The sequence below is a fragment of the Beijerinckia sp. 28-YEA-48 genome (genome assembly GCF_900104955.1).
Lineage (GTDB): Bacteria > Pseudomonadota > Alphaproteobacteria > Rhizobiales > Beijerinckiaceae > Terripilifer.
On the sequence record NZ_FNSI01000001.1, the window covers coordinates 3,822,392 to 3,937,734 of the forward strand.

Here is a 115,343-nt window from a genome sequence, read left to right on the forward strand (position 1 = left end):
TTGACGACTCTGCGCTATTTCACAAATTCGGATAGCCTCTAAGTTCGGATAGTCTCTATGTCGTCCACACGTGAAAACGCCAATCGCGATCCCGCCGCCGTCGTTGTCGAATTGCGCGAGGCGCGCGAGACCAACGAGCCCCCACGGGCGGATGCCTCGGGCCGAAACGCGGCCGATGAACTGGCCGGCGAGAAAATCGACGCCAGTACGCCGGCCTCCAAGCGCAAGCGGTTGCGCGGCATTTTGATGCTCGGCGGCATCGCCGCCGTGGTCGTCGTCTCGGGCATCATGTGGCTGCGCGGCGGCCGCTATGTCTCCACCGACGATGCTTATGTGCGCTCTGCTAAACTGATGGTGTCGACCGACGTGTCTGGCATCGTTTCTTCGATCGACGTGAAGCAGGGCCAACGCGTCAAAGCCGGCGACGTGCTCTTCCGCCTTGATGACCGCCAGTTCCGCAACACCTTGGAACAGGCGCGCGCGCAGCTGGCGCAAACCAAGCTCAATATCGAAGCCCTGCGGCAAGACTATCAGCGCATCCAGGAAGACATCACCACCGAGGCGGCGCTGGTCGATCTCGCCCGCACGGCTTTCGACCGCGCGCAGGCATTGGCGCGCAGCAATTTCGGCACCCGCGCACAGCTCGACCAGACGCGCTACTCGCTGGCGGCGGAGGAGAGCAAACTCGCCTCTCTGAAACAGCAGGCGGCGGTGGCGCTGGTGCGTCTCGGCGGCACGCTCGACGCGCCGATCGAAAGCAATCCGCAGGTCATGCAAGCCCAGTCCCAGGCCGACGAAGCGCAGCGCGTGCTCGACCGCTCCGTGGTGCGGGCGCCGTTCAACGGCATCGTCACCGCCGTCGAGCAATTGCAGGTCGGCACCTATCTCGTGTCGCAGACGGCGGCGCTGACCAATACGGGCGCTGTCGGCCTCGTGTCGGAAGAGCGCGTGTGGATCGATGCCAATATCAAGGAAACCGATCTGACCTACGTCAAGACCGGCGACCATGTCTCCTTCACCGTCGATGCCTATCCCAGGCATGAGTGGAGCGGCAAAGTCGATACAATCTATCCGGCGACCGGCGCTGAATTCTCGATCCTGCCGGCGCAGAATGCGGGCGGCAACTGGGTCAAGATCGTGCAGCGTCTGCCCGTGCGCATCGCCATCGACCGCACCGCCAACGATCCGCCGCTGCGTTCAGGCATGAGCGCTGTCGTCGATATCGACACCCAGCATACCCGCAGCGTCGACGATCTTTGGCATCTGATCGGTCTCGGCAGCCGCAAGGCCGACACCGAGAACCGCTGAGCCATGAGCGGCGCCGCACCTGTCCCCCATCGCGGCATCATCGTCGTCTCGACGATTGCCGCGACCTTGATGCAGACGCTGGACTCGACGATCGCCAACGTCGCCTTGCCGCATATGCAGGGCTCGCTGTCGGCGACCGCCGATCAGGTCACCTGGGTTCTCACCTCTTATATCGTCGCCACCGCCGTGATGACTGCGCCGGTCGGCTGGCTGTCGACGCGCTTTGGCCGCAAGAATTTTTTCGTCTTCTGTCTGGCCGGCTTCACCATCGCTTCGGCTTTATGCGGGCTGGCGCAATCGCTCGAACAGATCGTGCTCTATCGCGTCATCCAAGGCATGACGGGCGCGGCCATCGTGCCGCTGTCGCAATCGATCATGATGGATCTCTATCCGCCCGAAGAGCGCGGATCGGCCATGGCGATGTGGGGCATGGGCGTCATGGTCGGGCCGATCATCGGGCCGACGCTCGGTGGCTGGCTCACCGACATGTACGATTGGCGCTATGTGTTCTTCATCAACGTGCCTGTCGGCATCGCCGCTGTGTTCGGCATCTGGACGTTTCTGAAGGCGCCCGGCGCCAACAAATCCCTGCGTTTCGATTGGACCGGTTTCGTCGTCTTGGCCGCCGGGCTTGCCGCGCTGCAATTGATGCTCGACCGCGGCGCGCAAAACGAATGGTTCGCATCGGTTGAAATCGTCGCTGAAGCCGTGATTGCCTGCCTCGGCCTCTATCTTTTCGTCGTCCATATCTGCCTGGCCGAGAAACCTCTCATCCAGCTCGGCCTGTTCGCCAATACCAATTTCTCCGTCGGGCTGGTGATGATGCTGTGCATCGGCGCCATCCTGGTCGCCAGCGTCGTTTTGCTCGGCACCTACCTGCAGACGCTGGGCGGCTATTCGGTGTGGGAAGCGGGCCTGCTGCTGGCGCCGCGCGGCCTCGGCACCATGGCGGCGATGATGCTCGCCGGCCGGCTGGCGGATCGGTTCGACCCGCGTCTGGTGATGCTGTTCGGCTTCAGCCTGCTCGGCTTCGGCCTAGTGCAGATGGCGACCTGGACCCCTGACATCGACCGCTTCACCATCGTCTGGGTGACCATGGTGCAAGGCTTCGCGCTGGGGATGATCTTCGTGCCGCTGCAGGTGCTCGCCTTCGCGACCATGCCGCCACAGTACCGCACGGACGGCACGGCCTTCTTCAGCCTGGTCCGCAACGTTGGCAGCGCGGTCGGCATTTCCGTCACCACTTTCGTGCTGTCGAATGCAACCCAGGTCGCCCATGCCCGCATCGCCGAGACCCTGACCCCGTTCAATCGCATGATGCAGACGGGCGGCGCTTATCTGTTGTGGAACAGCGCGCACGGGCGCGGGCGCGCCGCCCTCAACGGCGAGGTGACCCGCCAGGCCATGCAGATCGCCTATGCTCAGGATTTCCTATTGCTCGCATTGGTTGCAGTTCCACCAGCCCTGATGCTGATCCTGATGCGCCGGCCGCCACGCCAAACCTCCCCCGGCATGGTCCATGCGATGGCAGATTGAGCCGATTTTGATGGGTTAACAGGCATTTTTTTCACTGCTAGCCCTAGCCTTGGCGAGCCGGATGCTTTTTATATGCGCCCCGTCTTCCCACTTTCCGGTGGCGACGCCCGATGGGCGCGACACCGTTTCCAGTCACACATGTACAAGGGGATGTCATGGGAGAACGTGTCACGCTGACCTGTAAGGACGGGCAGAAGATCGGCGCTTATGTTGCCAAGCCAGCCGGAACGCCTAAGGGCGCGGTGGTTGTCTTGCAGGAAATTTTTGGCGCCAACCAGCATATCCGTAAGGTCGCAGACCTCTATGCGGAGAATGGCTATCTGGCGATCGCCCCGGCGCTTTATGACCGCGTCGAGCCGGACGTCGAGCTTGGTTATACCGGCGACGATCCGAAGAAAGGCATGGAAATCCGCGGCAAGACTGAGCTGCCCAAGACCCTGCTCGACATCGAGGCGGCGATTGATCACGTCAAGAGCGCCGGCAAAGTGGGTGTCGTCGGCTATTGCTGGGGCGGCACACTGACCTTCGCAGCCGTCTGCAAATTGCCGGGTGTGGCAGCAGGTTCAGCCTATTACGGCGGTGGTATCGCGCAGATGCTCGACCTCAAGCCGGTGGCTCCGGTCATCATGCATTTCGGTGAGAACGACCACGGCATTCCGTTGACGGACGTGGACAAGGTTAAGGCTGCGTTCCCCGATGTCCCGGTCTATGTCTATCCGGGCGCTGGTCACGGTTTCAATTGTGACGAACGGGCCAGCTACCAGAAGGAAGGGGCTGATCTCGCCCGTTCACGCACGCTAGAGTTCTTTGCGAAGAGCCTAGCTTAGTAGCCATCGTCATAGCCAACGTAAGCTGTGCAGCCAGCTCCGGCTGCACATTTTTTACGTTTGCGTGACGTTTGGCGTTGGCCTAGGAAACCGCAGTCCGTATGATTGCGGAGGCGCCTCCCGTCTGGCTGAGGGGGTCGGGCGGGCGCTCAGGGGTGAAAAACAATGTCAGATATAGGTAACACGACGAACGTGCCGGGAGGCGCGTCCGACAAGAACTTTAATTTTCCGCAGGATGTAGGCGCTGGTATTTTCCTTGTCCTCGTCTCACTGTTTTTCATGTGGCAAGCCTATCCGCTGCCGCTTGGATCGCTGCGGGCCATGGGCCCCGGCATGTTGCCGATGTCGATTGCAGCCATGGTCGCCGCTGGTGGCGTCATCCTCGCGCTGAACGGCCTCAGCAAGGGCGCCATACTGCAAGAGAAATGGGCCTGGCGTGGACCTTTCTTCGTTCTCGGCGGCGTGGTGGTGTTCGGCTTGTTGATCCGTACAGCGGGCCTCGCGGTTGCTGGACCGGCTTCGATGATCTTCGCATCGTTCGCCACCAATGAGTTCCGCTGGAAGGAGGCCGTGGTCTTTTCCGTCTGCATGACGGCGGCCTGCATCCTGATGTTCAAATATCTGTTGGGGCTTCCGATCCCCATCGTACAGTTTCTCTGAGGCGAGGGGACCATGGATCTTATCAACCACCTCGCGCTAGGCTTTGGCGTTGCCCTCAGCCTCAAGAACATTGGCCTGTGTTTCGTCGGCTGTATGGTCGGTACGCTTGTCGGCGTGCTGCCTGGCGTCGGCCCGATCGCCACGATCGCCATGTTGCTGCCGATCACCTTCGGTCTCGATCCGACCGGCGCGCTGATCATGCTGGCGGGCATTTACTACGGTGCTCAATACGGCGGCTCCACCACGGCCATCCTGGTCAACATTCCCGGTGAAGCCACCGCCGTTGTGACCACGCTCGACGGTCACCAGATGGCCAAGCAAGGTCGCGCCGGCATCGCGCTCGGCATCGCCGCGCTCGGCTCCTTCTTCGCAGGTTGCGTTGCCACGATCTTCATCGCGGCGCTCGGCCAACCGCTGACCAAGTTGGCGCAATTGTTCGGCCCCGCCGAATATTTCTCGCTGATGGTGATGGGCCTGGTGTTCTCGACCGTCTTGGCCCGCGGCTCGATCTTCAAGGCGATCCTGATGGTGCTGCTTGGCCTGTTGCTGGCCACCGTTGGCACCGACCTTGAAACCGGCCAGGAACGCATGACGCTCGGCATTCAGTCATTGTCTGACGGCATTGACTTCACGCCGCTCGCCATGGGCATTTTCGGCTTCGCCGAAATCGTCAGGAACCTGGAAAATCCGGAAGCGCGCGACGTCGTGCGTGGCAAGATCGGACGCTTGCTGCCGGGCTGGTCAGACATCAAGCAGTCGATCGCGCCCGTGCTGCGCGGCACTTTCATCGGCGGCATTCTCGGCATTCTGCCGGGCAATGGCGCGGTGCTTGGTCCGTTCGCTTCCTACGCGGTTGAGAAGAAGTTCGCCAAGGATCCGAGCCGCTTCGGCAAGGGTGCCATCGAAGGCGTTGCTGGTCCGGAATCGGCCAACAATGCCGGCGCGCAGACAGCGTTCATTCCGCTGCTGACGCTGGGCATCCCGCCGAACGCGGTCATGGCGCTGATGGTTGGCGCGATGACCATCCACGGCATCATTCCCGGTCCGCAGGTCATGACCAAGAATCCTGACCTGTTCTGGGGCATGATCGCGTCGATGTGGATCGGCAATCTGATGCTGGTCATCATCAACCTGCCGCTGGTCGGCATGTGGGTGAAACTGCTGAAAGTGCCTTATCGCCTGATGTTCCCGGCGATCGGCATCTTCTGCTGCATCGGCATCTACTCCATCAACAACTCGGCAGAAGACGTCCTCTTCACGGCCTTCTTCGGCTTGTGCGGCTACGTTCTGCTCAAGTTCGGCTTCGAGCCGGCGCCGATGCTGCTGGGCTTCGTGCTCGGCAAGCTGATGGAAGAGAAACTGCGCCAGGCGCTCATCCTGTCGCGCGGCAGCTTCACGACGTTCATCGAACGTCCGGTGTCGCTTGGTCTGCTCCTCGTCGCCTTGCTGCTGTTGGTACTGGCGCTGTTGCCAACCTTTAGTAAGCGACGCGAGGAAGTCTTTACGGAGTAATCCGTTCGACTTTGGACGTATCGCGATATTTTGCCCCTTCCGGTCCTGCCGGAAGGGGCTTATTTTTGATCTGTGTTAGAAGCCCGCCAATAATTGTCGGGTTGAAGGGAGACACCATGAAACGACACCTCATCGGACTTGCCGCCCTGCTCGGGCTCGCTGCATCGCCAGCGCTGGCCCAGAACTATCCGACCAAGCCCATTACGATGATCGTGCCGTTCGCCGCCGGCGGCCCAACCGACATCATCGCCCGCATCGTCGGCGAACAAATGTCACGCGTGCTGGGCCAGCAGATCATCGTCGAGAACGTCGCTGGTGCTGGCGGCACGACGGGCAGCAGCCGTGCCGCCATCGCGGCGCCGGACGGCTACACGATTGTGATGGGCCATATGGGCACGCATGGTGCGGCGCCGGCTCTCTATCCCAATCTGAAATATAACCCGGCGACCGACTTCGCGCCGGTTGGCCTTGCCGCGGGCACGCCGATCATCATCGTCGCGCGCAAGACCCATCCGGCGAAGGACCTCAAGGAATTCATCGCTTGGGCGAAGCAGGCGGGCGAGAAGGCCAACAATGCCTTTGCTGGCGTCGGCTCTGTCTCTCACGTGACCGGCGTTCTGTTCAACTCGACCATCGGCACCAAGCCGACGATGATCCCCTATACGGGCACGGGCCCGGCTCTCAACGACATGGTCTCCGGCCAGGTCGATTACATGACCGACCAGATCGTCAACGTCGTCTCGCAGATCCAGGGCGGCAACGTCAAAGCCTTCGCCATCGCCCTTCCCCAACGGTCGCCGGCGCTGCCCGACGTGCCGACGACGAAAGAAGCGGGACTCGACTATCAGGTCAGCGCCTGGAACGCGATCTTCGCGCCCAAGGGCACGCCGCCGGAAGTCGTCACCAAGCTCTCCGATGCTTTGGACAAGGCGCTTGATGACGCCAACACCAAGAAGCGTCTGGAAGACCTCGGCGGCGTTGTTCCCGATAAGGCCGGCCGTACCCCGGCGGCCCTGCAGCAGCTCGTCGAAAGCGAACTGGCGCGCTGGACCCCGGTGCTCAAGGCGGCTGCGGCCAACGATAAGAAGTAGCTGTCAAAGCATTTTCGAGCGAAGCGGCTCCGGTTCGCGTGAAGAAAATGCGTCAAAACTAAAAACGAGAGCTCGGGTCTGATTTTATCAGACCCGAGCTCTCAAAAATAACAGCACCAATTTGACTGGAGTCATAAACGGCGGGCTTGCCCGCCGTTTTTCTATCGACTTGGCGCGAACAGCGCGCTTAAAACCGTTCCAACTTGCGTGGGAGGAACGGCATGATTATCCGCGATCATCAACATCTGACCGAGACCGCCCTGGCGGTGATGGAAAAGACGCCTGACCCGCGCCTGCGCGAAATCATGGTCGCGCTGGTCAAGCATCTGCACAGTTTCGTCCGTGAGGTGAAACTGACCGAACCGGAATTCCAGAGCGCGCTGGCGATCATCAACTCCATCGGCCAGCAATCCAGCGACACCCATAACGAAGCCTCGGTGCTGGCCGGATCGCTCGGCGTTTCGCCGCTGGTCTGCCTGCTCAACAACGGCAACAACGGCACGACGGAAACCACCGCCAATCTGCTCGGCCCGTTCTGGCGCATGAATGCCCCTCGGGTCGAGAACGGTGGCACGCTGCTACGCAGCGAGACCCCTGGCCCAACCATGCTCGTCCACGGCTATGTGAAAGATCCGCAGGGCAATCCAATCGCCGGCGCCGATGCCGATATCTGGCACTCGTCGCCTGTCGGGCTTTATGAGCAGCAAGATCCAGAGCAGGCGGAATGGAACCTGCGCGGCATGTTCAAGACCGATCAGGACGGTCGCTTCTGGTTCCGCTCGGTGAAGCCTGCTGGCTATCCACTACCGGTCGGCGGCGTCGTCGGTGACCTGCTGCGCGCCCAGAAGCGCCAGCACTACCGGCCCGCCCATCTGCACGTGATGATCGTCAAGCCGGGATTCAAAACGCTGATCTCGCAGGTCTATGTCAACGACGACCCGCTGCTCGACAATGACCCGCAATTCGGCGTGACCCGCGCGCTGGTCGGAGATTACGTCCGCCACGATGACGCCCCGCCCGCCAAGGACGTCGAGACACCGTGGTATTCGCTGGATTTCAATTTCACGATTGAGCCAGGCGAATCGAAACTGCCGCGCCCGCCGATCAAATAGGCCAGCAGCTTACACGCGCACTGTCGGTGCCTGTGCTGTCGAGGCAGCAAGCACCGGTGGCGCGCGACGTAAGTGCTATCAACCGATCAGAAGACCGATGGCCAAAATGGCCAGGCCGGCAAAGATTGCAGTGGCCTTAAGGCCGACATCCGCTGCATGGGGCATGGTCGGATCCTCCGTTCCATGGAATCATGCGTCCGATTGGACCTGTTTGGTTTAATCCAGAGTGCGGCCATGCGCCACAGCCATTCAAACAGTGCAGATATGCGCTCACGTATGAGCGGGATGCATAACTAAAAGTGGAGGAAAATTAATCTCGTTAGAAATCCCCCACCGGAGCCGTGGCGTTTAAGGCGTCCACCAAACCCTACAACATTATAAAGGCTGGCTTTTGAGCCGCCACCCCTGCCAGAGCGAGAATAATCTTGGTCCCGCCAGCGCCAGAAACGCCAGAATCAAAATCGTCGCCGAGATCGGCCGGGTGAAGAAAACCGTCCAGTCGCCAGCCGATATAGTCATAGCCTGACGGAAATTCTGTTCGGCGAGCGGCCCGAGAATCATGCCGATGATCACCGGCGCCGTGGGAAAATCGTAGCGCCGCATCAGATAGCCAAGCCCGCCGATCACATAGAGCAGAATGAGATCGACCGGCGATTGGGTGATGCCATAGGTGCCGATGGTGGCGAAGACCAGGATGCCGGCATAGAGCTGCGGCGCGGGGATTTGCAGCATCTTCACCCAAATGGCGATCATCGGCAGGTTCAGCACCAGGAGCATGACATTGCCGATGAACAGCGAGGCGATGAGCGTCCAGACCAGGGTCGCCTGGGACTCGAACAAGAGCGGCCCCGGATTGATGCCATAGCTCTGAAAGGCCGACAGCATGATCGCGGCCGTAGCCGAGGTCGGCAGGCCCAAGGTCAGCATGGGCACGAGAACGCCGGCGGCCGAGGCATTGTTGGCGGCCTCAGGCCCAGCCACGCCTTCGATCGCGCCATGGCCGAATTCCTCCGGCTTGGTCGAGAATTTCTTCTCGACGTAATAGCTGAGGAAGGTCGGAATTTCGGCGCCGCCAGCCGGCATGGCGCCGATGGGAAAGCCGAGCGCCGTGCCGCGCAGCCACGGCTTCCACGACCGCGCCCATTCCTCCGCTGTCATCCACAGCGAGCCACGCAACGGGATGATCTCGTCGACGCCGGTGCGATAGCGCGAAGCGACATAAAGCGTCTCGCCAACGGCGAACAGGCCCACCGCGACGATGATGACATTGATGCCATCGAGCAGTTCGGGCACGCCGAAGGTGAAACGCGCCTGCCCCGTCTGCAAATCGACGCCGATGAGGCCGAGGAAAATGCCGAGAAACAAAGTCGCCAGGCCGCGCGTCGCCGATGAGCCGAGAACGGCTGAGACCGTCACGAAGGCCAGGAGCATCAGCGCAAAGTAATCGGCCGGCCCAAAGCGCAGCGCCCAGTCGACCACGACGGGCGCCAGAAAGGTGATGCCGAGCGTGCCGATGGTGCCGGCAACGAACGAGCCGATGGCCGAGGTCGCCAAGGCCGCGCCGGCGCGGCCATTGCGCGCCATCTTATTTCCTTCCAGCGCGGTGACGATGGTGGCGCTCTCGCCCGGCGTATTGAGCAGGATCGAGGTGGTCGAGCCGCCATACATGGCGCCGTAGTAAATGCCGGCAAAAAGAATGAACGCCGCCGTCGGATCGACCTTGAAGGTGATCGGCAGCAGCAAGGCGATGGTCAGAGCCGGCCCGAGGCCCGGCAGAACGCCGATGGCCGTGCCGAGCGTCGTGCCAACGAGACACCACATCAGATTGATCGGCGTCAGCGCGACAGTGAAGCCGTGCATCAAATGCTCAAATGCACTCATGACGGCACTCCGCCGAACAGCAGGCTTTCCAGCCAATTCTCGACAAAGCCAGCGCCGATATTGATGCCGAGTGTCTTAGCGAAGCCGAAATAAGCAATCAGCGCGAAGGTGAGGCCGAAGCCCGCGTCACGCGGAGTGTTGTGCGAGCCAAAGCCACGCGCCACGCAGACATAGAGAATGACCGAAGCGAGGGTGAAGCCGGCCGGACCGATCAGCAGCACATTGAGGATGAGGCCGGCGATGATCCACGCCAGGGCGTGCCAATCCGGCCGCGCCTCGCGTTCCTCCTCCGTCTGCCAGCCACCGCGCACCGCCGAGGCGAGTAGCAGAAGGCCGAGGAACCCTAGCCCCAGGGCGGCGAAGAACGGCATGACCGTCGGGCCGACCTTGGCATACAGCGGTGAGACCGGGATCTCGAAGACCTGCCACACCATAACCGCCGCGAGCGCGACCATCCCCAGAGCGATGCACAATTCGCCGATGGCCACGCCGCTGCGCGGTGTGACCAGGCTTTCCCCCATTTGATCAGGCAAGCCCTGCTGATCAAGCAAGGCCGATTTCCTTGAGAATGGCGCCGATGCGCACCGTCTCGTCGGCGACGAACTTGCCATAGTCGGCGCCCGTGAGCGTGATCTGTGTCCACTCCTGCCGCTTGCAGGTGTCGGCCCATTCCTTCGAAGCGGCGAGTTTCTCGACGGCCGCGATCAGCGCCGTGCGCTGGGCTTCGTTGACGCCGGGAGGGGCGAAGACGCCGCGCCAGTTGAACAGCTCCACATCAATGCCCTGTTCCTTCAAGGTCGGCGCATCAATGCCGTCGATCCGCTTGTCGGAGGAAATCGCCAGAACGCGCAGCTTGCCAGCCTTGATCTGCTCGCCGAACTCGCCGTAGCCGGAAATGCCGGCGGCGACCTGGCTGCCAAGCAGTGCCGCCGTGGCGGGTCCGCCGCCCGAGAACGCGACATAGGAGACTTTAGCCGGGGGCGCGCCCACCGCCTGGGCGATCATGCCAAGCAGAATGTGATCGGAACCGCCGGCCGAGCCTCCGGCCACGGGCACCTTGGTCGGATCGGCTTTCAAGGCGTCGGCGAAATCCTTGGCGGTTTTGAAAGCGGAACTGGCGGGCACGCATAGCGCCAGGAACTCGCCGGTGAGGCGGGCGATCGGCGTCACCTGTGTCAGGCTGAACGGGCTTTTATTGGCGATCAGCGCGCCCACCATGACCATGCCGGCGACCATCAGCGCGTTGCCCTGGCCCTTCCACTGGTTGAGGAACTGCGGCAGGCCGACGGCCCCGCCCGCCCCCGCCACATTGGTGATCTGGACTCCATTGACCGATTTGGTGGCGCGCAGCGTCGCTTCGATGGCACGCGCGGTCTGATCCCAGCCGCCGCCCGGCGCCGCCGGCACGAACATACGCAACATTTCGATGTGCTGAGCCTGAGCAAGCGACAAGCCAAGGCTGTGTACCGTGCCAGCAGCGGCTGTGGTCACTAAAAGATCGCGTCTGGTCAGCATGAAACGGGCCCCTCCCCTCTATATCGTCCGGCGGCCAATGTGGCCCAAGGCGACGACTGGAGCAAGGCGGGAGAACGTCTTGCGATTGTCATGAAGCGCGTAAGGAGGAGAGGCGCCTTATACTTTTGACTAGTGCGCTAGCGTGTACCGCCGAGAGCAAATCGCGTTTTAGGCGAAACGCAATTTGCTCTCGCGAATCGGCTCAGCTCGGCAGCGGCGCAGCGAAGCCGGCGATCTTCTTGTAATTGTCGGACAGCGCGCGCAGCTCGTCCTGAGTGATATAGCGGTCGAGATTGTCGAACGGCTTATCACCGACCAGTTCCTCGACCTTGATGTTGATGAAATCGGGCGGATTGGAGCGGTTGGTCAGCACCACCTTGTTGGCGACAGCCACCCGCGCCGCATCATAGGCGGCCAGCGCCGCCGCTGCGTCGCTCTCGCGCTGCAGGCAGTCGGCCAGGGTGCGCGCATCGATCGCCGCCTGGGCCGAGCCGTTCGATCCGCGCGGATACATCGGATGAGCGGCATCGCCCATCAAGGTCACGCGACCAAACGTCCAGCGATCGACGGGATCCTTGTCGACCATCGGATATTCGAGAATCATCTCTGACTTCTCGATCATGTCGGCGACATCGAGCCAATCGAAGCGCCAGTCCTTGTAGATATGCTTGAAGTCTTCCAGCTTGCCGGACTGGTTCCAGTCGTTCTTCTTGCCGACTTCAGGCTGCTCGATCTCGGCCATCCAGTTGATCAGCTGATTGCCCTCGCCATCGACATTATCGATGATCGGATAGATCACCATTTTGCCGGTCTTGATCGAGCCGACGCGCATATAGCTGCGCCCCGACAGGATCGGCTTGCGCTTGGTGACGCCGCGCCAGGTGTTGATGCCGCCGAAGGCGATCTTGTCGTCGGGATAAAGCTGTTTGCGGATGGCTGAATTGATGCCGTCACAGGCGATCAATGCATCGGCGTGCACCGACGGGCGGTCCTCGCCGGCAAAGGTTTTGAAATGGACGGTGACGCCCTTGTCGTCCTGCTCGAAACCGGCGCAAGACCAATCGGTGATCACCTTGTCGGCGCCGAGCCGTTCCTTGGCCGCCTTGAACAAGGTGAGATGCAGCTTGCCGCGATGGATGCCGACCTCCGGCTGCGGATAACCGGCGAACTTGCCGCGCGGCTCCTTGTAGATGAGCTGACCGAAGCGGTTGAAGAAGCAGCTGTCGATATTGGTGATGCCCTGGCTTTGCAGCTCATCGGCGACGCCGAGCGCCGCGAATTCACGCATGGCGTGGGGCAGCAAAGTGATGCCGACCCCAAGCTCTTTCACGTCGGGCACACGCTCATAGACCGTGCAATCGATGCCGCGGTTCTTCAGGTTCAGCGCCAGGCATAGACCGGCGATGCCGCCGCCCGCTATCGCGATATGCATCGTTCTCTCCTTCGTCCTTTAGTTCTTAGCTCACGGCTTCCGATAGGCACCGAGTTCCGTTTGCACCTGCTTGACGAAGCTCAGATCGATGACATCGGCGGCTTTGATGTTCTTGTCTTGAATCAGGCCCTCCGCCTTGAAGAAGTCGAGATCGTCTTCGAGGCTGGCGATGTTGATATTGCCATCGGGATCGCAGGCGTTGGGCGTGGTGTCACGATGCAGGTTCGCATCCTTGACCTCGGTATATTGCACAAGTGTAGCGATGACCTCATCAGCGCCCTTGCCAGCGATGCGGCCGTTCTTCAGGGAATCGTTGTAGTCGCGCGCACCACGGATATAGGCGCGCATGAACTTCAGCGCGTCACCCGCCCGCTCCTTGCGGAACTTGTCCGCATAGAGCAGCACCGCCGTCTGATGATCGGGATAGACCTGTTCGTTCTTGTCGACACGCACGGCGAGGCCCGCACGCTCGATCAAGGTCAAGGTCGGCTCATTGGTGATGCTGGCGTCGATCACCTTATTGGCATAGGCCGGATAATGCTGCGGGAAGCCCAGTTCCACCACGTCGGCGTCCTTGAACGCGATACCGCCGAGTTTCAGGGCGAAGTTGAGGGTGGCCGCATTGCCCGTGCCTTTGGCGACAGTGGCGATCTTCAGGCCCTTGAGATCGGCGAAGCTCTTGTAGCGGCCGCTGTCGACCAGATCCTTGCGCACCAGCAACTGCGAAAAATTATAGCCCGGCTTGCTCGATCCCTTATCGGCGACAATGGCGATGCCGATCTTGCGCGAGAAGGCATTGTAGAGCCCAGCCGACACAGTGCCGCCGCCAACATCAAGATCGCCGGTGCCCAACGGCGCGATCATCCGGGCCGCCGATGTGAAGCCAACGAATTCGATCTCGAGGCCTTCGGCTTTGAAATAGCCCTTCTTGTCAGCGATGTAGATGGAAATGTCGCTGACGGTATTGACGTTGCCGACCTTTACCTTGGTCTGCGCCTGCGCCGGTAGAACCGAAGCCGCAAGCAAAACAGCAAAAAGCGGCACTCCAAGCCTTTGAATCATTCTTTCCTCCCCGAGCGACAATCTTTGACCGCCTGACGGCCTGTCGTCGCAAATTTTTGCAAGCGTCCCGCCCTCGTTTTAGAGGAAGAAGCCGTTCTGAGTCGACAAGGATTGCGAAATGACAATTGCCAGTATGGCAACGCAGCCCTAGATTCCGCGCCGGGTGCGAAACCGCCCCAAGGGAGGACTGCATGTCGAAATTCAGCGCAAGCGCCGTTGGCGCGGACGATCCTATTGCCTGTACTGGTCCTTGTTGCGGCGTGTCGCGTCGCGGTTTCCTAGCGACTTTCGCGGCGGCGGGCGCCGCCACCACACTGCCGACAGCAACCTTCGCCCAAACCACAACACCCGTGAAACGCCGCGTCATCGACGTGCATCATCATTACTTCCCCGACGTCTTCAAACAGTCCTCGGCGCGCGAAGGGCCGCTGCCGCCGTTCGTGCGGGATTGGTCGCCCCAGCGCATGCTGGAGGAAATGGACAAGAACAACATCGAAAAGAGCGTGCTTTCGCTGGCTTCCGTCCCGGTCGGCTGGTTCCGCATGACGAGCGACGAGCTGCGGCCGATCATTCGCACCTGCAATGAATATGCAGCGAAACTGGTCCAGGATCATAAAGGCCGGCATGGCTTATTCGCCTATGTCTCCTGCAAGGATGTCGACGGTTCACTGCAAGAGATCGCCTATGCCTTCGACACGCTAAAGGCCGACGGTATCGAAATGTCGACCAGCTTTGGCGACAAATGGCCGGGCGATCCAGCCTTTACCCCGGTCTTCGAAGAACTCAATCGGCGCAAGGCCATTGTCTATTTCCACCCGCTGGCGCCGTTCTGCTGCGGCAATCTTGTCCCCGGCGTGCAGGATTCGTGGATCGAATATCCCTACGACACTGGCCGCGCCATCCTGAGCCTGCTGTTCAACGGCACGCTGGCGAAGTTTCGCGACATCCGCTGGATCTTCTCGCATAGCGGCGGCGCGATCCCCTATCTGTCGCACCGCATCGACTATCAGAGCCGGCCTCTGAAGAACCTCAAGGAGGTCGCGCCCGATGGCGTGCTGGCCGAATTCCGTAAGCTCCATTACGAGACGGCGAATGCGGCTTCCGGGCCCGCCATCGCCGGGCTTCTGAAACTCGTGCCTATCTCACAGGTGATGTACGGCTCCGACTTCCCCTATGTGACGTCGGAATACAATCTCGCCAATTTGCGCGCCAACGGCCTCAGCGCAACCGATATGACTGCCATCGAATATGGCAATGCCGAGAAGCTGATCCCAGGGCTCAAGAGCTAAGACGTAATATCATCCCGGACACGCGCAGCGTGATCCGGGATGAAGCAGAGGTTCCGGCTCATTCTCTCAGCAGCGTGATGATGCAAGGTGATCACCCACCTTCGTGTCATCCCGGACGCCTGCGTAGCAGGCGATCCGGGAACCAGGGGCAAACGGTGAAATGTTGCCTCAGTTGATACGTTGAAGCAGTTGCGGCACTTCCACGATTGAACGCGCTACCGCTCGCCCTGGATCCCGGATCACGCTACGCGTGTCCGGGATGACACCAAGGCTTTAGTGCGCGGTGCCCCAGGCCTTCTCGGCGACAGCGACCACCTGCTCAAGCTTGCGGCGCTCGACATCCTCGCCCAGCGCATTGCCACGGAAGCTCGATGCAAAGCCGCATTGCGGCGAGACGCAAAGCTGATCGAACGGCATGAACTTCGCCGCCTCGTCGATGCGCTTGGCGATGACGTCGACGTCTTCCATGTCAGGCACTTTCGACGAGATCAGGCCCAGCACGACGCGTTTCTTGCCATCCTTCGGCACGAAACGCAGCGGCTCGAATCCACCAGCGCGCTCGCTGTCATATTCGAGGAAATAGCCGTCGACATTAAGTTCGCCGAACAGTTTCTCCGACACCGGCTCGTAGCCACCCTGCGCCGCCCAGGCGGACTGGAAATTGCCGCGGCAGATATGGGTGCAGAAGGTCATCCCCGCGGGCTTCTGCGCCAGCACCATGTTGAACAGCTTGATATAGCGGTTGAGCACATCGGCGGGATCGTCGCCCTTGGCTTTCATATCGGCGCGCATGGCTTCGTCGCAGAGATAGGCGAAATTGGTGTCGTCGAACTGCACATAGGTGCAACCGGCATCGGCCAAGGTCTTGAGTTCGGCGCCATAGGCTTTCGCCACATCCTCCAGATAAAGCTCGAGATCGGGATAGGCTTCCTGGCTGATGGCGGCGCGGCCGCCGCGCAGGCACATGGTCGGCGACGGCATGGTGATCTTCGGCGTCCGCTTGGTCGCCGACTTCAGGAATTTGAATCCATCGAGTTCGATCGGCTTGGCATGGCGAACCTTGCCGGTGATGGCGAGTTGCGGCGGCCGGAAAACCTTCGGCGCATTCGGCTCCTGCGGCCGGTCGGCGATTTTGGCTTCAACGCCATCGAGCTTGCCGAGAAAGTCGAAATGGAACGAGGTGCGGCGGAACTCACCATCGGTGATCGCATGAAGACCGGCGTCTTCTTGCAGCTTCACCGCCCCACGGATGTTCGCGTCTTCAAGCTCGCGCAAACTGTCATAGGTGCGCTGTCCGACGATCGCCAATTCGCGCGCGGCGCGCAGTTCCGCCGGACGCAGCAGGCTACCAACATGATCGGCGCGGAAAGGCGCGCGAGCTTCGCTCATCTTTTTCATCTCCCTAGGGTCTGGCGCTGAGCGCTTGTTCGGTTCGGCTTATTGCACGGAAAGCACAAGCTTCAGCAACAGGGTGAAGCACAGAAGAGCGCCGCTGCCAACACATGGGATATGGCCCCATCCCGGGGCCGCGGGGCACGCGGCATAGCCTCCCGCCGCCTCGTCGAGGCGGGCGTTAGTGGGCCTAATGCTCAGGCAAAATGCCCAGCGCGCTTTTCAGCGCTTCTTGCCGGCGTTGAGCAGCCGCAGCACGATCCAGACCGGGATGACGATGGCCGCGCCGGCGAGCACATATTGAATGACCTCGCGCACCGCATCGAAACCAAGGTTCCACAGCCGGGTCAGGAACCGCTGCAGGCCGTAAAAAATATCCATCGGCCGGATATCGAGCCACATGAGCAGCGCGCCGACGATGAGCGACACCACCAGGAGGCGCACAACAACGGCAGCGGGCGAACCACCGAGAAATTGCTCGACGTTGTTGCTGGCGGGGGCGGCATCTGCCGCCTCCTGACGCGCGCCCGTCCAGCTCGCACCGCCCCAGCCGGATGACCCCTGGGATTGGGATTTCGGCGGATCAAGGTGATCGGTCATGATTTGATCCTCTCAGACGACGGCTGGACGTGCCGACAAGACCGCTATTATGGGCGATCACGGTCCAAGATTCCAGCCAAGCCATAGGGACGGTTAACAGCGATCGATTAGATACGATCTCCCGATGGCTCCTCGCGGAAGACACGCATCATCCGGCGCATGAACTTTTCCATCACATCGAGGGCGCCGTTCACCTCGGCTTCGTTCGGCAGCGCGTTGCGCAGCCGGGCCGAGGGGGCCTGGTCGGTCGCGTCAGCAAGCTTGCGCCGCAGGTCCGCATTATCGCGGCTCAGCCGGTCGATCTCCTGATTAAGCGCGCCGCGCTCATCGGCGCCGGCCCGGCACTGCACGCCATCGCCACTTAGCGTGCAGCGCGACACATCGCCCGTGCGCGTGTCGAGACGCAGGAAACCGTCGGGCGCCGGCGTCATCGTGTAGCGGCCGTTCTGCGCATCCGCGTCAAGCGATTGCGCCAGCACCGGCGAGGCCGCAGCCAGACCGGAAGCCACGACGAAACAAAGAGCGAAGACGTGCATGGTTCACTCCAATCCCCATCGGCGATCCAAGCACTATGGCGTGCGCAGGCGGCAAGAATGAGACGGTCGAACCTAGCTTACCGAACGATCTGTTCTAAATACCTATTCGCTTATTTTAGCGCTCTGCCAATTGCCCTCGATCTTCGACGCGGCGATGACGGCCTGGGTACGGCTGTCGACATCGAGCTTCTGCAAGATGGCCGAGACATGCGCTTTGACTGTCGCCTCCGACACCGAAAGCTCATAGGCGATCTGCTTATTGAGCAAGCCTTCCGACAGCATCATCAGCACGCGCACCTGCTGCGGTGTCAGCGTGGCGAGGCGGCGGATGATGTCGGTCGTCGCCTTATCGGCCGGCGCCGACAGATCGACATCGGGGGGCGTCCAGGTCTTGCCGGCGAGAATATCACGGAACGCCTGGCGCATGCCGGCGATATCGGTTGTCTTCGGCACATAGCCCGAGGCACCGAAATCGATGCAGCGGCGAATGACGTCGCGATCCTCATTGCCCGACACCACCACCACCGGCACATCGGGATGCTGGGCGCGCAGGTAAAGCAGGCCGGAGAAGCCGCGCACGCCGGGCATGGCCAGATCGAGCAGGACAAGATCGGCGTCACCTGATTCCTCGAGGGCCGCCGTCAATTGATTAAGATCGCCACATTCGGCGATTTCGGCCCCAGCCACCGCGCTGCTCACCGCCTCACGCAGGGCGCCCCGAACCAGTGGATGATCGTCGGCAATGATTATTCTGGCGTTTTGCAACACATGTCCCCTCTGCCGCACAGCCTCCCGGCCGTGCCCCCCGCGTCGGTTTTGCATTTCTCCCGGCACTTCTATTGTTGGACCCGCCGGGCGGATGGCGCAAGCTACTCCACAAGGCAATCGCGTTTCGATAGAACGTCATGGCTTGCGATCTGGGCTTGCGATCCTTGTTTTAACGCGTCTTCGTGGCGTTTCAACAAATTGGCCGTTTACGGAGCGGAGCGCGACTGGTGCCGAAACCTCTGACCGACGAAGACCTGCTGGAACGCGCCAGTATCGACGGGCGTGTCGCCTTCGCGGTGACCGCTTTCGCCCTGGCGGTCGGTCTGGTGGCGCTGCTCGACCGGGTCGGCGTGCCGGAGCGAATCGTCGGCGTACTGGCGCCGGTCGTCCTGCTGGCAGGACTGGCGATCGTCGGCCTGTTGCTGCGCAGCATGCGGATTTCCCGTTTCCACGCGGCCGGGCGGGCGGTGCCCGCGCCCTATGCCGGGCTCGCCTTCACGGCGCTGAGCGCCGGCTTGTTCCTGCCCTTCCTGCCGCCGGTGCCGGGCGGGACGTCCCTGAGCGGGCTCTTGATCGGCTTTGGCCTGGGCCTGCTGCTGGCGGCGCTCGTCACCGGCCCCCTGTTGCGCAAGACCGGCGCCTTCTCCCTGCCCGACCTTCTCGCCGGCCGTTTCCCCCAGCTCAGCTTGCGGCTTGGCATCGTCATCGTCGTCGGCGCGGTCGCCCTGTTGATAGCAGCCGCCGGCTTTGAGATGGCCGTGCGCGGCCTTGTGCGCACCATCGCCATGCCGCGCCCCCTCGCCAGCCCGCTGATCGGGCTGATCCTGTTGTTCATCGTGGCGCCAGGCGGCGCCGCCGGAGTGGTCTGGGCCGCGACCGGCGCGGCCGGCATTCTCCTTGCCAGCCTGGTGTTGCCGCTGGCCATCATGGTGCTGCGTGGCGCCTCATTGCCCTTCCCCGTCATCGGCGACCGCGCCTTGTGGCAGCAGGCGTCCGACACCATGGCCACCTGGCACGGCGCCATGCCGGGTACGCTCGCCGATGGCGGCCTGCTGATCATCCTGGCCATCGCGCTGGGCATCGCCGCGCTCGGGCCACTGCTGCAACCGGCGATGACCTGTAACGACGTCTCCGCGGCGCGACGCGCCGGCCTGGCGGCGCTTGGCTGGTCGGCTGCGCTGATCGTCATCGTCGCCACCGGCATGGCCAGTTCGGCGCTTGCCGTCGACATGCTGACGGAGGGCCACGCCGCCGATGCCTTGCCTGGCTTCTTCTATGCCGCATCGGGCAAGGGGCTGCTGACGATCTGTGGCGCCAATGCCGCCACGGCGGAAGCGGCTCTGGCTGCCTGCAAGGCGCTGCCGGGCTTTGCCGGCGCGCTGCGGCCACAAGACATCGGCATCTCCGGCGCCGCCCTCATCGCCGGCCTGCCGCAATTGCAGGGCTTTGGCGCTGCCTTCACCGGGCTTGTCGGCGCCGGCCTGATCGCCATCGCCATCACTTTGGCCAGCAGCGGCATCCATGCTTTCGGCACCGCGATCGGCCACGATCTTTTCTTCCGCGTGCGCGACACCACCGCGCTCGGCAGCCGGCGGCTGGCGGTGGCGCGTCTGACCATGGCTGGCGCCATCGCGCTCATCGGCATCGCCACGGCGCGCACCAGCCTCGACCCGGCCGCGATGATCGGCCTGGCCCTCGTCTTCTCCGCCGCCGCCGTGGCGCCGCTCACCGTGCTGTCGCTCTGGCCGCGCGCGGCGGCACTCGATGCGGTGATCGCCCTGCTGGTCGGGCTGCTCGTTGTCGGCCTGATCATCGCGCTTGGCGACACCACGCCCTCGATCGAGCGGCTCGCGGCCAGCGCGTTGGCCGCTTTCGTCGCCGCCTGCGCCGTCGGCATCGCCACCAGTTTCCGCCATAGCGACGAGCAATCGCGCAGCGGCCGCATGTTCGTGCAAGGCGTTCTGCACGGCGACAGCGATCTGCTTAATACCGACAGAGGCTAGTGGCCATTCCGGCCGAATCCCATTGCATCGGTGAAGGCAGAGAAAATCAAATATCGCGCAACTAGAGACTCAATACTTATCTGTATTTTCCTCGGAACTCGCTATTTTGCGCCTTGCCTGTTCGCCAAACGTCACAAGCATCGGCCCGCTTTACATATTCCTTGGGAATCCGATTCATGGCCTCTTGAACATCGGCCTCTTTTCCTAGACCGGAGCGAACATAGTCATCTTCAAAACGCCGATATAGCGCTTGGTGGTCATACCGTCGAAGCGATCTGTCTTTATCGATCTGCGAAACAGGGATCGAAGCCCCTATAAAAGACATGACCGCTCTCAAACATTCACCTAGCCCTCTAAATCGAGCCGAATACGCCCCGTTAGTATATCTCTCAATGTCCTCTCTAGTTGGGGTGCGCCCTGGGCGGAACATTTCGATTGGCTCACCACTCCAGGCTTTATCCTCCTGTGAGACAATAGAAAGATACGATCGAACGACCCGTGTCTCGAATTCCTCATATGGTGTCTCGCCATATCGTCCGGGCTGATTCTGTTGGCTCGATGCGCCAGAAATTCCAATCACACTAAACGCAGAAAGGCAGACAACGCCGAGCCAAATAGGCGACCAGTCTAGCTTCATGATACCTCGCCACATTCGCTCAACGCACGCTATCCCAAAATCTATCGCATCCCACTAAAATGGATAATCAAGATCTACGCCGGAATCAGCTTTTCCAAGGTCTCGAGCCGATCGGCATCGCGCGCCGGCTTGTCCCAGCGAATACGCGAGACACGCGGAAAACGCATCGCCACGCCGGACTTGTGCCGGCTTGAGCGCTGCACGCCTTCGAAGGCGACTTCCAGCACCAGCCCTTCGGCCATCGTCGCCGTTACTTCCCGCACCGGGCCGAAACGATTGACCGTGTGATCGCGCACGTAGCGATCAAGCTGTTTCAACTCGTCGTCGGTGAAGCCGAAATAGGCTTTGCCGACGGGCACGAGTTCATCACTACCTTGCCCTGCCCGCCACAGGCCGAAGGTATAGTCGGAATAATAGGACGATCGCTTGCCGTGGCCGCGCTGCGCATACATCAACACCGCATCGAGCACGAAAGGATCGCGCTTCCACTTCCACCACAAGCCCTTCGGACGGCCAGGGACATAGGGGCTGTCGCGCCGTTTCAGCATCACGCCTTCAACGGCCAGGGCATCGTCACCCGCAGCGGCGGCAGCGGGATCGGCACGCGCCGTCGCCAGCGCCGGCCAATCGGCGAAGGCGATTTGCGGTGACAGATCAAGCCACGGCGCGGAAGCATTCTTCACGCAAGCCTCAAGACGAGCCCGGCGCTCGGTAAAGGGCAGCGGGCGCAGGTCTTCGCCATCTGCGTAGAGAAGATCGTAAGCGCGCACATGCGGCGGATAATCGGCCATCAGTTTCGCCGACACGGTTTTGCGATTGAGCCGCTGCTGCAACACGCCGAAGGGCTGCACCTTGCCCTCGAGCACGATCAGCAATTCGCCATCGAAGCAAACGTCGCTCAACCGAGACAGGTGGATCGCCTCGACGAGATCGGGAAAGGCGGCCGCGATATCCTCGCCAGTGCGCGAATAAAGCCGCACAGCATTACGCCCGTCGCTGCCAGCGCCACAGGCGACTTGAACGCGGATGCCATCCCATTTCCATTCAGCGTTGTAATCAACGGGATCAAGTGCGTCGAAATCCTTATCCTCGATAGCATGGGCCAACATCGGCGTGCGGAATTGAACCGCATTATCGGCGGCGGGCTTGTCACCTACGCCATCGAGCCAGGCGAAGAGCGGCAGATAGGGCGGCGACAGGCCAGGCCAGACATCCTCGATTTCGTTGACGTCGCTGCCGTTGAGCGCCGCCAGCGCGGTTTTCGCCAGACGTGCCGAAACACCGATGCGCAGGCCACCTGTAATGAGCTTCAACAAAGCCCAGCGGCCCTTCTCGTCCAGCCGGTCGAGCCAGGTTACGATCAGGCGCGGCAGTTCGGAGCGGCCAGCACTCGTGAGCGTTTCAACGATCGTCGCCAGTGAACCCGCGTCAGAATTGCGCGTCGTGTCCGCCGGCTGGGGCGATGCCGGCCAGAGTAAGGCCACGGTCTCGGAGAGATCGCCGACGTAATCATAGCTCAGCGCGAACAACACCGGATCGACCCGCTCGGCGATGAGACCGCGAATGAGGGCAGGCTTGGCGTTGGCGAAACTCAACGCGCCGGTCAACGCCGCCAGCGCATAGCCGCGATCAGGATCGCCCGTGTGGCGGAAGTAATCGCTGAGCAGGCGCAGCTTGCCATTGCGCGAGGGTTCGAAGGCAAGACGGTCGAGAAGCTCGGCGAAGCGGTTCATGGTTTTTCCGCCGCCGGCGCTGGTTTTTCCGCCGCCGGCTCCGGCGCCTGATCAACGCCCTCCTCCTCATCGCCATAACCCAGCATATGCAGCGGCATGGCGGAAAGCCCTTGCGTCTGCGCCCAATGCACCAGCGCATCGCCCTCGCCATGGGTGACCCAGACTTCGCGGCAACCGGTTTCCATGATGGTGCGGGTCAGTTCCGACCAATCCGCATGATCGGAAATCACCAAGGGCAGTTCAACGCCGCGCTGGCGGGCGCGCGCCCGCGTGCGCATCCAGCCGGAAGCAAAGCAGGAGACCGGATCGGCGAAGCGGCGCGACCAGGTGTCGGCCAGGGATGAGGGCGGGCAGATGACGATCTCGCCCGGCAGCTTGTCTTTGCCCATATCCGCCACTTTACGGATCTCGCCGAGATCGATGACGTGCTTGATGTAAAAATCCGTGATCTTCTCGACCGCGCCATGGATATAGATCGGCCGCTCCCAGCCGGCCTGACGGATCAGCGCCATCAGGCGCTGCGCCTTGCCCAGCGAATAAGCGCCGATCATATGGGTGCGTTCGGGAAACAGCCGCAGCGAGGCGATGAGCTTGCCCACTTCCTCGCGCGCCTCGGGATGGTGAAAGATCGGTAGGCCGAAGGTCGCCTCGGTGATGAAAATATCGCAGGGCACCACTTCAAACGGCAGGCAGGTTGGATCAGCGGCGCGTTTGTAGTCACCCGAAACAACAATGCGTTCGCGGCCCTTAGCAATGGCGATCTGGGCGGAGCCCAGCACATGACCCGCCGGGTGAAACGACACCTCGGCGTCGTCAAGGCGCAGAACCTCGCCCAGGCGCACCGCCTGCTGGGTGTCGGCGAACTGAGCGCCATAGCGCAAAGCCATAATACTCAAGGTTTCGACGGTGGCGAGAACGGCGCCGTGGCCGGCGCGGGCATGATCGGAATGGCCATGGGTGATCAGCGCCCGTCGGACAGGCCGCACCGGATCGACGAAGAAGTCACCCGCCGGGCAATAGAGCCCCTCGGGCGCGGACACGAGCAGGGATGAGGCCATTATCGTTCAGATAAGCTCAGCTGGAGGCAAAAAAAGCCGCCGTCCGCGGGGGTCGGACGGCGGCCATTGTGATCCGGATCAGTCAAATAGACGTGAGGGCACCCGGATCAAAAACTATTCACGGCAGATCAGCCCTTCGGAAACGCCCGAGCGGGCCGTGTTCCAACAGCTGATGTCATTTTGAATGGTCCGCTCAAACCGGATGCCCGCGCCGCCACCGAGGGTCGGAACCGAGATTTGTTGCGGTGCGATCTCGGCCACGAGCCGAGGTGAAAGTACATTTGGGAACAACCCATTGGCGAGGGAAACCGCGCCGAGCCCGATGCCGAAAGCCATGCCGAGTGCGACGGGCAAAACCATCCGAAGAGTGGGGTTCTTGACTGTGCTAGCCATGATTTCATCTCCGCATTGCGGATATGGGAAGTTAACGCGAGACGACCATGTCGGTTCCGTTCACTTTTTGATGTGCGCTGGCGCACCTCCCGACATTCCGCTTGCGGACGCCCCATCGGCTATGGCTTAACCGCCGCCCCAGACGTGGAGCGTAAGTGACCGAAGCGGCCAATCAGAGTTCGGGCAATATCGTGCTCGACCGACGCTTCGCCTGGGCGCAAGCAGCGGCGCACGAAGGCGCCCATGCGGCCGCCGCCGACATTCTCGAACAGATCATTGCCGAAGCGCCACGCTGGCCCGCCGCCTGGCATGCCCTGGGCGAGGCGCGCGAAAAGGCTGGCGACCAGCCCGGCGCGGTGACCGCCTTCCGGCATCTGGCCGACGCCGACCCGAGCGGGTTGCACGGAGCGCAGCTGCATCTGGCACGTCTCGGCGCCGACCAGCCGCCCGCTCGCGCGCCCGACGCCTATGTGCGCGGCCTGTTCGACACCTATGCAAACCGCTTCGAGGCGCATCTGACCGGCGACCTCGCCTATCGCGGACCGCAATTGCTGACCGACGCCTTGCGCGTCGCCACGACCGGGAAACGCCAGATCTTCCATTTCCCCCGCGTCATCGACCTGGGCTGTGGCACCGGGTTGATGGCGCGTTCAATGTCTCCTCATTACGACGACGCCCAGGGCGTCGACCTCTCCCCCCGGATGATCGAGGAAGCGCGCCGCACCGGCCTCTATGCCGGCCTGCATGTGGGCGAGCTTACAACCTTCCTGCAAGACTGCCCGACCGTCTCGGCCGAACTTGTCACCGCCGCCGATGTGCTGATCTATCTCGGCGCCCTCGACACCACCTTCGTGGAAACCGCGCGGGTGCTGATATCGGGCGGCCTCTTCGCCTTCTGCGTGCAACATGACGAAGATCAGGACTGGCGGCTCGGACAGGGCATGCGCTACTTCCATTCGCGCACCTATCTGACCCATCTGGCCGAAGCAGCGGGTTTCCAAGTGCTCTCCATCGATGCGGCCTCTTACCGCAAGGACGCCGGGCAGGATGTGCCGGGGCTGGTCGTAGTCCTCATGCGCGCGTAACCTCGCGTGGTGAGAAAGCCTAAACCCTCCCCGCCACCCCCTCTGCTGCCGCCGCGCTTTGCCGCCTGGTTTGCTGGGCGCGGCTGGGAACCACGCGCGCACCAGATGGCGCTGCTGGACAAAGCCCAGAACGGCGAAAGCGCTCTCTTGATCGCGCCGACGGGCGCGGGCAAGACCCTGGCTGGATTTCTGCCGTCGCTGATCGACCTGGAACAGCCGCGCAACCGCAGCGGCCTGCACACGCTTTATATCTCGCCGCTGAAGGCGCTGGCGGTGGACGTGGCGCGCAATCTCGAAACGCCGGTGGCGGAGATGAGGCTGCCGGTGCGGATCGAGACACGCACCGGCGACACGTCCGCCTCCAAACGCATGCGCCAGCGCCGCAATCCGCCGGACATTCTGCTGACGACGCCGGAACAACTGGCGCTGTTGCTGGCCACCGCCGATGCGCAGCCGCTGTTCTCAACCTTGCGGCGCGTCGTGCTCGACGAACTCCATGCCATCGTGACATCGAAACGCGGCGACCTGCTGGCGTTAGGCCTCGCGCGGCTGCGCACCATAGCACCAGCGATGACATCGGTTGGCCTGTCGGCAACCGTGCGCGATCCCGATGAACTGCGGCGTTATCTGGTCGCGCAAAACAACGGCGACACGGAAACGGAATTGGCCGCCCTGGTGACGACGCCCAAGGGTGCCGAAGCCGACATTCAAATGCTCGACACGCGCGAGCGCTTGCCCTGGTCTGGCCACAGCGCGCTGCACGCGATGCGCGAAATCTATGCCGCTATCAAAGCGGCGCGGATGACCCTGGTGTTCGTCAACACGCGCGCCCAAGCCGAGGCGGTCTTTCAGCAATTGTGGACGATCAACGACGACAATCTGACGATCGCCCTGCACCATGGTTCGCTTGATGCCAGCCAGCGCCGCAAGGTCGAAGCCGCCATGTCGGCTGGTCTGTTAAAAGCGGTGGTCTGCACCTCGACTCTCGATCTGGGCATCGACTGGGGCGATGTCGATCTCGTCATCAATGTCGGCGCGCCGAAAGGCGCGAGCCGCATCGCCCAGCGCATCGGCCGCGCCAATCACCGGCTCGACGAGCCCTCACGCGCCCTGCTGGTGCCAGCCAACCGCTTCGAAGTGCTGGAATGCCGGGCTGCCATCGATGCCGCCAAGGCTGGCGAACAGGACACGCCGCCGCGCCGCGTCGGCAGTCTCGACGTGCTGTGCCAGCACATTCTTGGCATGGCCTGCTCCGGGCCGTTTCAGGCCGATGCGCTCTACACGGAAATCCGTGCCGCCGAGCCCTATTCCGATCTGGCCCGGCAAGACTTCGACGATGCGCTCGATTTCGTCGCCACCGGCGGCTATGCGCTGAAAACCTACGACCGTTTCGCCAAGATCAAGCAGATGAAGGATGGGCTGTGGCGGGTGGCCAATCCGAAGGTGGCGCAATCTTATCGCATGAATGTCGGCACGATCGTCGAGTCCGACATGTTGAAAGTGCGACTGGTGCGGGCGCGAGCGCAACAACGCGCCGTCGTCGCGCCACCATCGCAGTCTGGCGCTGGCGGATTGTGGTATCCGACGCGACTGCAAGGCGACGCGACGCGCAGCGCCTATACCGGCCCGCTCGCCCGCGGCGGACGGGTGCTGGGCCAGATCGAGGAATATTTTCTCGAAACCCTGGCGCCGGGCGACACATTCCTCTTCGGCGGCGAGATCCTCGCCCTGCAGGGCATCGTCGAGAACGAAGCCCTGGTGGCGCGGGCGCGATCGGACGCACCGAAAGTGCCCTCCTATGCCGGTGGCAAGTTTCCGCTGTCCACCTGGCTGGCGCAACGCGTGCGGCAGATGCTGTCCAATCCGCGCAGCTGGAAAACACTGCCGTCCCAGGTCAGCGAATGGCTGAAACTGCAACAACATTTCTCCATGCTGCCGCCGGCCAGCGATCTTCTGGTCGAGACCTTTCCGCGCGGCGAGCGCTATTTCATGGTGGCCTATCCGTTCGAGGGACGGCTGGCGCATCAGACGCTCGGCATGTTGCTGACCCGACGGATGGAACGGCTGGCGCTGAAACCGATGGGCTTCGTCGCCAACGACTACGCTATCGCCATCTGGTCGCTGAGCGATGTCGGCGCGGAGCTGGCCTCAGGCCAACTGAGCCTCAGCACTTTGTTCAATGAGGACATGCTGGGCGACGATCTCGAGGAATGGTTGCAGGAATCGGCCCTGATGAAGCGCACATTCCGCAATTGCGCCATCGTTTCCGGGCTGATCGAGCGGCGCTATCCCGGCAAGGAGAAGAGCGGCCGGCAGGTGACGATTTCGACCGATCTGGTCTATGACGTGCTGCGCCGGCACCAGCCAGACCACATTCTGCTGCGCGCGGCGCGCGAAGATGCCCTGACTGGCCTCCTCGACCTGGCCCGGCTCGCCGGAATGCTCTCGCGCGTCAGGGGCCGAATCGTCCATAAGAGGCTGGAGCATGTCTCCCCGCTGGCCGTGCCGGTGATGCTGGAAATCGGCCGCGAGCCGATTTACGGGGAAGCGCAGGAACAGGTGTTGAAGGAAGCGGCGGACGATCTGATCCGCGAGGCCATGAGCTGAGGTCAAGAGTTGAGGTGATGGGGTCATGAATATACAGGCGCGAATCAAGACAGAAGCTGCGGCGCATATCGCCGTCGCCGATGTGCGCCTTTTGGCCGATCCCGCCGGCGTGCTGGTCCACGAAACCGAGCGCCTGCTGGTGGTCGCCGACCTGCATTTCGAGAAAGGTTCGGCCTTCGCCAGCCGCCGGCAATTGCTGCCGCCCTATGACACGGCGGCGACCCTGGCGCGCCTCACGCGACTGATCATGCGCCACGATCCCAAGACCGTGGTGGCGCTCGGCGATTCCTTTCACGATATCCGCGCCGGAGAGCGCATCAGCCCGGTCGATCGTGCGGCGCTGAAGGCCTTGATGCAGCGGCGCCAGTGGATCTGGATCGCCGGCAATCACGATCCTGCCATGCCGCAAGACATCGGCGGCGAGATGCTCGAAACCTTGCGCGTCGGCGCTCTCACCTTCCGCCATGAACCGCAGGCGGGCGAAGCGCATGGCGAAATCGCCGGCCATCTGCATCCGGCGGCACGCGTCACCTCGCCGTCAGGCAGCGTGCGCCGACGTTGCTTCGTCGGCGACGGATCGCGTTGCGTGATGCCGGCCTTTGGCGCCTATGCCGGCGGGCTCAACATCCGCGACCGCGCCTTCGCGCCGCTGTTCGGCCGGCAGACACCGACCGCCCATGTGCTCGGGCGTTCACGCGTCTATGCCGTGGGCATGAGCGCCTGCGGTCACGATTGAAGCTTCCCGTCATTGCGAGCGGAAGCGAAGCAATCCAGGCGTCGAGGTGTAGAGCCGTAGTCGTAAATAGCCCTGCACCACAGGCATTTCTTGGCACCTTACCACACGCCCCTGGATTGCTTCGTCGCCATGCTCCTCGCAATGACGGAGAAATTTAATCGCGACGGAAGATGACACTGGCGAGCCAGCCCACAAGCAGCGCCAGGAGCGACGTGCCGACGCCGAACCAGATGCCGTGGTCGGCGGCGATGGTCGCGAGCGTCTGTTCGGCGGCTGTTTTAGCGACGCGGAACTTGGTGTTGCCGCGTGCGATCAAGGCGCCATTGGCGAAGACCGTGACATCGACGTCGTAGTCGCCCAGCGGCGCCGTGCCCGGCAGGTCCATGCTCGCCTGAAATACATTGGGCGCGATGAAGCGTACCCCTTCAGCATTCTCGCGGAACAGACCTTGCGCAATGCGCAGCCTTTGCAGCGCTTCGCGGAAGCGCGGATCATTGGCGCCACGCGCCGCGATCTGCTGCGGCACCTGGGCATTGATGCCGATGCGCAATTCCTCGCGCAAGGACAGGGGCGCGATGGAGGGCAGCGCCCGGTTCGACAACACCTCGAGGAAAGCCGGAATAGCGATATATTTGCGCTCGTCGAGATTGAGCCACATCGGCCCATAGGGCTCCTTGTGGCGAACGGTGACCGTGCCACGCGGACCACGCACGGTGACGACGGCATCATAAGCCGCCGACGCGCCTTTCTCGTCACCCTCGCGCTGGATGACGCCAAACAGCGCCAGCCGCTCGCCGGTGAAATTCGACTGGATGAGGACGGTGTCGCGTGACAGTGAGACGATCAGGGTTTCGGCGCGCGCCGGACCGATCGTCCCGATCGCCAGCAGCGTCAGGACAAGCAGCCTGCTGACATGCAGTCCGCCGATGTTCCACCGGCGGCTCATCGAACGGTTTCCGTCAATGTGGCCGAGAACGGTTCCTTTGGCTGGGTGAAGACATCACCGGCAAAGCGGACCGCCACCGACAGAATGAGGAGACCGAGCAGGACGCGGAAATAATCGCCGCGAATCTGCGCGCCGGCACGGGCGCCGAATTGCGCGCCGAACACGCCGCCGACCATCAGCAGCAGCGCCAAGAACAGATCGACCGAGTGGTTGGTCGCCGCATGCAGCACCGTCGCGCCCAGCATGGTGAACAGGATCTGGAACAGACTGGTGCCGACCACGACCTGCGCCGGCACGCGGAAAATATAGATCAGCGCCGGCACCAGGATGAAGCCACCGCCAATGCCGAGCACGGCGCCGGCAAAGCCGATCAAGACGGCGATAAAGATGATCGGGATGACGCTGATATAGAGGCCGGAGCGATGGAAGCGCAGTTTGAACGGCAAGCCCTCATACCAGTTGTGACGACCGGCGGCGCGCCGACGCGGCGGTATCTTGCCCGCCTTGATGACGGCGCGCAGGCTTTCCCAGGAGACGAGCGACCCGACGCCGCCGAGCAGCACCACATAGGAGAGCGTGATCACCGTTTCGAGCTGACCGATGCGGCGCATCTGGTTGAAGAACAGAACGCCGAGAATGGTGCCGATGAAACCGCCGATGAGCAGCACGCCACCGAGCTTGAAATCGATCGATTTGCGCCGCCAGTAACTGAGCGCGCCGGTGGTCGAGGACGCGGCGATCTGCGGCCCTTGGGTCGCCACGGCGACCGCAGGCGGAATGCCGACAAAGATCAGCAGCGGGGTGAGCAGAAAGCCACCACCGACACCAAACATGCCCGAGATAAACCCCACCGCGATACCCATTCCGAGAATGAGAAACACATCGACAGGCATTTCGGCGATAGGCAGATAGATTTGCACGCGCTGTTCCGCGATCTTTGATTGTGAAGCTGAGAGTTGGCGCCACAAAGCACGATCGTTCATCGCCAGCAATTGCAAACAGCACTGCAAGCAACGGCGCCGGCGAAGTGGTGTTCACTTTGCCTTTCGCAACTTAAAAACGCATAAACTGATCGGATCGATCGGCTTAGACGGGCAGAACCGCGTTTCCAGCGGGACGCGATCTGCTTCTGATCAGAGCGCGCTAACGCGCGGCCGCGCTGGCGCTGCCGTCGGCAGGCGCTTTTCCGGCTTCGCGGCGCTGGTCTCGGGCTTAGCCACCACAGGCGCCGCCAATTCCCAACCGCCCGGCGGTGTCGTCACTTCATTCGCCACCGCGTCGTTCACCTTCGGCTTGAAATTTTCGACGATGGCCTTGGCGGCGGCAAGCTGCTGGGCATTGAGCCGCGCCGCGACATCGTTGCGCTTCTTGCCGGAATCCTCGTCGCCCTGGGCCGCGGCCAGTGAGAACCAGACCCAAGATTGTGTCATGTCCTGGCCGATGCCGAGGCCGCGGGCATAGAGAATGGCCAGATTGTACTGACTGTCGCGCACCCCGTGTTCGGACGCCTTGCGGAACCATTGGGCAGCCGCGGCATAATCCGGCTTGCCATCCGAGCCCTCGGCGTAGAGCACCGCGAGATTGTGCATGGCGCGGATGTTTCCGCGATCGGCGGCACGTTGATAAAGCGTTTTGGCCCGCGCCGTATCGCGCGCAACCCCGACGCCCTTCTCATAGAGCGAACCGAGCCGATATTGCGCCGGCGCCAGATCCTGCAGCGCCGCTTTTTCGAACCATTGCGCCGCCTGCGGAAGATCCCGCGCGATCGTGCGGCCCTCGAAGAGGCGCGTCGCCAGTTCATATTGGGCAGCGGCATCGCCTGCGGTCGCTGCCGCGCGCAGATCCTGCCCCTTGGCCGGCACGGGCGTTGAAATGGAGCCAACGGGCGCGGCATCGGTGTTGCCGAGCACCTGCTGCAACGCCGAGACCTGCGGCTTGGCCTCGGGCGCCAGAGCCGGCGCCGCTGGTTCTTGAACAGGCTTGTCTTGAACAGGTCTGTCTTGAACAGATCTGTCTTGAACAGATCTGTCTTGGACGAATTTGCCTTGCGCCAACTTGTCTTGAGCGGGTTTGTCCTGAACGAACTTGTTGCCGAGCGCCGCCAGTTCATTGGCGGTGATGGGGGCATTGATCCCGGTGATCTGACGCGGGGCCTTGTCGACCGCTGGCGCCTGCATCTGGCTTTTCGACGGCTCGCGTGGCGGCTGCAAAGCGCCGACCTGCGGACGACTTGGCGGTGTCGCTTCGTTGTTCATCGAGCGCACCACCGTCAGCGCACCTAGCGCCAGGATGATGCCGGCCAGGCTGAGCAAGATCGGCCGCTTGCGCTGGGAGATGAAGGCGCGGGCACGCCCGAAAGCACCCAGGCCTTCGTCTTCGGCTGTGTCCGTGTCGACGGCGAGCGCGGCCGCCGCCGCCTTGGCGCGAGCCCGGGCTTCCGCCAGGGCATCATCGCCCGATCCGCGCGGGCGCGAGGGCGTGTCGACGGCTGTTTCGCGAGCGCGGCGGGCCGCCGCGATAAAGCTTTGCTGGGCCGAGCCCGGTTCCGGCTGCGGATCGAGTTCCGCCATGGTGGAAGAGGCGGTGGCGCGGCGCTGGGCCGAGCCACCCTTGCGCGGCGACGAGCCACTGCCCGGCTCGAGCAGAATATCGTCTTCGGGAACAATCGGCTCTGGCGCGGGGCGCATCGGAGCGCCCGGTCGCGCGCCGCTGGCGCGCATAATGTGATCAGCAGAAACCTGCCGTCCGAGACCTTCGGCTGTCGGCTCGCCAGTCTGCAATTGCGGCACGCCAGAACGGGCAAAGGACGGCGCCGGCCCGGAGGCCAGAAGTTCCGCGTCCGGCGCAACCGGCGTCACGCGCGGAGCCGGCTCGGGCGCAGGCCGTTCCGGCGTCCTGGCGGGCTGCACTGGCGCAGGTGCGGCCGGCGCGGGCGGATAGCCGCTCTCGATCATGGCAAGACGATCGACAACTTTTTCGAGCGTCTCATGCACGGCGGTCAAGGTCGAGCGCGTGCGCCGATCCATGGCCTCCTGGCCGTCACGCAGGCCCGCAATCTCATTGACGATCTGACCACGCAGGGGATCCGGCGCGCTGGTCAACGCACCGATCTGGCTCATCGCTTCACGCGCCGCGGTGCGGGCCGCTTGTTCGGCCGCCTCGATGGCTTGCGAGCGGCTCTGTTCGATCAGACCGACGATCTCGCCCAGCGAACGTTGCAGGTCTGGCAACCGGCCCAGGCTCGAATCCGATTGGTCGAGACGCGAGGCGAGACGGGCGATCTGTTCTTCAAGCGCGTTGAAGGCGGCCGAGGGCGCGCCGGGGCGGCCGGCGGTGTCGACGCGCTGCGCCAATTCCCGCACCGATTCCTCAAGCTGCGAGAAATCGCCGACGACCGGCACCTGAGGCCGATCAAGACGGGCGGCGATGTCGCGCATCATGTCTTCAAGCGCGCGGGTTTCGATCGGCGCCGGTTCCTGGTTCACCGCTTCGTCGATCTTGCGGCCGAGGCCTTCGATCCGCTGTTCGAGCGTGTGCAGCAGCGAGGTCGGCAGCTGATTCTCGATCGTCTGGCGGATCGCCTGGACGCTTTCGGTGACCGCATCGCTGCCGAGCTTGGTCGAGCCGCGCTGGGCGATGAGATCGACGCGCCGAGCCAGATCGGCGATCTGGCGTTCGATATTCTCGATCGGCATCGGCCGCGCAGCGGCCGTCTGCAGCAGTTCGCGGATTTCGCGCGTCTGTTCGTTCAGCCGCGTCAGCGCAACGGTGTCGACGCCCTTGTTGCCGACCGAACCGACGTTTTCGGCGATGATACCGATTTCACGCTTGATCGCGTCGATGGTGGCGCGCGGCGAGAATTCGGTGAGGATACGCTGGATATGCTCGACCAGCGCCTCGATCGGCTGCAGAATGTTTTCGCGCACGCCTTCCTGGCGCGAGGTCTCGACACGACCGACGAGATCGCGCGTTGCCGCTTCGAGGGCGACGAAAGATTCGCGCTGCGGCAGAGTGGCGACCACCGTGGTCATCTCGGCGATCTGCTGGCGCAGTTGCTCGACGGCGCTGGCGGCAACGGGCGCTGTGGCGGCCGCTGCGGTGATGGCCGCGGCAGCAGCATCGGCTGCGGCTTCGGCAGCTGCTTCGGCTTGGGCGCTCTCGCGCTCTTTCATGTCGCGACGCAGGGCTTCAAGGCTGGTCGACAAAGCAGCGATGTCGCCGCGCAATGCCGAGGCTTCGCGCTCCTGCGCGGCCGCATCAAGCCGGGGTTCCGTGAAACGCATCGGCGCGATCGGCGCGGACGCAGACGCCGGCTCGGGGGCTTCGGGTTGCTGATCGAGGTTGCGCTGCCGGCGGGCGATCTGGGACAGCGCATCCGAAAGCTGCAGGCGAGCTGGTGGGCGCGCATGCCGCGGGCCAGCGGCAACCGGCGCTTCGGCCGGCATCGCCTGCCGATTCAAAAGGGCGTTCAGCTTTTCTTCGATCCGCTGCATGTCCGGATCGGGCGCGGCCGGCTTGGCGCCGCCCTCCATCCGCTCGACGAGCTGCGAGAGCTTTTTGTCGATCTCGGCGAAATAGCCGTTGCGGTCGCTATTCTCTTGAGCACGCTCTTCGACGCGCGCAGCAAGGGGCGAGGCTTGCGGCGCAGCCCGCCGCTCAGCGCGAAATTCGTCACGGGCCGCAGCGGCGCGCTCGGCGCGTTCGTTCAGATGCGCTTCGAGCTCGGCGAGCCGGCGCGAGAATTTGTCGAGGGTGGCGTTGGTCTGCGCCTGATAACGGCGTGTGCCCCGTTCGAAACCCCGGATGGCATCGTCCAACAGAGCTTCCGCCTCGCGCGGTGAACCCAGATCGCGCGACGTCACCACATACAAGCCATCGGAACGCGGCTCGCGCTGAAGCTGCTCTTGGCGAAGTTGTTCTTGACGGAGCTGATCTTGGCGAAGCTGCTCCTGATGCAGTTGTTCCTGCTGAATCTGCTCTTGGCGAATCCGCTCCTGGCGGATTTCTTCCTGGCGCAGTTCCTCTTGACGAAGTTCTTCCTGCCGAAGAGCCTCTTGACGAAATGCCTCTTGGCGGAGGGATTCCTGGTGCCGCGCTGCCTCTTGGCGCGCAGCCTCTTGCCGTGCTGCCTCTTGCCGTGCAGCCTCTTGGCGCAGCACTTCCTGACGCAGAAGCTCTTGACGCAAAGACTCCTGACGCGGCGCTTCTTGACGAGGCGTCTCCCAGCGAGGTGCTTCCTCATAAGCCATGCGCGCGTAGCGCGGCTCTTGTGGCTGCTCGTCGCGCTGCATGTCATCGTCTTCGACAAGCCGGCGACGGCGCGGCGTGCTGCGCTCGGCCCAGCGGGCCTCCTGCTCGTCGTCTTCGCGGGCGAAGCGAGCCTGGCGCGGCTGGGTCAGACGCTCTTGACGGAGCGGCTCTTGACGATCTGAGCGCCGCTGTTGGCGTTCTTGACGCACGGGGCGTTCTGGGCGCTCCAGACGCTCTTGCCGGTAGCCGCTGTCGGGGGCCATCCGGGCGAGGCGGCGACTGACGGCCTCGACCTTTTGGTTGTCGTCGACCTCATCAGGGTCGACGCCAAGTTCTTCGGCTTGGTCAGCGATGACGCTGTTGAGCCATTCTCCCAGGGTCATCCCGGAACGGCGCGCCGCTTCCTTGGCAGCTTCGCGCGCGTTGAAATCGACCCCTTTAATGCTCCAGGGAACCGCTTTGTTCATTACCGCCCGCCGAGGGTTGCCCCGTTAAAAAATCTGCGCAGACAGCGAAGCGAACGTCGTGAATCACCACCCGCTATCTAACCCTCAATTTCGCGGATTTATGGTAAAGAAGTCGTTAATGCTGATCGATTTTGAGACAGAGAGTTAAGACTCCGGCAAGAGATCGCTGAAAAAGCGATGGACCCGGAGCAGCCGCCCCTCAACTCCCCGAGATTATTGCCAAGATTATTGCGCCGGCCGGCTGACCGCGGCGGCCTTCTGGATGACGTCAGGCGGCATCGCATAGAGTCTGGCGATCATGGCCGCGATCTCGGCGCCGCGCATGGGATTATGCATTTCGAGATGCATTTTCGCCACCTCGGCGCGAACATCGGCATCGATGACGAACGCGTCGAAGGCGGCGCGTAGGGCGGCCAGCCGATCGGCGGGCATGCCCGGCGGGCCATAGACCGGGCGGCCCATATCCTGCTGCGCGAAAATCAGCTCCAGAATGGCGCGCTGCTCGTCGGTTTTCGCCACTTCGATCACAGTCGGGACGTCGGGAACCGTCGGGTGGCGTTTCAGCGCCAGCTGCAGCAGGACGGTCAGAAAACCGTTTGGGGCGATCCAGTCCGGCTTGGCGGCCATGATCGAGGAGACATGCCAGCTCGCCGTGCCCTGGACTTCGCCGCGTTCGATGGCGATGGCGACATTGCTGGTGCCGCCGTAGCCGGGAATGATCTTGAATTTCGTGCCCAGCACCGCGTTCATCGTGGTCGGATAGATGACATTGCTGTCGGTGGCGAAAGACGCCCCGACGATCAGTTCATGATCCAGAAGATCGGCAAAACGACGCACCGGTACGTCCTTGCGCGCCACCACCAGGCCAACCTCGCTGTTGAGGCTGCCGATCCAGCCCAGTTCGCGCGCGTCGTAGCGGGCGCCAGGGGCGCCAAACAGGGCGGCGGTGCCGATCTGCCCGGAGGCCGCGCCGATGACCGTGCCGTCGCGCGGCTGAACCGCGACCAGGGAATTGGTCATGGCCATGCCGGCGGCGCCGGGCATGTTCTGCGGGATGACGGTGGGGTTTCCGGGCATCAAGCGGCCCAGATGACGGGCGAACAGGCGGGCAAAGGCGTCATAACCGCCGCCCGGCGGCTGGCCGACGATCAGCCTGATTTCGCGGCCCTTATAGAAATCCGCCACCGGATCGGCATTTGCCGCGGTTTGGGCGGCGAAGGCCGCCAGCCCGCCCAAAATCGCTATCGACAACCGTCGCGCGCGTACCCACATGAAAAGTCCTCCCCGGGGCGCAGGCTCGCTCTTCGGCCCGCATTGCCGCGAAGTCTCGCCTGCCCCTGGGTGGCCGTCCAGCCCCCAGTGTCTTGCGCCAGTGCTTTGCCCCAAAGGCTTGCTCTTGACGAAAATGGAGATAGTTTATATGTAAACCATCGTCCGTCGTATGGACGCCGCAGACAAGCGGAATGATCCGCTTATATAAGTCACTGACGCGGCCGGCCGAGCCGCGAAATTGAGGAACACCATGCCCAGCTATCAGGCCCCCGTCGCCGACGCCCTGTTCCTTCTCAACGACGTGCTGCATTGGGACCGCTACAACAACCTGCCCGGCTTTGCCGATGCCACGCCTGATGTGGTCGAGGCGGTGTTGCAGGAAGCGGCAAAGATTTCCGAAGAAGTTCTGCAACCGATCAATCTGTCCGGCGACCGCGAGGGCTGCGTGCGCCATGCCGATGGCTCGGTGACGACGCCGAAAGGCTTCAAGGAGGCTTTCAAAGCCTATGCCGAAGGCGGCTGGATCGGCCTTGCCACCAATCCCGACTTCGGCGGCCAGGGCCTGCCCTACACGCTAGCGACGCTGGTCAACGAATTCAGCGCCAGCGCCAATATGGCCTTCACCATGTATCCGGGCCTGACCCAGAGCGCGATCGCGGCGATCGACAAACATGCTTCGGCTGAACTGAAACAGACCTATCTGCCGAAGATGATCGCCGGCACCTGGACCGGCACGATGAACCTGACCGAGCCCCATTGCGGCACGGATCTCGGCCTGTTGAAGACCAAGGCTGTCCCCAATGCCGACGGCACCTATGCCATCACCGGCCAGAAGATTTTCATCTCGGCCGGCGAACAGGACATGACCGAGAACATCATCCATCTGGTGCTGGCGCGTATCGAAGGCGCACCGGCAGGCACACGCGGCATTTCGTTGTTCATCGTGCCGAAGTTCCTACCCGATGCTGCGGGCAATCCAGGCGAGCGCAACGGCGTCTCCTGCGGTTCGATCGAACACAAGATGGGCATCCACGCCAATTCCACCTGCGTGATGAACCATGACGGCGCCAAGGGCTGGCTGGTCGGCGAGGCCAATCGCGGCCTCAACGCCATGTTCGTGATGATGAACGAAGCCCGCCTGGGCGTCGCCAACCAAGGCTTGAGCCAGTCGGAAGTGGCCTATCAGAACGCGGTGGCCTATGCGCGCGAGCGCCTACAGGGCCGCGCGCTCACTGGGCCGAAATCGCCTGATAAACCGGCCGATTCCATCATGGTGCATCCCGACGTGCGCCGCATGCTGCTCGAAATCCGCGCCTTCAACGAAGCGGCCCGCGCCTTGATCCTATGGGCTTCGCTGCACGCCGACGTCTCCTCGAAGAGCCCGGACGAAAAGCAGCGCCAGGCCTCCGAGGACATCCTCAGCCTGCTGACGCCGGTGCTGAAGGGCGTGTTCACCGATCGCGGCTTCGATAACGCAGTCAAGGCGCAGCAGGTGTTCGGCGGCCACGGCTATATCGGCGAATGGGGCATGGAGCAGTTCGTGCGCGATGCCCGTATCGCCATGATCTACGAAGGCGCCAACGGCATTCAGGCGCTCGATCTCGTCGGCCGTAAATTGCCGAAGGATGGTGGCCGCGCGCTCACCGCCTTCCTCAACGAAGTCGGCGCCTATCTGAAGCAGGAAGAATCCGATGCGGCCATGCAGCCCTATCTCGCCGGGCTGAAATCAGGCGTCGGCCATCTGCAACAGGCGACCATGTGGCTGATGCAGAACGCCATGGCCAAGCCCGACAATGCGGGCGCTGGCTCCTACGACTATATGCATCTCTTCGGCCTGGTCGCCATGGGCTATATGTGGTGCCGGATCGCCAAGGCGGCGCAGGAGAAGAAGGCAGCCGATAGCTCGCAGGCGACGACGATGGACGCCAAGCTGATCGCCGGCAAGTTCTACATGGAACGCTTGATGCCTGAAACCGCAGCGCATCTGGCGCGGATCTCGACCGGCGCCGACACGATGATGGCGCTGCCGGCGGAGGCGTTTTAGAACGCCTTTTCCGTCATAAGGAATTGGCGTTCACACAGAATTCGGCCTTCCGCCACGGGCGGCAGGCGTGCCGTAACGACGAATGGAGGATGCGATGCCTGAAGCTTATATTTATGATGCCGTGCGGACGCCGCGCGGACGCGGCAAGGCTGACGGTGCGCTGCACGAGGTCTCGACGCTGGGCCTGGCGACGACCGCTTTGCAGAACCTACGCGAACGCAACAAGCTCGACACCAAACTGGTCGACGACGTGGTGATGGGCTGCGTCGATCCGGTCGGCGAAGCCGGCGGCGACATTCCTCGCATGGCGGCGCTGACGGCCGGCTATGGCGAACATGTGCCGGGCGTGCAGATCAATCGCTTCTGCGCCTCGGGCCTCGACGCGGTGAACTTCGCCGCGGCGCAGATCATGTCGGGCCAGCATGACCTGACCGTCGGTGGCGGCGTCGAAGCGATGAGCCGCGTCGGCATCGGCGCCTCGGGCGGCGCCTGGCCGGTCGATCCGACCATCGCGATCCAAGCCTATTACATGCCGCAAGGCATTTCCGCTGATCTGATCGCCACCAAATACGGCTTCACCCGCGACGATTGCGACGCCTATGCGGTGGAAAGCCAGAAGCGCGCCGCCATCGCCTGGAGCGAAGGCCGCTTCGCCAAATCGATCGTGCCGGTCAGGGACGTCAACGGCCTAACCATTCTGGCCAAGGACGAGCATATGCGGCCCTCCACCGACATGCAGTCGCTGGCGGCGCTGAAACCCTCCTTCGCCATGATGGCGCAACAGGGCGGTTTCGACGCGGTGGCCCTCCAGGCCCATCCGGAAGTCGAGGCGATCAACCATGTGCATCATGCCGGCAATTCGTCGGGCATCGTTGACGGCGCCGCCGCGGTTCTGATCGGCAATGCGGAAGCGGGCAAAGCCGCCGGCCTGAAGCCGCGCGTGCGCATCCGCGCTTTCGCCAATATCGGCTCGGACCCGGCGCTGATGCTGACCGGCCCGGTCGACGTCACCAAGAAAGTGCTGAAGCGCGCCGGCATGAAACTGTCGGACATCGACCTCATCGAAATCAACGAGGCGTTCTCCTCGGTGGTGCTGCGCTTCATGCAGGCGTTCGAAGTCGATCACGCCAAGGTCAACGTTAACGGCGGCGCCATCGCGCTGGGCCATCCGCTGGGCGCGACCGGCGCGATGATCCTCGGCACGGCGATCGACGAACTCGAACGCTCGGGCAAATCGACGGCCCTGATCACTTTGTGCATCGGCGCCGGCATGGGCACCGCCACGATCATCGAACGCGTTTAAGCGAAACGGGGAGCCAAGCCATGAACCTCAAGAATTTCCGTTTCGATGTCGATGCTGACGGGATCGCCGTTCTGACCTGGGACATGCCCGATCGCTCGATGAACGTGATCACCCAGGACGTGATCACCGAACTCAGCGAGGTGGTCGAGAAAGTCGCCAGCGATGCCGCGATCAAAGGCTGCGTCATCACCTCGGGCAAGAGCAATTTCTCCGGCGGCGCCGATCTGACCATGCTGGAAGGCTTCGGCAGCCAGCTGGCGGCGAAGATCAACAGCGACGGCTACGAGAAGGCGATGCAGTTCTTCTTCGACGCCACACGCTCGCTATCCCTGCTCTATCGCCGGCTTGAGACCTGCGGCAAGCCATTCGTCGCCGCCATCGACGGCGTGGCGCTCGGCGGCGCCTTTGAACTGGCGCTCGCCTGTCACTATCGCGTGCTCTCCGACAATCCGAAAACCCGCGTCGGCCTGCCGGAAGTGAAGGTCGGCCTGTTCCCCGGCGCTGGCGGCACGCAACGCATCGCGCGGCTGATGCAGACCGGCGATGCCTTGCAGATGCTGTTCAAGGGCGATCAATTGCGCGCGCCGGCGGCCAAGAGCATGGGCCTGGTGCATGAAGTGGCCCCCGCTGCCGAGATCGTCGCCAAGGCGAAAGCCTGGATCGCCGGTGGCGGCAAGGGCGTCGCTGCCTGGGACGATCCGAAGTTCAAGCCGCCGTCGGGCCGGGTGTTTTCGGCGCAGGGCATGATGGTGTGGGCCGCGGCTAACGCGATCTATCGGCGCGAGACCCAGGACAATTATCCGGCGATCAAAGCGATCCTGCACACGGTCTATGAAGGCCTGCAATTGCCGATGGACCTGGCGCTCAAGGTCGAAAGCCGCTGGTTTGCTAAAATCCTGCGCTCGCCGGAAGCGCGCGCCATGATCCGCACCCTGTTCGTCTCCATGGGCGAACTGAACAAGGGCGCGCGGCGCCCGGCCAACCAGCCGCCGCTGGCGCCCAAGAAGATCGCCGTTGTCGGCGCCGGCTTCATGGGCGCGTCCATCGCTTATGTCAGCGCGCGGGCCGGCATCGACGTGGTGTTGATCGACAAGGATCAGGAGGCAGCCGACAAGGGCAAGCAGCTGTCGCACAAGCTGATGACGGACCTGATCACCAAGGGCCGCGCCAAGACTGCCGAGCGCGACGCGCTACTGGCGCATATCGAGGCGACGCCGGATTACGCCAAGGTCGCCGACTGCCAGATGGTGATCGAAGCGGTGTTCGAGGATCGCGCCGTCAAGGCGGAGGTGACCAAGAAGATCGAGCAATATCTCAAGCCCGACGCCATCTTCGCCTCCAACACCTCGACCCTGCCGATCACCTCGCTGGCCGAGAACTTCGCCCGTCCCGATGAATTCATCGGCATTCACTTCTTCTCGCCGGTCGAGAAGATGATGCTGGTCGAAGTCATCCTCGGCAAGAAGACCGGCGACCGGGCGCTCGCCATGGCGCTCGATTTTGTGCGCGCCATCAACAAGACGCCGATCGTGGTCAATGATTCACGCGGCTTCTTCGCCAACCGCTGCGTGCTCAACTACATTCTCGAAGGCCACCTGATGCTGATGGAAGGCGTGCCGGCGGCGATGATCGAAAATCTTGGTCGCAAGGCGGGCATGCCGGTGGGGCCGCTGTCACTCAACGACGAAGTGGCGCTCGACCTCGGCTGGAAGATCCTGCAGGCGGCCAAGAAAGACCTCGGTCCGCAAGCGGTCGATCCGAACCAGGAAAAGCTGCTCGAGGAAATGGTGGTCAAGCAGAACCGCCTCGGCCGCAAGAACGGCAAAGGTTTCTACGACTATCCCGCCGACCGGGGACCGAAGAAGCTGTGGCCGGGCCTCGCCGCCCTGCAGCCGAAACATCTCGATCCCGACAGCTTGGACAAGGAGGAGCTGAAACAGCGCCTGCTCGTCACCCAGGCGTTGGAGGCGGCGCGCACTGTCGAGGATCACGTGATCGTCGACCCCCGCGAGGCCGATGTCGGCTCGATCCTCGGTTTCGGCTTCGCCCCCTTCACCGGCGGCGTGCTGAGCCTGATCGACGGCATGGGCGCCCGCGCCTTCGTGGCGCTGTGCCAGAAGCTCGAGAGCAAATACGGGCCGCGCTTCAAGCCGAACCCGCTGCTCCTCGACATGGCCGCCAAGGGCGACACTTTCTACGGCCGCTTCGGCGCGCAGAAGAAAGCGGCGGCCTGACGAGCTGCTAATCCGGCTGGCGTAACGCTAGCCGGAACTTCAGCCCCGGAATATCATTGGCGGGGCACGGGGGCTGTGCGATAGAGCCGGCCATGTCGTTACTGATCAAAATCTGCGGGCTTTCGACCGCACCGACCCTGGAGGCGGCCCTGGATGGGGGCGCCGACATGGTTGGTTTTGTGTTTTTTCCCAAGAGCCCGCGCAACCTGTCGTTCGACCAGACTGCAGCCCTGGCGCCGCTGGTGGCGGGCCGGGCGGCCAAGGTGGCCCTGTCGGTCGATGCCGACGATGCGCTGATGGACGGGATCATCGCGGCGCTACGCCCCGACATGCTGCAACTGCACGGCCACGAGACGCCGGAGCGGGTGCACGCCCTCAAGGTGCGAACCGGCCTACCGGTGATGAAGGCGATCCCGATTTCCATCCGCGAAGATCTGGCCGCGATCGCCGCCTACGAGAACGCAGCCGACCGCCTGCTGTTTGACGCCAAACCGCCCAAGGATGCGGTTTTGCCCGGCGGCAACGGCATGGCTTTCGACTGGACGATCCTGAAAGACGTGCAAACGCGCCTGCCCTGGATGCTGTCGGGCGGGCTCAACGGCGAGAATGTCGTGGCGGCGGTGCAGGCCGGGGCGCCCGGCCTCGATGTCTCCTCCGGCGTCGAAAGCGCGCCTGGGATCAAGGATATCGACCTGATCCACGATTTCATCGCCAAGGCGCGGCAGGCGGCGCAGGAACGGCAGGCGAATCCGGTTTCGCTGGGTTCCGCCGCCAAAAGCGCCCGGAGCGTTTCGCCGGAATAATGGCCCGGAGCAAAATCGCATTTCGTTCGAAACGCGATTTGCTTTATGACAGCCCCAAATTCACGAGGCACTGGTCTTGCAGCACACGAATCCCAACTCCTTCAGAACCGGCCCGGATGAGACCGGCCACTTCGGCATTTTCGGCGGTCGTTTCGTAGCCGAAACACTCATGCCGCTCATTCTCGATCTGGAGAAGGCCTATAAGGACGCCCGTGCCGACCCGACCTATCAAGCCGAGCTCGACCATCTCGCCACCCATTATGTCGGCCGGCCAAGCCCGCTTTATTTCGCCGAGCGCCTGACCGACCATTTCGGCGGCGCCAAAATCTATCTGAAGCGCGAAGAGCTGAACCACACCGGCTCGCACAAAATCAACAATGTGCTGGGCCAGATCCTGCTCGCCCGCCGCATGGGCAAGTCGCGCATCATCGCCGAGACGGGAGCCGGCCAGCACGGCGTCGCCACCGCCACCGCCTGCGCCAAATATGGCCTGGAATGCGTCGTCTATATGGGCGCGGTCGACGTCGAGCGGCAGAAGCCGAACGTGTTTCGCATGCAGATGCTCGGCGCCAAGGTCGTCGCCGTGCAATCGGGCGCGCGCACGCTAAAGGACGCGATGAACGACGCGCTGCGCGATTGGGTCACCAACGTGCACGACACGTTCTATTGCATCGGCACCGCCGCCGGCCCGCATCCCTATCCCGCCATGGTGCGCGATTTCCAAAGCGTCATCGGCAATGAGGTGCGGGCGCAGATGCAGGAGGTCGAAGGACGCCTGCCGGATTCGCTCCTCGCCTGTGTCGGCGGCGGCTCCAACGCCATCGGCCTGTTTCATCCCTTCCTCGACGATCCGTCTGTCGAAATTTACGGCGTCGAAGCGGCCGGTTATGGTCTCGATGTGAAGGACGGCCATTGCGCCTCGCTCGCCGGTGGGCGCGCTGGCGTGCTGCATGGCAACCGCACCTATCTCCTCATGGATGACGACGGTCAGATCCTCGAAGGTCATTCGATCTCGGCCGGCCTCGATTATCCAGGCATCGGCCCGGAACATGCGTGGCTGAAGGAATCGGGCCGCGTCACCTATCTGTCGGCCACCGACAAGGAAGCGCTCGCCGCCTTCCAACTGCTGAGCCAGCAGGAAGGCATCATTCCCGCGCTCGAATCCTCGCACGCGCTGGCCAAGCTCGCCGATCTCGCGCCGAAGAAATCGCGCGATCACCTGATGGTGGTCAACCTGTCAGGCCGAGGCGACAAGGACATCTTCTCCGTCGCCGAATATCTCGGCGGTATGTGAGCGATAACGTTTGACAGTTCGGCTTAGCCGGCGCCTGGGTGTCATCCCGAACACGCGAAGCGTGATCCGGGAACCAGGGGCAACAGCTTTAGACTGACGGATTATGCGCGTCGTCGCGCAAAGCAATCATTCTACCACACGCCCCTGGACCCCGGATCGCTGGCGCGTCCGGGGTGACACAGAGGCTTCGGCATATCCTTCAACGCCGCGCTTCGGTTGCCATGCGCACTGCGAGCGCGGCCAGCATCGTGCCCATCACCCAGCGCTGAAGCAAAGCGACGCGCGGATGGCGCGTCAGCAGGAGGGCGATCGATCCAGCCGACAGCGCGATCAACGCGTTCACAGCGACGCTGATGACGATCTGCACCGAACCCAGCAACAGCGATTGCAGCAGCACATTCCCTGCGGGGTCGACGAACTGCGGCAGCAGCGCCAGATAGAGCATAGCGATCTTGGGATTGAGGAGATTGGTAAGAAAGCCCATGGCGAACAGGCGCCGGGGACTGTCGGGCCGCAGGGCTTCGACATTGAACGACGAGCCGCCACCGGGCCGCACCGCCTTCCAGGCCAGATACAGCAGGTAGAGCGCGCCAGCGCCGCGCAACACGTCATAAGCAAACGGAATGGCGAAAATCAAAGCGGTTATGCCGAAGGCGGCGCAGAGCATATAGACGACAAAGCCCAGCGCCACACCGCCAACTGAGATCAGACCGGCGGCCGGCCCCTGCGAAACCGAGCGCGAAACGACATAGATCATGTTGGGGCCCGGCGTCAGCACCATGCCCAAAGCAACAGCGGCGAAGGCGAAAAGAGGACCAGCATCGATCATGGGGCAGCAGCCCTTGCGTCAGTTCAGGTGCTCCCCTATACGAAAAACCACCGCAGAAACCTAGGCTTTCTCTCAAGCCTCGCTCGCCAGCGGGATAAGCAATAAATTTCATAGGTAGGGATCGATGGGCCAGTTCGGCATTGGACAACCTGTGCGGCGCAAAGAGGATGTACGGCTGCTGACCGGCAAGGGTCAGTATACCGATGACATCAATATCGAAGGCCAGGCCTGGGCCGCCTTCGTGCGTTCGTCGCACGCCAACGCGACAATCAACGGCGTCGACACATCGGAAGCCCTGGCGGCGCCCGGCGTCATCGCGGTTTATACCGGCCTCGATCTCGATGCGGCTGGCGTCGGGACCCTGCTGAACGAAGCCACCTACAAAAACCGCGACGGCTCACCGATGCACAAGCCGGTGCGCAAGGTCATGCCGACGGCTCAGACACGCTTCGTTGGCGAGGTGCTGGCCATCGTCATCGCCGAAACCGCCAATCTGGCGCGCGAGGCCGCCGATCTCGTACAATTCGATTTCGACCCGCTCCCCGCCATCGCTTCGACAGCCCGCGCGCTCGACGAAGACGCACCGAAAGTCTGGCCGGAGTTCGGCACCAATCTCATCGTCCATTGGGAATATGGCGACGAGGCGCAGGTCGAAGCAAAGCTGAATGCCGCGCACACACGCGTCAAGGTCGACCTCGTCAACAACCGCGTCGCGCCGAGCCCGATGGAGCCGCGCTGCGTCGTTGCCACCTATGAAGCCCAAGACAATCAGCTCACCGTCTATTCGCCGACGCAGGGCGGCCGACGCCTGCAGGCGATGCTCGCCGAAAACCTTCTTCACATGCCGGTCGACAATGTGCGCATCGTCTCGCGCGATACGGGCGGCGGCTTCGGCGTGCGCAGCAAGATGTATCCGGAGACGGTGGCCATCGCTTTCGCCACGAAAGCGCTCAACCGGCCGGTCAAATGGCGCGGCGATCGGGTCGAGACCTTCATGTCCGACTATCACGGCCGCGACCAGATCAATCATGCCGAGATGGGCCTTGATGCCGACGGCAAGATCGTCGCGCTGAAACTCGAGACGCTGCTCAATGTCGGCGCCTATCTGTCGGAGAACGGCGTGCGCCTGCCGATGGAAGGCGGTGGCCGCATCATTCCTTGCACCTATCACGTGCCCGACTTCTATTTCTCGGTGAAACCGATGTTCACCAATACGGTGTGCACGGACACCTATCGCGGCGCTGGACGACCGGAAGCCAATTACATCACCGAGCGGCTGATGGATGCGGCGGCTGATGCCACCGGCCTCAGCATCGAAGAGATCCGCCGCCGCAATTTCATCTCGCAAGAGCAGATGCCCTATCGCACGCATCTTGGCTTCACCATCGACTCCGGCGATTTCGCCGGCACGATGGACATGGCGACGAAGGCGGCTCATTGGGACAGTTTCCCTGAGCGCCGCAAGCAATCGGAAGCGCACGGCAAATTGCGCGGCATTGGCCTCGCCGTTTTCATTGAAGGCGCTGGCAGCCGGCCAATGGAAGGCATGCGCCTGCGTTTCGAGGACAATGGCGATGTCAGCGTCATCGCCGGCACCTATTCGCACGGCCAGGGGCACGAGACGGTGTATTCGCAACTCGTGACCGAATGGCTTGGCGTCGATTACGACAAGGTGAAACTGATCAACGGCGATACTGGCACAGCCCCGAAGACCTCGGTCGGCACGTTTGGCTCGCGCTCTTCCATGGTGGGCGGCGGCGGCATTCGCCGTGCCGCCAATCTGATCATCGCCAAGGGCCGCAAGATCGCCGGTCATCTTTTGCAGGCCGATGCCGATGCGGTGAAATTCGCTGATGGCGTGTTCCGCGCCGGCGCCAGCAGCATGACGATCCAAGAAGTCGCTGCCGCAGCACGCGATCCCAAGAAGCTGCCGGACGGGCTGACACCAGGTCTCGACGAGGAAGTGACCTATAAGAACGACGTCGAGAACTTCCCCAACGGCGCCCATGTGGTGGAAGTGGAAGTGGATCCTGACACCGGCGTCGTCGTCATTGTCGCTTATACGGCGGTGGATGATTGCGGCGTCGTCCTCAATCCATTCATCGTCCACGGCCAGGTCTATGGCGGTGTCGCCCAAGGCGTCGGCCAGGCGCTGATCGAAAACGTCGTCTATGACGAGGACGGCCAATTGCTCACCGCCTCCTACATGGACTACGGCATGCCGCGCGCGCACACGATGGCGCATGTGGAAGCCCTGTTCAACGTCGTGCCGGCGAAGACCAATGAACTGGGCGTCAAGGGCGCCGGTGAAGCGGGCGCGACCGGTGCGCCTGCAGCGGTGGTGTCGGCTGTCTGCGATGCGCTGAAACCCTACGGCATCCGCCATCTCGACATGCCGCTGACGCCTGAACTGATCTGGCGGGCCATTCGCGCCGCGCGCGCCGACAAAGCCGCCTGATCCCCATCTCATCGGTCCATCCGGACGGAGGCACATTTGACACTGGAAGTGAAACTGACCGTCAATGGCGTTGAATACAGCGCCGAGGTCGAAGCCCGTACCCTGCTCGCTGAACTGCTGCGCGATCATCTCAAGCTCACCGGCACCCATGTCGGCTGCGACACCACGCAATGCGGTTGCTGCGTCGTTCATCTCGATGGCAAGGCGATCAAGTCCTGCACGATCCTGGCGGTGCAGGCGCGCGGCAAATCGGTGACAACGATCGAAGGGCTCGCGCAGCCGGACGGTACCTTGCATCCGATGCAGGAAGCCTTCCGCGAACATCACGGCTTGCAATGTGGCTTCTGTACGCCCGGCATGGTGATGATGGGCATCGACATCGCTCGCCGTAATCCGGGCGCTGATGAAGACCTCATCCGCCATCAGCTCGAAGGCAATATCTGCCGCTGCACCGGCTATCAGGGCATCGTCGAAGCCATCCTCTCGGTCGCCAATCCTGGCGCAGTGAAGGGACATCACTGATGCGCGATTTCGATTATCACCTCGCAGCCGACGTGCAGGCCGCCATCGAACAGCTGCGCGGCAGCGAAGACGGCAAGATCCTCGCAGGCGGCATGACCCTGTTGCCGACGCTCAAACAGAATCTCGCGGCGCCGACCGATCTCATCGACCTCAACGGCATCGACGTCCTGCGCGGCATCGCACTCGAGGGCAAAACCCTGACCATCAAGGCGATGACGATTCACGCCGATGTCGGCGCCTCCGAGGTGGTGCGGAAAGCCATTCCGGCGCTCGCGACGCTCGCCGGCGGTATCGGCGACCCGGCCGTGCGCCATCGCGGCACGATCGGCGGGTCGATCGCCAATTCCGATCCCGCCGCCGATTATCCAGGCGCCGTCGTCGGCCTGGGCGCCACCATCGTCACCGATCGACGTGAGATCGCCGGCGACGATTTTTTCCTCGGATTGTTCGAAACGGCCCTGGAACCGGACGAAATCATCATCGCGGTGCGCTTCCCGGTGCCCGATCAGGCCCATTACATCAAATTCCGCCATCCCGCCTCCGGCTATGCGGTGGCCGCCGTCATGGTGTCGCGCACCGGGGGAAAAGTGCGGGTCGGCGTCACCGGTGCTGGTCCCTGCGCCTTCCGCGTGGGCGACTACGAGGCCGCCCTGGAACGCGAGTTTTCGACACAAGCCATTGCTTCAATTGAGGTTTCTTCAGAAGAACTCAATTCGGACGTCAGCTGCAGCGCCGAATATCGGGCCAATCTGGTCCAGGTTCTGGCCCGGCGCTGCGTCGCGGCGATGGTTTAACCAGGTACACAGATGAGGGATGGCGGAAACCTTCCGCTTTCCCCGTCGGCGTGCTACCTCGCTGCCACCATGACAACCCGTATCGACCAGCGTTTTGCCCTTTGCCACGCCGAAGGCCGGGCCGCCCTTGTGACCTACCTGATGTGCGGCGACCCCGACCTTGCCACCTCGCTTGAGGTGATCAAGGCGTTGCCGGGCGCCGGCGCCGACATTCTCGAAGTCGGCATCCCGTTCACCGATCCGATGGCCGATGGGCCATCGATCCAGGCGGCGGGCCTGCGCGCGCTGAAGGCCGGCACGACTTTGGGCAAAGTGCTCAGCACGGTGGCGGAGTTCCGTAAGCACGACCCGGACACGCCGGTCGTGCTGATGGGCTATTATAACCCGATCTATATTTACGGCGTCGACCGCTTCCTGGCTGAGGCGCGCGAAGCTGGTGTCGACGGCATGATCATCGTCGACTTGCCGGCGGAAGAAGATGCCGAATTGTGCGTGCCGGCGCTGAAGGCCGGGCTCAACTTCATCCGCCTGGCGACGCCGACCACCGATGACAAGCGCCTGCCGACCATTCTGACGAATACGTCGGGCTTCGTTTATTATGTCTCGGTCACCGGCATCACCGGCTCGGTCATTCCTGATTATTCACGCGTCACCGAAGCTGTGACGCGGATCAAACGGCATACAGCTTTGCCGGTTGCCGTCGGCTTCGGCGTGAAGAACGCCCAGTCGGCCGCCGCAATTGCGGCACATGCGGATGGTGTAGTGGTGGGCACGGCGCTGGTAGATGCGCTGCAAGGCTCGTTCGACGCTGAGGGCCGCGCAACGGCTGGAACCGTGCATGCGGTCACAACCTTCGTTGCTGATCTCGCCCGCGGCATTCGTAGCGCGCGCCGCGCCGCCGCCGAGTAAAGGGTTTTCGATGAACTGGATTTCCAACGTCGTTCCGCCGCGTATCCGCTCTTTCCTGAGACGTGAGACGCCGGAAAATCTCTGGGTGAAAGATCCCGAGAACGGCCAGCTCGTGTTCCACAAGGACATCGAGAACAACCTCTATGTTATTCCCGGCTCCGGCCATCACATGCGCATGCCGGCGAAGGCCCGGCTTGAAAGCCTGTTCGACGGCGGGCTCTACGAACAATTGCCGACCCCGGATGTGCCGCTCGATCCGCTGAAGTTCCGCGACGTGAAGCGCTACACCGACCGCTTGAAGGAATATCGCACCAAAGCGGCCAAGCCCGATTGCGTCACCCTGGCAGCGGGCGAACTCGGCGGCCTGCCGGTGACGGCCGGCGTGCAGGATTTCGATTTCATCGGCGGCTCTCTTGGCATGGCCGCGGGCGAAGCGATCATCGCCGGCATGGAAGCCGCCATCGCCCGGCGCACGCCCTTCATCATGTTCACCGCCTCTGGCGGCGCGCGCATGCAAGAAGGCATGTTCTCGCTGATGCAGATGCCGCGCACGACCGTGGCCGTGCGCCGTCTGCGCGAAGCGAAGTTGCCCTATATCGTCGTCCTCACCAATCCGACGACCGGCGGCGTCACAGCCTCCTACGCCATGCTCGGTGACGTGCAGATTGCCGAACCGGGCGCTGTCATCGGCTTCGCCGGCGCGCGCGTCATCGAACAGACGATCCGCGAGAAACTGCCTGAAGGCTTCCAGCGCGCCGAATATCTGAAGGCGCATGGCATGGTCGACATGGTGGTGCCGCGCACCGAACTACGCCAGACCCTGGCGCGGCTCTGCCGCCTGCTCACCAAACAGCCGGCGCAACCGGCTCTGCCGCCGCCGGCAGAGGCAGCGGCCTGATCCTGCATGGCCACCGCGACAAGCTCCGACACGATCCTGGCGCGGTTTCTCGATCTGCATCCGCGCAAGATCGATTTGTCGCTGGGCCGGTTGGAAGCGCTGCTGGCCAAGCTCGATCACCCCGAGACCAAACTGCCGCCGGTGATCCATGTCGCCGGCACCAATGGCAAGGGATCGACCGTCGCCTTCATGCGCGCCATGCTGGAGGCCGCTGGACAAACTGTCCACGTCTACACCTCGCCGCATCTGGTCAATTTTCATGAGCGCATCCGCCTTGGCGCGCCCGGCGGTGGCAAGCTCGTCGATGAAGACACCCTGATCGCGGCGCTTGAAGCCTGCGAGCGCGCCAACGATGGCGCGGCGATCACCGTGTTTGAGATGATCACCGCGACGGCGCTGCTCCTGTACTCGCAACATCACGCCGATGTGCTGCTGCTCGAAGTGGGCCTGGGCGGCCGCTATGACGCCACCAATGTCATTGGCCGACCGGCCGTCAGCGTCATCACGCCGGTTTCGGTCGATCACGTGGAGTTTCTGGGCAGCGCCATCGAAGGCATCGCGCTGGAGAAAGCCGGCATTCTCAAACGTGGCGTGCCCGGCGTCATCGGCTGGCAGGACATGGTGGTGCGCGACGTCATCGAGCGCGAAGCGGCCAGGGTCGGCGCGCCGCTCATTATCGCTGGTCAGGATTTCAATTGCTACGAAGAGCGGGGACGCTTGGTCTATGAGGACACGATCGGCCTCATCGATCTGCCCTTGCCGCGCCTGCCCGGCCATCACCAGTTGGAAAACGCCGCCACCGCCATCGCGGCGCTGCGGCAGTTCCTGCCCAATCTGCCGGCCCAGAGCTTTGAAGCCGGCGTGCGCACCACCGTCTGGCCGGCCCGGCTGCAACGACTACGCAATGGCCCGCTCGCCGAGCTGCTGCCTGATGGCAGCGAGCTGTGGCTCGATGGCGGCCACAATGTCGCCGGCGGACGGGTTCTGGCGGAAGCCATGGCCGATTTCGAGGAACAGTCGCCTCGGCCGCTGATCCTCATTTGCGGCACGCTAACAACCAAGGACACCGCCGGCTTCCTGGCCAATTTCCGCGACCTTGCCCGCGAAGTGATCGCCGTGCCGATCGGTGGCGAGCATCAGGCGCGCAGCGCCGCCGATGTGGCCGCCGCCGCGCAGTCTGTGGGCCTGGCTGCCTCGCTGGCCGAGAATTTCGAGGCGGCGCTACGGACCATCGCCACCCGGTCCTGGCCGGTGGCGCCGCGCGTGCTGATCGCCGGCTCGCTCTATCTGGCCGGCGAAGTGCTGAAAGCCAATCACACGCCGCCCGAATAAGGGGACGGGCTGATGTCAGGGCGGATCGACAAGTCCTGGGTGGTGTTCGAAAGCCTCGAAAACGAGGTCCATGACCGCTGCGTCGATCTGTTCCAGCGCCCGGACGGCAGCTTCGGTTTTGAAGAATTTCGCCGCGATGCGGAGGATGCAGGCGCCTGGACGCCGGTCGGCTTCTACGCGGGTCTGGTTTTTCCCTCGAAAGAGGCCGCTTTGGCCGAGGCAACCAAGGCCGTGGCCTGGCTGACCGCTTAGCGCCGTCCACAGGCCGGCCCACGGTCATTTCCCGGCTGGAGCCGGCAGTGTAGATAGGCGGTGAAATCCGTCTCTCCTGGAGCCCCGCATGTCTTCCAAGGTCACCGCCGCCAGCCGGTCCCGGCTTGCCGATATCATCCATGCCCGCTCCTTCGGGCGCGGCAAGATCAAGCTCGCCTCCGGCAAGGAAAGCGATTTCTACTTCGACATGAAGCCGACCATGCTCGATCCGGAAGGCGCCAGCCTGATCGCCCGTCACCTGTTTGACGCCATCACTGACGCCGGCGCCGATTATGTCGGCGGCCTGGAAATGGGCGCGGTGCCGATCACTGGTGGCGTCTGCCAGCACTCTTTCGAGGAAGGCAAGCCGATCCGTGGCTTCTTCGTGCGCAAGCAGGCCAAGGACCATGGCGCCAAGAAGGTCATCGAGGGATTGACGAAAACCGAAAGCCTCGCCGGCAAGAAGCTGATCATCGTCGAGGATGTCACGACGACGGGCGAGTCCGCCTATAAGGCGATCGAAGCCTGCCGCGAGACCGGCGCCGAAGTGGTGCTCGTCATTTCCATCGTCGATCGCGAAGACGGTGCAAAAGAATTCTTTGCCAGCAAGAACGTGCCGTTCAAATCGCTTTACCAGGCGTCGGAATTCCTCGCCCGCCCCTGAAAATAGAAAACGGCGCGCCCCGAGGCGCGCCGCTTGAATTTAGATCCTGACGCCGGCTCGCGCCGGCGTTTTTATTAGGCGATGGTCTCTTCGATCCACTTGACCAGCGCGCCCTTCGGCGAAGCGCCGACCTTTTGCGACGCCAGCTTGCCGTCCTTGAACAGCATCAGGGTCGGGATCGAGCGGATGCCCATCTTACCGGGAACGCCGGGGTTCTCGTCGACGTTCATCTTGACGATCTTGACCTTGCCAGCCATCTCGCCGGCGATCTCTTCGAGCGACGGGCCAATCATTTTACAAGGGCCGCACCATTCGGCCCAGAAATCGACGACAACCGGTTCGCTCGACTTCAAAACGTCGCTTTCAAACGTGGCATCGGTGACTTTTTCGGTAGCCATCTCAAAATCCTTAACTTGGCCGGGATCGAATCCCGCATTCGACGTGGAAAGTATGAACCGCGCCGGGTCCGGTCAAGGACTAGACCCTATCACGATTGCGCTTACCGGATAATCGTGGCTTCCAGGGCCAAAACCAGCCGTTCCGCCGGAATTTCGACCGCCTGGGCGCTGGCCGTCCAGACGATGAACGGGCGGATGGTTTTGCCGGGATAAAGCGGAGCGATCGCAGCGGCATAGAGCGCCATCTGAGTGACATAGGCTGGCGGCAGATCGGCCAGCGCCTTGGGCATACCTGTCTTGAAATCAGCGATGAGCACGTCGGCATCCAGCACCGCCAGCCGGTCGATCCGCCCGGCAATATCGAGCGGCGCTGCCGACGGCCGCCGCACCTTGCCGGCGATGGTGACTTCGGCACGGGACTGGGGACCAAACAGGGCCGCGAGCGCCGGATTATCGATGAGCGCCAAAGCCTGGCTGGCGAGCCGCTCCTGCTCGTCTGGCACCAAGGCGCGGCCCCTGGCGGCCAGAAACCGGCGGGCGGCGGCAGCGCGCAGGGATGGGGCGAGATCGGGCAGATATTGCAGGAGACCATGCATCAACGTGCCGACGACCAGCGCGACGGCGCTGCTGTTGTCACGCACCGAGGGCTCGAGCTGATCGGCGGCGGCGAGCGCCCGCGACGGGCTAATCGGGGGTAGCGGCGCTCGCTCCTGCGGCGCGGCCTGGCGCAGCCAATCCGGTTCCGCCCGATCGCGCGACAGGCTGGCCTCCGGCAAGCGGCCGCCCGTGGCGGTGCTGCCGGCGCGCAAAACCTGTTCGCCGTCGTTCCAGGGCGCCGGCACCGAATCCATGCCCGCTTCCAGCGCCCGGCGCGCGACCTGATACCAGCAGTCGTCGTTGAGCTTCTGCAGGCCGCGATAGCCGCAGATGTAGAGCCGCTCCTCGGCCCGCGTCATCGCGACATAGAGCAGGCGCAGATATTCGTTCTGCTGCTCCAGCCGCGACTGGCCCTTGGCCGCTTCGACCGCCGGCGGATCCTCGTCGCGGTTGCGGCGCCAGACCGGCAGCGCCAGATCGTCCTCGCCGGCGATGAAAACAATGTCGGGATCGAAGTAGGAGCCCGGCGCGCCGGTCGTATCAGGCAGAAAGACGATCTTGCCTTCAAGGCCCTTCGCCGCATGGACGGTCATGACGCGCACGACTTCGCCGGCCGCTTCCAGATCGCGCTTCACCGTCGCTTCGGTGGCAGCGAACGTGTGCAGGAAGGCCGAGAGCGACGGCGGTTGCGATTTCTCATGCGCCAGGGCGCGGTTGAGGAATTCGTCGATGGCATCATTGGCCTCGCCGCCGAGGCGCAACAAGAGATCGCGCCGGCCGCCATCGGCGCCAAGCAGATGGGCATAAAAGCCAAACGGCGTCATTTCGGCGGCGAGCGCAATCCAGCGCGCGAGACGGGCCGCGACCTGGCGATGTTTGGGATCTGGCGAAGCCTGCAAGGCCTCGTAAAGACTGCCCGCGCGCTGCGGCGCGAATTGCAGGAGATCGTCGTCGTCGAGGCCGCCGAGCGGCGATGTCAGCACGCAGGCAAGCGACAGGTCGTCCTGCGGCAGAAGCGCGAAGCGGCCGACCGCCATCAGATCCATGACGGCGATGTGATCGGTGAGCTTCAGCACGTCGGCACCGGCAACCGGAACGCCGGCGGCCTTCAGCGAGCGGATCATCGCATCGAAGAAATTGTTGCGGCGGCGGACAAGAATGATGATGTCGCCAGCATTGACCTGGCGCGGTGCGCCACTGCCATCATGAACGAATTCGCCGCTGCCCGGCCTGATCCAATCGCGGATCAAATTAGCGATGCGCTGCGCCAGCCGCACTTCCGGCGCATCCTCGCGCACCGCATCGACCGGCAGCAACCAGGAGGTCGGCGCTTCAACCTCCACTGGCTCGATCACATCCCAGATTTCAACCAGGCCTGGCAGTTGCGCCTTATAGGCCTCGTGGCGCAGCCAGCCATCGTCACCCGAGACGACGCTGCGATAGGCATCACTCGCCATGAAAGTGCGATCGACCTGCTCGAGCACCAAGCTTGCCGAACGATAGGACACGGTGAGCGGCACGGGCCGCAACTCGCCGGGGCCGGCGCGATCCTCGAAATGCCGGCGCATGCCGGCGAACAATTCGGGACGCGCGCCCTGGAACGAGAAGATCGATTGCTTCTCGTCACCGACGACAAACAGCGTGCGCAGACGCGGCGCGCCGCCACCGGAACCAGCGAAGAATTCCTCCGTCAGGCGCTGCAGGATGTGCCACTGTTCGGGCGAGGTGTCCTGCGCCTCATCGACCAGAACATGATCGATGCCGTTGTCGAGCTTGTAGAGCACCCAGGCGGCGCTGGAGCGATCGAGCAACATCATCGTGCGTTCGATCAGATCGGCGAAATCGAGCTTGCCATGCGCCGTCTTGAGATGACGGTAGCGCAAAAGAATAGCGTTGAGCAGCTCGAGCAGCGCTGCGGAACGTTCGACGCAACGCGCCGCCTTGTGTTTTTCCAGCAGGGGCGGCAGGCGCTCGAGTTCGTCGACGATCGTCGGATCGAGACGGGCTTGAGCGGCTTTGGTGGCGAAGGTCTTGCGCGGTTCGCCCTTGTCCGTGAGAACGGTGGCGCGCAGAATTTCAACAGAGGAGACGGCCAGGAAGGCGCGGATGCGACCCGCCTGCTTTTGATCGCTGGCGCTCGAGGCTTCGAGAATTTCCGCCGCCGTCGCCCAGTCCTTTTTCGAAGGCCCGCCTTCGGTGATCTCGGCGTCCAGCGCTTCGATCGTCTCACTCGGCCTCAAGCCCAGTTCCTGCGCCAGACGCGCGCGATAGCCGCCCTCCTGCAGACGGCCGAGCACCGCCTCGATCGCCGCATGTTTGGCGAGGCCGCCTTTGAGCAACTGATCGAACTTTGCTTCGCTCGTCAGTCCGGTGATCAGATGCAACGCCCGGCCAGCGACGCTATCAGGCGCATCGATCGCCAGAGCCAGCACATCCTCGCGGGCGCGCTGCAACAGCTCTTCCTGGGCATCCGTCTCGATCACCGAAAAGCCAGCCGCGATATTCGCCTCGAACGGGAACATGTGCAGCAGCCGTTCACAGAAGGCGTGAATGGTCTGCACTTTGAGTCCGCCCGGCGTCTCGATCGTGCGGGCAAACAGCGTGCGGGCAAAGGCGAGATCATGGCCGGTGCGGCCAGTCATGTCGGACAACGCCTGCTGAAGCGTCTCGTCGTCAAAGGACGTCCAGCCAGACAGAATGTCGAAGACGCGCCGCGCCATATTGGCGGCGGCGGCCTTCGTGAAGGTCAGGCAGAGAATCTTGCCAGGCTCGACGTTGTTGAGCAGCAGCCGGATGACCCGATGCGCCAGAACATGCGTCTTGCCCGAGCCGGCATTGGCCGACACCCAGACGGAGACCGAGGGGTCGGACGCAGCTGCCTGGCTCAGTGAGGAGCGGCTCGAGGAACGCCCGGCGCTCATGAGCCGATCTCCTCGGGCCCGCTGCCAAACGACCATTCGCGCACCCGCGCCAGATGATCATAGGTGCCGAAACGCAGCCGATATTGCGGGAAGGGACGCGAGCGATAACCGGTCGATGGCTTGCGGAAATCGCCCAGCATCACCACCAGATTGGCATGATGTTCGCCGATCAGCTCGGGCAGCGGCTTGCCCTTTCTGTCCGAACCGACCTCGCGAATCTCATTGGCCTTGGCGCCCTGAAATTTGACGTAAGCCGCGCCACTGACCTGCGATCCAGCGGGGGCTTCGACAAAGCCGCCGCGTTGGAGCATCGCTGCTTCCAAGGTCACCTGCACGGAGAAACCGGCTTCAATCAATCTGTGGCTCGGCAAGACCCCGGTCTTGAAATCGATGATGCGGAAATCCATGCCGCGCCCTTCGATGCGGTCGGCCTCCGCCGTCAGATTGAACATCGAACCATCGGCCAGCGGGATGGCAAGCCGGCCGCGCTCCTCGACCAAAAGTCGCGTCACCTCGGCGCGTTCATCCAGATCCCAAGCCAGGAAGGCGCGCAACTGCGCTTCGATCCGTGGCCAGGAAAAGGCGACGAAACTGGCATCGCCGAGCAACGGCTCGAATTCCGCTTTGGCAATCGTCATCAGCCGCTCAAGCGCATCGGGCGGCAATGTCGAGCCGGGATTGGCCTTCTGAAATTGCGCCAGCACATTGTGGGTGAGCGTGCCCGTCAGCCGCGCCCCATCTTCCTCGCCCGCCTCATCGAGCGGCTGCAATTTCAAGATGCGCTCGGCATAGATGGAATAGGGATCGCGCCGCAGGGTTTCGATGCGGGTGACGCTGAGCGATGTCGGACGCAGGTCGATCGGCGGCTTGGGCTCGGGCTGGGCTACCGGCTGCGATTTGTCCGGCGCCCGATCGAGCGCCTGGGCATAGTGCAGAAACTGTTCGCCACGGCTGCGACAAGCCGCCCAGGCCTCCGGCCCCGCGAGCGCTTCCATGCGTTGCAGGAAGCGCGAGGCAATGGTGGGCGAACCGCCGCGTTTGAAAGCGCGCGACAACCACACTTCCTGCGCGCCAAGCGCCATGGTGAAGTCATGCGCCGTCTGGCCGATGCGCCGTTCCGGCGAACTCAAGCCAAGTTCTTTACGCATGGGACGGTTGAGAAACGCATCGGTGCGCGCTTGTGGCGGCCACACGCCCTCGTCGAGGCCGGCGACAAAAACCGTATCGGCGGGAATCAAACGGGCTTCGAGCAGGCCGAGAATTTTGAGGCGCGGATGCGCGCGACGGGGGCCACGCACGGTGGCTTCCTGCGCCAACCGCTCGAACACGCCGGAATAGTCCGTATGCGAGAACGAGAGCCCTGCTGCCACCGAGGCCTGCATGGTTTCAAACAGCTGCTGCAACGTCTCGCCGTCATCACCGGGGTAGAGCGCGGCATCGCCGGCGCGAAGCGCTTCAAAGGCCTGGCGATGCGCATGGGCCCAGCCGGCCAGATCACCCGTGGCGGCCATGGCAAGGGGACGAACGGCTTCAGCCAGCCGGCGCAGCATGGTCTCGATGTTCTGCCAGTCGACGTCTGTCAGCGCCTTCAGGGCCGGATGGGCATGCCGATCGGTCGCGGCCATGCGCGCTTGGTTCAACACCGTCTCAATGTCGGCAATATGGAAACTGCGGCCGCGCAGCAAAGCGATCTCGGCATGGCGGGCGATGCGCGCCATATCCTGGGCTGCAAACGAGAGCCGCAGCAACGGATGGCTGAGCAGCGCAATCCAGTCGCTCGACAGCGGATTGGCCTGAGCGCAGTCGAGCAACAGCCGCGCCAACACACCATGCGGCATGGCCGCAAGCGGATCACCACCCGAGTCGTCCACCTCGATATTCCAGCGCGCCAATTCGGCGCGCACGCGTTGGGCGATGATACGATCCGGCGTGATCAGCGCGGCGGTCCGGCCCGGGGTTTCCAGCACCTGCCGCAACCCCACCGCGATCGCGCGTGCTTCCTCGCCATCATCGGAGGCTTCGATTAGCGCAACACCATTCAGCATGGTGGCGATGGCCGCCGGCTCAACCCGGTCGCGCCACGCGTGCCATGTGCCCGTCACCTGCGCCGGCAACAGCGCTTCGCCAAGAAAACGTTCGCGCGGCGCGAGCGATGCCACACCCGGTGTCAGGGCAATGACATCGGCGCGGCTGCATTCAAGCGTTTCCAACAGGCGTTTTAGCGCCGCTTGCGGATGTCCCTCGGCGACGCCTTCGTCGACTTCCGTCCAGGCCGTTTCGTCCATAGCAAGATCAAGGCCCGGCAAAATAACGGCGCCTTTGGCCAGCTGCGAAATGGCGCCGATCAGGTCCGCCGTCGCTTGATTGGTGCCGGTCGAACCTAAAACGATCTGCGGCCCCTTGGAGCCGTGTTTGAACGCATCAACGCGCTGTTTGATCTGCCGCGCCTGCCGCTCGACCCGGTCGAGCAAGCCTTGTTCGTCGAGATAGGACGGCCAGTAGTCGAAAGCGATCTTCAGAAAATCGAGAGTGATCTTCCAATATCTGTCAAAATCATCGGGAACGAGTTTGGCCAGATCATCGAGGGCGACGCCTTCGATGCGAAACTCGTCGATCACGCCAGCCAGTTCACACGCCAGCGCGAAGGCATGGCTCGGCGTCGCCGCGACGACGAAGGGCTCGTCAGCATCCATCTGCGGTTCACCAACCGCATCCATGGTGACGACCGCATGGGTGATGCGGGCGCTCCAGGCTTCGATCAGGCGGGTGAGCGCGAGACGACGATCAAGCTCGCCGATGGCCTCGGGTTGATCGGGATCATAGCTGTCGCCATCAGCATCGAAGATCTGGCCGGTTTCGAAATCATCGAGCGCGCCGAGCGGCAGAATGCGCGGCAGGAAGATGGCGGGCTCCGTGACGAGCCGCGTCAATTCCGCGGTCAGCGCTCTGGCGGCGCGGCGCGTCGGCACATAGATGGTCGCGGCACTCAGCGCGAGCGGGTCGCCCCGGTCGGGAAAGCCTGGAATGATGGCGCCGTCGAGCAGGGCTTGCGCGAAGGTGGCAAGGAACGGCGCGCTGGCGGGGATGGTGAAGAGCCGTCTGCGATGCGAGGCGGCCTCACCGCTCACAATGCCGACCTCGCGATCGCCTGTTCGGCCTCGCCAATCGCTTCGGGTGTGCCCACGTGCAGCCACATGCCTTCAAGACGCGCACCGTAAAGCCGGCCGGCTTCGGCGGCGGCAAAGAAGATCGGCGCCAGACGGAAGACGTCGCGCGTCTCGCCAGCAAACAGCTCCGGCTTCATGATGCCAAGGCCGGCATAGGCAAAAGCCGAGACCTCACGCTCGTCGCGACGGACCAGACGGCCATCGGGCAGCATGTGGAAATCGCCGGCCCAATCGACACCGATGCTCGACGCGGTGGCCGCGACCAGCAGCAGCACGTCCATCTTCTCGGGATCCCAATGTTCCGCGAGTTTGTCGATATTGGACTTGGCGCCTTCCACCCACAGCGAATCGGTGTTGCTGATGAAGAACGGTTCGGTGCCGAGTTCCGGCAGCGCTTTGACGATGCCGCCGCCCTGATCGAGCAGCTTGGCGCGTTCATCGGAAATCACGATCTGCGGCGCGGTGCGGCCCTTCAGATGGCGTTCGATGTCGTCGGCCATGTAGTGCACATTGACCACCGCCTTCTCGACGCCGGCTTCGGCGAAGCGGTCGAGCATATGATCGATCAGCGGCTTGCCGCGCACCTCGACCAAAGGCTTGGGAAGTTTATCGGTGATCGGGCGCATACGCGTGCCGAGGCCGGCGGCGAAGACCATGGCGGTATGCGGCATCTGGGATGATTGCATCAAAAAACCGAAGGCTGGATCCGTATCACTCGCCGACAATGTGCGGCAGGTGAGTTTTATACCAGCTTTTCAGGTCGGCAAGAGCCGGATGCTTCAGGCCTTTGGATAGATAGTGCTCGATACGCGGAATATGAGCGAGATACTGCGATTTTCCGTCGCGCCTATCGAGACGTGCGAAAATGCCCAGAATCTTGGTGGCGCGCTGCGCCCCCATGATGGCATAGGCGCGCACGAAGGACGACATGTCGAAGGCGGTATCCGCCTCTTTACGCGCCCGTGCATATTGGCCGAGCAGTTTCAGCTCAAGGTCATCGGGAACGGTAATGCGCGCATCTTGCAACAATGATGCGACATCATAGGCCGCCGGCCCGATCACGCAGTCCTGGAAGTCGATAATCCCCACCTTCTCGATGCCGGAGCGACCCTCGAGCCAGAGCAGATTGGGGGAATGATAATCGCGCAACATCCAAGTTGTCGGAGATGTGACAATTTCACGAAGGGTGCCCTTCCACAAATTGACGAACATCGCCCGTGCGCCGGAGGCGAGATTCACCTTCGCCACATGCGCGGCATACCATTCCGTCAGCAGTTCCACCTCGATCAGCATGGCATCGAGATCATAGGGCGGAATGCGGTGCATGCGGCTGTCGTCGGCGGGCACTTCGCGCGGCAGCTCGCCGCGATGCAGATGGGCGAGCGCACGCACTGCCTCGGCGTAGCGTTCCGCATCCGGCCCATCGACACCAAACAACGGCTCCGTACCGAGATCCTCGATGATGGCGAGGCCGTTTTCCATATCGCTGGCATAGATCTGGGGCGCCGACAGGCCCTGCTCGCTTAAGGCCTTGGCCATGGCGATGAACGGCACGATATCCTCGGCCAGCCGGGCAATGGCGCTGTAGGGCTTGCCAAAGCGCACCGGCGGCCCATCGGGACGCGGCGGTGAGATCATCAAAACAGCGCGACTGCCATCGGGCTTGACGAGGCGTTCATAAGCCCGCGTCGAGGCATCGCCTTGCATGAAGCTGCGCTGCGCATCGGCCCAGTCGGCCACCTGCAAGAGGTTGCGAATGGCATTGGCGCGCTGCAGCCGCTCGGCCATGGCACCATGACCGGTGACGATGGCGCGGCGAAAGTCGAGAGAGCGTGTCGCGTCGACATAGAAAGCCACATCGAGCCGGTCCGGCGTCACCGCCGTGCCGATGCGGTCGGGCCATTCGACGACGACGAGAGCGCCGTCGGAGGCTTCTTCCCAGCCGAGCTCGACGAGTTCGTCCGAAGATTTAATGCGATAGAGATCGGCATGAACGATGGGGAAAACCGGCCCATCATAGATTTGCATCAGCGTGAACGTCGGGCTCGGCACTTCGGCGCCGGCATCGTCAATGAGCTGTCGAATGAGGGCGCGCGCAAAGGTGCTTTTGCCTGCGCCCAGATCGCCTGAAAGCGTCAGCACATCATTGGCGCCGACAAGCTCAGCGATATCCCTGGCGAGCCCGACGGTTTCGCTCTCGCCAGCCAGATCGACGTGCCAGACAACCGGTTCAATCGCCTCGGCCATGGCTTACGATGCCTTTGCGACGCGGCTGCTGCTATGCCGCGCAGGGAAGAAACAGGTCACGATGGTACCCTCGCCCGGAGCCGATTCAATCTGAACACGGCCGCCGTGCAATTCGACGAAGGAGCGCACGATCGACAGGCCAAGACCGGCGCCGCGATGGCGCGTGCCGATGTTGTTGTTTTCGAGCCGGTTGAAGATCCGATCCAGAACCTCCGGCGGCATGCCGCGTCCTTCATCGGATACTTTGAAGACAATCTCGTCGCTGCGCCGGAAGGCGGCCAAAGTCACCGACTGACCCGGCGAGGAGAAGCCGATGGCATTGGACAGAAGATTGTAGAGGACCTGGCGCACGCGCGCCTCGTCGGCTTGGAAATTGCCGATATCGTCGAAAGCGACGATGTTGAGCTTGATCGATTCCTCGGCCAGACGATCCTGCACGCCTTCGGAAGCAGCCTTGATGGTCTTGGCGATATCGACCTCGCTGACCGTCAGTTCCAGCGTGTTGGCGTCGATGGTGGCAAGGTCGAGAATATTGTCGGTGATCGCGATCAAGGCAGCAGAGGATTTCTGGATATAGCCCAGATATTCGCTCTGCTTGGCATTGAGAGGACCGATGCGGCCATCGCCCAGAAGCTCGACGAAGCCGCTCAGGCTGTTGAGGGGCGAACGCAGCTCGTAAGAGACATGATGGACGAAATTGTCACGCAGTTCCTGCGTGGCGACCAGCGCCTCGTTGCGCTCGGTCAAAGCGCGCGCCACCTTGATGCTCGCGGTGACGTCAAGGAAGGTGATGAGCGTGGCGCCATCCGGCAAAGGTGCCGCGGCGCAATCCAGCACGCGACCATCCTGGCGTTGCACGCGATATTCGGAACGGGTGCGCGCATCATGCAGGCCGGCGACAGCGGACCGTAATGTGTTCCACAGGCTTTCATCCGGGCAGAGCGCACGGCAATGGCCGATGATGTCGTCGATATGCAGCGAACGCGGTGACGTTCCAGCGGCATTCGGCGGCGAAACATGCAGTTCGGCGCGGCCGTATTGCCACAGGTCGGCAAAGGCCTGGTTGGAAAGTTTCAGGCGGCCATCGCTGCCGAACACCGCCACGCCCTCTTTCAGCGCGTCAAGCGTTTCCGCCTGCACACCGATGAGCGAATTAAATTGCGACTCGAGCTGATCGCGCTCGGTGACATCGTCGAACAGATAGGTGACGCCGCCTTGGGCGTTCGGGTTGACGACGACGCGCAGATTGCGCTCGCGCGGCAGATACCAGATCTGCTGCACCGTCTCGGTTGACTGATAGGTGGAGAGCAGCGCCGCCTTCCAACTGCGGAAGTCGGCCTGTTCCGGCAATTTGCGCTCGGCGCGCAGACGATCGAGAATTTCGGAATCGGTCGGCTGCTGATCGAGCCAGCCGGGGTCAAGACCCCACAATTGGCGATAGGCCGAGTTGTAGAACACGAGACGCTTGGCGCGATCAAACACTGCGACGGCCGTCGCCAGTTGGTCCAACGTGCGCGCATTGGCTTCCATCTGGCGGCTGAGATCGGCGCGCATGGCCTCGATCTCGGTGCGGTCGGCGGCAAAGCCGGCCGAGCCGCCACGCGTCGGCACATCGGTGACATCGAGCACGTGACGTTGCCCGGCGACAACCGCCGGCACCCGCGAGCGCCAGATGCTGCCCGTGCCGCGCAGCTGCCGGGCCGCTTCCCGGGCCTCGGTGTCGAGCAGTTCCACATTGCGCGTGATCGCCTCACGCGCATCGGCGACATCGACCGCACGGGCATAGGCGACATTGGTCCAGGAAATCTGGCCTTGTTTGTCGCGCATCCAGACCGGGCTCGGCAGCGCGTCGAGCATGACATGGAGGGAATCGAGTTCCATCATCGCCTGGACGTGGCGCTCGCGCAGCCGCGCCAGTTCGAGCCGGTCACCGGAAACATCGCGGATGCGCATGACGGCGCGGCCGCCGACGGCACGGCCTTCGATTTCAAGCTGACGACCACTGAGGCTTGCCGTCGACAGACGGAAGCTTTCGCCCCGCGCGCGCAGCCGCTCGACGCAGCCCTCGATGTTGCGGGCGGCTTCCGGCGGCAGCCAGGAGCCAAAGCCCAGCACCCGGCGCGGCACCGGCACGTCCATAACGATAGAGAGATCGCCCTCGATGTCGGGCTCCCCGTTCGACCTGCCCCAGGCGACGACGATCTGCGATTCAGCCGACAGGAAGACATTGGCGCGGTCGAGCGCGGCCCGGGAAGAAGTCAGGTCGGCAACCAGCCGGCTCTCGCGCTGCGTCCAGGCGCGCCGGCCCGTCAAATGCAGAATGGCGGTGCTGGCCGAAAAAATGACGAGCGCGACGAAGGCGGAAAAGCCGATGACACCCTGAGTCTCGTTGAACATGTCGCCGGCAAAGCCAGCCGTTTGGGCAACCGCCGCCTGGGTTCCCAGCAGCAAAGGCGCAGCGCCGCCCAGCAGCCCTATAGGGCTGACGCTGGCGCGCAAATGCGCGCGCAGGCGCGCAGGCGCTCTTACGATAGCGCGTCCAAAGCCGTGCCGCGGATCCATGCTTTGGTCAATCTCCGTCCAACTTGATCGCGGGCGGCAAATTGGCCCCTGCCACCCCAGCGAATCAGTTCAATGTAGCTTGAACAGGACTCCCTGAGAATGTGGTTAACCGAACGAAAACGCCCCCGAATCGTTGTCGATTCGAGGGCGTTCGTTAACTGCGGCAAGAGCTACCGGATGTAGTGGGTCGATAAGAATCGACCCACTAGTCGAAAACTCAGTAGCGGTAATGTTCCGGCTTGTAGGGACCCTGCTGCGGCAGGCCGAGGTAATCCGCCTGCTGCTTGCTGAGCTTGGTGAGCTTCACGCCGATCTTGTCGAGGTGCAGCGCCGCGACCTTTTCGTCGAGGTGCTTAGGCAGCGTGTAGACTTCCTTCTTGTAGTGGCCCGGCTTGGTCCACAGTTCGATCTGCGCCAGGGTCTGGTTGGTGAAGGACGCCGACATCACGAAGGACGGGTGGCCCGTAGCGTTGCCCAGGTTCACCAGACGGCCTTCCGAGAGCAGGATGATGCGCTTGCCATCGGGGAAGGCGATCTCGTCGACCTGCGGCTTGATGTTGTTCCACTTCATGTTCTTCAGGCCAGCGACCTGAATTTCCGAGTCGAAATGGCCGATGTTGCAGACGATGGCGCGGTCCTTCATGGCGCGCATGTGCTCGACGGTGATGACATCGACGTTGCCAGTCGCGGTGCAGAAGATGTCGGCGCGCGAGGCGGCGTCTTCCATCGTCGTCACTTCATAGCCTTCCATCGCCGCCTGCAGGGCGCAGATCGGATCGATTTCGGAGACGAGCACGCGGCAGCCGGCGTTCTTCAGCGAAGCGGCCGAGCCCTTGCCGACGTCGCCGAAGCCGGCAACCATCGCAACCTTGCCGGCCATCATCACGTCCGTGCCACGGCGGATGCCGTCGACGAGCGATTCCTTACAGCCATAGAGGTTGTCGAACTTCGACTTGGTGACCGAGTCGTTGACGTTGATGGCCGGCCACAGCAGCGTGCCGTCCTTCTGCATGTTGTAGAGGCGATGCACACCCGTGGTCGTCTCTTCCGAAACGCCCTTGATGGCCTTGGCATTGGCCGTATACCAGCCCTTGTGGGTCTTCAGGCGCGCCTTGATGGCGGCGAACAGCACTTCTTCTTCCTCATTGCCCGGCTTGTCGAGGAAAGCGGTGTCACCGGCTTCGGCGCGCGCGCCGAGATGGATCAGCGCCGTGGCGTCGCCGCCGTCGTCGAGGATCATGTTCGGGGTGCCGCCGTCGGCCCATTCGAAGATCTTGTGGGTGTATTCCCAGTAGTCCTTCAGGCTCTCGCCCTTGATGGCGAACACAGGCGTGCCGGCGGCGACGATGGCAGCCGCGGCATGGTCCTGGGTCGAATAGATGTTGCAGGAGGCCCAACGCACGTCGGCGCCGAGCGCCTTCAGGGTCTCGATCAGCACGCCGGTCTGGATGGTCATGTGCAGAGAGCCGGCGATCCGGGCGCCCTTCAACGGCTGTGACTTGCCGAATTCGGCGCGGGTGGCCATCAGGCCCGGCATTTCGGTCTCGGCGATGTCCAGCTCTTTGCGGCCAAACTCGGCGAGCTTCATGTCGGCGACGGCGTAATCGTTGTCTTTCACGGCCATGGATTCTTCCAGCTATCTGAGAAAAAGAAAATCTTCCGGAGGCGCCTATAGCAGGGCCAGCCGGGAGACGCAATGGCGATATAAAGAATTCTTTATGTCACTGACGCTGAGCCAACAGGGATTTTTCCAGAAACACCGGCTTTTTTTGCTCCGAAACAGCCCTGTGCGCTGGCGCACATCAGCTCGTCCGGCACGTGACTAAGGTCATTTCATCGCCGGTCGGGAGTGTCCGCCGGCCCCGGAATAGATCGGGAGAGCGCGTCATGATCAGCAAAAAGACCCTCGCTGCCACCACCGGCGCCCTCGCCCTGGCCGCGACCTTTGCCCTTTCCTCCACCCCGGCTTCCGCCGGCTGGAAACACCACGGTTACGGTTATGGCGGCGGGCTCGCTGTCGGCCTGCTCGGCGCGGCTATCGTTGGTGGCGCCATCGCCGCCTCCCAGCCCGCCTATGCCGCTCCCGCCTACGGCTACGGCGGCTGCGAACTGCGCCAGCGCCCGATCTACAATTCCTGGGGCGAAGTCGTCGGCTACCGCCGCCCCGTGCGCGTTTGTTATTGAATTGGGGCGGGGCCGTCGATTTAAGGCACCGATAGGCTTCACCCCAATAGCCCTCCGGCCATGCCGGAGGGCTTTCTTTATTCCGCCGGCTGCGGGAGCTCCCGCACGGCGGTCGGCGCCGACGTTTCCTTGCGGTGCCGACGCGTCCAGCCGAAGGTGCCGCCCAGGCGATCAAGATAGAGATAGACGATCGGCGTGGTGAACAGGGTGAGCATCTGACTCAGTAGCAGGCCCCCGACCATGGTGTAGCCAAGAGGCTGGCGCAGTTCCGAACCCGTGCCATTGCTCAGCATCAGCGGCAGAGCGCCGAGCATCGCCGCCATCGTCGTCATCATGATCGGCCGGAAACGCAACAGACAGGCCTGGCGGATAGACTGCTCGGGCGTCATCCCGTGTTCTCGCTCGGCATGGATGGCGAAATCCACCATCATGATCCCGTTCTTTTTGACGATGCCGATGAGCAGGATGATGCCGATCATCGCGATCACGGACAGATCGAAATGGAACGCCATCAACATCAGCAAGGCCCCGACACCCGCCGATGGCAGGGTCGAAAGAATGGTCAGCGGGTGGATATAGCTTTCATAGAGGACACCCAGGATGATGTAGACGGTGATCAGCGCGGCCAGCACCAGATAAGGCTGGCTCGCCAGCGACGCCTGGAAGGCCTGCGCCGTGCCCTGGAAGCCGCCCGTGATCGCGGCCGGCATGCCAATGTCCGCCGCCGCTTTCTCGACCGCGACCGTGGCATCGCCCAGCGCCACGCCCGGCGCCAGGTTGAACGACAAGGTGACCGCCGGGAACTGACCCTGGTGGTTGATCACCACGTAATTCACACCGCTGCTATCGAACTTCGCCATGGCCGACAGTGGCACCTGCTGGCCCGTCGTCGGTGATTTGACGTAGATCTTGTCGAGCACGTTGGGGTCGCTCTGCAGCTTTGGATCAACCTCCAGCACGACGTGATAGGCGTTGAGCTGGGTGAAATACTGCGTCACCTGGCGTTGGCCGAAGGCGTCGTAGAGCGTCTGGTCAATGAGCGCCGGCTGGATGCCGAAGCGCGCCGCCTGATCTCGATCGATCTTCACCGACATCATCGTCGCATTGGTCTGCTGATCGGAAGCAACGTCGCGCAATTCAGGCAGGGTTTTCAATTTCGCCAACAGACGCGGCGCCCACGTATTGAGCTCGTCGAGGCTGACGTCGCTCAGCGTATATTGGAACTGCGTGCGCGCCAGCCGACCGCCGACGTTGAGATCCTGCCGGGCCTGCAGAAACAGCGCCGCCCCCTGCACCTTGGCAAGTTTCGGCCGCAGACGCGCGATGATCTGGTCAGCGGAGGCGGTGCGCTCGTCCCGCGGCTTCAGGCTGATGAACACGAAGCCGGCGTTGGTGCCACGCGAACCGCCGGTCGAGGCCGACCAGCCCTCCACATCGGGATCGCTGGCGATCACGTCGGTCAGGGCATGGGTCAAACGCGACATCTCGGTGGCGGAAACATCCTGGCCGCCTTCGGGAAGGCCGACGATGACGCCGGTGTCCTGCTGCGGGAAAAAGCCCTTCGGAATGACGACATAGAGTGCAGCCGTGGCGGCGACGGTGGCAAAAAACACGGCAAGCGTCAGACGCTGGTGGCGTATGACAATATCAAGGCCCGCCGCATAACGGCCCAGCACCCAGTCGAACCCGCGTTCCGTCCACTTGTAGAAGCGTCCGTGATGGGCCTCTTCGTCGGCATGGCTGCGCAGGAAGCGCGAACACATCATCGGTGTCAGCGTCAACGCGACGATACCGGAAACCACGATGGTCATGGTGACGACGATGGCGAATTCGCGGAAGAGGCGGCCGACAATGCCGCCCATCAGCAACAGCGGGATGAACACGGCCACCAGGGAAATACTGATCGATAGAATGGTGAAACCGATTTCGGCGGAGCCTTTGTAGGCGGCCTCCATCGGACTGAGGCCATTCTCGATATGGCGATGGATATTCTCGAGCATGACGATGGCGTCGTCGACGACGAAACCAACCGCGATAGACAGCCCCATCAACGACAGATTGTCGAGGCTATAGCCGAGAAGATACATCAAGCCGGTCGTCCCGAGCAGGGCGAGCGGCACAGTCACCGCCGGAATGATCGTCGCCCAGAGGGTGCGCAGGAAGACGAAGATCACCATCACCACCAGTATGGTGGTCAAGAGCAGGGTGAACTGAACGTCCTTGACCGACGCCTGAATGGTCCTTGTCAGATCGACCACCGTGTCGACCTGGAGGGCTGGCGGCATGGCGGCCTTGATCTGCGGCATGCTGCTTTGAATCCGCTGCACCGTCTCGACCACATTGGCGCCGGGCTGTTTGTAGATTTGCAGCTGAATGCCGGGCTTGCCGTTCTGCCAGGCCTCGAGCGTTACATCTTCGGGACCGCTGATCGCGGTGCCAATGTCCCTGACCCGCACCGGGCTGCCATTGCGATAGGCGATGATGACATCATTCCAAGGCTTGGCCGCCAGGAGCTGATCGTTGTCGTAGATGGTGAAGTTGCGCGTGATGCCGTTCAAAGAGCCTTTCGGCGCGTTGACGGTCGCATTGCTGATCGTGGTGGCGACGTCTTCGAGGCCGATGCCGAGCGCCGCCAGTTTCGCCGGATCGACCTGCACGCGCACCGAGGGTTTGCGCTGGCCACCCAGGGTGACATAGCCGACGCCCGAGATCTGCGAGATCCGCTGTGACAGCACGTTCTCGACATAGTCGTCCACTTCGGTCAGCGGCATCGTGTCGGAATGGGCCGCCAGCACCAGGACAGGCGCATCAGCCGGATTGAATTTACGGACCGTCGGATTGCTCGGCAGGTTTTTCGGCAATTGCGCGCCAGCGGCGGAGATGGCCGTCTGCACGTCCAAGGCCGCGCCGTCGATATTGCGGTTGAGATCGAACTGAATGGCCACCTGCGCCGTGCCCAGCGCGCTCGTCGATGTCATCTGCGACACGCCGGCGATCTGCGCGAATTGCCGTTCGAGCGGGGCCGCCACCGACGACGCCATGGTTTCGGGACTGGCGCCTGGCAGTGCGGCGGAGACCAGGAGGGTCGGATAATCAACCTGCGGCAACGGCGCCACCGGCAGGAACGGATAGGCCGCAAGGCCTGCCAGCAACAGGCCGGCCATCAGCAGCGAGGTGGCGATCGGCCGCGAGATGAAGGGAGAAGAGATGCTCATTGCGTCACCTTCTCAGCGGTCGCCGCGGTCACCGGCTTAGGTGTGTTGATCGCCACGAGCGCCCCGGGCTGCAGCCGGTATTGACCGCCTGTTACCACCTGTTCGCCGGCCGTAAGCCCTTCTTCAACGACGGTCAGATTGTTGATGTCCTGGCCGACCTTGATGCCGCGCATATCGACCGTCGAGTCCGGCTTGATCACATAGGCATAGAAACCGGCCGGCCCACGGTTCACCGCCGCCGACGGAATGGTCAGAACATTCTTTTGCGTCTGCAGCAGCAGCCGCACATTGATGAACTGCCCCGGCCAAAGTTTTTCCTGGACATTGGGGAACGTCGCCTTGAGCCGCACCGTGCCCGCGCCCTGATCGATCTCATTGTCGATCAGCAGAACAGTGCCGTGATCGAGTTCGGTGGTGCCGTCACGCGCCAGCGCCGTCACCTGCACCGGCCCCGTCTTCATTGCGTCAGCCACCTGCAGACGCTGCTCCTCCGGCAAGGAGAAGATGACCGACAGCGGCTGCAGCTGGGTGATCACGACGATCGCCGTGCTGTCGGCTGCATGGACGATATTGCCGATATCGACTTGACGGATGCCGGCGACCCCGTCGATCGGCGACGTGATCTTGGTATAATCGAGCTGCACTTTCGCCGCGTCGATCGCCCCGGCATCGGCGCGGATCGTCGCTTCGAGTTGCGCCACCAAAGCGGTCTGCGTGTCGAGCTGCTGGCGGGTGCTGAAATTCTTCTTGGCCAGTTCCGTATAACGTCCCAGATCGAGCTTGGCATTGCCGAGCTGGGCTTCGTCCTGGGCCTTCTTGGCGACAGCTTGATCGTAAGCCGCCTGGTAGGGACGCGGATCGATCTGCACGAGCAGATCGCCAGTCTTCACATGCTGGCCTTCCGTGAACGCCACGGTCTGGATCTGGCCGTCGACACGGGTTTTCACCGAGACCGTATTGAAGGCCTGAACCGTGCCGAGACCGCTGAAATAGACGGGAACATCCGCATTGGCCGCCTTGGCGGCATCGACGGGAATGGACGTGACGACGCCTTTGGCCACCTGCGTGGCACCGGGCCGCGACCACCAGGACCAGCCCGCATAGCCGGCGGTAACGACAAGCAGAAGAACCACGATCCGTACAATGCTGTTGGCTTTCCCACGCGGCGCCGTGGGCTTCCTGGCTTTTTCTCGCGAATCCAGAAAAGCCTTTGTCGGCTCTCCGGTCTTTCGATGGGTCGGCATGGGAATAAGGTCCGCGTCTGCCAATATGTCTTTCTTCTGGGCGTCGGTCGGCGATTTCATTGGAAGCGGTGCCTCAATTTGAGAACTGCGAGTTAAATGCAAAGTTGTTGCCGGTCATGATGGCAGCGCCGAGCACGGGCAGCGCCACGCGTCGTTTTCGGACGGCCGAATAAGCGCCCTCGCAACCGCCCTCGTGGCCGCCTAAGCCAGCGAGAAATACCTGCGGGCTGGAACCCGGCGGGTGACAAATCAGTTTGTTTCGAAATGAGTTCGAACACATCGAGGCCAGCCTTGATCTGCCTGCGACGGATGCGCGGCAGTCAAATGACATTAAGGTCGATGTGACCTGTCAGAATGATGGCTCAAACCTTACGAAATGGACAGGATCGAACACATGTTCGAGAGGTGGCGAGATTATGTCAGTCGCCTTACGATAATCCAAAGGCTGAAGACGGCGAGCACTGACCTATTGGAAGCGCTGTGCCAGATGTTTGTTCAATCCGTCGCGTTCTTCGGCGCTCATCGACAATCCCAGTTTCGAGCGCCGCCACAAGATGTCTTCAGTGGTCATCGCCCATTCGCGATGGATCAGCCAGTCCACTTCCCGTTCAAAAAGACCGGCGCCGAAAGATTGGCCGAGATCGTCGTAGCCGGAGGCGCCGCCAAGCAAGATGATCGTGTCCGTTCCATAGGCGTGGAGCCAGCGCGACAGCAGCGTGTAATCGAGCCAGGGATGCCGGTGCGTCAGCTCCGCTTCCAGGGCGGCGATCCCGCCCTCGCCAAAATAGCCGCCTGGCAGAGGCTCTTGCCCGGTCCAAGCGCCACGCGCCTCGATGGCCGGAAAATGCGATGACAGTAGCGCCAGCGCTTTCTCGGCCAATGGACGATAGGCGGTGATCTTGCCGCCGAAGACATGGATGAGCGGCGGATCGCCGGCGGCTTCATTGCCAGCAGTTTCCAGGCGATACTCGCGTGTGGCGCTGGCGGCGGTCCCTTCCCCCTCGACGAGGGCGCGCACGCCCGCATAGGACCAGACGACATCGGTGCGCCCGATGGCCTGAGAGAAATAAAGATTGGCGGCCGCGATCAGATAGTCGATCTCCGCCGCGCTTGGGGCAGCCTTTGCCGGATCGCCGGAGAAATCGTGGTCGGTGGTGCCGATCAATGTGAAGTCGCGGTGGTAGGGAATGGCAAAGACAATGCGCCCATCACCATTTTGGAAGATATAGCTGCGCTCACCCGCGAACAGACGGCGCACGACAATGTGGCTGCCCTGGTCGAGGCGCAGGCGGGTGCGTGTCTTGCCGTCTGTACGATTGGCGACGTCGCCGGCCCAGGGGCCGGCGGCATTGACCAGGGCGCGAGCGCGCATCTCGTCGCGCGATCCATCCGGGCCCATGACCTCGATGCGCCATAGGCCTTCTTGCCTGGCAGCCGAGAGCATTTTGGTTCGCGTGCGCACGACGGCGCCGCGATCGGCGGCGTCCCGGGCGTTGAGAATGACGAGGCGCGCATCGTCCACCGCGCAATCGGAATATTCGAAGCCACGCACAAGACCAGGGCGCAGAGGCTGCCCCGCCGCATCGGTGCGCAGATCCAGTGAAACCGTTCCCGGCAATGTGCGGTGACGATCGAGGTGATCATAGAGAAACAGGCCCGCGCGCAACATCCAGGCCGGCCGCATGCCCGGCAGAACCGGCAGGACGAAGCGCATGGGCCGGACCAGATGCGGCGCGATGCGCAGCAGGACCTCGCGCTCGATCAGCGCCTCGCGCACCAGCGCGAACTGCCAATGTTCAAGATAACGCAGGCCGCCATGAATGAGCTTGGTCGAAGCCGACGACGTGCCACTGGCCAGATCGTTCATCTCGATCAGGCCCACGCTCAAGCCCCGGCCGGCGGCATCCCGCGCGATGCCGCAGCCGTTGATGCCGCCGCCGACGACCACAAGATCAAACACAAGATCGCTTGCCTCGCCCAGCGCCGATCTCCTTTGATGGGCAAACGCCCCAATTCCGTTTCAGGGCTCGCCTGTCAACTTGGGCAGAATCACATTGAGTCGCAAGCATATTCGCGGCTCGATGATGGTTGAGCGGATAGACGCAAACGTATACAAGACGCGCGGACCGCGCGCGTGTGCGCGAACCCGCCGAAAGTCAAAGGCTGACCGAAATGACCGCGCATTACGTGCTCACCCTCTCCTGTGCCGACAAACCCGGCATCGTCGCCGCCGTCTCGACCTATCTGTTCGAGGACGGTTGCAACATTCTTGACGCGCAGCAATTCGACGACGTGGCAACCGGCCTGTTCTTCATGCGCGTGGTGTTCGAGAGCGAGGGCGGCAAGAGCGGCGCATTGTCCGATGGCTTCAAGCCGGTGGGAGAACGGTTCGGCATGAGCTGGACCCTGCGCAACCGCACGGAACGCAAGAAGGTCACGATCCTGGTGTCGAAGTTCGACCATTGCCTGGTCGATATTCTCTACCGCTGGCGCCATGGCGAACTGCCGATGGATCTGACGGCGGTTATCTCCAACTATCCGCGCGACACCTATGGCGCGCTCGATTTCGGCGGCGCGCCGTTCCATTATCTACCGGTCACCAAACAGACCAAGATGGAGCAAGAGGCACAGGTCTGGGACCTGATCCGCGCTACCGGCACGGATGTCGTCGTCCTCGCCCGCTATATGCAGATTCTCTCGGACGGCCTGTCGGCGAAATTGTCGGGCCGCTGCATCAACATTCATCACTCGTTCCTGCCCGGCTTCAAGGGCGCGAGCCCCTATACGCAAGCCCATACGCGCGGCGTGAAGCTGATCGGCGCGACGGCGCATTATGTCACCGCCGATCTCGACGAAGGCCCGATCATCGAACAGGACGTCGAGCGCATCAGCCATCGCGATACGCCTGACGATCTGGTGCGCAAGGGACGCGACATCGAACGGCGCGTGTTGGCGCGCGCGCTGCGCTATCACCTCGAGGATCGCGTTCTCGTCAATGGCCGCAAGACCGTCGTGTTCGGCGAATAACCGAGACGATCTTTGAATGCCTATCTCAGCGCCGGGTTATGCTGCCACGTCTTGACCGACGGGGTGCGATGAACCGGCGCGTAGGCCATCGGATGAGCATGAGTGCGTCGCTGGGCGACCATCATGTGTTTCTTCTTATTCATCCGAGAAGCCAGATAGGTTTTCTTCTTGCCATGGGCCTTGGCGAACCGAGTGTTGCCCGGAGGCGAGCCGGAGATCGAGATCGACGCGCCCTCGCGCTGCACCATGGAGAAGAGTTTCGCCGCATTGCCCGGCGCCAGGCGGATGCAGCCATGGGAGGCCGGACGGCCGAGCTGGCTCACCGAACCGGTGCCATGAATGGCATAGCCGCCGAGGAAGAAGATCGAATGCGGCATCGGCGACATATGATATTTGCGCGAATAATGCATGCGCTGCAGGCTATAGGGCCGGAACGTGCCACGCGGCGTCGCGTAGCCTGACCGCGCCGTCGACACGGCCCAAGTGGTACTTTCGCCGGCACCATTGGTGACGTGCATCCGCTGAGATGACAGATCAATGCTGATCCGCACCGCCGCTTCGGCGGCGTGATTGGCAGCAAACAAGCCGCCGACAATCGCTAGAACCAATGCCAAAAAACGCATGACGCAAACTCCCGCACACCAAGGCCGCCGCGTTTGTTGATGCGCGGTCGGCTGTTGAGGGCCGCAACCTTTGGAGCATTGCGCTGAATCCCGCAGCCGTAAAGCTGAATCGACGTGATTGGTTGACGGACAGCGTTAGCAAAAGGAAGGATGACGCCCGTTCTCCCTCGAATGCTTAATCAGCCTCACGTTTAGGCAATGCGGATTGCAACGCCTGCCAGACCGCATCCTTGACCTGGGTCGTCATCGGCGCGTCCTGCGTCACAGGCGGCGCTGTCCGACGCTCTCCTTCTTTCACCAAGAGGACAAACCGCACGTCGCCATCGGTCTGATAGCGACTGCCCTCGCCATTGCGCCCAAACAGGGTCGGGCCGACGCCGGACACCTGATAGAGCCCCTCGGCCATGCCGGCCTCGACCAGACTCTTGGCAAAGAAATCGCGTTCGCCGTCAACGTCGGGGGCGATCACATGGGTCACCTGGCCGGTGTAGTGGCTGAGCCCGACGCCTTCGTCATATGTGGCGGAGCCAAGCCAGACTGGTCGGCCTTCGGCGCCGGCATCGAGCACTTTCCAGAGCCGAACGTGGTGGCGCCGACGGGCGCTGGCGCCGGATTCGCGCTCATAGGCCAGATCTTCCCGGCGGCCGTCGTAGAGCAACGGACTCACCGGCGCGTGCACGTAAGGACGGTCGAGCAGGACGCTGCCAACGATTTCGATACTGGTGCGCAAGGTCACCGGATCGGCGGGAAACCAGCCGGCCGCATTCAGCGCCTTAACCACATCGTCCTGCGAGCCGACGAGGCCGATATTGAGGGGATCGCCCGGGATACCACTGGCGGTCTGGGTCACCATCGGCCGCCCGGCGATCCCCGGCTGGTGTTCGTACTGGTTCCAGATCGACGGCAGCACCAGATAGGCGACCAAAAAGTAGATCGCGCCGACCAAGCCGAGGGTGACAAGCCAGCCCACAGCGCGCCCTCTCTTCACCGCCTCCATCGACGAACCCATCGGCGCACCCAAGAGCTCAAGGCCCCACTGGGCCAGCGAGCGCGCGCACCAGCCGGTCGAGGAAGGTCTTACCGTCATAAAGCGCCTGCACGCCGACCTGCTCGTTGAGGCCATGGACGCCGCTCGTCGCCGGATCGTTGAAAATGCCGGAGATTCCATAGGCGGGAATACCGGCATTGCGCACCCAGCGACTATCGGTATAGCCGCCCGACATCGACGGTATGACCGGTATGCCCGGCCACATGCTGGCGGCGATCCGCTCAACCGCGCCCATCACCACGGGATCGAGCGGCGATGGCGGGCTCGCCACCGCAGCGCCAACGGGCGTCACCGAAATATTCGGATCATCGAGGACACGGACCAGGGTCTTCTGGACGTCGGCAACATCGGCATCGGGCAGGACGCGGCAATTGACCGTGGCGGCGGCGGTTTGCGGCAGCGCGTTCTCGGCATGGCCGGCATCGAGCATGGTCGCCACGCAGGTGGTGCGGATGATCGCATTATAAGACGGCTGCGCCGTCAGGGGCGCCAGTGCACTGGCGTCGCTATTGCCGGCGAGCAAGGCGCGAATGGCTTCGGCGATCTGGAAGTTTTCGTCCTTCACCACATTCTCGAGGAAGGCTTTCGTCACTGGATTGAGACGCGCCGGAAAATCGAAGCGGGCGAGCCGCACCAGCCCGTCGGCCAGCCGGTAGATGGCGCTGTCGCGCCGGCCTGAGGCGCTGTGGCCACCGCGATCCTTCACCTCAAGCCGATAGGTCTGATAAACTTTTTCGGCCAGTTGCACCGACAAGCGCCACGGCTTGCCGTCCCGCAAGGTGCCGCCACCGCCCTCGTTGAGGGCGAGTTCGGCATCGACGAGATCGCGATGCTGATTCAGCAGAACCTTGGCCCCGTCATGGGGCGAATCCGACAGTTCCTCATCGGTCGTCAGCGCGAGAATAATGTCGCGGTCCGGCTTGTAGCCGGTTTTCACATATTCGATCATGTTGGCGACGAAGATCGCGGCCATCGCCTTGTCGTCGGCCGAGCCACGGGCGCGGAAGTAGCCATCGACTTCCTGCAGTTTGAAGGGATCGAAAGCCCAATCCGAACGCTTGGCTTCGACGACATCGATATGAGCGAGCAACAGCAGCGGCTTGCGCGCGCCGGTGCCGCGCAGACGGGCGACAAGATTGCCTTTGCGCGGTGCGGTCGAGATGACCTTGATGTCGGCTTCCGGCAAACCGCCAGCCTTCAGCCGCGCCGCCATCGCCTGCGCCGCTTGCAGCGTGTCGCCCTCGGACTCGGTCGTGTTGATCTCGACCAACTCACGGTAAATGTCGCGGAAGGCTTGCAATTCTGGCGATAAAGCCTGGGCCCTGGCTTGCTGTGCGCAGCACAACAGCACTGAGGCCAGCAGCAGACGCATTACCCCGGGAATCACAGGCCGCATAGTCATCTCTCCTTCCCGCCATAGTGCAGCGCGGTGGACGCCCGCGTCAAACGCAGCACCCCGCGGTTTGGCGAATAGCCGCCATGCAAGATGCCGATTGCATTCCCTTTTCTCGCCACTAGTCTTGCCAAAGGGGATCGTTCAAAGGAGCTGACACCATGCGCCGTACCACCTTGCTTGAGACGCTGCTCGTGACGTGCGCGCTGACCTATACAGCGTTCGCACTCACGCCCGCCGCCGCCGACGAGCGCAAGGAAGCCGCCTTTAAAATCATCGACAAGAACGCCAAGCAGATCGCCGACATCGGCGATGCCGTGTTTTTCTTCGCCGAGCCAGGCATGCAGGAGTTCGAAAGCACCAAGCTCCTGAAAGACACTCTGGAAGCGGCCGGCTTTACGGTGGAACTCGGCGGCGCCGGCATGCCAACCAATCTCTGGGCGAAATGGGGCAGCGGCAAGCCGACCATTCTCATCGCCAGCGAGATCGATGCGCTGCCCGAGGGATCGCAGACCCCTGGTTCCATTCCGCGCAAGCCGCTGGTGGCCGGTGCCCCCGGCCATATGGAAGGCCATAACACCCATGCCGGCGTGACGCTTGGCGCCATGTACGCGCTGAAAAAGGTGATGGAGCAGTACAAACTGCCGGGCACGATCATGCTGTCGCTTGGGCCGGCCGAGGAACAGTTGGCGAGCCGCCCCTTCCTGGTGCGGGCCGGCTATCTGAAGGATGTCGATGCCGGACTGATCGTCCATATCGGCGATAATTTCACCACCGGCTGGGGCCCGCAGAACTATGCCGCCATCAGCGCCACCTTCACCTTCCACGGCAAGACCGCCCATGGCGCGATGAATCCCTGGGACGGCAAGGATGCGGTCGACGCGGTCGAACTGATGGATATCGGCTTCGACAAACTGCGCGAACATCTGCGCCCGACCTATCGTGCCCATCGCACGATCATGAACGGCGGCATCCAACCCAACATCATTCCCGATCTCGGCAAGATCTGGTGGTTCGTGCGCGACGCCTCGGCGAAGGCCGCCCAAGACAACTTCGACAAACTGGTGAAGATCGGCGAAGGCGCGGCGCTGATGACCGGCACGACCATGGATCCACCCGATGTCATCGCCTCGGCCTGGCCGTCGCTCGGCAACCGGCCTTTGAGCGAAGCGCTGCGCAAGAATATGGAGGCCGTCGGCCTGCCGAAATGGAGCGAAGAGGAAGTCGCCTTCGCCAAGGAATTCCAGAAGGCCAATAACCAGCGCGAGGTCGGTCTTGCCACCGCGCTGCCCCCCTCAGGGCCGCGCCCGCAGGGTTTCGCCTCCAACGACATTGGTGACTACACCTGGAACGTGCCCTTCGGCCTGATGACCTTTCCCGGCAGCGTGCCGGGCATCGGCTATCACGCCTGGCCGGCCGCGGTGACGCCGACCAGCACCATGGCCCACAAGGGCATGGTCGCCGCCGCCAAAGTGATGGCCGCGACGGCACTCGACATGCTGACCTCGCCGGAACTGGTGCAAAAGGCCAAGGCGGGCTTGGCCGAGGACACCCAGGAGACGAAATATTTCTCGCTGCTGCCAGACACCGCCAAACCGCAAACCGACCTCAATAAGGAGGTCATGGACCGCTTGCGGCCGGAAATGACTAAATTTTACCTAAGGGTTTCTCCGCGCTTCGAATAATCGCCTGCGGAAAATTCAAAATTCTTCCTTTCGGGTGTCTGCATTCTCCTGTCTCAATCGTTCTAGGAACGAGGCAACGAGCAGGAGGATGCCATGCCCTACGTTGATGGATTTGTCGTCGCGGTCCCCAAGGCGAATATTGAAGCCTATAAAGAGATGTCGGCACTCGCCGGAAAAGTCTGGATGGAGTGCGGTGCGCAGCAATATGTTGAGTGCATCGGTGATGACGTGCCCTACGGCAAACTCACCTCTTTCCCGCGCGCCGTTCAAGCGACCGAGGACGAAACGGTGGTGTTTTCCTGGATCGTGTATGAATCGCGCGAGCAGCGTGATGCCATCAACGCCAAGGTGATGGCCGATCCGCGTTTGGCGCACGGCATGGAGAACCCGCCGTTCGATGCCAAACGCATGATCTACGGCGGCTTCACGACTTTGCTGCAACTCTGACGGTTCTCTTCGGTGTCATACCCAACAGCCGCGTAACGGCTAAGCGGGTGTGACACCAAGAATTTTCAGCAAGTGACTAACCAAGCAAGCGCTGCGGGATATTGATATTGAACGCAGCGCGTCCAGCATAGACCGCCTCGTTGCCCAACTCGCGTTCGATCCGCATCAGCCGGTTATACTTAGCCGTGCGATCGGAGCGCGAGAGCGAGCCGGTTTTCATCTGCCCGCAGTTCGTCGCAACCGCCAAATCGGCAATCGTCGTGTCTTCCGTTTCGCCTGAACGGTGAGACATGACGACCGTGTAGCCCCGCTTCTGGGCATATTCCACGGTGCGCAAGGTCTCCGTCAGCGTGCCGATCTGATTGACCTTGATGAGGATGGAATTGGCCAGCCCATCCCGCACACCGTTCTTGAGCAAATCGAGATTGGTGCAAAAGACGTCATCGCCGGTGAGCTGGCAGGTCTCGCCCAAGGCTTGCGTGACCAGCTTCCAGCCCTGCGCGTCGCCTTCAGCCATCGGATCTTCGATGGAAATAATAGGATAATCGCGGACGAGATCGGACAGATACTGCACCTGCTCGTCTATGCTGCGCACCACGCCCTCGCCACGATAGTGATAGGCGCCGTCCTCGAAGAATTCCGAAGCCGCCGGATCAATCACGATCGCCACGTCTTTCCCAGGCGCATAGCCAGACTTCACGATGGCCTGCGTGACCATATCCAAAGCTTCCTTGGCGCAGCGGACATTCGGCGCGAAGCCGCCTTCATCCCCCACATTGGTTTGGTGTCCGGCCCGCGAAAGCCCGCCCTTCAGGGTGTGAAAGATCTCGCTCCCCATGCGCACCGCTTCGGAAAAATTGGGCGCGCTCAACGGCATGATCATGAACTCCTGGAAATCCAGCGGATTGTCGGCATGGGCGCCACCGTTGATCACGTTCATGCCAGGCGCGGGCAGCAACCGGGCATTGGCGCCGCCGAGATAACGATAGAGCGGCATGCGCGCTGAAACAGCCGCCGCTTTGGCAACGGCGAGCGACACGCCGAGAAGCGCGTTGGCGCCCAGGCGGCTCTTGTTGGGCGTCCCGTCCAAATCGATCATGATTTGATCGATACTGCTTTGAGAAGAGGCATCCGCGCCGCGCAGGGCCTTGGCAATGTCGTCGTTGACCGCAGCCACGGCCTTCAGCACGCCCTTGCCGTGGTAGCGGGCGCCGCCATCGCGCAATTCGTGGGCTTCGTTCAGGCCCGTGGAAGCCCCCGAGGGGACAGCGGCGCTGCCGGTCGCGCCGTCTTCCAAGACGACATCCACCTCGACGGTTGGATTGCCGCGGCTATCGAGAATTTCGCTGGCTCTAATCTCAGTAATGGCGGTCACTGTCAGGGGCTCCTTGCGGTTCAGGGGGCGTGCGGGGGATCCGCCGCCATCCGTGATTCATTTGCACATATGCTCACCCACGCTCCCGCCGCGCGGTCTGTTCCCGCGCCACAGAGGGGTTGATTTGCCGTCTTCGGCGATTTCTCTATGGCAAACGGGAAAAGTTTGATAACGAGTTCGCCTCTCGTATATGTGAGCTAAACTCACGAGGATTGATGTCCCGCCGGTTGCCACCGCTATTCTCTTTGCGGGCCTTCGAGGCGGCCGCGCGCCTGGGCTCCATCACCCGCGCCGCCGATGAACTCGGCCGCACGCACGGTGCCGTCAGCCGCCAGATTCGCGCCTTGCAGGATCACGCCGGCCTAGCGCTCTTCGACAAAGCTGGAACCGGAATCCGGCTGAACCCGCACGGCGAAAAACTGCGCGACGTGGTGGCGGCGGCACTCACCGCGCTGGAACAGGGTTGGTCGCGCGTCCTCGAAGATGCCCAGGGCCAAAGCCTGCATGTGGCATGCAGCGCCACCTTCGCGATGCGCTGGCTGGTGCCGCATCTGGCTGGCTTTTATCGCCAGCATCCCGACGTGCGTATCCGCCTCTCGATGACGTCAGCCCAGGAAATTAGAAACCAGGGCGCCGATCTGGTTTTGGCTTGGGATCGCCTGTCCTATCCAGCAGCGGATCAAACGCGGGCGATCCGCATCGCCGATGTCGCCTTCGGCCCGGTCTGCACGCTACGTTACGCCTTTAAAGTGAAACGCGATCATCTCGAATGCGCGACGTGGATCGTCCATGACTACACCCAGCGCGCCTGGACCGTGTGGCAGGAGAACAGTGGCTTTTCCGTCTCGCACGGAGCGGAGTTACGGTTCCCGCATACGCATTTGTGCATTGAAGCGGCGCTGTCGGGATTGGGCGTCGCATTGGTGGAACGACGCATGGTCCAGGAAGATTTGGCCGCCGGCAGGCTGATCGCACCGTGCGGCTTTGTTGCGTTTGGAGATGGCCTGGCGATTGTTCCGACCTCCGATCGCGCCGGCTCGCCGGCGGCGAAGGCCTTCATCGCCTGGATCGAACAGGAACTCGCCGACAGCGACGGCTAATCGCCGTCGTCGGGAATTTTCAGAATATGACCGCAGGCCTTGCAGTGCACGGCATCGGGATCGTGCCGCTGTAGGGCGCATTGCGGACAGGGGAAGTGCACTTTCACTGGGCGAAAGATCGACTGCGCCAGCCGCACGAACAGCGAAATGCCGATGATCATGGTGACGATCGAGGTCAGCTTGCCTCCCACACCGGGCAGAACGATGTCGCCGAAGCCGGTCGTCGTCACCGTCGCGACGGTGAAGTAGAGCGCATCGACATAGCCGCTCAACCCGCCATTGGAACGGAAGAAGAAGGTGTAGACGAAACCGGTGATAATGAAGAGAAAGGTCAGCAGGTTGACGACCGCCTGGCCCGTCGCACGCCATTCGCGCCATCCGATCTGCTCGAACGGCCGCCACAGAAAGCCGCTGCGCGACAAGGACCAAAGCCGCAGGATGCGCAGAAAGCCGAGATTGGCCAGGCTCGCCGGCAGCAGCAAAGTCGCCAGAATGAAAATATCGACCCAGACGGTCGGCTGGCGCAGCCATCGCCCGATATCGGTGCAGGCCAATACGCGGGCAATGATATCGGCGGCGAGCAAAGCGGCGATCGAATAATCAAGCCACAGAAACGCAGGCTCGTCGCGCAGCACCGGCGAGGCGATGAAAAAGGCGATGATCGCCAGATCGACCAGAATGACCGCGAGCTGAAAGCGCACCGCCGCCGGCGAGCGTCCGTGATAAAGTTTACGCAGCGCATCGCGCAAGCGCTTCAATCCGGTGTCGGGTGACGACGCAGCATCGGCCATGGCTCAGAGGTAACGAGGCAGCCACGCGCGGTAAAGCCGAAACTCCGCGCGTTTCAGAATGTACCGGCTATGCCCGCCCGACGGATGACATCGCCCCAACGCGCCGTCTCGTCAGCGATGTATTTGCGCAGATCCTCGACCGAGCGGTTCGGCACCGGCAACAGGCCCGCCTTCAACAACTGCTCCGCCGCGTCAGGCGTCGCCAACAGACGAGTCAGTTCGTCATGCAGCTTGTCGACGATCGGCCGTGGCGTGGCCGCGGGCGCCGCCATCATGAACCAGCCCGAGGCATCGAAGCCCGGAACAGTGTCACTGAGCGGTGGCACGTCCTTCAACACGTCGATGCGTCGCGCCACGCTGACCGCGAGCGGACGCACCAGATCGCCCTGGATCGCGCCCAATGCTGGCCCGAGATCGACCATCATCAGCGGCACGTGGCCCGCCGCCACATCGTTCAAGGCCGGCAAGCTGCCCTTATAAGGCACCATGGTCATTTGCAGTCCGGCCATGCCGCTGAGCATCTCGATGTAAAGATGATGCGGCACGCCGGGGCCGGACGAGGCGTAATTGATCTGGCCGGGACGCGCTTTCACGTAAGCGATCAGATCCGCCACCGATTTGACCGGCAGGGCCGGATTGACGACCAGCACGAAGGGCGTGGCCGCGGCCAACGCCAGCGGCACGAAATCCTTGGCCGGATCGTAAGGCAGCTTTTTATAGAGTGTCGGATTGGCGGACAGGTTGGACACCGAAGCCAGGAACAGGGTGTGGCCGTCCGGTTCAGCCCGCGCCGCTGCCTGAGCGCCGACAACGCCGCCGGCCCCCGGCCGGTTCTCGACAATGAACGGTTTGCCCCAGGCCTGCTCCAGCTTCTGGGCGATGAGACGCGCCAGAATATCGGTGCCGCCGCCCGGCGCGAACGGCACGATGAGCGTGACTTGGCGATCAGGATAATGCGCGGCCGCATCGCGCGGGGTTTGCGCTTGTACCTGGTGGGATGCCGCCGCCAGCCCAACGGCCAGCAGCGCGCCGTAGACGTTCGCGCCCTTGAACATGGGCCCCTCCCTGTCATCGTTTGCCTTGCGCATTTGTCTTGCACAATGGTGAGGCGAAGGATGGAAGGCCCGCTGGCCGGTCGTCAAGCGCTGCGGGCGGATGCTTAACGAAGTGTCAGCATATAGGCTCGCAACGTGTCCCTCTACGGGACGAACGGGAATCAGGTACGGCGATGGCAAAGAACGGGTTGAAACGCGGCGGGTCGACAAGGGGGTTGGCCTGCGGTTTGGCGGCTATCGTCGTGGTTCCCTTGATCCTGGGCCATCTGGCCGCCGGTGCGCTGGCGCAGGATCGCGGCTCGGTCAATCCGCAGCCGCTGCCGCCGCTCGCCAATCCCAACAGCCCGACGACCCCGGCCAAGGAGCTTTTCGGCCGCAAACCCGACCCGGCGCCGATGGCTGTCCGCTCCATCGGCTTTTATTCCAAGGGGTGCCTGGCCGGCGCAAACGCCCTGCCCATCGATGGCGACGCCTGGCAGGTGATGCGGCTGTCGCGCAACCGCAATTGGGGCCATCCGGCCCTGGTCGCGGTCCTGGAGAGGATCTCCCGGCAGGCGCGCCAGGAGGGCGTGTGGAACGGGCTGCTGGTCGGCGATATGTCGCAGCCGCGCGGCGGCCCGATGCGCACCGGCCACGCCTCGCACCAGATCGGTCTCGACGCCGACATCTGGCTCACCCCCATGCCCAACCGGACCTTGAACCGCAGCGAGCGCGAGAACATGTCCGCCGTCGACATGGTGCGGCCCGATCGGCTCGACATCGATCCGAACGTTTTCTCTCAAAGACAGGTGGAACTGGTCCGCATCGCCGCGCAACAGCGCGAGGTCGAGCGGATTTTTGTTAATGCCGCCATTAAGAAAGCAATGTGTCGGATGGCGACAGGAAATCGTTCCTGGCTGGCGAAAGTCCGCCCCTATTACCAGCACAACTACCATTTCCACGTCCGCATCACCTGCCCGGCCGGCAGCGAGGGCTGCACGCCGCAGGATCCGCCGCCATCAGGCGACGGCTGCGACCAGCTTGACTATTGGTTTTCCGACGCTGTTCTGCATCCCAAGCCCAATCCGAACTGGAAACCGCGCCCGCCCTTAACTATGGCACAATTGCCAGACGCCTGCCGGGCGGTCTTGAACGCAAAGTAACGACTTTCCTGCATTGTACCGGCGCGCATCCCGTGCCAAACCGCCATTCATGGGTGGTTCAGGCCGTTAATCGCAAGCCATAATCGGCGCGAGGTCGTCGGCTGGGAAAGGACTATGGATATGGAAAGCGCACAACGGCCGAGCGATACGCTCGCCCTTGATGCAGAACGTGCGCCCGCTAGCGCTGTGACCGGAGCCGAGCCGACGACCACGGCAACGGCCGGGAGCGCCGTGCTTTCCATCACCCCTTCCGTCACCCTTGGCCCCGTCCGTCCTGATCTTCTGCGCAACGAATTGCTCGGCGAATTGTTTGCCGCCTCGGCGCACGAACATCCGACCCGCACCTGCCTGATCGCCGACGGCCACAAGCTGACCTATCGCGATGTCGACCGTGCCGCCGAACGGCTGGCGCGCGGCCTGCTGCACCATGGCGCCAAGCCCGGCGCGGTGGTCGGCCTGTGGATGGGACGCGGCGCCGATCTGCTCATCGCCCAGATCGCCATCACGCGCACCGGCGCGGCCTTTCTGCCTTTCGATGCCGATGTGCCGGCCGAACGCGTCGCCGAATGTCTGGCCGATTGCGGCGCCAGCGCCCTCTTCACCGATCCCGAGCGCAAGACGCGCCTCGCCGGCCTCGCCGCGGATGCCATCCTCTGCCCCGCGCTGACGTCGGCCGAGATCGGCAGCGACGAGACGGCTGACATCGTCAGCGCACGCGCGCTCGGCTGCACGCCCGATGACCCCGCCTATCTGATCTACACCTCCGGTTCGACGGGCAAGCCGAAGGGCATCGTCGTCACCCAGCGCAACATCTGTCACTATTTGCGCGCCGCCAATGAAATCTATGGACTGACCGCCGACGACGTGGTGTTCCAAGGTGCTTCCGTCGCTTTCGACCTGTCGATGGAAGAAATCTGGGTTCCTTATCTCGTCGGTGCGACGCTGTTCGTCGCCACGCCGCAGATCATGGGCGAGACAGAACGCCTGCCCGACCTGATGGAAGCCAACGGCATCACCGTGCTCGACACGGTGCCGACTCTGCTCGCCATGCTGCCGCGCGACATCAACACCCTGCGCATCATCATCCTGGGTGGCGAGGCCTGCCCGCCGATCATCGCCGAACATTGGTGCAAGCCGGGCCGCCGCGTCTTCAATTCCTACGGCCCCACCGAGACCACCGTGGTGGCGACAATAGCGGAAGTGCATGCCGGCACGCCCGTCACCATCGGCAAGCCGATCCCGAACTACACCTGTTATGTCGTCGACGACGAATTGCTCATCGTGCCGCCTGGTGTCGAAGGCGAACTCTTGATCGGCGGCCCCGGCGTGGCGCGCGGCTATCTCAACCGCGACGAACTGACGGCGGAAAAATTCATCGCCAATCCGTTCGATAGCCAGGCCAACGACGCCAGGCTCTATCGCTCCGGCGACGCCGTTCTCCTGGACGACAACGGCGAGATCGTGTTTCGCGGCCGCATCGACGATCAGGTAAAGATCCGTGGCTTCCGCGTCGAGCTTGGTGAGATCGAGGCGAAACTCGTTCATCGCGACGAGATCGCCCAGACCGCCGTGGTGCTGCAAAACCACGATGGCGTCGATCAGCTGATCGCCTTCATCGTGCCGGAACGCGGCGCCACGATCGATGCGAAAGCGCTGCGGCAGGATCTACAGCGCGTCCTGCCCGCCTATATGATCCCGGCCCGGTTCGAGGTGTTGAGCGAACTGCCGCGCCTGTCCTCCGGCAAGGCCGACCGCAACCGTCTGAAGAAAATCGAACTGGCGCCGCTCACCGTCGCGCCAGACGAACAGGAAGAACCGGCGACGCCGACCGAAGCCGTCTTGCTCGACGCGGCTCGCGAAGTGCTGCCGCCGCAGCCGATCGGTTTTGAGGCGGATTTCTTCACCGACCTCGGCGGCCATTCGCTGCTGGCGGCGAAATTCATTTCCTTCGTCCGCCGCACGCCGCAACTGGCCTCGATCACCCTGCAAGACGTCTATGCGGCGCGCACTCTGCGCAGCATGGGCGAAATTCTCGATCAGCGCGTCCGCCTGGCGCCGCCGGCGCGGGATCTGACGTTCACGCCGTCGCCGCTGTTACGACGCTTCCTCTGCGGTCTGGCGCAGGCCTGCGTCCTGCCCTTCATCCTGGCGGTGACCACGGCGCAATGGCTCGGCGTGTTCGTCAGCTACATGCTGCTCACCAGCGCCAGCGCGACCTTATTCGAGGAAATCTTCTCGCTGCTGGCGGTCTATGCCTGCATCAATGTCGCGACCGTCTTCCTCGCCATCGCCATCAAATGGATCGCGCTGGGCCGCACCAAGCCGGGACGTTATCCGCTCTGGGGCACCTATTATTTCCGTTGGTGGGTAGCGCAGCGCTTCCTGGCGCTGACCCATATGAAATATTTCCAGAGTTCGCCGGTGATGCGCTTCTACCTGCGAGCGCTGGGTGCCCGCGTCGGCGATGATGCGATCATCGCCGAGATCGAAGCTGGCGCGCCGGACCTGTTGAACATTGGCGACGGCTGCAGCATCGGCGGCAAGGTGAAATTCGCCAATGCCCGCGTCGAGGGCAACGAGCTGATCATCGGCACCATCGACATCGGCGCGGACGCCTATATCGGCACGTCCTGCGTCATCGAGAACGACACCAAGATCGGCGCCCATGCCGAACTGCACGACCTGACGGCGATTGCCGCGGGCACGGAGATCGGCGAAGCCGAAATCTGGGACGGTTCGCCCGGGCGCCGCATCGGCGCAGTCAATGTGGCGGCGCTGGAAGCACCGGCGCAAGCCAGCGCGCTACGCCGCGGCACCTTCGGCGTGCTCTATGCCGTGATGCTGACGCTGATCCCGCCGCTGGGCCTGCTGCCGATCTTCCCGGCCTTCTGGCTGTTCGACCGCATCGACGAATGGGTGATGCCGGGATCCGGCGACCGTCTCGCCTATCTGGCTTCGATCCCGATCATGGCCTGGCCGACCGCCTTCGTCATGGTTCTCGTCACCGTGGCGCTGATCGCCATCTTCCGCTGGATCATCCTGCCGCAAGTCCGCGAAGGCACCTATTCGGTGCATTCCGGCTTCTACTTCCGCAAGTGGACGGTGGCGCTCGCCACCGAAGTGACGCTGGAAACCTTGTCGTCGCTCTATGCCACTATCTACATGCGCAACTGGTATCGCCTGATGGGCGCGAAGATCGGCAAGGACGCGGAAATCTCGACCAATCTGTCGGGCCGGTACGATCTCGTCGAGATCGGCGAGAAATGTTTCATCGCCGACGAGGTGGTGCTCGGCGACGAGGATACGCGGCGCGGCTGGATGACCTTGCGCAAGGTGCGTACCGGCGCCCGCGTCTTCGTCGGTAACGACGCCGTCGTCCCAAGCGGCGCCGACATTCCCACCGGCTCGCTGATCGGCATCAAATCGAAACCGCCGACGAACCCGGAGATGGAAGCAGGCTGCACCTGGTTCGGCTCGCCGCCGATCCGCCTGCCCGTGCGCCAGCGTTTCGACACCGGCTCGAACTGGACCTATGAACCGCCGCGCTGGAAGAAGTTCATGCGCGCCGTGTTCGAGGCTGTGCATATCTCGCTGCCGACCATGCTGTTCATCACCTTCGGCACCTGGGCGGTGGAAGTGCTCGGCCCGGCGCTGGAAGCGCGCGACTGGTTCCTGATGACCGTGCTGTTCATCGCCTGCTCGATCGCCATCTCCTGCGCCATGATGGCCGTGGTCATCGCCGTCAAATGGCTGACCATGGGCACCTATCGTCCCGCTACCATGCCGATGTGGTCGTGGTGGGCGATGCGCACCGAGGCGGTGGCGGTGATGTATTGGGGGCTTGGCGCCCGTGTGCTGCTCGACCATATGCGCGGCACGCCCTTCCTGCCCTGGACCCTGCGTCTGCTGGGCGCCAAATTCGGTAAGGGCGTGTGGATGGACTCCACCGACATCACCGAATTCGACTGTGTGAAGGTTGGCGATTATTGCGCCATCAACGCGCTGTCGGCGCTGCAGACCCATCTCTACGAAGACCGGGTGATGAAGGTGGGTCGGGTGGAATTGGCCGCCGGCGTGACCGTCGGCGCCGGCTCGACGGTGCTCTACGACACCAGGGTCGATGCTTTCGCCCAGCTGGGGCCGCTGACCATCGTCATGAAGGGCGAGCAGATCCCCGGCAATTCGTCCTGGATGGGTGCGCCCGCAGTCAGAATGGCCTGAGAATCCAGGTAAATGGGCCAGGGACCTAACTGGGTTTGACCCCGGTTGCGTCCCTGCTACAACGCCCGCGTTGAATCTCGGTCTCGACGCGTCTTCGTGACGTTTGAATAAATCAAACGACGAAACGCCATGGGCGCACCATGTCACACAATACGTTCGGTCATCTTTTCAGGTTCACGAGCTTTGGCGAGAGTCATGGGCCGCTGGTCGGCTGCGTCGTCGACGGCTGCCCGCCGCTGATCGAACTGACCGAAGCCGACCTGCAAGGCTATCTCGACAAGCGCCGCCCCGGCCAATCGCGCTTCACCACCCAGCGGCAGGAGCCGGACCAGGTGCGCATCGTCTCCGGCGTGATGATCGAGGAGGCCACCGGCCGCCAGCTCACCACCGGCACGCCGATCGGCCTGATCATCGACAATGTCGACCAACGCTCGAAGGACTATGGCGAGATCCGCCAGCAGTACCGGCCAGGCCATGCCGATTTCGCCTATGACGCCAAATATGGCATCCGCGACTATCGCGGTGGCGGCCGCTCCTCGGCGCGCGAAACGGCGATGCGGGTCGCCGCCGGTGGCATCGCCCGCAAGGTGCTCGAAGGCGTCCAGATTCGCGGCGCGCTCGTGCAGATGGGGCCGCACAAGATCGATCGCCAACGCTGGGACTGGAGCGCCGTCGACGACAACGCTTTCTTCTGTCCCGACCGCCAAGCGGCACAAGAATGGGAGACCTATCTCGATGGCGTGCGCAAGGCGGGCTCGTCCTGCGGCGCGGTGCTCGAGATCGTCGCTGAAGGCGTGCCGGCGGGATGGGGCGCGCCGATCTATGGCAAGCTCGACGCTGAACTCGCCTCCGCCTTCATGTCGATCAACGCCGTGAAAGGCGTCGAGATCGGCGAAGGCATGGCAGCAGCGGCGCTGACAGGCGAAGACAATGCCGACGAGATGCGCACCGGAAATACCGGCCTGCCGCATTTCATCTCCAACCACGCCGGCGGCATCCTGGGCGGCATTTCCACCGGCCAGCCGATCGTCGCGCGCTTCGCGGTGAAGCCGACCTCGTCGATCCTGACCGAGCGCCGTTCGGTCGACCGCTTCGGCGCCGATGTCGATATCCGCACCAAGGGCCGCCACGACCCGTGCGTCGGCATCCGCGCGGTGCCCGTCGGCGAGGCGATGATGGCCATCGTTCTGGCCGACGCTTTCCTGCGCCATCGCGGACAGACCGGCGCACCGCCGACGCGCTGGCCTTTCCCCCGTCCGGCTTGAGAGGCGGGCGATGTTCGACAAATATCTCTATGCACTGGGCAAGGGCGTTCGCAGCATCAAGCGCACCCTTGATGAAGAGGCCCAGAAAGAGGCTGTCGCCGATCCGACGGTGCCGCGCGACGTGACGCCGAGCGCCGACGCCCCAGGCGAAACCCGCCCGGTGGCGCCGGACAACACATCGGCTGTTCCAGCCCGCACACCCCTGCGGCTCGCCACGCGCACACTTGTCATGGGCATCGTCAACGTGACACCGGATTCGTTTTCCGACGGTGGCCGCTATCTCGAAGCCTCCGCCGCGCTCACCCATGGCGAAGAGCTTGCCGCTGAGGGCGCCGACATCCTCGACATCGGCGGCGAATCGACCAGGCCTGGCGCCGCCCTCGTGACCGTGGACGATGAAATGGCGCGGGTGGTCCCGATCGTGCGGACTCTGTCGGCGCGCACGCGCCTGCCAATTTCCATCGACACGATGAAGGCCAAGGTCGCCGCCGCCGCCATCGAAGCCGGCGCCACCATCGTCAATGACGTGTGGGGGTTCCAGTTCGATCCCGACATCGCCAAGGTTAGCGCCGATGGCGGCGTGCATTGTGTCTTGATGCACAACCGCCGGCAGGACGATGGCAGCGTCGACATGTTCGCCGAGGTGAAGGATTTTCTGTCGCGCTCGATCGACATCGCCCTGAAAGCCGGCGTTGCCCAAGACAAGATCATCATTGATCCGGGCATCGGCTTCGGCAAAACCCACGACCAAAGCTTCGAACTGGTGCGACGGCTGGCCGAACTCAAACAGGCCCTGGGCTTTCCGCTGCTGCTCGGCATTTCGCGCAAGCGCTTCATCGGCATCGCCACGACGCGCACGATCGCGGCGGAGCGGATGATCGGTAGCGTCGCGGCCGATCTGTTTGGCGCGCTCAACGGCGCTGATATCGTGCGTGTTCACGATGTCGCCGCCCATGTCGAAGCATTCGCAGTGCTGAACGCCATCCAAGGCAAAGGAACAGAACGCCGATGAGCCTGCCGAGCAAAGTGATCATCGAACAGCTCGAACTGCACGCCTATCACGGCTGGCACAAGCACGAGAAAGAGTTCGGACAACCGTTCACGGTCGACATTGAATTCGATGTCGACATCGCGATCGAAGCGGCCAGCGACCTGCTGCAGGACGCTCTCGATTATGACGCCATTGTCACCACCGTGCGCCGGCTGTTCGTTGAATCGCGCTACAAGCTGGTCGAAGCTGCCGCTGCAACCCTGGCGCGCGGCCTGCTCGAGCAGTTTCCGCGCGTCGATGCGGTGCACCTGCGCATTCGCAAGCTGAAGCCGCCGATCCCCGAGCGGATCGGCGCTGTCGGCGTCGATCTGCGCCTGACGCGCGACCAGCTGTAAGACCTTTGAACGCCGTGACAGCGCCTGTGCTGGCTGTTTTGTGCCTCGGCGGCAATACCGGCGATGTGGCGCAAAGCTTCGCAGAGGCGTTGCAGGCGCTGACAGCAGGTGGCGCAGCAGTTGAACGGCGCTCCTCGGTCTGGCGCACGCCACCGTGGGGCAAGACCGATCAGCCAGACTTTCGCAACATCGCCGTGATCGTGCGCACGGACCTGTCTCCCCGCGCCCTGCTCGATCTCTGCTTGGCGATCGAACACCAGGCCGGACGCGTGCGCCTTGAACGCTGGGGACCGCGCACCCTCGACATCGATATTCTCACCTATGGCGATGCCGTAACGGACGAGCCGGGCCTGACCATTCCGCATCCGCGCATGCTGGAACGCGCCTTCGTCCTGGCGCCTCTCGCCGAGATCGCGCCGGAAATGGTGGTGGCGGGTGTCAAAGTCTCCGACGCTTTGCAGGCGATCGACACGACCGGCCTGACGATTGACGCTGAGGCCACCGCGATCGTCGAGACTTGAACTGGGTAGAACCCAATTCAAGTGTATTTATTGACGCGTTTTCTTCACGCCAACCGGCATCCACTTCGCTCGAAAATGCATTTGTTAGCGCCGCACCTTCTCGACCACGCCGACGATCGGCCCCATCGGCCGCCAGCGATCGTGGCGGCTGATCGAAGGCGCGTACATCGACGAAATCGAACCATCGAGGAATAGCGCGTCGCTGCACCCGAGCTTATCGCGGAAGAACGTGGCGAAGTCGTAGAAGGTCACCGGCTCGTTTGAAATCGCGAAGACGATACGGCCCCCGGAACAAGCACCGACACCGTTGCGGGTTTTCTTCGAGGTGCCTGCCTCCTGGATCCGGGGATGAATGCGACCGTTGATCACCAGCATCGGGCCGGACTGGGTGGCATAGCGCACATCGCTGCGGCGCGCGGCGAACCGGTCGCTGTCGACCACGCCGGCGCCAGAACGTGTCACATAGAAAACGCCATTTGGCTTCAGATGGAAGTTGCCGGGGCCGTTGCGGGTGTTGAGCCGCACCTTCTCGACGCCGCTTTCGATGAACAGACCGACCGGCCGATAGTCGGGGTGATACATGCCGGCATTCATGGCGAAGACGAGCTTCTCACCGCCGCGCTCCAAGGCGTCGGACAGCGCATTGAAGGAGCCATAGGCCGTGCCATCAGGATCATCGAGGAAAAGCCGGATGTCCGACTTTCCGGAGATGAAGGTGCAGGTCGAATAGGGCGCGTTCTCCCAGGTGGTCGATTCACACTGGGCCAGCGCCGGCCGCGCGGCGAAGCCGAGCGCAACGGCGGCGCTGATGGCGATCAGGCGAAGATATCGGATCATTCGCATCCCCGTCAGGTTCTTTCCATCAACGCGGACACATGCGCGGCGACCGATTTGCCGAGCGCATCGAGATTATAGCCCCCTTCCAGCACGGAAACGAGACGCCCCTTACAGCGCCTGTCCGCGATATCCAGCAATTGTCGGGTCGCCCAAGCAAAATCTTCCTCAATCAAACCAAGTTGCGCCAGCGGGTCCTTACGATGGGCATCAAAACCCGCCGAGATCATGACCAGGTCGGGCGAAAAAGCGTCGATCCGCTTCAGCACCACATCGGTCATCGCCTGGCGAAAGCGTTCGCCGTCATCGCCCGCCCGCAGCGGCGCGTTGACGATCGTGTCATGCGCGCCGGTTTCGCTCTTCGCCCCAGTGCCGGGATAGAGCGGCATCTGATGGGTCGAGGCATACATAATGCTTGGATCGTTCCAGAAAATTTCCTGGGTGCCGTTGCCGTGATGGACATCGAAATCCATGATCGCGACCCGTTCGGCGCCATGGATGGCGCGCGCCCGGCGGGCCGCGATCGCGATATTGTTGAAGAAGCAGAAGCCCATCGGCGTCGTGGTTTCGGCGTGATGGCCCGGCGGGCGCATGGCGACGAACGCATTGGCGATGGAACCGTTGCCCATCACCTCGTCGACCGCCTGGCAGGCAGCGCCCACCGCATGCATGCAGGCTTCCCAGGTGCCAGGGCTCATGGCGGTGTCACCATCGAGCTGCACCAGCCCATCGGTCGGCGCCGCCTCTTCGATAGCGCGCAGATAGGCCTCGGGATGGACGCGCGTGATGTCAGCGCTGGCGCCGCGCGGCGCCATCTCGCGGATCAGGCTTTGAAACTTCTCGGCCGCCAGCGCCTCTTCGATCGCCACAAGCCGTTTAGGCTGTTCCGGATGGCCATAGCCCATGTCATGGCCGACGCCGGAGGGATGCGTGAGATAGAGTGTGCTCAAGGTGAAGTACCAAATTCGGCTGGTGATAGATCTGTGTTCTTAAAAGCGCAGGACTGTATCTTTCATGCAACACAATCGGGACATTTGCGCCCACTGCTCACCTTAAGACAATGATATGGTAAGAAAAGACCTAATAAATTCGGGCCTGGCGGTACCGAATCGGGGCTAACTCAATGACTTTCAAGACTTTAATCGTCGCATTGGTGGGCGCGACTTTGCTCGCGGGTTGCAACTACCGGCCGGTGCCCGATCCGGCACTTTCCGCCAAGGACACCGAATGGATGGCGATGATCCCGCCCTTCGAAGTGGGCCTCGAGCAACAGCGCTACGAAATCCAGGATCCGACCGGCGAAGCGCCCGGCACGATCATCGTCGATACCAAGCAGAACTTTCTCTATTTCGTGCTGCCCGGCAAACGCGCCATCCGTTACGGCGTCGCCACGGGCGCGGAAGCCTATGGCTGGACCGGCACGGCGCAGATCAAGCGCAAAGCCGAGTGGCCGCGCTGGATGCCGCCAGCCGACATGGTGGCCCGCTGGCCGCACCTCAAGCCGACGGCCGCAGCCGGTGGCCTCAACGGTGGCCCCGACAATCCGCTCGGCGCCCGCGCCCTCTACCTCTACGAAGGCGGCCGCGACACGCTCTATCGTATCCACGGCACCAACGAGCCGGAGAAGATCGGCACCAACGTGTCGTCGGGCTGCATCCGCATGCGCAACATCGACATCGTCGATCTCTACAACCGCACGCCGGTTGGCGCGAAGGTGATCGTGCGCTGAGAAAGCCGCACGGATGTGTTCTCAAAGGCCGGGGCAACCCGGCCTTTTTCATGAGCGCTTTACGAGATCTGCGGCGGCGTGCCGAGCACCACGTCCACGATCTCAGGCGGGCGCATGAAGCGCACCGGCGCCAGCGAGGTGCCAAGCCCGGCGGAGACGATCATGTGTCTGTTGTTCATCTCCACATGGCCATAGGTCTGCGACCAACGCACGCGTTGGCTCATCATCGGCTGAATGAACTCAGGCAAGCGGACCTGGCCGCCGTGGGTATGGCCGGACAAGGTCAGCACCACGCGCTGCGGCACCTGCGGGAAAATATAGGGTTCGTGCGCCAGCAGGATCACCGGTGCGTCGTCGGTCACCTGCGCCAGAGAGCCAGGCAGATCGTCCATGCCGATAAACTCGTGATGGCTCCGCCGTAAAGCCAGCTGATCGGCAAGCCCGACGATCCAGAAGGCGTGGCCATCCTTGACCACGCGCACCGCATCGTTTTCCAACACGGTGACGCCGGCATCGCGCAGCGCCTTGCGTACCGGATCGCCGTTCAACGCCGGCATGTTCGGCAGAGCGCCATGCCAGAGATCGTGATTGCCCAGCACGCCATAGACACCATAGGGCGCGCGCAACACGCTCATCGCCTCGCCCCAGGCCTCCGGCATCACCGGACCGGTCACCATCATATGGCCGCCGGTATAATCGCCGAGCAGGACCACGACGTCGGGGTTAAGCGCATTCACCTTGTTACAGATGGCGCGGACGCGGCTGGCGGGCATCCAGGGTTCGCAGGCGTGCACGTCGGCGATGACGCCGATGCGCAAATGCAAATCCGCCGGCCAACCCGGCGGGGCCATGTGATAGGCCGTGCGTGTCAGGATTAAACCAGGCTCAACGCCGAAAGCATAACCGCCCACACCAAGAAGCGCCGCACCGCCACCGGCGGCGCGGAGAAAGCCGCGTCGTGTCACAAATGCCATTGTTATTCTTGTCCGTTCCCGCCGGCTCCCTCATGCTGGCGCGGACAAGAGGCTATCACGCCGCCCTGTCGTCGCCACGCAAAAATGCGGGAATATCCTTCACCTGAGGGCGCGGACCACCGGGACGCAGGGCCTCCTGCTTGTCGGCACGGATATGCAGCGCGGCGGCGACCGCCGAAATGCCGATTTCACGATAGAGATGGGTCAGGAGGTCGCGTGCGTCCTTAACCTTGCGCAGCGGGGTCTCGGCAGGGGTTTCTTGGAGGGATTCTTGGATCTGGGTCGACATTGGAGCAACTCACTCTGGGGCACGGCCGGTCCGAACCACTTGGCGCCGGCTCGTTAAAAATGTGAGCCATCGGTTAAGACAGCTTTAATCTTGCTAGCCCGCGATGTGGATAAACGTTGTGCGCTGCGTCACAACAGCAACATCAAGACGTTCGATCAGGGCAATTTCCAGCGGCAGTAATGGGACCCCGGCCGCCGCGGCGCCAAGTCGATGTGCATGTGGTCCTCATGATAGCCATCGGACCCTGGCCCAAGCACTGTCGCAAAATGCCGACAGGCGGAATCAAACAGAGCCTGCGGTATCGGCGCACCTTTGTTGCCCACCTGGGCGACGGCGCCTCCAGCAAAACGAACGCCGCGAATGTCGAGCGCATTGCCCTTGCCATGTTCACTCAGTTTCGCGCCCTTGACCCGATTTCGTCCGCGACAGTCATAGGAGGCGCCGGCGGCGATGCCGTCGAGCCGGCGACCGTCCTTTTCCAGCACCGCTGCGAAATCACCTGTCACCCAGGCGGAAAAGGCGCGCGCCATGTCACAGCGCATCACGCCGGCGTCGGCCACGGCGATACGCCGACCATCGGCCGCCTTGATCGCTGATAGCTGGACAGGTTCGTCGATCCCACACCCCGGCCCGGCGCGGTCCGGCGCCTTCACCCGCTTCGCCTCGACCTGACCGCTCTTGAGAAAATCGGCGCAGGTGGTGGACACCGTTGGCAGCACCGGCGGCTCGGCCGAGACCGGGCTAGCGGAATCGAGCTTGGGAGAGTCAGGTTTAGGAGCTTCCTTGGGTGCTCCCTTGGGCGCTTCCGACTTAGGCTTCGCCCCCGCATCCGACTGCGGCCGCACCGGTGGCAACGGCGGATCCCGCGGCAAGGCGGCCGCGCCATCGGCGTGCATCAGTCCGAAAAAACCAAATGAAAGCCAAAAACAAAAAAGGCGTGGGTTCATCAAAAGATGAACCCATCGCCCTGTCACAAGTTCCCGGAACACTGCTCACAGCGTTCCAGAAAAATCAAAGGCCGATGATGACCGATTTGACCTCGGTGAAGGTCTCGACACCTTCCTGCGCGTTCTCGCGACCCCAGCCGGACTGTTTGTAACCGCCAAACGGCAGCGCATTGTCGAGGCCACCGCCATTGATGCGGATGAAGCCGGCCTTCAGGCGCTTCGCCATTTTATGGGCGACGCCGACATTCTGCGTCCACACATAAGCCGACAGGCCATAGGTCGTGTTGTTGGCCTCGGTCGCGATGGCATCGAGACTGTCGTCATCGAACGCCGACGCGCAGAGAACCGGCCCGAAGATTTCTTCGCGCCGCACAGCCATGTCGGCGGTGGTGTCGGCGAGGATCGTCGGCTCGACGAAATAGCCTGACTGGCCGAAACGCTGACCGCCGGTGACGACCGAAGCGCCAGCATCGCGACCAGACTGCAGAAAGCCGGTGACGCGATCGAGCTGTTCCTGCGACACCAGCGGACCCATGTCCGTCGTCGCATCAATGCCGGGACCGACCCTCAACTTCTGCGCCCGTTCGGCCACGCCTTCGAGGATGCGATCGAACACTTTCTTATGCGCATAGAGCCGCGAACCCGCCGCGCAGACCTGGCCGGCATTGGAGAAGATGAAGCGCGACACGCCTTCAATCGTCTGATCGATGTTGGCATCGGGAAAGACGATGACCGGCGACTTGCCGCCCAGCTCCAACGTCACCCGCTTCAGATTGCCGGTGGCGGCTTTGAGGATCAGCTTGCCGACTTCGGTCGAACCGGTGAAGGAGACCTTGTCGACACCGGGATGATCGACCAATGCGGCGCCGGCCTCGCCAAAGCCCGTGACTATGTTGATGACCCCCGGCGGGAAGCCTATTTCCTGAACCAATTCGCCGAGACGCAACGCCGTCAGTGGTGTCTGTTCCGCCGGCTTGAGAATAACGGTGCAGCCAGCCGCAAGCGCCGGCGCTATCTTCGACACCGCCATCATCAGCGGGAAGTTCCACGGCACGATCAAAGCGGCGACGCCGACCGGCTCACGTAAAGTGTAGGCGTGCCAATCACCCGGCAACGACACATCCGCCGTGGTGCCATAGAGCTTGGTCGCCCAGCCAGCGTAGTAACGCAGCTTTTCGGCCGAGCTCGGGATATCGATGGTGCGCGCTGCCTTCAGCGGCTTGCCGTTGTCGAGCGTCTCGATCAATGCCAGCTCATCGGCATGACGATCGATCGCTTCGCCCAACTTGTAGATGAGTTTGGCACGTTCCGCCGGCGCCATGCGCACCCACGGGCCGCCATCAAACGCCTTGCGCGCCGCGCTCACCGCCAGATCGACATCGGCCTTGTCGCCGTGAGCAACGCGGGCGATCACCTGTTCAGTCGCCGGGTTAATCACATCGAACGTCGCGCCGGAAACGGCAGGAACGTGTTTGCCATCGATCAACAATTTGCCGGCGCGCGCCAGAAAGGCCGATACCTGTTGTTCGCCCGAAAACGTGACGTCATCCATGGTTCTCTCCTCATGTCTTTTTAAAAGGTGACGACGCCCTTCAGGCGTCGATCGTGGCTCGTTCGGGCCAATTGATCGGCCAAGCCTTGAGCAGGCGCAGAACGCCGGCCAATCCGCTGCTCGGCAGCGGCACAAAAGGTTTCTCCGCCTGTTTGCACAGGCGCTTGACGATGAACATCGCGCTATGGCTGACGCAATCGACCGGAAAGGCGACCACATCGGCGCGGCCGATCAGCGATGGCAGCAGGCTTGCCGCTTCATCCTGTCCGCCATCGTGATGCAGCAGAACCGCGCCGGTCGATGCCACCGCATCCTTGATCGCGGCCAATGTGTCGAGGCGACCGCCGACATAGAGCAGGGTCTGACCGGCAAGCGTTGGTTGAGCATCGGGCTGGACCGCATCGGCGCGCTGCGCCTGCACATAATCTTCCAAGGTCGCCAGCTCTTCGACCAAGTGCGCTTTGGCGTTGACCGCCGCATCACGCTCTTCGCGCGCCACCCGCGTGTCGTCCTGCAACTGGGTTTGCCGCGTTTCAAGCTTCAGGCGCCGGGCGCTTTCGCGATCGAGCTTCTGGCGCAGGCCCGCCACCAAGGCGCGCAATTCCTCCACTTCGCCGTTGCGCACTTCGGGCGTCGGCAGAGCCTGCGTCGGTTCGGCGAGAGCGGCTTGCAGGCGGGCGATGCGCGCATCGCGCTCGGTCACCATGCTGCGCAGGCGGTTCTCCTGCCGCTCGACCTTCTCGCTCAGGCGAACATTCTCCTGTTCGAGATCGGCAAGGCGGCGAATGTCGGCGCGGTTGGCGGCGCCCACCAGATGCGACAGCATATGGATCTCGCCGAAGAGCTGCCGCAGCGTTGTCGTATCGGTCGCCGGATGGGTCAGCGCCGCCCAATAGCCGCCCGCCACATCGCCGGCGGCGCGGGCCTCGCGCCAGAGCGACAGAATATCGGCCGGCGTAGAGGCCGACTCAAAACGCCGAATAGCCCCGGCGTGTTCGGCCTCAAGGGCTTTCTGCAGCAGCTTGCCGCCGCCGCCCGACGTCGCGGCGAGCCGCACGCCTTCCTTGTGAATCTCGTGGTCGGACTGGTTGGCGATGACCGCCGGGCCGACCGATTTGGCGACGACCTTGCGTAGCGCCGGCAAGGTCAGACAGGTGCCGACGATCGAACAATGCAGCGACGGGCTGAAATCCCAGAGCTTGCGACGACGGGGCTCGGCGACGTTCACCAGCGGCCCGACACCCGGAAAGGCAAAGCCAGCCGAGGCATCGATGCGCAGAACAGTCTTGGGTGGTTGCGGGTGTGGAAACATCGCATCTCTCCGAACGATATATTCACACATATATAGCGTTAGGAATCAAGCTTCGAAATCGCCAATTATCAAACGATTATAATCCGAAACCTTGGGTTTTTGCCGTTCTTTTCGCTAAAGCGACCGCATCCGCGCGCGCGGAGACGAGGACGTGCGCACCTTATTGGGCAAGTTGCTGCCGATCGGCGGCTCCCGGACATTGGCCGCGGCGCGCACAAGATCCCGCACCTCGATGACCAGTTTCTCGAATTCGGCCAAACGGTCGGGCGCCATTTTGGCGAATGTCTCCTCGACGAACCGCTTTTGAACGACGATCGCCTCGGTGGCGATGCTGCGGCCCGCTTCGGTGAGGAAGATGGCGTGCGAGCGGCGATCGCCGGGGATCGTCCGGCGCTCGACCAGGGTTGCCGCCACCAGCCGGTCGACCAGGCCGGAGATATTGCCTTTGGTGACATAGAGCCGGCGGGCGAGATCCTGCTGGCTCATGCCCTCCTGTTCCGTCAGCGTGGTGAGAATATCGCACTGGGGGACGGACAGGCCAATCTCGCGCAAACGGTCGGCAATCACGCTGTTCATCCGCGTATTCACGCGTAAAAGCCGAAACCAGACCCGTTCTGCGTCGAGAAGTTCGTTCATCATGCGTCCTAAACACCGGCGAGTCGTGGTCGACGGCTCTTCCCGGACATACTAGACAATTTTGCGCCTTCGCGCCCGTTCCGGCAACCTGGCTCAGACCAGCTTGTCGCGATCCTTCAATTTCGGGAACAATCGCATCCAGGCCAGGGTGACGGCGACGGCCCCACTGCCGCCGATGACCACGGCCAAGACCGGGCCGGTCAAGCTGGCGACGATGCCGGAATAGAACTGCCCCAATTCGTTCGAGGCGCCGATGAAAAGGCTGTTCACCGCCGAGACCCGGCCGCGCATCTCATCAGGCGTTTCCAATTGGACGAGGGTCGTGCGGACATAGACGCTCACCATGTCGGCGGCGCCAAGCACGACCAGACAGGCCAGTGCCAGCAGAATGCTCGACGACAGGCCAAAGCCGATGGTGGCGAGGCCGAAAACGCCGACCGCCTGGAACATGCGCAAGCCGACCCGGCTGTTGAGCGGAAAGCGCGCCAGCAGCACCGCCGTGCCAATGGCGCCCACCGAGGGGGCGCTGCGCAAAAAGCCGAGGCCAACCGGGCCGGCATCGAAAATGTCCTTGGCGAACATCGGCAGCAAGGCCGTCGCGCCACCGAGCAGTACGGCGAAGAGATCCAGCGAGACCAATCCCAGCAGGGTCGAGTTCGACCAGATCGATTTGACGCCTGCCGTCAGATATCCCCACGACAATTGCGATTTACCCGCAGCCGGCGGGCGGCGCTTGAGCATGTAGAGCAAGACAACGCAGGTCGCCGATAGAAAGGTCGTGCAGAAGAAGACGAAAGGAGCGCCGAACAGATAGGCGAAGCCACCGACCGCCGGCCCGATGACCGAGGCGGTTTTGGTGGCCGTGGACCCCAGAGCAACGGCGTTCGCCAATTGCTCCTTGCTCACCAGGTTTGGCAGCAGCGCGGAAGAGGCGGGGCTGAAGAAAGCCCGCGCCGCACCGGCCAGAAACACCAATCCATAAATGAGCGGCAGCGTCTCCATCTGCAGCATCGCCGCCAGAAACAGACCCAGCGATGCCAGCGCCGATATGGCATAGCAGATCATCAAGACCTGCCGCCGGTCGTAGCTGTCGGCGACGTGACCGGCGATGAGCAAGAACAAGATGCTGGGGGCGAAGGCCGCAAGGCCGATCAGCCCCAGCGCCACGGCACTGCCGGTCATTTCATAGACCAGCCACCCCACGGCGACATCGATCATGCTCATCGCCAGGCCGGCGAAGAAACGCGAGAAGAAAAAACAGGAATATTCGCGCGACTGGAACGGTTCCAGACCCTTAATCGAGGCTGCCATCTATCGCGCTGAAGTCCTATCTAATCAGTTCGCCTACCCGTTCAACAATGGGCTTGGGCGTCGCGTAAATCTTGCGGATCAGCGCTTCGAGCTGCTCCCCCGTATGCGGTTCGAGATCAAGCCGCTGCTTCTTCACCTCGGCGATGAACTCTTCATCCTTCATTGTCGCGTTGAATGCATCGCGCAACATTTTCACTCGCTCGGGCGGCATGTTGGGGGGCGCGACAAACGGCCGACCAATACCCTGTCCCGCATAGAGGAACTCAATCGCCTGTTTCTGCTCGGCAGTCTTGGCAAGATCGAGAATGAATGGCGTGTCCTTTATCTCGGGGCTCGGCTCGGTGCCACCCTGAAAGATCAAGTTCACTTTCTTTTGAGGGATCCAATCGGGCCGCTTGCCATCGACGCTATCGAGACTTTCGCAAATGCCATCGACCTCGCCGCGCTCCATGGCCAGGAACACATCGGAAGAGGCGGGGAAACCGGCCACCAGTTTGAACTTGGTGCCGAGGATGGCGTTCAGTGCACGGGGATAAGCACGCGTGCCAGTGCCTGGGCCGGTATCGCCAACAATCAGTTCGGTCTTCAAGAGATCGTCGAAGGTCTTCACCTTCGCGTTCTGGGTGGCGATACAGACATTGGTCTCGGTGGTCGGCGTGCCGATCCAGGTGATCTGCAGCGGATCGAAACGCGCACCCTGTTGACCGGTGAGCGGACCAAGGGCGGCATCGCGCGCGATGAGGCCCATGGTCGAACCGTCCTTGGGAGCGATCGCATAGATATTGCTGGCGGCGGTGAAACTGCCTGCGCCAGGCATGTTCTGCGGCACGACATTGGGTTTGCCGGGCAAATGTTTGGTGATGTGGCGAGACACCACGCGGGCCCACAGATCATAGCCACCACCGGGACCAAACCCGATGATCATCGTCAACGGCTTGCCGCTGGCGAACGGGCCCGCGTCCTGCGCAAGGCTTTGGTTAAGAGCAGCCGCCGGTATCTGTGACGCCAGCAGCACGATAGCAATGGCGAAATTCTTCGTCATCCTTCCCTCCCCCATGATCCTTCCCCCCCAATGTTGATCTCAGATCCGATTGGTGCCGCGTTTACGCCCCTGACTCACTTCGAGGAACAATTCCTCCAGCCCGATCCGCCGCTTGATCATGCCTTGCTCGAAGGAATAGCCGACCAGGGTTTCAAGCGTGTGCCGGTTGCTGTCGGTCATGCCGTATTCCCAAGGATCAGGACCAAGCACGGCCTCCTGCTCCTCCCAGGCTTCACGATACCAGGCGAGCGGCACGATGCGCGGATTTTCCATACGCTTCATCGCAACCGCCTTCGACGCATCGAAGGCCTTCTGCAATTCGACCGGCACCCAAGGATATTGATCGACGATCTCTTGCTTGATACCCATCACATGCATGATCGGGAAAATATTGGTCTTGCGGAAATAGGCGAGTTCCTCGCTCTTATAATCAGGCCACAACCGCTTGACCGCCGGATGCTTCTGCAACATCGGCCAGATCAGGTCGGCGTGCAGAACCGCATCAAGCTCGCCGGCGACAAGCATATCCTCGCATGTCTGGTCGTGACGCATGCGCGAAAGACGCAGCCCTTCGGGCGCTGTGAACTCAACATCCTCGTCGATCTCGGTCACCCATTCGATCGACTTATGCGGCACGCCATATTCATGTTCGAGAATGCCGCGCAGCCACAAGATCGCCGACACCTGAAAGGATTTGACGCCGATCCTGCGACCGATGAGATCCTTCGGCTCGTTGATGCCCTTCGACGTGTTGACGAAGGCAAAGCCATGGCGAAAGCGGCGATGCAGGAACACGGGAATGCCCGCGAACGGCAGGCCTTGATCGCGCGCCAGCAGATAAGACGAGCTCGAGACTTCGGCGACATCGAATTCGCGGTTGCGCAGAAAGCGCCAGTGCCGCGTGCTGGAATCCATTGTCGTGACGATCGTCAGCTCGATGCCGTCAGCCCGCACCGTGCCTTCTTTTAGAGCTCGAATGATTTCATAATCGCCGCAAGCCAGAGTCAGCGCCAGCTTCTTAGACATCGCCTCATAACCTCCCGGCCAAGATCATTGCCGGAATGGAATGTCCGGGATCGTGGCTTTATCTTTATCGGGTGGTAGCAGCCTTCATCCCAGCTGCCAAGCACGCGGCATGCAAGAGTGATCAAAGATTCGCTCTAGCTTCATGCACTTTAACGCATGTCAGCCGCATGCTTTTACAGCTTGCCGCAACCTCAAAGACAATCGCGTTTCACTTGAAACACACTTTGCGTTAGCGCGTGCACATCAACGCCTGGAGGGAGCGGCCACGCTGAGCGGCGATATCGCCGGCGGTGCGATCGGGACGTGGCGCGGGAATGCCGGCTGGCAGAACAACCGGCTTCACACCAGCATCGTTCATCAGCTTGGTCGCTGCCGAAGCGGGGATGAGCTTCCAAGCCGCTTGCGGCACAATCCCAGCATAGCGCACCGGATCGTTCGCCGGCGCAGCCGCCAAAGCCACGAGCGCGCCCGAGCGATCGAAAATCGCGGTGCCGCCAATGCGTCCTTGCAGCGGCGCCACAAGACGCGGCACGCCGGTTCCCACCGGCGCCACATAGTTCCCCGTGGCGACGACGATCTCCGCGTCGCGGCCGCCCATCTGGGCGGCGAACAAAGCGACAAGACTATCGCCGGCATTGGGTGTGGAGGCGGCAGGCGCAACCGCCGCAATCTCAGCGCCGCGCGCCTCGACCAGCGCCAGGCCCGTATCGGCATCGCGTCGTGTGATGGTCGCGGCGCGACCGCCGATTTTCGGATCCGTGCAATCACGACCAAGCACGGTCAGGAAGAGACCGGGGCCGATGGCGATGGCGCTGGCTTCCAGTTGCGATGCCGGCGCGGACGGCGCCGCACTGACGACCGGCGCTGTGGCCGATGAGGGCGCGGCAGCCGACGGGAACGGCTCGAACGCATTGGCGACAGCGATCGACAAGACATCGTAAGTTGGACGCAAGCGGCGCGCATAAGACAAGGTGTAGCCGCGCACCGTCGGCACGCCATTGGCCATGCCACGGGCCGCGCGCGTGTAGAACACGCGCTCGCCTTCTTCGCCGGTGATGACGAGGAAGTCCGGCCGCAACACCCGATAGGTGACCTTCCGGCCCGGACCATCGCCACGCAGAATTTCGAACAGGCGCGGCAGGTCGCTTTCAGCCTCGGCGTTTTGGAACGTATCGATCGCGGCGGCGCCGTCAGCCGTGCTCCAGGTCGAGCCGGTCTTGGTGTCGGTGCGTTTGCTCATCGCCTTGGTCGGCAGGCCGATGGCTACGCCTGAACGCGTGTCAACAACCTTGCGAAAGGCTTGGGCGTTGCGGATCTTCTCGCCTGCGGCGACCAGCAAGGCCCGCGCCTTCGGATCAAGCGTGCCATCGGTCGGCAGCTTGCTGCGCCGGGCATAGGCGACGATCGCATCTCTCGTGCCGCGACCAAAATTGCCATCGACATTGCCCTTATAGTCCCCGGTCCAGACAAGCGCATCCTGGAGGGCGCGCCGGTCGGCATCCGGCAGGGCTTCGAAAGCGCTCTTGGCCGCCTCGAAAGCAGGATCGGGAGCGGCGGCCGCCGGGGCCGGCTGCTGGGCCAAGCTATGGCCCGGCAGCGCAGTGGCAGCGAGCAACAGCGAGATAACGCGCAGCGCGCTTGCCGTTGTAAAAGCCATTGTTTTGCCCCCGTGCACAGCTGCGGCCCACAAGCCACAATCCGGAAAAATTCTAATGATCGCGATCCGCGCGCGTGATCATGCTCAAAAAATCGTCGCGACGGAAGTGCGCTATCGCACAGATGTTGCACACATCTGATGGTTCTTGCCAGAGAGCGGAATGCGAAAAGTGAATACCGGCTTTTCGTGATAATCCCGCTCTACGTTTTGAAATCGATCACGTTCTATGTCCCGCGCTTGAAATGTGACATGCTAGCGCTGTCACGGCGCTCGGTGACGATAGCGGGCATCTCTATGGAGGACTTCATGCGCAACCTACTTCGCGGTCTGGCGACGGCGCTCTCACTTCTCATCGCCACATCCGCCTTTGCGCAGCAAAAAGCCTATGTCCGCGAGGACCTTGCCTCCAACGTCATCCGCCTTGAAGAACAGGTTAAAAAGGACAGCGCGACGCTGGCCAGCCGAGCGCCCGCCGATCTGCGCCGTGAGGGCGTGGCGATGATCTCGCGCAATCCGCGCGCCGCCCTGTTGCCGCTCGGCGCCGTCATCACCGCGACGCCGCGCGACAGCCAGGCCTGGCTCGACTATGCGCGCGCCGCGCGCGCCGCCGCCTCGGCTAATCCCAGTGATGGCTGGCGTTTGAATCAGACCGCCATCTCCGCCGCTTATGCCGCTTATCAACGTGCCGACGATAAGGACCAGGAGGCAACGACGCTTGCCTTTCTTGGATCGGTCTATGATGCGCAAACGCTGTTCCGTCTCTCGCTCAACGCTTATCGCGCCAGCCTCGATGCATCGGATAATCGCGCGGTGCGCGGCATCTATGAGAATTTGCGAGCGAAATACGGCTTCCGCATCACCGACTACAAGGTCGACAACGATGCCGCTTCGCCGCGCATCTGCTTCCAATTCTCCGAACCCCTGCAGCGTGGCAAGGTCGACTTCTCGCCCTTCATCGCCATTTCCGGCGCCGCCGCTGGCGCCGTCTCGACCGAAGATCAGCAGCTATGCGCCGAAGGCTTGAAGCACGGCGAGAAATATTCGATCGTCGTGCGCCAGGGCCTGCCTTCGTCGGTCGGCGAGAACCTGCTGAAATCAGCCGACTATGAAATCTATGTGCGCGATCGCTCGCCGCAGGTGCGCTTCACCGGCAAGAACTACGTGCTGCCGCGCGTCGGCCAGGAAGGCATTCCGGTCGTCTCCGTGAACGCGCCGAAGATCGCCGTCGACATTCTGCGCATTGGCGATCGCAACCTTGTTCCGACGGTCCGTTCCGACGATTTTCTGTCCCAGCTCGGCGGCTATCGCGCACGCCAGATCATCGACGACAAGGGCGTCAAAGTCTGGACCGGCACGCTCGATGCCCGCACTGAGCTCAACAAGGATGTCGTCACCGCCTTCCCTGTGATGGAAGCCGTCGGCAAGCTCGAACCCGGCATCTATGTGATGCTGGCGCGCGCCGGCGACAAACCGATATCGCAATCGATCGCTTCGGATGACGATGATTCCTACGAGAGCGCGGCGACGCAATGGTTCATCGTTTCCGATCTCGGGCTGACGAGCTTCTCCGGCGACGATGGCGTGCATGTCTTCGTGCGTTCGCTCGCCACCGCCGCGCCGCTCGGCACCGTGGAAGTGCGCCTGCTGGCGCGCAACAACGAAGTGTTGGCGACGCAGACCACCGGCAATGACGGCCATATCCGTTTCGATCCGGGCCTGGCGCGCGGCACCGGGGGCATGGCGCCAGGCTTACTGATCGCCAGCGACCGCAACAACGATTACGGCTTCCTCGATCTCGTACAGGCGCCCTTCGATCTGACCGACCGTGGCGTTAAGGGCCGCACGGCGGTGAAGGCGCTCGACGCCTATGTTTATCCCGAACGCGGCGTCTATCGCTCGGGCGAGACGGTGAATGTCTCGACCCTGTTGCGCGACGGACGCGGCGGCGCCAGCACGCTGCCGCTGACGCTTGTCGTCAAGCGTCCCGACGGCGTCGAATACAAGCGCGCCTTGGTCAACGACCAAGGTCTTGGCGGACGGGCCTGGTCGGTCGCGCTGCTGTCGGGTGTCGCCACAGGCACTTGGCGCGTGCAGGCCTTCGCTGATCCGAAATTGCCGGCGATCGGCGAAGCCACCTTCCTGGTTGAAGACTATGTTCCGGAACGGCTCGATCTGACGCTGAAGCCGAAGGATCAGATGCTGGTGCAGGGCGAGGAAGCCACCATCACTGCGAACGCGCGCTATCTCTACGGCGCGCCCGGCTCCGATCTCGACGTCAGCGGCGAGATTTCGATCAACAAGGCCAGTTCGCTCAACATCCCCGGCCTCAGCGGTTATCAGGCCGGCCTGCAGGACGAAGAGTTCGAAACCGTCCGCAACGACATCGACGCCACGCAGACCGACGCCAAGGGCCAGGCGGCCGTGACCTTCACGGTGCCGGAAGTGGAGGCGTCGCAACCGGTGGAAGCGCGCATCGTGCTGCGCGCCGGCGAGCCCGGCGGACGCGCCGTGGAACGGGTTGTCACCCTGCCCGTGCGCGCCAAAAACGGCCTCATCGCGGTGAAGAAGAATTTCGATGATCTGACGGAAGGCTCAACCGCGACATTCGATGTGGTCGCCGTTTCGGCCGATGGCCAGCGCGTGCCGGTGAAGGGCCTGCAATGGTCGCTCTATCGCGTCACCAATGACTATCAATGGTACAACAACGACGGCCGCTGGGGCTATGAGCGCGTCAAGGCTTCGCGCCGCATCGCCGATGGCAAGGTCGATGTCGCCGGCAACGATCCGGCGCGCATTTCCGCCGGCGTCAGCTGGGGCGCCCACCGCCTCGATCTCGCGTCTGACGATGGCACGCTGACGCCAACGAGCATCACCTTCAATGTCGGCTGGTCTGGCGATGCTTCGGCGGAAACGCCTGATCTGCTCGATCTGACCCTCGACAAAACCGACTACAAGCCCGGCGACCAGATGCGCGTGAAGATCGCTTCGCGCTTTGCCGGCAAGGCGACGCTCGCCATCGTCGGCGAGAAGGTGCAGGACATCACGGTGCGCGACCTGGTCGTCGGCGACAACCAGATCACCCTGCCGGTGAAAGCCGAATGGGGCGCGGGCGCCTATGCGGTGGCGCTGGCGCATCGTCCCCTCGATCAGGCGGCCAAGCGCATGCCGGGGCGCGCCCTGGGCCTGTCCTGGTTCCAGGTCGATCCTGGCGCGCACAGGCTCGATGTCGCCATCGAAGCCCCTGAGAAGATCGAACCACGCCGCTCCCTCACCATGCCGATCCGGCTGGCGGGGCTGAGCGCAGGTGAAGAAGCCTATGTCACGGTCGCGGCTGTCGACATCGGCATTCTCAATCTGACACGCTATGACTCGCCCAATCCGACCGATTACTTCTTCGGCCAGAAACAGCTCTCCAACGAGGTGCGCGACCTCTACGGCCTGCTTATCGACGGCATGCAGGGCGCGCGCGGCGCGATCCGCTCCGGTGGCGACGCGGCGGGACGCGGCCTTGAAGGCAATCGCCCGACGCAGGAGCCTTTGGCGCGTTATTCCGGCGTGGTGAAAGTCGATCAGGACGGGGTGGCGCGTGTCACCTTCGAAATTCCGCCCTTCAACGGCGCCATCCGCGTGATGGCGGTCGGCTGGAGCCGCGACAAGGTCGGCGCCTCCTCGAAAGACGTGATCGTGCGCGATCCCGTCGTGGTGCAGGCGACGCTGCCGCGCTTCCTGGCGCTGGGCGACCGTTCGCAGTTCCACATCCAGGTCGACAATGTCGAAGGCGCCGCCGGCGACTATGCTGTTGATCTCGACGTGCGCGGCCCGATCGCACTTGCCGCCAACGCCGCACGCCGCGCCTTCCGCCTGACGCAGGGCGGCAAGACGCAGTTCACCATTCCGGTGACGGGCGCCGGCATGGGCCGGGCCGAGATCGATCTGAAGCTGACGGGTCCGAACATCGCCGCGTCGCAGACCTTGGCGCTCAACGTGCAGCCAGGATCGACCGAACTGTATCAACGCACGGTGCGGCCGCTGGCGGCCGGCAGCAGCGTCACGCTGTCGAACGATCTCTTGGCCGATTTCCTGCCCGGCACGGGCGCCGTGTCGGTCGCCGTAACGCCATATGGCGGCATCGATGTCGGCGCGCTGCTTCAGGCGCTCGACCGCTATCCCTACGGCTGTTCGGAACAGATCGTCAGCCGCGCCATGCCGCTGCTCTATGTCAATCGCCTCGCCACGTCGCAGATGCTGGCGCTCGACACCGATGCGGAGAAACGGGTGCGCGATGCGATCGAGCGAGTGCTGTCGCGGCAAGCCTCGTCCGGCGCCTTCGGCCTGTGGTCAGCCAACAATGCGGGCGACGATCTCTGGCTCGATGCCTTCATCACCGACTTCCTGACGCGGGCGCGCGAGGCCAAATATGACGTGCCGCAACGCCCCTTCGAACAGGCGCTCGACCGGCTGCGCAACCAGGTCGCCAATGCCGGCGACATCAAAACCAGCGAAGCGGCGGGCATCGCCTATGCGGTCTATGTGCTGGCCCGCAACGGCCGGCCGGTGATGGGCGATCTGCGTTATTTCGCCGATACCAAGCTGTCGTCCTTCGACACCGCTCTGTCGCGGGCGCAGATTGCCGCCGCGCTCGCCATGCTCGGCGACCGTGGCCGGGCGCAACAAGCCTTCGCCTCCGCCGTGCAGCGGCTGCGTGAGCAACAGCGCAATCGCTTTTCGCGCTCCGACTACGGTTCGCGGCTGCGCGACAGCGCCGGTCTCCTGACGCTGGCGGCGGAAACCGACAGCGATCGCAACCTGCTGTCGCTTGCTGGCGCCGCCGTGCAGGAAGAACGCGCCGCCACGGGCTACACCAGCACGCAGGAGAATACCTGGATGGTGCTGGCGGCCCAGGCGCTGTTCAAGGAAGCGCAGTCGATGCAGCTCACAGTGGCCGGCGTGCCGCAGACCGGGGCGCTCTATCGCACCTGGCGCGGCACGGCGCTCGAAGGGGGCAACATCACCATCGGCAATGCCGGCCAGGGCGCGACGCAGGTGGTCATCACCACGTCGGGCCATCCGGTGGCGCCAGAGCCGGCGGCTTCGCGCGGTTATCAGGTCGATCGGCAATATTACAAGCTCGATGGCAAGCCGGCTGACCTGACCAAGGTGAAGCAGAACGACCGTCTCGTCGTCGTTCTCAAAATCACCGAACTGGAAGCGGCTTATGCCCGGTTGCTGCTGGTCGACAAATTACCGGCGGGTCTTGAGATCGACAATCCGAACCTGTTCGATGGCGGCTCGGTGTCGGAACTCGCCTTCGCCAAGGCGACGGTGGAGCCGACGCACCAGGAATATCGCGACGACCGCTTCGTCGCGGCCTTCGAGCGCAGCGGCAGCGACAGGGCGACGTTCAATGTCGCCTATATCGTCCGCGCGGTGACGCCTGGCCGCTACGTGCTGCCGCCAGCGACGGTGGAAGACATGTATCGCCCGGAACGTTTCGGCCGCACGGGCACTGGCACGTTCGAAATCGGTGAGGCGCAGCGTTGACCGACACAAAGCCCAGGCGCAGACGTGGCTATCTCATCGCCATGGCGGTGGTGGCGACGCTTGGCCTGGGCGTGCCGGGCGTCTGGAAGACCTACGAAACCTCGCTACCGCCGCTTGATCTCAAGGCGGCACTCAAAGGATCGACGGTCGCCGTCGATCGCAATGGCAAGCTGTTGCGCGCCTTCACCACCGAGGATGGCCGCTGGCGTCTGCCGGTGACCGTCGATGATGTCGATCCGCGTTTCATCGACATGCTGCTCTCCTATGAAGATCGCCGCTTCTACAATCACCACGGCGTCGACTGGCGGGCGCTGGCGCGCGCCGCCGGCCAGATGTTGCACCACGGCCGTGTCATCTCCGGCGGGTCGACAATCACCATGCAGGTGGCGCGACTGATCGATCCGCCGCAGGACCAGCGCAGCCTCGCCGCCAAATTGCGGCAGGTGGTGCGGGCGCTGGAGCTGGAACGCACGCTGAAGAAGCGCGAGATCCTCGACCTCTATCTGGCGCTGGCGCCCTATGGCGGCAATCTGGAAGGCTTGCGCGCCGCCTCGCTCTCCTGGTTCGGCAAGGAGCCACGCCGCCTGTCCTTCGCCGAACAGGCGCTGCTTGTCGGCCTGCCGCAGGCGCCGGAAGCGCGGCGACCGGATCGCGATCTACAGGCGGCGCTGCGCGCCCGCGACCGTATTCTCGACCGCTCACGGCAAGCTGGCCTCTTGAGCTCCGAGGAACAGGCCGGCGCGCTGCGCGAAATCTTCAAGGGCGAGCGCAAGCCGTTCCCCGCCTTTGCCAGCCATGCCGCGGCGGCGGGCCATGCGGCCGAGCCGCAGCGGCGCATCCTGCACTTCACCGTCGACCAGCGCCTGCAGGCCTCACTCGAACAGCTGGTGCGCGAGAGCGTCGACCGGCTTGGCCCAAAGGTCACCGGCGCACTACTTGCCATAGACAATGCCACCGGCGAAATCCTCGCCCATGTCGGCTCGGCCGATCACCTGTCGCTGGAACGCGCCGGCGCCATCGATATGACGCAAGCGCTGCGTTCGCCAGGCTCGACGCTGAAACCCTTCATCTATGCGCTCGCCTTCGAGGACGGTCTCGCCCATCCCGAAACGCTGATGGAGGATCGCCGCGCCCGCTACGGCATCTATGCGCCGGAAAATTTCGACATGACCTTCCAGGGCCAGATCACGGCCCGCAAGGCCCTGCAAAATTCGCTCAACGTGCCGGCGGTTTCCCTGCTCAGCGATGTTGGCCCAGCGCGTCTGCTGGCGCGCCTGCGCAACGCCGGCGCCACCGTGGTGCTGCCAGCTGAATCTCCGCCCGGCCTTGCCATTGCCCTCGGCGGCCTCGGCATCACCTTGCGCGATCTCGCCCGGCTCTATGCCGGCCTGGCGCGGCGCGGCGATGTGCCCGACCTGATCGACCGGCGCGACCTGCCGCCGCCGACGCCGGCACAGCAGCATATCGCCGAGCCGGTGGCCGCCTGGTATGTCGCCGACATTCTGCGCGGCGCGCCGCCGCCCACCAACGCGCTCGCCGGCGGCATTTCGTTCAAGACCGGCACGTCCTACGGCTATCGCGACGCCTTCGCCGTCGGCTTCGATCGCAAGATCACCATCGCGGTATGGTTCGGCCGCGCCGACAATGGCGCGGTGCCAGGCCTGGTGGCGCGCCAGGTGGCGGCGCCTGTATTGTTCGATGCCTTCGCCCGGGCGGGAGCGACCTACGAGCCAATCCCGCAGCCGCCGGGCGCCATTATCGCCACCACCAGCAATCTACCGCCGCCGTTGCGCCATCTGCGCAAGGATGCGCCAAAGACCGTGGCGGCCGCCACCGGCGCACCGCTGAAGATCGCCTATCCGCCCGATGGCGCGCGGGTCGATCTGGGCCTTTCCGGCGGTGGCGCGAGCGCCAGTGTCAGTTCCTTGGCCCTGAAAGCGCAGGGCGGAATCGCGCCCTTCACCTGGATGGTCAATGGCGCGCCGGTTGGCGCCGCCGATATCCGCCGGCAAACCTCCTGGCGGCCTGATGGCTCAGGCTTCGCCCGCGTCTCGATCATCGACGCGAAGGGCGCCAGCGACAGCGTGCTGGTGCGGTTGGAGTGAGACGCGACTAACTAGCGTGTCATTCCCGACGCGCCGTAGGCGCGAGCAGGAATCCAGAACAACGGCCTGGGTGTGAAACGCGCACGCGTCACGCTCAGCAACTCTGAGATTTTACCTCTCGCTCCGGATCCCCGCTCGCCTGCTGCGCAGGCGTCGGGGATGACACCCAGAGATTTGCTCAACAAACAAAAACGGCCGGGCATGAGCCCGGCCGTTTCGTTTCGTGTCGTCCCATTAGACCGAAGGAATGAGGCCCTTCAAGGCCGGGATCCAGGTGCCGAGATAGGTCGGCGGCCAGGGGATCGTCAGCAGCTGGTCGAACAGGAAGTAGATGAAGACCGTCAGACCGATCGCTTGCGGAATGACCAGCTTCCACGGCTCCGGCCCTTCAAGCCGCATATAGAGGATGACGAACAGCGGCACGGTGGGGATCAAACCGATCACCGACATGGACGCCATGAACGCCAACAGCCAACCGAAGAAGATCGTGCCACGGATGGCCAAGGTCCGCGTCGGCACGTGATCGGTGTCCGACTCGAGATCCATGTGGATCTTCTGCTGCAGGTCCTGCTGCACCGCCGAGGCAAGGCCGGTTTGCACCGCTTTGCCCGGTTGGCGGAAGGCTTCGTTCAACAGACTGAACAAGCAGAAGCTGAACGCCATGCCACCGACGATCATCGGCACGATCTTGGCGCTGAAGTTCCAGCTCGAAGCCTCGATCATCGCCCAGCCGATAACGCAGAGCAGGAAGACATGGAACAGCTGCTTGGGATGCAGCTGCGGTGTCACGCCGAAGCCTGACAACATGCCCTTGATGCCACCATGGCCCTTGATGTCCTGACGCAGCGGCCGCAGCAGACCGAACAACGCCATCGCGAACAGAACGATCACGATCGGACGCGAGAACCATTGCACGCCATAACGCTGGATCGAGATGAACAGATAGCGTTCCACGACCTCGCCGAGCACGATACCGAGCACGAGCGGCGGACGCGGGAACTTCATCTGCTTCATCGTCCATCCGAGGATGCCGAAGATCAGCAGGGTCCAGAGATCGCCCCAGTTACGGGCACCCTGGAACGCACCGATGTAGATGATGCCGAGAACCGTGGGCATGATCAGCGTGTAGCGCAGCGTCGCCAACCGCGCGAACTGTTCGGAGAACAGGTAGCAGAGGCCGGCGCCGAGGATGTTGGCCAGCGCCACCGACCAGACCATGGCGTAGGTGACGTTGAGATGCTTGGAGAGCATGTCCGGTCCCGGCACGAGGCCGTGGATCATGAATGCGCCCATCAGGATCGCCATGCCGGCAGAGCCCGGCACGCCGAACGCCACGGTCGGCACAAGTGCGCCGCCTTCACGCGAGTTGTTGGCGCTCTCAGAAGCGATAACGCCACGCACGTCGCCCTTGCCGAACGATTGCTGCGCGCCCTTTTCCGTGCGCAGCGCATGGCCGTAGGCCAGCCAGTCGACGACCGCGCCGGAAATGCCAGGCACCGCGCCAAGCGCCGCGCCAAGCCAGGAACAACGCAACACCAGCCACCAATGGGTGAAGCAATCCTTGGCGCCCTGATACATGCCGCGCGCGTCGGTCTTGGCCATGTTGCCGGCGATCGCCGTGCGGCCGATGGCAAGGTCAGCCAGTTCAGGCAGCGCGAACAGGCCGAGGATGATCGGCACCAGCGGCGGCCCTTCCCATAGGTAGAGCGTATCGAGCGTCCAACGCAGGG

General features: G+C 63.0%; 86 protein-coding genes (2 of these 86 running past the window's edge). 40 read left to right on the top strand and 46 right to left on the bottom strand.

What is annotated here, in order from left to right; genetic code table 11:
- From BLW50_RS17960 to BLW50_RS17995, 8 genes are all read left to right on the top strand, one after another.
- Window positions 1-35: the 3' portion of a MarR family winged helix-turn-helix transcriptional regulator gene (locus tag BLW50_RS17960; RefSeq protein WP_244544299.1), read on the top strand. 616 nt of this gene lie to the left of the window's left edge; only the last 35 of its 651 coding nucleotides appear in the window; its start codon lies off the left edge, out of view; its stop codon occupies window positions 33-35.
- Window positions 36-57: 22 nt separating this feature from the next.
- A complete protein-coding gene (locus BLW50_RS17965) occupies window positions 58-1,308 on the top strand; it encodes an HlyD family secretion protein (RefSeq protein ID WP_090704987.1) in 1,251 nt (416 codons plus the stop codon).
- Between the two features lie 3 nt (window positions 1,309-1,311).
- Window positions 1,312-2,844 (top strand): DHA2 family efflux MFS transporter permease subunit, encoded by a 1,533-nt coding sequence (locus BLW50_RS17970; protein WP_090704989.1) that lies wholly within the window; start codon window positions 1,312-1,314, stop codon window positions 2,842-2,844.
- Between the two features lie 155 nt (window positions 2,845-2,999).
- Entirely contained in the window at window positions 3,000-3,671 is a 672-nt protein-coding gene (locus BLW50_RS17975; RefSeq protein ID WP_090704991.1) for a dienelactone hydrolase family protein, read from the top strand.
- A gap of 165 nt (window positions 3,672-3,836) precedes the next feature.
- Window positions 3,837-4,331 (top strand): tripartite tricarboxylate transporter TctB family protein, encoded by a 495-nt coding sequence (locus BLW50_RS17980; RefSeq protein WP_090704994.1) that lies wholly within the window; start codon window positions 3,837-3,839, stop codon window positions 4,329-4,331.
- Between the two features lie 12 nt (window positions 4,332-4,343).
- Entirely contained in the window at window positions 4,344-5,843 is a 1,500-nt protein-coding gene (locus BLW50_RS17985; RefSeq protein ID WP_090704997.1) for a tripartite tricarboxylate transporter permease, read from the top strand.
- A 116-nt stretch (window positions 5,844-5,959) separates the two neighbouring features.
- Window positions 5,960-6,934 (top strand): tripartite tricarboxylate transporter substrate-binding protein, encoded by a 975-nt coding sequence (locus BLW50_RS17990; RefSeq protein WP_090705000.1) that lies wholly within the window; start codon window positions 5,960-5,962, stop codon window positions 6,932-6,934.
- Window positions 6,935-7,155: 221 nt separating this feature from the next.
- The gene (locus tag BLW50_RS17995; RefSeq protein ID WP_090705003.1) at window positions 7,156-8,046 is read left to right on the top strand and encodes a dioxygenase family protein; all 891 of its coding nucleotides are present in this window, start codon (window positions 7,156-7,158) and stop codon (window positions 8,044-8,046) included.
- 375 nt (window positions 8,047-8,421) lie between these two features.
- Here BLW50_RS17995 and BLW50_RS18000 read toward each other — a convergent pair whose 3' ends face one another.
- From BLW50_RS18000 to BLW50_RS18020, 5 genes are all read right to left on the bottom strand, one after another.
- On the bottom strand, window positions 8,422-9,927 hold the full coding sequence (locus BLW50_RS18000) for a tripartite tricarboxylate transporter permease (protein WP_090705005.1): 1,506 nt from the start codon (window positions 9,925-9,927) through the stop codon (window positions 8,422-8,424).
- Window positions 9,924-10,478, bottom strand: coding sequence for a tripartite tricarboxylate transporter TctB family protein (locus BLW50_RS18005; protein WP_244544300.1), 555 nt, complete (start codon window positions 10,476-10,478; stop codon window positions 9,924-9,926). The genes BLW50_RS18000 and BLW50_RS18005 overlap by 4 nt, the downstream gene beginning before the upstream one ends.
- Window positions 10,471-11,442 carry a Bug family tripartite tricarboxylate transporter substrate binding protein gene (locus tag BLW50_RS18010; protein WP_090705007.1) on the bottom strand — a complete coding sequence of 324 codons (972 nt, stop codon included), beginning with the start codon at window positions 11,440-11,442 and terminating at the stop codon, window positions 10,471-10,473. The genes BLW50_RS18005 and BLW50_RS18010 overlap by 8 nt, the downstream gene beginning before the upstream one ends.
- A 202-nt stretch (window positions 11,443-11,644) precedes the next feature.
- Window positions 11,645-12,874: a flavin-dependent oxidoreductase gene (locus BLW50_RS18015; RefSeq protein WP_090705009.1), complete on the bottom strand. Its 1,230-nt coding sequence runs from the start codon at window positions 12,872-12,874 to the stop codon at window positions 11,645-11,647.
- 30 nt (window positions 12,875-12,904) lie between these two features.
- The gene (locus tag BLW50_RS18020; RefSeq protein WP_090705011.1) at window positions 12,905-13,936 is read right to left on the bottom strand and encodes an ABC transporter substrate-binding protein; all 1,032 of its coding nucleotides are present in this window, start codon (window positions 13,934-13,936) and stop codon (window positions 12,905-12,907) included.
- Window positions 13,937-14,127: 191 nt separating this feature from the next.
- On the opposite strand from BLW50_RS18020, the gene BLW50_RS18025 reads away from it, so the two are divergent.
- Window positions 14,128-15,225 carry an amidohydrolase family protein gene (locus BLW50_RS18025; RefSeq protein ID WP_090705013.1) on the top strand — a complete coding sequence of 366 codons (1,098 nt, stop codon included), beginning with the start codon at window positions 14,128-14,130 and terminating at the stop codon, window positions 15,223-15,225.
- 273 nt (window positions 15,226-15,498) lie between these two features.
- Here BLW50_RS18025 and BLW50_RS18030 read toward each other — a convergent pair whose 3' ends face one another.
- The 4 genes from BLW50_RS18030 to BLW50_RS18045 form a co-directional block, all read right to left on the bottom strand.
- Window positions 15,499-16,614, bottom strand: a complete 1,116-nt coding sequence (locus BLW50_RS18030) for a 5-methyltetrahydropteroyltriglutamate--homocysteine S-methyltransferase (protein ID WP_090709305.1) — start codon at window positions 16,612-16,614, stop codon at window positions 15,499-15,501.
- Window positions 16,615-16,839: 225 nt separating this feature from the next.
- Entirely contained in the window at window positions 16,840-17,217 is a 378-nt protein-coding gene (locus BLW50_RS31105; RefSeq protein ID WP_244544301.1) for a DUF6460 domain-containing protein, read from the bottom strand.
- A 107-nt stretch (window positions 17,218-17,324) separates the two neighbouring features.
- Complete coding sequence (locus BLW50_RS18040) at window positions 17,325-17,753, bottom strand: hypothetical protein (RefSeq protein WP_244544302.1); 429 nt, start codon at window positions 17,751-17,753, stop codon at window positions 17,325-17,327.
- Window positions 17,754-17,855: 102 nt separating this feature from the next.
- Window positions 17,856-18,521 carry a response regulator gene (locus BLW50_RS18045; protein ID WP_244544303.1) on the bottom strand — a complete coding sequence of 222 codons (666 nt, stop codon included), beginning with the start codon at window positions 18,519-18,521 and terminating at the stop codon, window positions 17,856-17,858.
- 227 nt (window positions 18,522-18,748) lie between these two features.
- On the opposite strand from BLW50_RS18045, the gene BLW50_RS18050 reads away from it, so the two are divergent.
- Window positions 18,749-20,524, top strand: coding sequence for an SLC5/6 family protein (locus BLW50_RS18050; protein WP_090705018.1), 1,776 nt, complete (start codon window positions 18,749-18,751; stop codon window positions 20,522-20,524).
- A 711-nt stretch (window positions 20,525-21,235) separates the two neighbouring features.
- Here BLW50_RS18050 and BLW50_RS18055 read toward each other — a convergent pair.
- The 3 genes from BLW50_RS18055 to BLW50_RS18065 form a co-directional block, all read right to left on the bottom strand.
- Complete coding sequence (locus BLW50_RS18055) at window positions 21,236-22,894, bottom strand: cisplatin damage response ATP-dependent DNA ligase (RefSeq protein WP_090705020.1); 1,659 nt, start codon at window positions 22,892-22,894, stop codon at window positions 21,236-21,238.
- Window positions 22,891-23,952: a ligase-associated DNA damage response exonuclease gene (locus tag BLW50_RS18060; RefSeq protein ID WP_090705023.1), complete on the bottom strand. Its 1,062-nt coding sequence runs from the start codon at window positions 23,950-23,952 to the stop codon at window positions 22,891-22,893. The genes BLW50_RS18055 and BLW50_RS18060 overlap by 4 nt, the downstream gene beginning before the upstream one ends.
- 114 nt (window positions 23,953-24,066) lie before the next feature.
- On the bottom strand, window positions 24,067-24,345 hold the full coding sequence (locus tag BLW50_RS18065; protein WP_139267663.1) for a hypothetical protein: 279 nt from the start codon (window positions 24,343-24,345) through the stop codon (window positions 24,067-24,069).
- Window positions 24,346-24,500: 155 nt separating this feature from the next.
- Here BLW50_RS18065 and BLW50_RS18070 point away from each other — a divergent pair, with 155 nt between their 5' ends.
- From BLW50_RS18070 to pdeM, 3 genes are all read left to right on the top strand, one after another.
- The gene (locus tag BLW50_RS18070) at window positions 24,501-25,430 is read left to right on the top strand and encodes a class I SAM-dependent DNA methyltransferase (protein WP_090705026.1); all 930 of its coding nucleotides are present in this window, start codon (window positions 24,501-24,503) and stop codon (window positions 25,428-25,430) included.
- Window positions 25,431-25,535: 105 nt separating this feature from the next.
- Window positions 25,536-28,037: a ligase-associated DNA damage response DEXH box helicase gene (locus tag BLW50_RS18075; protein ID WP_244544304.1), complete on the top strand. Its 2,502-nt coding sequence runs from the start codon at window positions 25,536-25,538 to the stop codon at window positions 28,035-28,037.
- A gap of 25 nt (window positions 28,038-28,062) precedes the next feature.
- Window positions 28,063-28,773 carry a ligase-associated DNA damage response endonuclease PdeM gene (gene pdeM, locus BLW50_RS18080; protein ID WP_090705032.1) on the top strand — a complete coding sequence of 237 codons (711 nt, stop codon included), beginning with the start codon at window positions 28,063-28,065 and terminating at the stop codon, window positions 28,771-28,773.
- A gap of 154 nt (window positions 28,774-28,927) precedes the next feature.
- Here pdeM and BLW50_RS18085 read toward each other — a convergent pair whose 3' ends face one another.
- The 4 genes from BLW50_RS18085 to BLW50_RS18100 form a co-directional block, all read right to left on the bottom strand.
- On the bottom strand, window positions 28,928-29,719 hold the full coding sequence (locus BLW50_RS18085) for a TIGR02186 family protein (protein ID WP_090705034.1): 792 nt from the start codon (window positions 29,717-29,719) through the stop codon (window positions 28,928-28,930).
- Window positions 29,716-30,639: a sulfite exporter TauE/SafE family protein gene (locus BLW50_RS18090; RefSeq protein WP_090709314.1), complete on the bottom strand. Its 924-nt coding sequence runs from the start codon at window positions 30,637-30,639 to the stop codon at window positions 29,716-29,718. Before BLW50_RS18090 ends, BLW50_RS18085 begins: the two co-directional genes overlap by 4 nt.
- 213 nt (window positions 30,640-30,852) lie before the next feature.
- A complete protein-coding gene (locus BLW50_RS18095; RefSeq protein ID WP_090705036.1) occupies window positions 30,853-35,436 on the bottom strand; it encodes an SEL1-like repeat protein in 4,584 nt (1,527 codons plus the stop codon).
- 225 nt (window positions 35,437-35,661) lie between these two features.
- Window positions 35,662-36,708 carry a Bug family tripartite tricarboxylate transporter substrate binding protein gene (locus tag BLW50_RS18100; RefSeq protein WP_139267664.1) on the bottom strand — a complete coding sequence of 349 codons (1,047 nt, stop codon included), beginning with the start codon at window positions 36,706-36,708 and terminating at the stop codon, window positions 35,662-35,664.
- Between the two features lie 250 nt (window positions 36,709-36,958).
- On the opposite strand from BLW50_RS18100, the gene BLW50_RS18105 reads away from it, so the two are divergent.
- The 5 genes from BLW50_RS18105 to trpB all read left to right on the top strand — a co-directional run bounded on the left by BLW50_RS18105 (window position 36,959) and on the right by trpB (window position 44,386).
- Window positions 36,959-38,752, top strand: coding sequence for an acyl-CoA dehydrogenase C-terminal domain-containing protein (locus tag BLW50_RS18105; protein WP_090705040.1), 1,794 nt, complete (start codon window positions 36,959-36,961; stop codon window positions 38,750-38,752).
- A 94-nt stretch (window positions 38,753-38,846) separates the two neighbouring features.
- On the top strand, window positions 38,847-40,055 hold the full coding sequence (locus BLW50_RS18110; RefSeq protein WP_090709317.1) for an acetyl-CoA C-acetyltransferase: 1,209 nt from the start codon (window positions 38,847-38,849) through the stop codon (window positions 40,053-40,055).
- Window positions 40,056-40,075: 20 nt separating this feature from the next.
- Window positions 40,076-42,289, top strand: a complete 2,214-nt coding sequence (locus tag BLW50_RS18115) for an FAD-dependent oxidoreductase (RefSeq protein WP_090705043.1) — start codon at window positions 40,076-40,078, stop codon at window positions 42,287-42,289.
- Between the two features lie 92 nt (window positions 42,290-42,381).
- Window positions 42,382-43,092 carry a phosphoribosylanthranilate isomerase gene (locus BLW50_RS18120; protein ID WP_090705045.1) on the top strand — a complete coding sequence of 237 codons (711 nt, stop codon included), beginning with the start codon at window positions 42,382-42,384 and terminating at the stop codon, window positions 43,090-43,092.
- A 76-nt stretch (window positions 43,093-43,168) separates the two neighbouring features.
- Window positions 43,169-44,386: a tryptophan synthase subunit beta gene (gene trpB / locus BLW50_RS18125; RefSeq protein ID WP_090705048.1), complete on the top strand. Its 1,218-nt coding sequence runs from the start codon at window positions 43,169-43,171 to the stop codon at window positions 44,384-44,386.
- A 199-nt stretch (window positions 44,387-44,585) separates the two neighbouring features.
- Here trpB and BLW50_RS18130 read toward each other — a convergent pair whose 3' ends face one another.
- A complete protein-coding gene (locus BLW50_RS18130) occupies window positions 44,586-45,215 on the bottom strand; it encodes a LysE family translocator (protein ID WP_090705050.1) in 630 nt (209 codons plus the stop codon).
- 151 nt (window positions 45,216-45,366) lie between these two features.
- Between BLW50_RS18130 and BLW50_RS18135 the strand changes: the two genes are divergently transcribed.
- The 8 genes from BLW50_RS18135 to pyrE all read left to right on the top strand — a co-directional run bounded on the left by BLW50_RS18135 (window position 45,367) and on the right by pyrE (window position 53,044).
- Window positions 45,367-47,673 (top strand): xanthine dehydrogenase family protein molybdopterin-binding subunit, encoded by a 2,307-nt coding sequence (locus BLW50_RS18135; RefSeq protein ID WP_170850224.1) that lies wholly within the window; start codon window positions 45,367-45,369, stop codon window positions 47,671-47,673.
- Between the two features lie 42 nt (window positions 47,674-47,715).
- On the top strand, window positions 47,716-48,195 hold the full coding sequence (locus tag BLW50_RS18140) for a (2Fe-2S)-binding protein (protein WP_280141538.1): 480 nt from the start codon (window positions 47,716-47,718) through the stop codon (window positions 48,193-48,195).
- Window positions 48,195-48,989, top strand: coding sequence for an FAD binding domain-containing protein (locus BLW50_RS18145; RefSeq protein WP_090705058.1), 795 nt, complete (start codon window positions 48,195-48,197; stop codon window positions 48,987-48,989). The genes BLW50_RS18140 and BLW50_RS18145 overlap by 1 nt, the downstream gene beginning before the upstream one ends.
- Before the next feature lie 69 nt (window positions 48,990-49,058).
- Window positions 49,059-49,898, top strand: coding sequence for a tryptophan synthase subunit alpha (trpA, locus tag BLW50_RS18150; RefSeq protein ID WP_090705062.1), 840 nt, complete (start codon window positions 49,059-49,061; stop codon window positions 49,896-49,898).
- A gap of 10 nt (window positions 49,899-49,908) precedes the next feature.
- Complete coding sequence (gene accD / locus BLW50_RS18155; RefSeq protein WP_090705065.1) at window positions 49,909-50,796, top strand: acetyl-CoA carboxylase, carboxyltransferase subunit beta; 888 nt, start codon at window positions 49,909-49,911, stop codon at window positions 50,794-50,796.
- A gap of 6 nt (window positions 50,797-50,802) precedes the next feature.
- Window positions 50,803-52,128, top strand: a complete 1,326-nt coding sequence (locus BLW50_RS18160; protein WP_090705068.1) for a bifunctional folylpolyglutamate synthase/dihydrofolate synthase — start codon at window positions 50,803-50,805, stop codon at window positions 52,126-52,128.
- Window positions 52,129-52,140: 12 nt separating this feature from the next.
- Window positions 52,141-52,380: a hypothetical protein gene (locus tag BLW50_RS18165; RefSeq protein ID WP_139267665.1), complete on the top strand. Its 240-nt coding sequence runs from the start codon at window positions 52,141-52,143 to the stop codon at window positions 52,378-52,380.
- An 88-nt stretch (window positions 52,381-52,468) separates the two neighbouring features.
- Entirely contained in the window at window positions 52,469-53,044 is a 576-nt protein-coding gene (gene pyrE / locus BLW50_RS18170) for an orotate phosphoribosyltransferase (RefSeq protein WP_090705070.1), read from the top strand.
- Between the two features lie 74 nt (window positions 53,045-53,118).
- Here the strand turns inward: pyrE and trxA are convergent, their stop codons facing one another.
- The 7 genes from trxA to ahcY all read right to left on the bottom strand — a co-directional run bounded on the left by trxA (window position 53,119) and on the right by ahcY (window position 66,560).
- Entirely contained in the window at window positions 53,119-53,496 is a 378-nt protein-coding gene (trxA, locus tag BLW50_RS18175; protein ID WP_280141539.1) for a thioredoxin, read from the bottom strand.
- A 47-nt stretch (window positions 53,497-53,543) separates the two neighbouring features.
- Complete coding sequence (addA, locus tag BLW50_RS18180; RefSeq protein ID WP_170850225.1) at window positions 53,544-56,960, bottom strand: double-strand break repair helicase AddA; 3,417 nt, start codon at window positions 56,958-56,960, stop codon at window positions 53,544-53,546.
- Entirely contained in the window at window positions 56,957-60,088 is a 3,132-nt protein-coding gene (gene addB / locus BLW50_RS18185) for a double-strand break repair protein AddB (RefSeq protein WP_170850226.1), read from the bottom strand. Before addB ends, addA begins: the two co-directional genes overlap by 4 nt.
- Window positions 60,085-60,813 (bottom strand): nucleotidyltransferase family protein, encoded by a 729-nt coding sequence (locus tag BLW50_RS18190; protein ID WP_244544305.1) that lies wholly within the window; start codon window positions 60,811-60,813, stop codon window positions 60,085-60,087. The genes addB and BLW50_RS18190 overlap by 4 nt, the downstream gene beginning before the upstream one ends.
- Window positions 60,814-60,838: 25 nt before the next feature.
- A complete protein-coding gene (gene tsaE / locus BLW50_RS18195; RefSeq protein WP_090705080.1) occupies window positions 60,839-62,374 on the bottom strand; it encodes a tRNA (adenosine(37)-N6)-threonylcarbamoyltransferase complex ATPase subunit type 1 TsaE in 1,536 nt (511 codons plus the stop codon).
- 3 nt (window positions 62,375-62,377) lie between these two features.
- The gene (locus BLW50_RS18200) at window positions 62,378-64,936 is read right to left on the bottom strand and encodes a sensor histidine kinase (RefSeq protein ID WP_090705083.1); all 2,559 of its coding nucleotides are present in this window, start codon (window positions 64,934-64,936) and stop codon (window positions 62,378-62,380) included.
- 217 nt (window positions 64,937-65,153) lie between these two features.
- Entirely contained in the window at window positions 65,154-66,560 is a 1,407-nt protein-coding gene (gene ahcY, locus BLW50_RS18205) for an adenosylhomocysteinase (RefSeq protein ID WP_090705085.1), read from the bottom strand.
- A gap of 263 nt (window positions 66,561-66,823) precedes the next feature.
- Between ahcY and BLW50_RS18210 the strand changes: the two genes are divergently transcribed.
- Window positions 66,824-67,120: a hypothetical protein gene (locus tag BLW50_RS18210; RefSeq protein ID WP_170850227.1), complete on the top strand. Its 297-nt coding sequence runs from the start codon at window positions 66,824-66,826 to the stop codon at window positions 67,118-67,120.
- Window positions 67,121-67,197: 77 nt separating this feature from the next.
- On the opposite strand, the gene BLW50_RS18215 is transcribed toward BLW50_RS18210, so the two are convergent.
- From BLW50_RS18215 to glpD, 3 genes are all read right to left on the bottom strand, one after another.
- Window positions 67,198-70,335 (bottom strand): efflux RND transporter permease subunit, encoded by a 3,138-nt coding sequence (locus BLW50_RS18215; protein WP_090705087.1) that lies wholly within the window; start codon window positions 70,333-70,335, stop codon window positions 67,198-67,200.
- On the bottom strand, window positions 70,332-71,468 hold the full coding sequence (locus BLW50_RS18220) for an efflux RND transporter periplasmic adaptor subunit (protein ID WP_244544306.1): 1,137 nt from the start codon (window positions 71,466-71,468) through the stop codon (window positions 70,332-70,334). The genes BLW50_RS18215 and BLW50_RS18220 overlap by 4 nt, the downstream gene beginning before the upstream one ends.
- A gap of 577 nt (window positions 71,469-72,045) precedes the next feature.
- Window positions 72,046-73,539: a glycerol-3-phosphate dehydrogenase gene (glpD, locus tag BLW50_RS18225; protein WP_244544307.1), complete on the bottom strand. Its 1,494-nt coding sequence runs from the start codon at window positions 73,537-73,539 to the stop codon at window positions 72,046-72,048.
- A gap of 212 nt (window positions 73,540-73,751) precedes the next feature.
- Between glpD and purU the strand changes: the two genes are divergently transcribed.
- Entirely contained in the window at window positions 73,752-74,606 is an 855-nt protein-coding gene (gene purU, locus BLW50_RS18230; RefSeq protein ID WP_090709329.1) for a formyltetrahydrofolate deformylase, read from the top strand.
- Window positions 74,607-74,626: 20 nt separating this feature from the next.
- Here purU and BLW50_RS18235 read toward each other — a convergent pair whose 3' ends face one another.
- The 3 genes from BLW50_RS18235 to BLW50_RS18245 form a co-directional block, all read right to left on the bottom strand.
- Entirely contained in the window at window positions 74,627-75,229 is a 603-nt protein-coding gene (locus BLW50_RS18235) for a L,D-transpeptidase (RefSeq protein ID WP_090705091.1), read from the bottom strand.
- A gap of 175 nt (window positions 75,230-75,404) precedes the next feature.
- Window positions 75,405-76,316, bottom strand: a complete 912-nt coding sequence (locus BLW50_RS18240) for an LssY C-terminal domain-containing protein (RefSeq protein WP_244544308.1) — start codon at window positions 76,314-76,316, stop codon at window positions 75,405-75,407.
- Window positions 76,255-77,679, bottom strand: a complete 1,425-nt coding sequence (locus tag BLW50_RS18245) for a M20/M25/M40 family metallo-hydrolase (protein ID WP_210186097.1) — start codon at window positions 77,677-77,679, stop codon at window positions 76,255-76,257. The genes BLW50_RS18240 and BLW50_RS18245 overlap by 62 nt, the downstream gene beginning before the upstream one ends.
- A gap of 152 nt (window positions 77,680-77,831) precedes the next feature.
- Between BLW50_RS18245 and BLW50_RS18250 the strand changes: the two genes are divergently transcribed.
- On the top strand, window positions 77,832-79,355 hold the full coding sequence (locus BLW50_RS18250) for an amidohydrolase (RefSeq protein WP_090705097.1): 1,524 nt from the start codon (window positions 77,832-77,834) through the stop codon (window positions 79,353-79,355).
- Window positions 79,356-79,448: 93 nt separating this feature from the next.
- Window positions 79,449-79,802 (top strand): DUF1428 domain-containing protein, encoded by a 354-nt coding sequence (locus BLW50_RS18255; protein ID WP_090705100.1) that lies wholly within the window; start codon window positions 79,449-79,451, stop codon window positions 79,800-79,802.
- Window positions 79,803-79,878: 76 nt separating this feature from the next.
- On the opposite strand, the gene eno is transcribed toward BLW50_RS18255, so the two are convergent.
- Window positions 79,879-81,177 (bottom strand): phosphopyruvate hydratase, encoded by a 1,299-nt coding sequence (gene eno / locus BLW50_RS18260; RefSeq protein WP_090705102.1) that lies wholly within the window; start codon window positions 81,175-81,177, stop codon window positions 79,879-79,881.
- A gap of 215 nt (window positions 81,178-81,392) precedes the next feature.
- On the opposite strand from eno, the gene BLW50_RS18265 reads away from it, so the two are divergent.
- Entirely contained in the window at window positions 81,393-82,277 is an 885-nt protein-coding gene (locus BLW50_RS18265; protein WP_090705104.1) for a LysR substrate-binding domain-containing protein, read from the top strand.
- Here the strand turns inward: BLW50_RS18265 and BLW50_RS18270 are convergent.
- Together BLW50_RS18270 and BLW50_RS18275 are read right to left on the bottom strand one after the other, a co-directional pair.
- Window positions 82,274-83,068 carry a potassium channel family protein gene (locus BLW50_RS18270; protein WP_090705106.1) on the bottom strand — a complete coding sequence of 265 codons (795 nt, stop codon included), beginning with the start codon at window positions 83,066-83,068 and terminating at the stop codon, window positions 82,274-82,276. The genes BLW50_RS18265 and BLW50_RS18270 overlap by 4 nt on opposite strands.
- 53 nt (window positions 83,069-83,121) lie before the next feature.
- Window positions 83,122-84,123 (bottom strand): Bug family tripartite tricarboxylate transporter substrate binding protein, encoded by a 1,002-nt coding sequence (locus BLW50_RS18275; RefSeq protein ID WP_170850228.1) that lies wholly within the window; start codon window positions 84,121-84,123, stop codon window positions 83,122-83,124.
- Between the two features lie 242 nt (window positions 84,124-84,365).
- On the opposite strand from BLW50_RS18275, the gene mepA reads away from it, so the two are divergent.
- The 6 genes from mepA (at window position 84,366) to folK (ending at window position 92,658) form a co-directional block, all read left to right on the top strand.
- On the top strand, window positions 84,366-85,265 hold the full coding sequence (gene mepA, locus BLW50_RS18280) for a penicillin-insensitive murein endopeptidase (protein ID WP_348272857.1): 900 nt from the start codon (window positions 84,366-84,368) through the stop codon (window positions 85,263-85,265).
- A 114-nt stretch (window positions 85,266-85,379) separates the two neighbouring features.
- Complete coding sequence (locus BLW50_RS18285; RefSeq protein WP_244544309.1) at window positions 85,380-89,486, top strand: Pls/PosA family non-ribosomal peptide synthetase; 4,107 nt, start codon at window positions 85,380-85,382, stop codon at window positions 89,484-89,486.
- A 140-nt stretch (window positions 89,487-89,626) separates the two neighbouring features.
- Complete coding sequence (aroC, locus tag BLW50_RS18290; RefSeq protein WP_090705112.1) at window positions 89,627-90,751, top strand: chorismate synthase; 1,125 nt, start codon at window positions 89,627-89,629, stop codon at window positions 90,749-90,751.
- Between the two features lie 10 nt (window positions 90,752-90,761).
- A complete protein-coding gene (folP, locus tag BLW50_RS18295) occupies window positions 90,762-91,763 on the top strand; it encodes a dihydropteroate synthase (protein ID WP_244544310.1) in 1,002 nt (333 codons plus the stop codon).
- Window positions 91,760-92,137, top strand: a complete 378-nt coding sequence (folB, locus tag BLW50_RS18300) for a dihydroneopterin aldolase (protein WP_090705114.1) — start codon at window positions 91,760-91,762, stop codon at window positions 92,135-92,137. The genes folP and folB overlap by 4 nt, the downstream gene beginning before the upstream one ends.
- Window positions 92,138-92,151: 14 nt before the next feature.
- Window positions 92,152-92,658: a 2-amino-4-hydroxy-6-hydroxymethyldihydropteridine diphosphokinase gene (gene folK, locus BLW50_RS18305; RefSeq protein ID WP_090709335.1), complete on the top strand. Its 507-nt coding sequence runs from the start codon at window positions 92,152-92,154 to the stop codon at window positions 92,656-92,658.
- Between the two features lie 84 nt (window positions 92,659-92,742).
- Here folK and BLW50_RS18310 read toward each other — a convergent pair whose 3' ends face one another.
- Window positions 92,743-93,495: a phosphodiester glycosidase family protein gene (locus BLW50_RS18310; protein ID WP_090705117.1), complete on the bottom strand. Its 753-nt coding sequence runs from the start codon at window positions 93,493-93,495 to the stop codon at window positions 92,743-92,745.
- 11 nt (window positions 93,496-93,506) lie between these two features.
- A complete protein-coding gene (locus BLW50_RS18315; protein WP_090705119.1) occupies window positions 93,507-94,442 on the bottom strand; it encodes a histone deacetylase family protein in 936 nt (311 codons plus the stop codon).
- 173 nt (window positions 94,443-94,615) lie between these two features.
- Between BLW50_RS18315 and BLW50_RS18320 the strand changes: the two genes are divergently transcribed.
- A complete protein-coding gene (locus BLW50_RS18320) occupies window positions 94,616-95,221 on the top strand; it encodes a L,D-transpeptidase (protein WP_090705122.1) in 606 nt (201 codons plus the stop codon).
- A 59-nt stretch (window positions 95,222-95,280) separates the two neighbouring features.
- Here the strand turns inward: BLW50_RS18320 and BLW50_RS18325 are convergent, their stop codons facing one another.
- The 10 genes from BLW50_RS18325 to BLW50_RS18370 form a co-directional block, all read right to left on the bottom strand.
- Entirely contained in the window at window positions 95,281-96,195 is a 915-nt protein-coding gene (locus BLW50_RS18325) for a metallophosphoesterase (RefSeq protein WP_090705124.1), read from the bottom strand.
- Window positions 96,196-96,250: 55 nt separating this feature from the next.
- The gene (locus BLW50_RS18330) at window positions 96,251-96,484 is read right to left on the bottom strand and encodes a hypothetical protein (protein WP_090705127.1); all 234 of its coding nucleotides are present in this window, start codon (window positions 96,482-96,484) and stop codon (window positions 96,251-96,253) included.
- Between the two features lie 155 nt (window positions 96,485-96,639).
- Entirely contained in the window at window positions 96,640-97,329 is a 690-nt protein-coding gene (locus tag BLW50_RS18335) for an extensin-like domain-containing protein (RefSeq protein WP_244544479.1), read from the bottom strand.
- Between the two features lie 166 nt (window positions 97,330-97,495).
- Window positions 97,496-98,983: an aldehyde dehydrogenase family protein gene (locus BLW50_RS18340; RefSeq protein WP_090705132.1), complete on the bottom strand. Its 1,488-nt coding sequence runs from the start codon at window positions 98,981-98,983 to the stop codon at window positions 97,496-97,498.
- A gap of 40 nt (window positions 98,984-99,023) precedes the next feature.
- Window positions 99,024-100,295 carry a DUF2325 domain-containing protein gene (locus tag BLW50_RS18345; protein ID WP_170850230.1) on the bottom strand — a complete coding sequence of 424 codons (1,272 nt, stop codon included), beginning with the start codon at window positions 100,293-100,295 and terminating at the stop codon, window positions 99,024-99,026.
- 114 nt (window positions 100,296-100,409) lie between these two features.
- Complete coding sequence (locus tag BLW50_RS18350; protein WP_348272858.1) at window positions 100,410-100,871, bottom strand: MarR family winged helix-turn-helix transcriptional regulator; 462 nt, start codon at window positions 100,869-100,871, stop codon at window positions 100,410-100,412.
- Between the two features lie 153 nt (window positions 100,872-101,024).
- Window positions 101,025-102,242: an MFS transporter gene (locus BLW50_RS18355; protein ID WP_090705141.1), complete on the bottom strand. Its 1,218-nt coding sequence runs from the start codon at window positions 102,240-102,242 to the stop codon at window positions 101,025-101,027.
- 16 nt (window positions 102,243-102,258) lie between these two features.
- Window positions 102,259-103,284: a Bug family tripartite tricarboxylate transporter substrate binding protein gene (locus tag BLW50_RS18360; protein WP_170850231.1), complete on the bottom strand. Its 1,026-nt coding sequence runs from the start codon at window positions 103,282-103,284 to the stop codon at window positions 102,259-102,261.
- Between the two features lie 39 nt (window positions 103,285-103,323).
- Window positions 103,324-104,310, bottom strand: a complete 987-nt coding sequence (locus BLW50_RS18365; protein ID WP_090705145.1) for an ABC transporter substrate-binding protein — start codon at window positions 104,308-104,310, stop codon at window positions 103,324-103,326.
- 229 nt (window positions 104,311-104,539) lie between these two features.
- The gene (locus BLW50_RS18370) at window positions 104,540-105,967 is read right to left on the bottom strand and encodes a peptidoglycan-binding domain-containing protein (protein ID WP_090705147.1); all 1,428 of its coding nucleotides are present in this window, start codon (window positions 105,965-105,967) and stop codon (window positions 104,540-104,542) included.
- Between the two features lie 306 nt (window positions 105,968-106,273).
- Here BLW50_RS18370 and BLW50_RS18375 point away from each other — a divergent pair, with 306 nt between their 5' ends.
- Together BLW50_RS18375 and pbpC are read left to right on the top strand one after the other, a co-directional pair.
- Complete coding sequence (locus tag BLW50_RS18375) at window positions 106,274-111,508, top strand: alpha-2-macroglobulin family protein (RefSeq protein WP_090709337.1); 5,235 nt, start codon at window positions 106,274-106,276, stop codon at window positions 111,506-111,508.
- A 41-nt stretch (window positions 111,509-111,549) separates the two neighbouring features.
- The gene (pbpC, locus tag BLW50_RS18380; RefSeq protein ID WP_090709339.1) at window positions 111,550-113,613 is read left to right on the top strand and encodes a penicillin-binding protein 1C; all 2,064 of its coding nucleotides are present in this window, start codon (window positions 111,550-111,552) and stop codon (window positions 113,611-113,613) included.
- Between the two features lie 234 nt (window positions 113,614-113,847).
- Here the strand turns inward: pbpC and BLW50_RS18385 are convergent, their stop codons facing one another.
- Window positions 113,848-115,343 carry the 3' portion of a tripartite tricarboxylate transporter permease gene (locus BLW50_RS18385; RefSeq protein ID WP_244544311.1) on the bottom strand. Its footprint extends 562 nt past the window's final position, so 1,496 of the gene's 2,058 nt are visible here — the last part of the coding sequence; its start codon lies off the right edge, out of view; it ends in the stop codon at window positions 113,848-113,850.

Bases quoted from the DNA above. Each gene is read 5' to 3' on its own strand.
- BLW50_RS18000 (WP_090705005.1), bottom strand. From the start codon at position 9,927: ATGAGTGCATTTGAGCATTTGATGCACGGCTTCACTGTCGCGCTGACG.
- BLW50_RS17985 (WP_090704997.1), top strand. From the start codon at position 4,344: ATGGATCTTATCAACCACCTCGCGCTAGGCTTTGGCGTTGCCCTCAGC.
- BLW50_RS18100 (WP_139267664.1), bottom strand. From the start codon at position 36,708: ATGTGGGTACGCGCGCGACGGTTGTCGATAGCGATTTTGGGCGGGCTG.
- BLW50_RS17980 (WP_090704994.1), top strand. From the start codon at position 3,837: ATGTCAGATATAGGTAACACGACGAACGTGCCGGGAGGCGCGTCCGAC.
- BLW50_RS18130 (WP_090705050.1), bottom strand. From the start codon at position 45,215: ATGATCGATGCTGGTCCTCTTTTCGCCTTCGCCGCTGTTGCTTTGGGC.
- BLW50_RS18235 (WP_090705091.1), bottom strand. From the start codon at position 75,229: ATGCGTTTTTTGGCATTGGTTCTAGCGATTGTCGGCGGCTTGTTTGCT.
- BLW50_RS18215 (WP_090705087.1), bottom strand. From the start codon at position 70,335: ATGAGCATCTCTTCTCCCTTCATCTCGCGGCCGATCGCCACCTCGCTG.
- trpA (WP_090705062.1), top strand. From the start codon at position 49,059: ATGACAACCCGTATCGACCAGCGTTTTGCCCTTTGCCACGCCGAAGGC.
- BLW50_RS18255 (WP_090705100.1), top strand. From the start codon at position 79,449: ATGCCCTACGTTGATGGATTTGTCGTCGCGGTCCCCAAGGCGAATATT.
- BLW50_RS18355 (WP_090705141.1), bottom strand. From the start codon at position 102,242: ATGGCAGCCTCGATTAAGGGTCTGGAACCGTTCCAGTCGCGCGAATAT.
- BLW50_RS18310 (WP_090705117.1), bottom strand. From the start codon at position 93,495: ATGATCCGATATCTTCGCCTGATCGCCATCAGCGCCGCCGTTGCGCTC.
- BLW50_RS18055 (WP_090705020.1), bottom strand. From the start codon at position 22,894: ATGAACCGCTTCGCCGAGCTTCTCGACCGTCTTGCCTTCGAACCCTCG.
- addA (WP_170850225.1), bottom strand. From the start codon at position 56,960: ATGAGCGCCGGGCGTTCCTCGAGCCGCTCCTCACTGAGCCAGGCAGCT.
- BLW50_RS18110 (WP_090709317.1), top strand. From the start codon at position 38,847: ATGCCTGAAGCTTATATTTATGATGCCGTGCGGACGCCGCGCGGACGC.
- BLW50_RS17970 (WP_090704989.1), top strand. From the start codon at position 1,312: ATGAGCGGCGCCGCACCTGTCCCCCATCGCGGCATCATCGTCGTCTCG.
- BLW50_RS18085 (WP_090705034.1), bottom strand. From the start codon at position 29,719: ATGAGCCGCCGGTGGAACATCGGCGGACTGCATGTCAGCAGGCTGCTT.
- BLW50_RS18275 (WP_170850228.1), bottom strand. From the start codon at position 84,123: ATGTTCAAGGGCGCGAACGTCTACGGCGCGCTGCTGGCCGTTGGGCTG.
- accD (WP_090705065.1), top strand. From the start codon at position 49,909: ATGAACTGGATTTCCAACGTCGTTCCGCCGCGTATCCGCTCTTTCCTG.
- tsaE (WP_090705080.1), bottom strand. From the start codon at position 62,374: ATGGCCGAGGCGATTGAACCGGTTGTCTGGCACGTCGATCTGGCTGGC.
- BLW50_RS17975 (WP_090704991.1), top strand. From the start codon at position 3,000: ATGGGAGAACGTGTCACGCTGACCTGTAAGGACGGGCAGAAGATCGGC.
- BLW50_RS18165 (WP_139267665.1), top strand. From the start codon at position 52,141: ATGTCAGGGCGGATCGACAAGTCCTGGGTGGTGTTCGAAAGCCTCGAA.
- BLW50_RS18360 (WP_170850231.1), bottom strand. From the start codon at position 103,284: ATGACGAAGAATTTCGCCATTGCTATCGTGCTGCTGGCGTCACAGATA.
- BLW50_RS18270 (WP_090705106.1), bottom strand. From the start codon at position 83,068: ATGGCCGATGCTGCGTCGTCACCCGACACCGGATTGAAGCGCTTGCGC.
- BLW50_RS18345 (WP_170850230.1), bottom strand. From the start codon at position 100,295: ATGTTTCCACACCCGCAACCACCCAAGACTGTTCTGCGCATCGATGCC.
- pdeM (WP_090705032.1), top strand. From the start codon at position 28,063: ATGAATATACAGGCGCGAATCAAGACAGAAGCTGCGGCGCATATCGCC.
- BLW50_RS18350 (WP_348272858.1), bottom strand. From the start codon at position 100,871: ATGAACAGCGTGATTGCCGACCGTTTGCGCGAGATTGGCCTGTCCGTC.
- pbpC (WP_090709339.1), top strand. From the start codon at position 111,550: ATGGCGGTGGTGGCGACGCTTGGCCTGGGCGTGCCGGGCGTCTGGAAG.
- BLW50_RS18320 (WP_090705122.1), top strand. From the start codon at position 94,616: ATGACTTTCAAGACTTTAATCGTCGCATTGGTGGGCGCGACTTTGCTC.
- BLW50_RS18095 (WP_090705036.1), bottom strand. From the start codon at position 35,436: ATGAACAAAGCGGTTCCCTGGAGCATTAAAGGGGTCGATTTCAACGCG.
- BLW50_RS18210 (WP_170850227.1), top strand. From the start codon at position 66,824: ATGATCAGCAAAAAGACCCTCGCTGCCACCACCGGCGCCCTCGCCCTG.
- BLW50_RS18010 (WP_090705007.1), bottom strand. From the start codon at position 11,442: ATGCTGACCAGACGCGATCTTTTAGTGACCACAGCCGCTGCTGGCACG.
- BLW50_RS18375 (WP_090709337.1), top strand. From the start codon at position 106,274: ATGCGCAACCTACTTCGCGGTCTGGCGACGGCGCTCTCACTTCTCATC.
- BLW50_RS18040 (WP_244544302.1), bottom strand. From the start codon at position 17,753: ATGCACGTCTTCGCTCTTTGTTTCGTCGTGGCTTCCGGTCTGGCTGCG.
- ahcY (WP_090705085.1), bottom strand. From the start codon at position 66,560: ATGGCCGTGAAAGACAACGATTACGCCGTCGCCGACATGAAGCTCGCC.
- BLW50_RS18370 (WP_090705147.1), bottom strand. From the start codon at position 105,967: ATGGCTTTTACAACGGCAAGCGCGCTGCGCGTTATCTCGCTGTTGCTC.
- BLW50_RS18340 (WP_090705132.1), bottom strand. From the start codon at position 98,983: ATGGATGACGTCACGTTTTCGGGCGAACAACAGGTATCGGCCTTTCTG.
- BLW50_RS17965 (WP_090704987.1), top strand. From the start codon at position 58: ATGTCGTCCACACGTGAAAACGCCAATCGCGATCCCGCCGCCGTCGTT.
- BLW50_RS18200 (WP_090705083.1), bottom strand. From the start codon at position 64,936: ATGGATCCGCGGCACGGCTTTGGACGCGCTATCGTAAGAGCGCCTGCG.
- BLW50_RS18115 (WP_090705043.1), top strand. From the start codon at position 40,076: ATGAACCTCAAGAATTTCCGTTTCGATGTCGATGCTGACGGGATCGCC.
- aroC (WP_090705112.1), top strand. From the start codon at position 89,627: ATGTCACACAATACGTTCGGTCATCTTTTCAGGTTCACGAGCTTTGGC.
- BLW50_RS18190 (WP_244544305.1), bottom strand. From the start codon at position 60,813: ATGCAATCATCCCAGATGCCGCATACCGCCATGGTCTTCGCCGCCGGC.
- BLW50_RS18285 (WP_244544309.1), top strand. From the start codon at position 85,380: ATGGATATGGAAAGCGCACAACGGCCGAGCGATACGCTCGCCCTTGAT.
- folB (WP_090705114.1), top strand. From the start codon at position 91,760: ATGAGCCTGCCGAGCAAAGTGATCATCGAACAGCTCGAACTGCACGCC.
- pyrE (WP_090705070.1), top strand. From the start codon at position 52,469: ATGTCTTCCAAGGTCACCGCCGCCAGCCGGTCCCGGCTTGCCGATATC.
- BLW50_RS18025 (WP_090705013.1), top strand. From the start codon at position 14,128: ATGTCGAAATTCAGCGCAAGCGCCGTTGGCGCGGACGATCCTATTGCC.
- BLW50_RS18365 (WP_090705145.1), bottom strand. From the start codon at position 104,310: ATGTCTAAGAAGCTGGCGCTGACTCTGGCTTGCGGCGATTATGAAATC.
- BLW50_RS18030 (WP_090709305.1), bottom strand. From the start codon at position 16,614: ATGAGCGAAGCTCGCGCGCCTTTCCGCGCCGATCATGTTGGTAGCCTG.
- BLW50_RS18250 (WP_090705097.1), top strand. From the start codon at position 77,832: ATGCGCCGTACCACCTTGCTTGAGACGCTGCTCGTGACGTGCGCGCTG.
- BLW50_RS18120 (WP_090705045.1), top strand. From the start codon at position 42,382: ATGTCGTTACTGATCAAAATCTGCGGGCTTTCGACCGCACCGACCCTG.
- BLW50_RS18015 (WP_090705009.1), bottom strand. From the start codon at position 12,874: ATGCATATCGCGATAGCGGGCGGCGGCATCGCCGGTCTATGCCTGGCG.
- purU (WP_090709329.1), top strand. From the start codon at position 73,752: ATGACCGCGCATTACGTGCTCACCCTCTCCTGTGCCGACAAACCCGGC.
- BLW50_RS18075 (WP_244544304.1), top strand. From the start codon at position 25,536: ATGGCGCTGCTGGACAAAGCCCAGAACGGCGAAAGCGCTCTCTTGATC.
- BLW50_RS18105 (WP_090705040.1), top strand. From the start codon at position 36,959: ATGCCCAGCTATCAGGCCCCCGTCGCCGACGCCCTGTTCCTTCTCAAC.
- BLW50_RS17990 (WP_090705000.1), top strand. From the start codon at position 5,960: ATGAAACGACACCTCATCGGACTTGCCGCCCTGCTCGGGCTCGCTGCA.
- BLW50_RS18240 (WP_244544308.1), bottom strand. From the start codon at position 76,316: ATGACGGTAAGACCTTCCTCGACCGGCTGGTGCGCGCGCTCGCTGGCC.
- BLW50_RS18145 (WP_090705058.1), top strand. From the start codon at position 48,195: ATGCGCGATTTCGATTATCACCTCGCAGCCGACGTGCAGGCCGCCATC.
- BLW50_RS18330 (WP_090705127.1), bottom strand. From the start codon at position 96,484: ATGTCGACCCAGATCCAAGAATCCCTCCAAGAAACCCCTGCCGAGACC.
- folP (WP_244544310.1), top strand. From the start codon at position 90,762: ATGTTCGACAAATATCTCTATGCACTGGGCAAGGGCGTTCGCAGCATC.
- BLW50_RS31105 (WP_244544301.1), bottom strand. From the start codon at position 17,217: ATGACCGATCACCTTGATCCGCCGAAATCCCAATCCCAGGGGTCATCC.
- BLW50_RS18065 (WP_139267663.1), bottom strand. From the start codon at position 24,345: ATGGCTAGCACAGTCAAGAACCCCACTCTTCGGATGGTTTTGCCCGTC.
- BLW50_RS18245 (WP_210186097.1), bottom strand. From the start codon at position 77,679: ATGACTATGCGGCCTGTGATTCCCGGGGTAATGCGTCTGCTGCTGGCC.
- BLW50_RS18060 (WP_090705023.1), bottom strand. From the start codon at position 23,952: ATGGCCTCATCCCTGCTCGTGTCCGCGCCCGAGGGGCTCTATTGCCCG.
- BLW50_RS18020 (WP_090705011.1), bottom strand. From the start codon at position 13,936: ATGATTCAAAGGCTTGGAGTGCCGCTTTTTGCTGTTTTGCTTGCGGCT.
- BLW50_RS17995 (WP_090705003.1), top strand. From the start codon at position 7,156: ATGATTATCCGCGATCATCAACATCTGACCGAGACCGCCCTGGCGGTG.
- BLW50_RS18160 (WP_090705068.1), top strand. From the start codon at position 50,803: ATGGCCACCGCGACAAGCTCCGACACGATCCTGGCGCGGTTTCTCGAT.
- BLW50_RS18325 (WP_090705124.1), bottom strand. From the start codon at position 96,195: ATGGCATTTGTGACACGACGCGGCTTTCTCCGCGCCGCCGGTGGCGGT.
- BLW50_RS18265 (WP_090705104.1), top strand. From the start codon at position 81,393: ATGTCCCGCCGGTTGCCACCGCTATTCTCTTTGCGGGCCTTCGAGGCG.